Genomic DNA, 113759 nt, shown 5'->3' on the forward strand with positions numbered 1-113759 from the left:
CCAAAAACGGTATTTTGATCGTGGAGTTTGCCAACCAGTTACGCGATCGCGGCTTGCCGGTAAAACAAGCCATTTTAACTGCGGCGGGCAATCGTTTACGGCCCATTGTGATGACCACGCTAACCACCGTTCTTGGCGCTTTGCCAATGTTGCTCGCCACAGGTGCCGGCGCTGAAACCCGCTTCGCCATTGGTGTAGTGATTTTTAGCGGCATGTTATTGGCCAGTTTGGTGACCTTGTTTGTGGTGCCTTGTTTGTACAACCTGTTGGGAGGCTTGAGTGGCTCGCCAGAAGCGCGCGCCGAGCAGTTGAAACAGCAACTCGATGCGCCTAGTTTATTGGAGAAAGCAGAGCCCTAATGCGTAAGATGGATAAACCACGTGAGCGGGCAATTGTGGCGGCGCTAACCGAGGTATGTGAAACGGCAAAGGCAGCCAATAGCGAGTTTGCTTGGATTTCCCATAAGGTTAATTACCAGCGTTTTCCCGATAGCTTGCAGCTCATCTGTGCTTATCGTCAGCCGCAGCATTTAGCTAGCGCGATTGGTGCTGGGGAAACTCAAGCCATCAGCCAACAAATCGTACAAGCCTTGGCGCAGCGGGGGATTAGTTTGACTAAGCCGCAGCGCCAGGTACGCTTTATTAGCGAGCAACAGAGCTAGTATTTTACGGCGTTGGAGCAAATAGAATGGCTTATTGCTAGTTAGAGCCTATCGTTTGCCAAACACCTAGCTTAAGTCTGCTGCGCCTAATGAGAGAGTTATTAGGATTCGTCTTCAGACGGTTGTGGCCAAATTGACTCGCTTGCTTCAGGGCTGGCGGTAGGTGCGTCCTCTTCGGCTGACTTGACGCGTATTTTATTACCTGATTGTTTGCTGCCATTTAAGGCTTTAATCGCCGCTTCTGCAGCATCAGTGTCGGCAAAAGTGACAAAGCCAAAGCCCTTCGACTGACCGTTCTCTTTGTCCAATACCAAGTCACAGCTAACTACTTCGCCATAGTCGTTAAACAGTGCCAATAGCTGTTGTTCAGTGATCTTGCGACTTAAATTACGAACCAATAATTTCATGGGAATTCCTAGCTGGCTAGCGTGTCATTGACGCGGTTTCTAAAGCGTCAATATTTCGCGAATGGGTAAGTGACTATTGTTGACTATAACGGCGTAAAAAGCTCACGATATTTGCCTTACTTTGACTACTCAGTTGCTGCATTAACTTAAAGCTAGGCTGAGTAATCTTGAATTGCTGCTGCAATTGCTTAAGCAGACATAACCATAATTGCGCAGTCATTTCGGCATCGGCTAAGGCGCGGTGAAAGATCCCTTGGTTATCTATCTGTTGGTGGGCTACCAAGGTGGCCAGCTTGTGATTGGGTGCATCTTGCAATAAGCGCCGCGACAGCAACATGGAACAGGCAAACTCAGCCTGTGCTTGGCGGCCTATATAAGCCCATTCGGCAGTTAAAAAACTGCGGTCGAAAGAGGCATTATGCGCCACCATGTTGTGCGGGCCAACAAACTGATAAAAGCGTTCCATTACCTCGGCGCAAGGTGGTGCGTCGGCCAGCATGGCGTTGCTGATCCCGGTATAAGATTCGATAAAAGCTGGAATGGCGAAACCGGGGTTCATCAGCTCTTGAAAGCGCCCGGTAATCTGGCCGTTTTCCAGTAATACTGCACCAATCTCAATGGCGCGTTCGCCTTGTTTGGGAGATAAACCACTGGTTTCAAAGTCGAGTACCACAACAGTATCGGCGGGAGTAAGCTTGGACAAATGACTAAGGCTAGTAAGTTAACAGAGCCCTATGGTAGCGCTCCTTTAGCAAAACGCAAGCTCTAGCCCAGCCGTTGGTTTAGCCCGCAAAGCTGGGGTTAGCGCTAACCGCTAGGCTTACCACAAAGGGCTAGTACTAACGGCGCGTTTCCCTGCCAGCGGCTGCTTATATTTAACTTGTAAAGGCTGAAGTACTGATTGGTAGAGCTAATATAAACAGCGCACCGCCAAGTGGACTACTGGCTACGCTCACCTTACCAGCATGGTTGTGAGCGATGCGCTCAACTATGGATAAGCCCAAACCATGGCCACCACTTTGGCGGCTGCGGCTATCATCAACTCGAGCAAAGGGTAAAAATATGCTTTCTCGGTAGGCTTCGGGAATACCTATGCCATCGTCGTGTACTTCAAAAATCACCGATTTATCGGTGGAATAGGCCCGAATTAAGATTTGTTTTTCAGCGTACTTTTGACTGTTAACAATCAGATTATTCAGTGCCCAGCGGAGCAGTTTTTCATCCGCTGATAGGCTCAACTGGGCGGCACATTCTATTTCAATATTCAGCCTTGGGCTTAGTTTAACTAGGCGTTCACAAATGCTATTAAGCAACGGTAGCGGCCTTATGGTTTGTTTTTGCAACTGACGAGCCTTACCCAATTGTGAAAAACTAATCAGTTCATGGGTGAGTTCTTCGAGGCTGTCTAAGTCTTGGTCCATCTCCTGAATATGCTGGCGCATGCTGTCCATGTCTTTAATGGAACGCGTCATATCTAGGGCAAACCGCAGATTATTGATAGGGGTTTTTAACTCATGAGAGGCGGCAATGCTCATGGCATCTTGCTGTTGTATTAGTGACTTAAGTTTAGCGGCCATGGTATTTAGGCTTTGCGCCATGTGGTTTAGCGGTAGCGGAGCTTGCTCGTTGGCGCTGACATCAAAGTTACCTTGGCCTATCGCCTGCGTTACTTTGGCCAAGTGGTGAGTCTGGCGGTAAAGTGAAAAAGAGAACCACCATAGGCTTAGCGCTAAACACACCGCCATTACGCCTATCATGTACCAGAGCAGCCAACTGCCGTGATCGAGGAATTCTTCATCTAAATAAAGCGTTAATACTTGTTGCTCTGACCATGGGTAATAGAGGGTGACTTCGTCGTCGCCAAATAGCGTGCTGCGTAGTTCCACCAAGGGCTGTTGAGTACGGAGTTTCTGTTGCTGCTCGGTTGAGAGCTGGCTAAGCGGTAGTTGCTGGGCGATGAAGGGAAATTCTCCTTGGTGGCTTTGCATTACCGCTTCTAGCTCGCGCCCATCATTTTGTGCCAGCTCGCGTTGCAGCAGATAGTAGAGTGGTGAGGCTATTTTGCTAACATGTTCGCGCTCAATACGTTCAATTTGATCACTCACCAACAGGCCATAGCTTAAGGCGGCCAGAGCAATCGCTGAAATCGACGCAATAAATAAGCGAAGGAATAGGGTGATCACAAGGGCTTAAGCGAACTAGAGACTTTGCACAAACAGATAACCCTTACCACGCACCGATTTAATGTAGCGGTAGGGGGCGTATTGTCGTTTAGCTTTTTTCTAATGGTGGAAACACGCATATCCAACGAGCGGTCCAAGCCGTCATAATCAATGCCTCGCATTTTTTGGAAGAGTAGGTCGCGGGGCAGCACGTGGCCGGCGTTATCCATGAAAAAATACAATAAGTCGAACTCGGCATCGGTCAGCTCAAGTTGTTGCTCGCCTAGCCAGATACAACGCTGGCTTTGGTCGGCAGTGAGGTCCTGACAACGAATCCGTTGCTTAATTTGTGGATTTGCCAGGGTATTTGGCTGAACCACGCCTTCACTGCGTCGCAGCGCCGAGCGTAGGCGCGCCAGCAGTACATGCGGGCGTAAGGGTTTGCTAAGAAAGTCATCTACACCAATATTGAGTGCCGAAACTTCGGTAGCATCATCATTTTGCGCAGTGAGCATCAGGATGGGGCCATGGAAGAACGACCGTACTTTCTGACAAACTTGAATACCGTCCATGCCGGGCAGCATTAAATCAAGCAATAGGGCACTGGGTTGATGCTGCTCCAGCAATTGCGTGGCCATATCGCCGCGCTCGGCGGTGATGACTTCAAAACCTTCATTATTTAAGAAGCTGGCTACCAGTTGTTGCTGGCGGGCATCATCTTCAATTAATACCAGTTTATGGCGTATAGCTTGCAAACTTGCTTCCCTACGTAGCGCGTTTCTTTAGCTGGCTTATTTTAGAGACCCCGTTAGTTGATGCAATGAGCTTTTATCAAAGCTTGATGTTGGTCACTTAAATATAAAAATTACATCATTAGCGGCGATTTATAGAAGGGCTTAAGTTGAAGGCTTGGTGAGTGCTAAGCCAATCTGCAATATAGCTTCAAATAATTGAACATATATTATTAATTGTTGATGTTTTGTTAAGCGCTAGCCGTTAATATCTGTAGCCATTAAATCGAAGCAAGTCATAACAAGGAAGTATATGAATTATTGGCGCAAAGTGGCATTGTTACCGTGTTTTTACTTAGTAAGTGTATTGGCTCAAGCGGAGTCTATCGCCAGCTATCCGGCAGATTGGCGAAGTTGGCCAGTGGTGGGAGAGAGTATGGTGCCGGGTAAAGATGTCGTGCTCCCAGAAGACACGCCTTTGTTCATTCAACAAGCGGTGGCCGCCTATAACTGGATTAATGACGGTAAAGGGACCAAATTAACCACCTATGTGCACCCGGATAAATTAAAGCAATATGCCAGTCACGGCCCCTATGATGACGGTGTGACCGTGGTAGGTGTATATGAAACCCCTGGAGTGGTTTTTGTTACTGAACATCTGGCGGGTGAAGCCATTTACGGCACCTATGACACCGAAGGGAAGGATATTAGCTCGCAGCATCCAACTTTTGAGCCAGAATATTGCGCCCGTTGCCATACCGCTTATCAGGATATCTGTATTAATGGTACCTGTAGTGTGCCAGTGATAGAGCTGTTTAAGGATAACTAAGCTTAAGTGCCTTGGTTTAAATCAGTTAACAAGTTAAAAATCAGCCAGTTGTTGTTTGTTTCGCACCTGATATTGGTGTTATGGCTGGTTTTTACTATGACTTATAACCGTTATCGTAGTGAGTGGGAAACGGGTATTACCCATGCGGTGAGCAATGCACGTAGTAGTAGCAACGCTATTATTGATTTGGTCTCTCCTTCAGCGGCGGGCTTAAATTATACCAACGTAAAATTAGACTCCTCGCTAAAACTTTATGCCGCCGCAGAAAAGCTGATCTATTTTTCAGTGGATGCTATCTCTGATTTTTCATCAACCCCCTTTGCTTTTGCCTACCTGCGTAAACCAGAATTGGTATGGAAAACCCATAACCAAGAGCAGGATATTGCTCAGCAAGAAGCCAAGATTGAACAGTTTAAGCGGCGTCTATTAGCCGACGACGCCGATAAAGTGAAGCTCACTTTTTTAATGGGGCGTGCCCAAGAGCGGCTATTACGTTTTTACATGGATATGAATCACGAGCGTCAGTATGGCCCTCTTTTTCCGCTACCTAATATAGCGCCAGACGATTATCTATTGCTGCCAGATAAGCAGCAATTAGTGTTACATCTCGCCTTACGAAACCGGCATCAGGGCAGCATTTATCTATTTTTTGATGCTCAGCATCTTTACCAGCTACAACGCGATATTCGTTGGCAGTTATTCAAAGAAGCCCTTACCGCTGTTCTATTTTCGGTGATTCTAATTGCTTGGGCTACTTGGTGGATAGTGCGTCCGCTCAAGCGTTTGGCTGGCAATATGAGCGCCCACCTAAAAGATATTGATGTTTCTCAACTCAGCGAATTAGAGCGAGATGATGAGCTAGGTGTATTGGCGCGCCGCTTTAAGAGTTTGGTAGAGCGGGCGCAAGGGCAAATGGTTGAGCTTGAGCAGCGCTCTGAGCTGGATGCCTTAACTCAGCTAGGCTCGCGCTTTTATTTTAATGCTTGTTCTGAGGATTATGTGAGTCAGGCCAAACGCGCTCAGCAATGTGTCGGGTTTCTGATTTGCGATTTGGATAACTTTAAAGCCTATAACGATAGCCTGGGCCACCCTGAAGGCGACAAAGTATTACGGCGAGTGGGTTTGTGTATTCAATCAACCATGAAACGTGAAACCGATAAGGCGTTTCGCTTAGGCGGCGAAGAGTTTGTGGTGTTATTGCAGACTCACCAAGTTAACGACATTCAGCCAATAGCGGTGCAATTGTGTCAGCAGCTGGAAGGCTTGGAAATACCTCATCCACAAAATGCGCCTTTTGAAGTGGTTACCATGTCAATAGGAATTGGCTTTGTTAACGCAGAAAATCTGCGTCACTTAAACAGTATTGACCAAATCTACGAAGTCGCCGACCAAGCCTTGTATAGAGCGAAAGCGGCCGGTCGTAACGCGATTGAATTAACCGAATGGACACCAGCAAGCACATAGGGAAACAATGATGAGTGAAATGCGCAAACAGAAGCGAGTGTGGATAGATACAGATATTACCCTCGGACGTAAAAATAGCTTAGTCAGTTATTGTGATGTGGATGATGGTTATGCCATTGCTGCCTTGCTGCGTTCGGTTGAAGTAGATGTAGTGGGAATCAGCTCAACTTTAGGAAATACCAACGATATTGCTGTTTCTACTCAAGTCGCCAAAGATTTTATCGCGCGTTTTGGCCCCAATAGTGTGGTGGTTAACCAAGGTGCGAGCACGCCTTTCGAGCAACAAGATGGCCAAGCTTTACCTAAGGGTGTGAGCGCGATGGCTGAGGCCTTGGCTGCAGGGCCGCTATGGATACTGGGCATTGGCGCCGCCACTAACATCGCATTGTTGGCTAAACATTACCCGCAGTTACTGGGCAACATTGAAAAAGTGGTATTGCTGGCAGGGCGCACTAGCATCGACCAGCATTTCATTTCAGGCCACCATCAACCCAAGCCATTTCGCGATTTAAATTTCGAGGCTGACGTAGTGGCCTATAAATACTTGCTCGATAGCCAACTGGATATTTGCTTGGTGCCTTATCAAGCTTGCCAGCCTTTTTGGTTAACTCAGCATGACCTATTGGGTATGCTAAACGGCAGCAGCGTGGCTCGCTACTTGGCGGAAAAATCAGAACCGTGGTTATTAGAGTGGGAAGTGGTGTTTGGCGCCTCAGGCTTTAACCCCTTCGATCTGATTGCGGCCGCTTATCTCATAGATGAGCAGTGGTTTAGCAGCGAGCATTGGCAAGTGGAAATAGTACAAGGGCCAAGCGATACCGAAAAGGGGAAAACCAAGGACTACTTGATTTGTTCAGATACGGTGAATAGTGGCCGCAGTGTTGAATATTGCACGGCAATTAGCGAGCAGAGTAAAGCCGTACTACTAGAGCGCATAAAGAGTCATGACATGCAGCATTTTGTATTAGGCATGTCGCACGTTAATATTATTGTTGATGACATCAGCAAAGCCACAGAGTTTTATCAAAGGACTTTAGGTTTTGTTCTGGCCAAAGATGATCAAGGCCAGCTGATGGATTACCAAGGGGTAACCATGAGCAGCTTCGCTTTAGATGCGGGGCTAAGTGATGGCAAGGTTAATGTGGATGTGCGTTTCTTACATCATCCGCAAGCGGGGCTGTATTTGGAATTGATGCATTATAATTACCCGCAGGGTAAGCAGCAATTGCCGTCACAGCCAAAGACCTATGATTTAGGTGGGCCGCGCCATATTGCGATGGAGGTGAGCAATTGCAACGAGGTGTTTAACTACCTTAAGAAACAACCCGGTGTGACCATGATAAATACCAGTAATGACTACCATCCGAATAAACTTGATGGTTTCCCTATTACCTTCTTCTACTGGATTGACCCTTACGGAGTGCAATGGGAAATGGAAGAAGGGCGGCAAATGGGGTTATCGCGCAGCATTGTATAAGCTGCGCGAGTTTTGTTCTTTAACGAGTAATCCGCTGAGCGGCGGCGTTTAAGGCTTGTTCAGCCGTTTGTCGGCCAGTGGTTATGTTGCTTAAGCTGGTGGCCATGGCGGCCCAGAATTTACCCATGGCAGGGGCGTTGGGCATCGGTTTTCCTTGGGCGGCGCTGGCATAAACGGCGGTGACTCTGGGGTCGTTAGCCAGTTCTTCTTTTAACTGAAGGTTGGCCATTGCGCCCAAATCGCCACTGGAAAACAGTAAGCGCTGGTTGTCTAGCTTCATCAGGTAGTAGTTTAAAAACTCATCCACTAAATCCCCCTGAGTGGTGGCGCTGTTAACCACCGCGCTCCATACCCCAACAAAGGCTTTGGCAGGTTTGCCGTTTACCGTGGGTAAGGGGGCTACGCCAAAATCCATGCCGACACTTTCTAGTTCATCCCAGTACCAAGGGCCGTTAATGACCATGGCGACTTGGCCCTTTCTAAACTGCACGTCCATGATGGAGTAGTCGGCATTATCCGGCATTAAGTTTTGGTCGAGCATTTTCTTAACGAGTTTCGCCGCATACAAGGCGCTGGAGTGATTCACCCCGGTATCTTTAATGTTGTAATGCTGCTGTTGGTCTTTGGCAAAAATGTAAGCGCCACCTGCGGCAAACAAGGGCCAAGTGTAATAACTGTTGTTGTAATCCCACAGTATTGCCTTGGTATTGTGTTGTTGCTGGAGGCGCTTATCTAATTCAAATAACTCTTCGAAGGAGTGTGGTGGTTGCTGAATCAGCGCTTTGTTGTAGATGAGGCTTACCGCTTCCACGGAGATCGGGTAGCCATAGACCTTTCCTGCTACTTTCACCGCATCCCAAGCATAGGGTTCGGCCGAATCTAGCAGCGCTTGACTGGGCTTAAGTTCTCGCAGTAGCCCGGCGGTAGCCCAATCGCCGATACGATCATGCGGCCAAAATATAATGTCTGGTCCTTCACCATTCCGTGCTTGGATCTCAAAATTACCGGTGATATCGGTGGGTTGTTTTACCATTACGCTCACACCGGTATCTTGCTCAAACTGCTCAGCAATTTGTTGCATCTGAGGGTAGCTTTTGCCGGTCCATAGAGTGAGGCCTGGGGTGGAGTCGGGAGTACTAAGGGCCCAACAGTTGCTGCTTATGATTAAGCCAGCGAATAACGAATACTTCCAAAATGTCATCTTGCGTTCCCAATAACTTACCGGGCTAGATTGGAAAATTCCCGAAGCTTTTGCAAGTTATAGAATCTAGAGGCTGGCGCTTGGTCACAATTAAGGGCGCCTTAGGTAGTGGAAGTGAGTGAAACTCTTCTTTAGTGATAATGCTATCAAGGTTCGGGTATGATTTGCTCATTTTTCTTTATGCTTAGTTTAATTGGCTTTGTTGTCATTTAAGGCGGCGTGGTTAAACAGATAAGAATGTTGCCTTTTAGTCATATGCGGTTTGTTTAAGTGATGATTCTTGTTACGAACCTACCCAAATTCTCAAATGCGATATAGGTTGTTTCAGGGTTATTTGGTCAAATTTCATGGTGTGTAGTGAAGGCCTTTACGCTTTAGCGCTGCTGGTGAAAATGACTTTGGCTTGCTTTCTAATTGTCCTACTCAACTATCCATAAAATTACAACAAGAGGCTAGACGAAGCAAAATGACCTTAACTCGTCGTGGATACAGGGTGATGAAGTAAAATGAAAAAATGGATGAGATATCTTGTATGCACATTTTTTAGCTTTTTATTTGGTCTGTACCTTCCTGTTCTAGTTGTGGCTCTTATATCAGGAGATACCAATTACGAAGATGTTTTGCCGTATTGCCTGATTAGCTCATTGGTATTCGTTTTAGCTTATGTCGCCCTAGAAAAAAATATAATGAAACGCTCAAAATAATCTTAATTCAGGTCACGCCTTTTTAGCGAAAACTTAAGTTGCAAAAAGATATACTATTTCGGTTTAATTTTTTATGAGCAAAAGTTGATAGTGTTCCGATTTTCTGGTCACCGTTCTGTTTAATCAACTTAAGTAATACCTAGCTTAGCGGCGCTCGCAGCTGGTGCAGCCCCTGCAGGCTGAGCGGGTTGTTGGGTCGAGGCGGCTGCGCTGTACCTTGCAATAGGCATTTTTTAGGGCGCGCCTAGCCGCAAACCAATCACTGGGTTTAGCGATTAATAGGTTGCCATAAAAGCGTTTAGTTAAGGCTTGTCGATATTGCTCGATGAAGCTCGAATCAAAATCGATTTCAAAGTAAAGCAGTGCCTCTTCTATTCGCTTAAAGCTTTGGATTTTGTCCTGTAGTTGTTGTTCGCTATTCATTTTCTCACCTGTTTAACTAAGCCTAACAGCGGCCTGTTTCCTATTTATTGATATGGCATAATGGCCAGTCAATTTATTGCTTATGGGTGCCTTTTATTTTGCGCTTGCGAGACTATCAGCAGGCATCGGTAGATGCTGTTTTAACTCACTTTCGTGGCAGCGATGATGCGGCGGTGCTGGTGCTACCTACTGGGGCCGGTAAAAGCATTGTAATTGCCGAGTTAGCCCGCTTAGCGCGTTACCCCATTTTGGTATTGGCCCACGTTAAAGAGTTGGTGGAGCAGAATCATCAGAAGTTTAAAGACTATGGTTTTAGCGCGGGAATTTACGCCGCAGGCTTGGGCAAAAAGCAAACCGAGCATGCGGTCACTTTTGCCAGCGTGCAGTCCTTAAGTCGCAACCTTGAGCAGTTTAATGGCTATTATTCTTTGCTGGTGATAGACGAATGCCACCGGGTGGCTGACGACAGCGACAGTCAATATCAACGCATTATTCAGCATCTAAAAACGCATAACCCTCAGCTTAAAGTGTTGGGTTTAACCGCCACGCCTTATCGTTTGGATAAGGGCTGGATTTACCAGCAGCACTATCATGGCTATGTGCGTGGCCAAGCCGATGCTTTTTTCAAAAAGTGTATTTATGAACTGCCGCTGCGCTACCTAATTAGCAAGGGCTATTTAACCCAGCCGCTGCTAGTGGATGCCCCCGCAGCGCGTTATCAGTTTGATGAGTTGCCAGCCAGCTACAGCGAAGCTCAGCTAGATCAGTTTTTAGCACGTTGCCCTAGGGTCACTCAGGCCATTTGCCAGCAATTATTGCAGTTGGCCGAGCAGCGCCGTGGGGTGATGATTTTTGCCGCCTCGGTAAAACATGCCCAGGAGATTGCCAGTTACCTACCGGCTCAGCAAACCGCGCTACTCACTGGCGACACCGCCAATAAGCTGCGCGACCAATGGGTGGAGCAGTTTAAACGGCAGCAGCTTAAGTTTTTGGTGAATGTATCGGTACTCACCACCGGCTTTGATGCGCCCCATGTGGATCTCATTGCGATTTTGCGGCGCACCGCCTCGGTGAGTTTATATCAACAAATTGCTGGGCGTGGTTTGCGTTTATATGAGGGAAAAAGCGATTGCTTAATCATTGACTACGCGGGCAATAACTACGACTTATACCAACCAGAAATCGGCGAAGTAAAACCCAACCCCAACAGCGCTTTGGTGCAGGTTAGCTGCCCAAAATGTGGTTTTGCCAATATGTTCTGGGGAGTCTGCGATAAAGATGGCGAGTTAATTGAGCACTACGGCCGCCGTTGTCAGGGCTTGGTGCCAATCGATGATAATCCCGGCCAGCTACAGCAATGTGATTATCGTTATCAATACAAGCAATGCCCGCAGTGCAACGGAGAAAACGACATTGCCGCGCGTCAATGCCAAAGCTGTGGCTGTCAGCTAAGTGACCCAGATAAGTTATTGAAAGAAGCCTTACAGCTAAAGGATCGCATGGTATTACGTTGCAGTGGCATGTCGTTTAGTGCTCAAGAGCAGCAACTGAGCGTGATTTACCACGATGAAGATGGTGCCGAACTAAAAGAGCAGTTTAATTTCGCTTATGCCAAGGCGCGGCAAGCCTTTAATCAGCATTTTACTCGACGCATCAGCGGCCCAGCCAATTTGCCCAATACCGCAGAGCAGGCCTTACAGCAGCTAAATAACATGGTGCATCCTGATTTTGTTATCGCCAAAAAGAACAAACATTATTGGAAAATTGAGCACCGGATCTTTGATTATCAAGGGCCTTATCGTAAGGCCCATCAGCAATATTAGTGTGCAGTTTGCGGGACTATTTGAGTAGCTCGGGTTTAAGTAGTGGCGCCACAAAGCTTTTATGTTGCTGGATTTCCTCCAAGCTCAAACCGGTTAACTCATAAGGAAAGACCAGCCAGTCGTCGGTTTGGTGCAAACAAAAATCGGGGCTAATGTCAGTTTGGTTGAAGCTAGGGCGCTCCCACAAGGTGGCTACCTTCACCTGACTTGGCATGTTGCGTTTGAGCTTGCTGCTAAGGCGATTTATTACCGCTTGAATGTTATGGCCGCTGCTAAACACGTCGTCCACAATCAGCAAGCTGTCATCCACATTCAGGTTTTCCAATAAATATTGAATCCCATGTACGCGGATCTCCTCGGGTGCATTAAGAATGTTTTGATAGCTGCTTTGCCCCTGATAAGAGGTACGCAGCGAGATGTGGTCGGTATTCACACCAAGAGTTTGTAGGCACTCTTGCACGTAAATGCCCACCGCGCTGCCGCCGCGCCAAAGGCCGACGATGAAAGTGGGGCGAAAGCCACTTTCATAGATGCTGACGCCAAGGCGAAAGGCATCTTCGATCAGCTTTTCTTCATCGAGGTAGCGCTTATTCATGCTATGGGGGGGATTTTTTACTGCAGCATCTTTACTTGGCATATTGAAGGCCTACTCTTTACAAAACAATTTCACGATTGTGATTTTATACTATAACCTTGAGCACTAGGTCAGCAACGATTATTGGTAATCACTGAAGATGAGCGAAAAATTATATTTAAGCGGACAGTCCCTACTTGAAGATTCGTTCCGCTTAGCCAAACAAGTATTAGACAGCGATTTTAAGCCCACTTTCACCATTGCGGTGTGGCGAGGCGGAGCGCCCATTGGTATTGCGGTGCAAGAGTATTTGGCTTTTCACGGGGTGACCACCGACAACATTGCGATTCGTACTTCCTCTTATGCGGCGGCCATTGATCAGCAGTCTAAGCAGATTAAAGTGCATGGCTTGAGCTATTTGGTTAAGCATGTACAGCATCATGATAAGTTGCTGATTGTTGACGATGTATTTGATACCGGCCGTTCCATTGAAGCGATTATTAGCGAGTTGAGACGCTTGGCCCGTCTAAATACTCCGGAAGATATTCGCGTAGCGGTGCCGTATTACAAGCCCGAGCGCAATCTCACCGAGCGGGTGCCCGATTATTACCTGCACGAAACCAAGCAATGGTTAAAGTATCCGCATTCTTTAGAGGGCCTAAGCCCCGAGGAAATTGCCGAGCATCGTCCCGAGTTATATCAGATTTTAAAAGCCCACCTGTAAAACGATTTGAGAGGTAGCATGCTTAGCCAAGCCGAATTTTCCCAAACTTGTTATGAGAAGTTTTTGTCCTATTTTGATGAAGTGAAGCGGGGCAAAGGCGGTGATTTACAAAAGGGGCGGCTAGAAGGTTTTATGCAAGCCGCTGAGTTGTTAGGCATAGTTGAGCGAGCACGCGCTCAAGCCTTGATGGAACAAGCCCACATGCAGGTGTTTGGTGAAACTATTGCCGAGCGAGAGCGGCGTAAAAAGGCCTTAAAAGAATACGACGAAGAGTGGTTAAACATTCCCAGTATTCAGCGCCAGCAAAAATAAGTCACTTTGGTCGACTTCATGGGTGATTCTTAGATTTTAAAGAGGTAGAGATACCTATTTCTCTAGTTCATCGTTAAATCTTCGCCACAATGGTTTTAGCTGTCTCTTAATTGTTTTACTTTGCATGGTTTTTGCGGCTCTTAAACCATAGGTAATGAAGTTTCTACCGCCTAAATGAGTATAGCGACTATACAATTTTCTCTTATATAAGTTGCGTTTGGGAAGCCCTTTAGAGGCTCGGATGGAATTATACTTCTTCATGGTTTTTTTGGCTAAACGTATACCCTTTTTCATTTTCTCTGAGTAGCGAGCTAATGATGCGGAACGAATGTATGTGTCTTCACCATCAAACATAAACCCCAAGTATTGGAGCATACGATCAGAATTAAGGACTCCGTCTTTAAAATAGAAAGTTCTTAATTCTGTTTTATTAGGATTAATAGAAACTTTAAGCTTATCAACTTCTTGCCTTGCATAGCCAGCAACTTTATCGCGAAGTGGGGTTGGAACAATAAAGAGCATATCATCGCAATATCTATAGTATTTCCCACCATGAATATTCATATATTTTTTCATTTCAAGATCGAAATTAAACATATAGATATTTGATAGTAAAGCACTTATTGGAGATCCTTGGGGAATACCATATGGATGAGGGTTTGTAATAATTAAGTTTTTCTTTCTAACCCTTTCACGAAAATCTCGGGCAGAACACACCCTAAACCTTCCATTTTTTGGGTTGTTAGTGGAAATAGAGAATTCCTGATATAGCTTAAATTTATCTACTTTTGAAAATTTAGTTAATGATCTGAATACATTGAAATGATCTGGCGGTAATTTAGATTCACCTAGTAGGTCTGCCCAACTTTTTTTAAGTAATGCATGATCGAGAGTATCAAAGAACTTAGAAAAGTCTAATGCAACGGCACTGCATTCACCCATGGCTTTGATCTGTTGAAATGCTTCAAAAGCAAAATCAATATTACTTTTTCCTAACCCTCTGAAAGCCAGTACATTTTTATCTAATCCGCTAGACCTTAGTCGTTGTTCATATAGTTCACTAAGTAGGGAAGCGTAGTATGCATAGATATGGCTGTCGACATGTGAAGAATAAGCTATAGGTCGCTCTTTGGTGGCATAATCAATTTTTTTTGTATTTTTATCGCGGTTGATTTTTTTTGAAATTACAGAGTAATTAATTAGCGGGAAAAATGCATGTGTCAATACTAAGGCGGGGTTAGTTACTAACTTATATGCATTTTTATAGGCAATAGGTAGGTCGAAATGTAAATATCCGCGACGGCGATACCACTCTGGTATTTTTGTTGTCATCCTGATGCTCTAGCAAAACCGAGGCAGACTTAGAACTGCGGCAATTCAATACGCCTTACCTCGGCTTAACCAAGTTGTTTAAACAACCATCCATGAGTCATAAGACTCTTAGCCGCGTAATGTTAGAAATGGATTATACTATTACTATAACCGTGGAGGTATCTGTGAAGACCCTATTCCATCATGTCCAGTCGTCTTGTTGGTCGGCCTGCCTTATTGGCTTGCTGATTGTGCTTGACAACTTGTAACGTTCCTTTTGTTCAACAAATTATGATTTGTTAACAAAAGCATCGATATCATACGGGTTAATTTTTATTGTTTCAATATCGCTTATTATTTGATTGCTTTTACTTCTGTACTGCCGTCACTCGTACGCCTCAAACATATCTCTTATTTATCAACCAAGGCATTGAGTGCTAGCTTAAAGGTGGATAAGCAAACTGTTCGACGAACTGGGCGACTTTAGCTAAATGGGGCTGAAGCTGCGTTTGGTAGTTCAGCCATTTATAGCGCGAGTGCTGGTAGATTTCTTCCACCACTTGGTTGCTTGATGCCGACATCACAATCTTCTGCTGAGCGTGCTGATTAAACTGGCGGTAATCTTCACACACCGACAAGTTGAGAAACTCAAATAAAGCCTCGGCCTGAGGCTCCAAGTCTTCCACCAAATCTTCATAACGCACATAGTGAATATTTAAATCCAATTGCTGCTGATAGCGCTGAAATAGCGTGAACACTTGTTGGTAGTAGCTAAAGCAATCGGCTAGGCGGTTCAACTTAGCCTGTTGTTGGTTATTGGCCGAGTTTTGTTGGAAATTACTCAAACACACATCGGCTGGGTGGCGCAGGCAAAAGATGATTTTGGCTTTAGGAAATAGGCTTAAAATCAACGGCAGCTCTACCGTATACAGCGGAAACTTGTCAACAATGACGCTGTCGGGCTTCAGCTCAAAGCCCAACTCCATGATGTAGTCGTAGTAGCCTTGGCGCAATAATTGGCGCTCGCTGGGGCTAAGTGTGGCCAAGTCTTCGGGGTAGCGTTTATTCAGTTGTTGGCTCATCGCCTCGCCTACTGAATACAGTGAGCGGGTTTCACTTAAAGCTATCACTCGTTGTTGGGTATCTAGAATATTCTCTAACAAGGTGGTGCCCGAGCGATTAAAGCCCATCATAAATACCGGCTCTGGCTCGGCATCGTTTTGCGCTAAAGGAGGCTGCTGCTTAATAAAGTTCAAATCGAGTTTTTGATAAGGGGCGACTAAATCTTGGTGGCTTTGCATTTGGGCGCGTTGATGATTTAGCGCGGCCATGGCCGAGTAATCGTTAAAGGCTGCTGAGTAATCTTGCAGAAGGTCTTTTGCATCGGCGCGTAGCTTATAGGCCGCTTTTTTGCGCATAAAATCAAGCTGGTTAATTAGCTCATCGCTAAGTAATTCAATGCATTGTTCGGGATGTTTCTGGCGCAAGGCTAGCTCGGCTCGGTAGTAGACTATCCAACTCTTATTGGGGTAGTCGATAGCGGCTTGTTGTAATAGCTGTTCGGCGCGCTGGTGTTCTCGAATGAACATTAGGGTGTCGATGGCAAAGGCCACTTGCCACTCTTCAATTAAGGCGCTGTGTTGCAGCAGCGCTTCAATTCCATCTAAGGTTTGTTGGCGCTGGTTTTGTAGCTTGGCGGCGGAGATCTCTAGAGCTAGGGCTTTGGCCAGTTGGCCGGGCCAATGGCGCATTTTGGCGCAAAGCTCGCTTAACTGTTGGAAGCGCCCCTCGGCCAAATAACATTCTCCTAAGGGGCTGGCTATATCGGCATTGTCGGCTCCATCAATCAAGGTAAAACATTGCTCAAAAGAAGCGATGGCGGCTTGTAGTAGACCCAGCTGTTGTTCGGCTAAGCCTATGTTTTTATAACAGTTATTTCGTTGCTGAAGATTGTCGCAAAGGGCTAGCGCCTGCTGGTAAGCGTCGCGGGCTCGCTCAAATTTTTGCTGTTGAAACAAACTGTAAGCCGCCAGCTCTAAACTTTGAAAATTTTGCTGCGACTTAAGCTGATTAATTTTGTTTATAGTGGAAAAAGCCTGACTGAATTTACCTGCCTGCAAGGCTTTAACGGCTTTCTCCATAATGCGCTGCCGCTGTTCCGGCTTCATGCTGCGATCCTGTTTACTGAGCTAATTAGCACTTACTTTACTGAAACTGTACAGGCTGTCTTGTTAAAGCTTACCAAAATATGCGCTGGCGCTTTGTTTCATAAAAAATCGTTAACTGGGTGGGCTATTGCTGGTGAAATTTTAATCGCAAACATGTAAGCGTGAATAAATTTGTTCAGCTCTAACTTAAGTGAGCTAGCTCTCATTTTTCTGTTCTGTATTGGTGCAATTAGCAACTATAAATGTGCAAGCTATTAGTGAATGTTGATTAATTTGCAGGAAAAATTACCTCTTTGTAGGTATTAAAGTTATCGCTTTGATTTTTTATGTTGCCATTTTGTGTTGTTGGCGCAGCCCTTGCTATCTACTTACTGAGGTCAGGGGAAGACCAAGTCAGCAGCTAATCGGGTGTTGCTTGGTAGCGGTGCTTTCATCTGTATTTATATTAGATGAATCCGCCAGACCACAGTTTTTATTTATGATTAAGCAATATAGGGAAATATTATGTCTTATTTAGCACCTGCCGAGTTTGCCACCAAAATGGTTGACGCCGGTGAATCGAAAATTTTTATGTCTACTCGCGATACGGTTATTCGCGCTTTTATGGCTGGCGCTATTTTGGCTCTAGCCGCTATTTTTGCGATTACCATCGCGGTGAAAACCGGGGTATTCCTGCTGGGCGCCATCTTATTCCCAGTGGGTTTTTGTATGCTCTATCTAATGGGTTTTGATCTATTAACTGGGGTGTTTGTATTGGCTCCATTGGCGCTATTAGATAAGCGGCCTGGGGTAGATGTACGAGGAATATTAAGAAACTGGGGTTTAGTGTTCTTAGGTAACTTCGGTGGCGCCTTAACAGTGGCCTTTATGATGGCCTTCATCTTTACCTATGGTTTCAACGTGGATGCCGGTGCCGTTGGCGCCAAAGCAGCTAGCATTGGTGAAGCGCGCACAGTGGGTTATGCCGAGCACGGTCTAGGCGGCTGGTTAACCATCTTCATTCGCGGCATGTTATGTAACTGGATGGTGTCTATGGGTGTGGTAGGTGCGATGATCTCAACCACCGTAAGCGGCAAAGTGATTGCCATGTGGATGCCGATCTTCTTGTTCTTCTTCATGGGCTTTGAACACTCAGTTGTTAACATGTTCTTGTTCCCATTCGGCCTAATCATGGGTGGTGAGTTCTCTATCTCTGATTACTTCCTATGGAATGAAATTCCAACTGCTTTGGGTAACTTAGTGGGCGGTTTAGCCTTCACCGGTTTAACCTTGTATACCACCCACGTGAAGACTGCGCCCAAGCGCAAAGTGGCTTCGGCTGCGGTAGAAGCGCCAAGCAAATCAGCACCGGCTAACGCTTAAGCTTTGCCTATGACCACTAGCCAACTGCGTGTATCGATTGGCCAATGTTCTGATAAGGGGCGCAAGCCCCTTAATCAGGACTGCTACGGCGCATTTACTCCAAGCGGGGCTCAGCTACAACATAAGGGTTTTGCTGCGGTGATCGCCGACGGCATTAGCAGTAGCGAAGTGAGTCAAATTGCCAGCGAAACCGCCGTTAACAGTTTTCTAGATGATTATTATTGCACCTCCGAAACTTGGACAGTACAGCATGCCGCCACTCGCGTGCTGCAGGCCACCAATAGCTGGCTCTATAGCCAATCTCAACAAAGCCCCTACTATTACGACAAAAATAAAGGCTACGTTTGTACCCTGAGTGCCTTGGTGATTAAGGGCAATCTGGCGCATTTATTTCATGTGGGTGATACTCGCATTTATCGCTTAAACCAGCAGGGTTTAGAGCAACTGACTAACGATCACTGTGTTTGGGGCAGCGAGCAACAAAGTTACTTGAGCCGCGCTCTGGGCATTGAGCCGCATTGTGAATTTGACTACCGATGCTTAGCCATTGAGCAAGGCGATATTTTTCTGCTGTGTAGCGATGGGGTATACGAATACATCGACGCCGAGCAAGTACAGCACACCCTCATTTCCAACCACCATGATCTCACTAAGGCTGCCGAAGACATTGTTGCCACGGCTTATTTAGCGGGCAGTGACGATAACTTAAGCTTGCAGATTATTCGCCTAGAGCAAGTGCCGCAAAGCGCGGATAACAGCCTAAAAGAGCAAGTGGCTGCCTTGTCATTTCCCCCAGAGCTGCAGGCCAGAATGGAAATGGATTCTTATAAGATTATTCGCCCCATTCATCACAGCGCCCGTAGTCATGTCTTCTTAGCTGAAGATCAGCACAGTGGTCAGCAGGTGATTCTAAAAACCCCTTCGGTAGATCTACGCGGTGATGAAGAGTACTTAGAGCGCTTTTTTACCGAGGAGTGGATGGCTCGGCGAATTAACAGCGCCCATGTATTAAAGGCTAGCGCCGAGCCGCGCCAGCGACACTTTTTATATACGGTGTTTGAATATCTAGAAGGGCAAACCCTGCAGCAGTGGATCACCGACAATCCTAAGCCCGATTTGGCTAAGGTGAGGGAGATAGTCGAGCAAATTGCCAAGGGCTTACGCGCCTTTCATCGCATGGACATGCTGCATCAAGATCTAAAGCCCGACAACATCATGATTGATAAACATGGCACCGTGAAGATCATTGATTTTGGTTCGGTATGGGCGGCTGGTTTGGCCGAGCAAGTACAGGACCATACTCAATCGTCTTTATTAGGCACCGCCTTGTACTCTGCGCCAGAGTTGTTTTTAGGTTACGGCGGCAGCGTGCGCGCCGAGTTGTTTTCGTTAGCGGTGATTACTTACTACCTGCTGTCGGGGCGCTTCCCCTATGGAACTAACGTGGCTAAAGCTAAAACCGAAGCGGCTCAGCGGCGTTTGGTATATCAGTCGGTACTTGATAGCGAGCGGGAAATTCCGGTGTGGGTGGATGATGCCCTAGAAAAAGCCCTACACCCCAATCCGCAAAAGCGTTATTCGCAAATTAGTGAGTTTTTGGTGGATCTGCGCAAGCCCAACCAGGCCTTTATTAACAAAACTAGAGCACCGCTGGCAGAGCGTAACCCAGTGGCGCTGTGGCAGGGCATTTCCGCGATACTCGCAGGCGTCGTGATTTTTTTATTGGTTCGTTAAGCGCCAAGCTAACGGGCTGCATTTTGTTTAATCAAGATCGTTATTCAAGAAAGGAAGCAATATGATTAGTAGCAGAGAACAAGTCACCCAACAAATCGTTGCCAGCAAGGTAAAGAAGGGCATTAAGTGGAGCGAAGTGGCCAAGGCCATCGGCCTATCCAAAGAGTGGACCACTGCCGCCTGTTTAGGGCAAATGACCTTTGATAAACAGCAGGCCGAAATTATCGGTGATTTATTTGAATTATCCGATGAAGCGGTCGCGTGGTTGCAAATTGCCCCTTATAAGGGCTCGTTGCCCACTGCTGTGCCAAGCGATCCGTTAATTTACCGCTGGTACGAAGTGGTGAGTGTCTATGGTTCTACCATTAAAGAGCTGATCCACGAAGAGTTTGGTGATGGCATCATGAGCGCCATTGATTTCTCCATGAATATTCAGCGTGAAGCCGATCCGAAAGGGGATCGCGTGAACATTGTACTGTCTGGTAAGTTCTTGCCTTATAAGACTTATTAGGCGCAATGTATGAGTGCGGAGCCAGCCCTTGCGGCTGGCTTTTTGTTGAACAGTGTTTAACGACTGTAGCGCTGCTTCTTATTGCGTAGTCGTTTCAACCATTGAAAGCGCGCTAGGCGTTGCATGTCTTCAATGGCGTCGGTTTCGTCAATAATCTCTTGGCCTAACAACGTTTCTAGAATGTCTTCCATAGTAAGCAAACCCTGCACTTCACCATATTCGTTAACTACGGCGGCAATCAGCTCACGCGCTTGCAACAGGCTTTGGTAGGCATGGCGTATACTCACGCTGGCTGGCAACATTAATAACTTACGTGAGTACTCACAAACCGGTGTATCCCATTTGTTGTCAAGCGCGGCGCCGAGTAGGTCTTGTTTATGTACATAGGCGATGAAGTTATCGCGCTCTTCTTGGTAGACCGGAATCCGCGAAAAGGGCTCGGCCTGATGCACTGCAATGAACTCTCTCACGCTGCTGTTTTTCTCGATACGGTGCACCACCGCGCGTGGCGTCATAATGTCGGTGACTTTACGCTGCTCTAGGCGCAATAAGTTACGCAGCACCTGAGACTCGCCCTGCTCAATCACGCCCTGCTGGTGGCCCAGCTCTGCTAGGGCACTAATTTCTTCGCGTAGGTTAGAAAAGTCTTCTTCGTGGTTACCAATGCGCGCGGTGATGCGGTCGCTTAACCAAACAAAGGGGGCAAATAGCTTAATCATTAGCGGTAGCAACCAAGCGGCAAAGGGCGCGAGTTGTCGCCAATAAGTTACGCCAAGAGTTTTAGGCACAATTTCCGACAAGACCAATACCAATATCGTCATAATCGCCGAAGAAATGGCTAAATATTGAGAGCCATAAAGAGCCGCGACCTGAGCACCCACACCGGCGGCGCCTGCGGTATGCGCTACGGTATTAAGGCTAAGAATCGCCGCCAGTGGCTTATCAATACTGTCTTTTAATTTGGATAAACGTTGGGCAACTTTGGGGGATTGTTGTTGCTGCAGTTGAATGTAGCTAGGCGACACACTCAGTAGCACCGCTTCTAAGACGGAACATAAAAACGATACAAAAATGGCGAGACATAAAAAACTCACTAACAGAAACACGTAATTAACCCTGTTTGCTTAAAATTTGGCCCTTGAAGGCGTGAACGTTTAGCCAGCAAGGCTAGCTTAATCATCGCTGGCTAACAAGTGATATACAGTTAAGTCAGAATCATATAGCGGTTTTGTCGCTGAGATCTCTCTATAAAATCATTGTATAAATGAAGCTCAAAGAGTGTGGAAAGCAAACATAAGCGATGGGAGCGTTACAGCTTGTTTGTTTTCCCTAGTATTTTATGTTTTTGGTCCATTGTGATTAATCAAATTAAGTTTAGGTACGACAAGTTGACTTAAATCATATTTATATCAATAGGGCTTTAAAGCCGCTACTTTTGCTGATAACGTACTGGGCTGTTAAGTTCAACTAAATATAAACATCACTCAAGACAAGGATGCTAACATGAGTGAAATACTATTATGCAACCAGCCAACAAAGGTTGATTTTCTAAGTAAATATTGTGGTATCGACTCTAATTTAATACATGCCAAAGAATGTTCTAAACCTGTTTCTATATCAGCTTTCACGCCTTATGCACTTGGTCCTGAGCTGAATACGCTGGACTCTCATATCATCTCAAGATTATCTACACCTAAAGTTGCCAATAATCTCACTAATCTTTCCTTATCTTTTGGTGCCGATAACACGATTGCACTAGCTGAAATGACAAAAAAGCTCCAAGAATACAATGTAGGCCTAGTAGGCGCTTCAACAAGTGTCTATGCTAATCGGCTTGGCGGGTTTGCTGGTGCCGTTAAACAGTATCAAGATGCGCTTATGGCTTATCGAGGAGCCATGAATTCCAATGCAGCAACAAAAACCATTGCCAAGCAAAAAGCATTTAAAGCCTTTCAAAACTTACAGTTCCGCTTTAGGCAAGAACTTAATGCAATTAATGTTGGTGTTAGAGCGCGAAGAGGTACGCCATTATCTAGTGCGACGCGTGCAACCAATATTGCTCGTAGCAGCCGTAATGTTGTAAAGCTAAATGTCACCTCTCAGGTACAAGCTCATAATTTAGTTAAGTTTACACAACATGCTAAATTTCTAGGTAATGGCCTTGCCGTCATTGATTTCACCAGTCGCATAGGCAATGTTCATAGCTCTTATAAGGCCGGCGGTGAGTGGGAAAGAGAGTTGTTTATTGAATCGAGTAGTTTTGCTTTTAGTGCCATTGCTGGTTCGATTGCACTAAAAGCAGGGTTGGGGTTATTAATGGTCGCTACACCTGTTGGCTGGGTTGGGCTTATTGTTGGAGGGCTGGCCGTAGCGGGAACTGCAGCAGCAGTTTCTATAGGGGTAAATGGTTTAGTTAAAGAAAATAGTGGCAGTTGGTACGATTCTATAATGAAATCGATAGGTATTTTATGACTTTGGAAGCTACGTTTCTAGCTATTCCCGCGGTATTTGCTTTTTTTGCATGTATTTTGTATGTGTTATTTGGCCAAATTACAGTAAGGAAATTAAGAAAGAACCCAGAGACAAAAGGGCAGCTTGGTGTTGAGTTTTTTAGCGGTTGGGATATCTTAAATGTTGCCGCGGCTTTATCTAGGCCAAAATGGTTATCTGAAAAGTTCAAAAAATCAAGATTCTCTTTTCTATCAGCAAATTATGATGTCTTATTTATTAATACGACATTATTTGACCGGATATTAGCGCGGGTGTTTTGGTTTGCGTATGTTGCTGCTGGTACTGGAATGATATTCGTGTTGATTCTGCATTGGTTTGGATTTTTTGAGTAGCATCCTGTTTCACAAGCTGCGTAGGAAATGTTTATAGCCGTAAAAAGCAATAGTGGAGTTTGGTATGACTCAATAATGAAGGCGCTACAATTTTAATGACTATATTCTCCAAGTTGCTAGCATTGATATTTATTTTAATGTTTGTTACATGTGTTCTTTACGTTGTTTTTGGGCTGGCAACGGTCAGAAAGCTCAGGAAAAACCCAAAAACTAAAGATGCTCTTGGGGCCGAGTTTGTAAGCGGTTGGGATATTATCAATGTGGCTCAGGCCTTGGCTTTCCCTGCTTCATGGATAAATAAGTTAGAAGAATCCCAGCTTTCATTTCTATACGCAAATGCAAAAATACTTCGTGAAAATACGACTAGACTAGATCGAATCTTGGGGTCAGTGTTTTACTGGATAATGATGTTCTCAGGTTTAGCAGGCGTTATGCTAGTACTTTTAAATTCTTTGGGCTTTATACCTGAATAGATAAAAGGACCGAGTCACTTTGTATCGTCAAAATGACTCCGATCTTTTATAGCATACTCTAACCACCCTGCGGTTACGCTTCAATCACAAGTGCTTTTGGGGTAATTGTGATTTTCCCAGTACCGCTACTATCAAAATGAAGCCTTCTTCTTTGGTAAAATAAGCACAGTGCTTAGCAAGGGGAAAGTAAAATCCGTTTGGGTAAATATCATCACAACTTAAAGCAAGCGCTTGATTGTCGGCCAGCATCTGAAATCCAGTGAGTAGGGTCTTTTTGTAGCTTTGCCATTGCCGCTCGGAGTAATTGCTAATGGTGTAGCCTTTTATTTTGCGTAGATGAGCCTGAGCGAGCTGACTGAGTTTGTATTTATGTTTTTGCATGAGGTGGCTTATAAGGAATTTATGAAGTCTTCACCATCAACCACATTGCCTTGCGCTAAGTCTTGCTTGGCGGCCTCGAAGCAGTGTTTAAGGTAATCCGCTTTCATCGCTTCTAGCTCTTCAAAATCTTTGATAGACATAACGACTACCGCGTCTTTACTGTTCTTACTAATCTTTACCGGCTCTCGTTGGGCGCTAAGCAGCAATTCACCAAAATTACGTTTCGCATCATTTGCTGTTAATGTTTGCATGTTCAATCTCCAAATATGGAAGCTCACAAGAATTATAGTTTTTCGCACAAAATGGTCAATATGATTAAATCGTGCGATTTGTGCGAAAGCTAAACTAGCCATCGTTTTAAGACGGAAACAGCAAACAACATCACATGCTTGGTTAAGGTGATTTCCTGCTAGTGTTTAATGAGTTAAATCGCCGCCATGCTGAATGATGAAAGGCAAGCAACATCGCATGCTTGGTTAAGTTGATAACTGTGTTTAATAAAGTAAATCGACGCCATGCTACGGGGAAGCAACATAGCGTCTTGGGAAAAGCTATTTAGCGGGGTGGTTTTCTATCCAGTGGCGAGCGATTTGCTCGCGGGTGGCTACCCATACACCTTCATGAGATTGCACGTAGTCGAGGAACTTCTTCAGTGCCATGAAACGGCTCGGCTTACCAATGATGCGGCAGTGTAGACCAATCGACATCATTTTCGGCTTGCTCTCACCTTCTTGATATAGGCAATCAAAGTTTTCTTTTAAGTATTGAAAGAACTCTTCGCCGTGGCTAAAGCCGTAGGGCGAGGCAAAGCGCATGTCATTGGTGTCTAGGGTGTAAGGGATCACCAAATGTGGGCGGGTTTCGCCCTGTGCACCGACTTTTGGCACTTGAGTCCAGAAAGGTAGATCGTCACCGTAGTAGTCTGAGTCATATAACAGGCCATCTTGCTCGGCCACTAAACTACGGGTATTGGGTGAGTCGCGTCCGGTATACCAACCTATGGGGCGTTTGCCGGTGAGCTCTTGAATAATATCCAAGGCCTGTTGCATGTGCTGGCGCTCTTGCTCGATAGGCATGTCTTGATAGTGGATCCACTTTAAGCCGTGACAAGCTATTTCATGGCCGTCTTCAATTAGCGCTTTGGTTACTTCGGGGTTGCGTTGCAGCGCGGTAGCCACACCAAAAATAGTTAGCGGTAATTGGCGTTGTTTAAATTCGTTTAATACCCGCCATACGCCAGCGCGTGAGCCATATTCATAGAGTGATTCCATGCTGAGGTGGCGGGTTGGGTAAGGCTCGGCTCCGGCTATTTCTGAGAGAAAAGTTTCGGCATGTGGGTCGCCGTGTAATACACAGTTTTCGCCGCCTTCTTCGTAGTTCAATACAAATTGTACGGCGATTTTTGCCTTGTTCGGCCAGTTGGCATCGGGCACATTGTCGCGGCCATAGCCGATGTAATCACGTGGGTTATTAAGTTCCATTTTATTGTTCCTTGCTTATTACTAGCGGCTCCATTGTTGGTAACGGCCAATAAATTGTTTTTGAATAGGTGCGGCGTATTGCCCCCGCTTAGAAGTAGAGAGTTTTAGCTGGTGTAAGCTCTCGGCGAGTTTCACCGCGGCACTTACGCCATCAATCACCGGCACATTAAGGCATGAGCTTAACTCTTGGGCCAGCTCAGACATGCCCGCGCAGCCCAATACAATAGAGTCGGCACCGTCTTGTTGAATGGCGGCCAAACACTCATTTTTAAGTTGTTCAAAGGTATCTTGCTGTAGTTCTTCTAGATCTAATACTGGGATCTCTGCGGCTCTAGCACCTGAGCATAGGTGTTGGTAGCCGTAGCGATGCAATAGGTGCTCGGCAGCCGGCAGCGTGCGCGCCAAGGTGGTAACAATGCCAAAGCGGTGAGACACAATGCTGGCCAGTTTAAAGGCGGCTTCGGCTACGCCAATCACCGGGGCGCTAGCTATTTCGCGAGCGGCATCCAGCGCGGGGTCGCCAAAGCAGGCAATAATATGGGCATCTACCCCTTGCTCACGCCCCTTAGCGATTTCGTCAAGCACTGCAGCCGCGGCGATGGTTTCATCTAGGGCACATTCGATACTGCGCGGGCCATGCTGCGGTGAGCAGGCGATAATTTGGCTATCGCTTAAACTCACGGCCTCGGCGGAGCGGCCAATGGCCTCGGTCATGCCCTGGCAGGTGTTAGGGTTAATTATTTGAATTTTCATTGGTTAATCCGCGTCTGCAAATAAGCTGTTGAAGTTCACCGGACTGTCTTGTTTGCCGTTCAGTGAAATTGAAGATTTAATATGGCTGAGGTGATGACGCATCCAGTCTTGAGCCTCGCTGACTTTGCGTTGGTCAAGTAAATCGATAAGCTCGGCGTGGTCGCCACAGTTGCAACTCACACTGTCTTTGGTGCCGTAGGCGGCAATCACTAATGAAGAGCGAAAACATAGCTGTTCTATAAAACTGGCCAATACTTGGTTATTACCCATTTGCGCCAACTTAATATGGAAGTCGGCGGTGAGTTGAATTGACTTAGCCAGTTGTTCGTCTTGCTCGGCCTGCTTTTCTTGTTGCACCATGGCTCTAAATTGTTGGGCAGCTTTTAGGTTCCAGTTATCGGCGATCTCTGGAATCAACATCGGTTCTAGCATAATCCGGCTGTCTAGTACTTCTTCTGCTTCTTGGCGACTGGGATGATTCACTTGGGCGCCTTTATTCGGCTGAATTACCACGAAGCGTTCTATTGCTAAACGTTGTAGTACTTTGCGAATGCCGGTGCGACTTACACCAAAAGCCTCAGACAATTTATCTTCAGGAAGTCGGGAGCCCGGCGGCAACTGGTGCTCAACAATGGCTTTTAGCATCTTCTGATATATTTTTTCGTCGTTGGACATAATTGCTCTCATTTTTGTATACAACCAACCCCTGCAATTTGTATACCTATAACCCTATATTTTTAGCCCTTGGATAACAAGAGCTTGCGCATGTTCTTGCCAGTATAGCCTGCTGTTATGCACTTTGTTGGCGCGAAATATGTTCACATTGGTGCGTCAATACTGCATTGGTGAAGCCTATTTTCCGATAGGCCCTTGGCAAATAAGGCTTTTTATATTTGGCACAATACTTGTTTTGATTGTATACAATTTTACGAAAAAGGAACTGAGCCATGAAAAAGGAATTACCAATTAGTCCGAAATTGAGTAACGCAGACTTACTCCCCGACAAAGAGCAAAAGTGGGGCTGGTACAGTATTTTTGCATTTTGGATGTCAGATGTTCACAGTGTGGGTGGCTATGTATTTGCCGCCAGTTTATTTGCCTTGGGGCTGAATGGCATTCAAGTATTTATTAGCTTGTTAGTGGGCATTAGCATTGTGTTGGTTTTTGCTAATTTAATGGGTAAGCCGGGGCAAAAGGCCGGGGTGCCTTTTCCGGTAGTGGCGCGCATGTCCTTTGGGGTCTTTGGGGCCAACATCCCGGCGGTGATCCGCGGCCTAATTGCAGTGGTTTGGTACGGTATTCAAACCTTCTTAGCCTCTAGCTCGTTTATTATTTTGTTGTTGTACTTCTTCCCTAGTATGGAGTCGCTAGCAGATTCAAGCTTTGTGGGTCTGTCTTATTTAGGTTGGGTTGGCTTTATCGCTATGTGGATTTTGCAAGGCATTGTATTTATGTTTGGCATGGACATGATCCGCAAGGTGATTGACTGGTCTGGCCCGGCTATTTATATCGCGATGTTTGCTTTGTGTGTGTACATGATCGACGCAGCCGGTTGGGACAACATCAGCTTCAACCTCAGTTCTAAAAACTTAGATGGCTGGGATGCGGGCATTCAAATGTTTGTAGCCGCGGCTTTAGTGGCGGGTTACTTTGCAGGGCCAACGCTAAACTTCAGTGACTTCTCTCGTTACTGTGGCAGCTACCAAAAATTGAAGTTGGGTAATATCTTGGGTCTACCGCTTAACTTCATCGTATTCTCTGCTTTTAGTGTGATTATCGTATCGGCTTCTATTCCGGTATTTGGTGAAATGATTACCGACCCAGTAGAAACTGTAAAACGCTTAGATTCAGGCCTAATCACCGTGTTGGGTGCTTTAACCTTCATCTTTGCCACCGTGGGCATTAACATTGTGGCTAACTTTGTAGCCCCCGCGTTTGACTTCTCTAACGTATCACCACAAAAAATCAGCTTTAAAGCGGGTGGCTTTATCGCCGCTTTTGGTTCGGTATTGCTCACACCTTGGAATCTATTTAATAACCCTGAAATGATTCACTACACGGTTGACGTATTGGCCGCGATGATTGGGCCGCTATACGGCATTATCATTGTTGACTACTACCTAGTGAAGAAAGGCAAAATTGATATTCCTTCCTTATATACCGAGTCTGAGCAAGGCCTGTATTGGTACAAGAAGGGCATTAACATGAAGAGTGTTTATGCCTTGGCTGTGGCCAGTATTGTATCGATAGTGGCTACCTTTATGATTCATGCCTTATCTAACTATGCCTTGTTTATTGGTGGCATTGTGGCGGCGGTGGTTTACCGTTATTTAATGGCACCGGAAACGGCCTATGCGCTGCAAATGAAGCTAGCGGAGAGTGAAGCTTAAGTCTTAGCGCTAATGGGGTCTAACAGCTGTATGGTTAGGCCTAATTAGCTAAAGCTGGCTTGCTAAGCCTGCTGTTTAACATTGGCCGAGTATATTGTGTATACTCGGCCTGCTTCATTTTAAACCCGTATTGCGCGTATTTGTTTCTTTCTCTTTTCACTTAAGCGCCTTTAAAACCTACACATTTTGTGGGGATTTAGCAGGAAATTAATTACTTTTTATTCGCTTTGGGGCTACCCAGTCCTCACTATATTTACTATTCTTTATCTGATTGTTTACATAATAGTTACATGTATATTTTACCAAGGTGAGAACACAAAGCGTCTTACTGGTTGTATCGAATAAGCTTGGCGGGAAAGTATGGCGAATTTTCGTAAACTGCAAAATTCGGTAGGCAGTATTACCATTGACGAATCAGGTAAGGTGCATTCGTTTGATTCGGTTGCTGAACGTATTTTTGGTTATGTGTCGAGTGAAGTGATTGGGCAAAATGTCTCGATATTGATGCCAGAACCTCACCGCTCTCATCACGACGGTTATTTAAAGCGTTATTTAGCCGAGGCCAGCGAACATATTATTGGTCGTGGTCGCGAATTGCTTGGCTTGCACAAAGATGGTCATACCTTCCCAATCTGGTTGGCGGTCAACTACGTGCAAGTGGAAGGGATTACCCTATTTACCGGGGCGGTACTTGACCTTAGCTCCCAAAAACAAACCGAACGTGAATTATCGCGCAGTGAAGAGTTATCCCGAGCCGTATTAGATACTGCAGTAAACCCAATTATTACCATTAATCGGTTTGGCCAGATCCAGTCTTTCAATAATTCTGCGGAAAAGTTTTTTGGTTTTACCCGTGAAGAGGTGCTGGATAAGAACGTTAACATTCTTATGCCAGAGCCGGATCATTCCCATCACGACAGTTATTTATCTAATTACCTTAAAACCGGCTCACCCAAAATTATTGGTACTGGTCGCGAAGTGGTGGCAAAAACCAAGCATGGCGCATTGGTGCCGATTCATCTGTCGGTGGGTGAGATGGAAATGGATGATGAAACCATGTTTGTTGGCATCATCACCGATATCTCACAGCAAAAAGCCGTAGAAAAAGAATTACTGCAACACCGTGAACGGCTGGAAGAACTGGTTGCCCTAGCCACCGAAGAAGTTGAAGCCATTGTAAAAACCGCTGCCAATGGGGTGATTACCATCGATGAAAACGGCACCATCGACGTATTTAATCCATCGGCTGAGGCCTTGTTTGCTTGGCCAAGCGAGAAGGTTAAAGGCCAATCCATTTCCATGTTATTGAGCGAACCGGATGCGGCACTTTATCAGCAACATATTGCGCGTTACTTAGAGTTTGGCAGTAACCAAGAAATGGTTAAAGGTATTGAGGTACAAGCTAAACGTCGAAATGGCTCATTATTTGCCGCGTTAATCGCATCGGGGCATCGCGAATTAAAAAATGGTCGGCATTTATTTGTGGTATTTATTCACGATATTACCGAGCAAAAACGTACCGAAGAAGTTTTACGCATCGCTAAAGAATCTGCCGAACAAGGGGTAAAAACCAAAGCCGCGTTTTTGGCTAATATGAGTCACGAAATCCGCACTCCGATGAACGCGATTATTGGTTTTTCAGAGTTAGTGCAGCAATCTCCTCAGTTGCCGCAAAGCCTGTCTCAGCACATGAATACCATTGTTAACTCATCTAAGGCCTTATTGAGTTTGTTAAACGATATTCTGGATGTGTCGAAACTGGAAAGTGAGCAATTCAGCCTTGACTCAGTGGCGTTTAATCTGCCGAATGTGATTCGGGATGCGCTGCAAATGCTGGAGTACCGAGCCAACGAAAAAGCCTTGCAACTGCTATTAGATTACCCTCCGCAACTACCTATGGTATTTGTTGGTGACCCATTACGTTTGCGTCAGGTATTAATTAACCTAGTGGGTAATTCGGTGAAATTTACCGATAAGGGGGTGGTGAAGGTGAGTGTTGAAACCACCGATATTGCCGACCAGCTATTGATTAGTGTAAGTGATACCGGCATTGGCATGTCGGCGGAACAATTGGATAAGGTGTTTGAACCCTTTAGTCAGGCCGATATTTCGATCTCGCGTCGTTATGGTGGTACAGGGCTAGGTACCACTATTTGTAAGCAACTGGTGAGCCTAATGGGCGGTACCATTTGGGCGCAAAGCGAGCAAGGAAAAGGCAGCCAATTCCAGTTCACCTGTCGTTTACCGGTTGCCTCGGATGATAGCGCCGAGATTTTATTCGACGATGGGCAGCCTAAAAGTGAAGAGTATTATTCACCACGTTTGTTCTCGGTGTTGTTAGCCGAAGACATCAAAGAAAACGCCATTCTGGTATCACTGCGGTTAGAGCAGCAAGGACACCAAGTCGATTGGGTTACCGATGGCGAAAAAGCGCTAAACGCATACAAAAACGGCCACTTCGATTTAATTTTAATGGATGTAATGATGCCTGAGATGGACGGCTTAGAAGCGACTCGCATTATTCGTCGTATAGAGAAAGAAAGCGGCCAGCATATTCCGATTATTGCGCTTACCGCCAGTATTATGCAGGAAGACCACCTCAACTGTACTAATGCAGGAATGGATGCGGTAGAAGGTAAACCCATCGATTTTGCTAAGCTGTTGGATACCATGGAGCAAACCGTTCCGGTTGATAAAGGCAGGCCTAATACCATCAAACGGGTGGGAGGGCGCCGTCATCCGCTTGTGGATTTCTCGCCAGTTGAGGCCGTAGCTAATTATCGCAAGGCGATTAGCGTATGGGGAGACCCAGTTGTGTACGCTACGGCCTTACATTCGTTTGCTAAAGATCATCAACAAGATGCGTCTCATATCGCTAAGTTGCTGGAGGGCGATCGTTATAGTATTGAGCGGGCCCGTGATGTAGCTCATGCGCTAAAAGGCGTGTCGGGTAATTTAATGTTGGACCGCATCTATGCTGTTAGTCTGCACATTAATAATCACTTTAGAACCTCCATCCTCAGTGACTTGCGTAACGACCTCAAAGACTTAGACAAGGCCATCGCTACTGCGGTGGCGGCAATTAATAAATTGGAACTACCCGAACAGACTGAAGTAGTCGCGAAGCGCTTTGATGCTCAAGAAGTATTGAAATTAGTGAATGCCTTGTTGTTGTCGTATGAGCAGTTAAACCCTGATCTTGCTTCACCCATCATCGATCGTTTATTGGAATATGTAGACAGTGCCACAGTGGCACCAGTGTTAGCTGAGCTTAATGCCTATGATTTTGATAGTGCCAGAGAAAAAACCATAGAAATGGCCTCTAGCCTTGGCTTAAATGTGGGAGAACAACAATGATCAGCAAAGTGCTATTAGTGGACGATGAGCCAAATAATTTGAATGTGTTAAAACAGATCTTGGCCGATAAATATCAATTGCTGTTTGCCAACAATGGCAGCAGAGCGATTGATGCCGCACTCAAGCATAGCCCTGATATTATTTTGCTCGACATTATGATGCCAGATATGGACGGTTATAAAGTGTGCCGCACTTTAAAAGAGCTACCTTCAACCCAAAAAATACCGGTGATTTTTGTTAGTGCCATGAGTGAAGTGGAAGATGAAGCCATGGGCTTTGATGTGGGCGCAGTGGATTACATTCAAAAGCCAGTATCGGCACCCATCGTATTACGCCGAGTACAAACCCACTTGTCTTTAGTACACGCTCGGGAATTGGAAGATAACCAAAAAGCCGCGATGTTTATGTTAGGTGAAGCGGGGCATTACAACGATACCGATACCGGGGCGCATATTTGGCGAATGGCCGCTTATGCCAGAATTATTGCCGAAGGGGCGGGGTGGGATGAAGAGTTAGCCGAACGTTTAGAAATGGCGGCACCGATGCACGATACCGGAAAAATTGGTATTTCCGATACCATTCTTAAAGCGCCTAGGCAACTGAGCCCTCAGGAGTGGGTAATCATGAAAACCCATACTGAAATTGGCTATAAAATTCTTAGTATGAGTAAAAACCCGCTGTTTAGTTTAGCGGCAGAAATTGCGCGTTATCATCATGAAAAATGGGACGGTAGCGGCTACCCCAAAGGTTTGAAGGGAGAAGATATTCCCCAGTCGGCACGCATCGTCGCCATTGCCGATGTATTTGATGCGCTTACTAAGAAACGCCCGTATAAAGACGCTTGGCCAATTGAGCGAGCGATTGCCACCATTGAGGCAGAGGCGGGCAGTCATTTTGACCCGAACTTGGTGGAGATTTTCCATAATTCTTTACCACAAATATTAGAAGCCAAACAGAAATGGGACTTAGCCGAACAATCGGGTAAATCTTGCTATGAACAGATCGCCCTTGAGGATATGGCGGACTAAAAGCACCGTTCACGGAGGCATGTGAACGGTGGTGTATAAGCAGAGCTTCGCTTTGTTATAGGGCAGGAGTATGACTTGGCGCTTGGCGAGGCTGAGCCATCTTCTCGTAGGCGTAAGCGATTTTGATTAAGCTGGCTTCATCAAATTCACGGGCCAGCATTTCCATCCCGACCGGCAGCTGGGGCTCGCTATTGGTCATTCCCGCAGGCATGGTTAAGGCGGGGAAGCCAGAGAAGGGGCTAAGGCGATTATTGTCACCAGCTAGTGGAGCCTGTCCTAGCTCTGAAGCCAAGCCCAACATTGTAGGGTAGAGTAACACGTCATAGGCTTGGCCTAGAGGGATCCCTGCGTCATCGACATTGTTTAAGGCTTGCATCAAGGCGTTGCGAACTTGGGTGGGGCGCTCGGTTTGGTTTAGCTGATAATCCTCGTTAGCACTTTGGTCACCGCAAAACAGGCCATAGTAGTAGAAGTATTGCTGGTGGCGCACTTCATAGTCGAAGCTTGCGGCCAATGCGGCAAAGGATAGATGATGCCCATCGGCTAGCTCAGACCAGCTACCGAGGTAGTCAGTTAAGTCGTTACAAAACTCGTAACGTGAGACACTCTTATAGCGTTCAAAAATCTCACTCAGCTTAGGAATAGTGACCTCCTCAATCACCGCTCCTGCGGCTTGCATCTGCGCTAAGGCTGCTTCGATAGTGGCTTGGACCACTTGGTTTTGCTGCTCGCTGCCATCACCAAACATCTCCCTAACCACGCCAATGCGCGCGCCGTTTAGTGCGCCTTCATCTAAGTATTGAGTGTAAGAGTGCGGTACACCGGTAATAATTTGGTAGAGGAAGGGCGAGCTGATCAGTGGGGCATCGTAGGCAAAGTTTTCTCGCTGGCCGCTGTGAGCGCTGCTGTCAAAACCGACCATAGCATCAAGCAAATGCGCACAATCTTCAACAGTGCGACACATTGGCCCGCCAGTGTCTTGGCTGTGAGAAAGCGGCACGATGCCGTCTTGGCTAACTAGGCGCAGGCTGGGGCGTATGCCTACCAAGCCTTCCACTGATGAAGGAATGCGAATGGAACCGCCGGTATCGGTGCCAGTGCCCACCATGGCAAAACTCGCTGCAATGGCCGCGCCAGTACCCGATGAAGAGCCTCCCGGACCGCGCTCTAGATCGTAAGCATTTTTAGTTTGCCCTTCGATGGAGCTACTGCCTTCATACCCAAAGGCAAATTCGTCGAGGTTAGCTTTACCTAAAATAATCGCCCCACGCTGTTTCATACGAGTAATAGTGAAGGCATTATCCGGTGGCATATTAAATTGCATGGCTAAGCCTCCGGCGGTGGTGGCCATATCGTCGGTATCAAAGTTATCTTTAACTAATACCGTCACACAGTGTAGCGAGTCCATTTCCCCTGTTTCGGCATAGTGTTCATCTAAGGCTCGGGCTTCGGCTAGCGCATTGGGGTTGGTGCTAATTACCGCATGTAACTCTGGCCCTACATCGTCGTAGGCATCAATTCGGTCTAAGTAGCTTTGTACTACGGCCTCACAGCTGGTGGTATTGGCGGCAAGCGCGGCATGCAGTTGACTAATGGTGCCTTCAACTGGTGAGAAGGTGGCGGGTTGTTGATTTTCTTGGTCATTCTGTTGCTGGATATTATTGTCATTACAGCCGCTGACTAAAGCTGCAAAGCAAGCTGCCGCCAATATGTTTTTGTTAGTCGTTAACATGGATCCTCCATAAAATATTCGCCTCGTTCTGGGCTATAGCTAGCTATACCGAGGCTGGCGCTATTCCGCTTCTTTCTCTGCAAATTTAAATAAAGTCTTTGGATTAATTTTTTCGACTTGGCAAAGACGCAATTTTTGTAGAGAAAAATGCTATATCGATGGCGCGGCCTTGCTTCAGTACCAGCGCTTAATATGGCGGTATATTGGGGGAAAACGCTTTTGCAGCAGGTTATGAGCTTGGTCGCTAAAAGCGAGTTTTAGACGTTCTTAACGCAAGTCAGCAACGCGCTGGCGTGTGGGGCTGTGTATAGTCACTGGAATAGCGAGCACTTAGTCATCATGGTTGCCAAGCTTGGCTTTTAATAAGTTGAGCTAAGCGAGGGTGTTTTAGCAGGGCTTGATGCTGAGTTGTTCGGCTCGGTATTGGCGAGGGGTCATGCCGGTGAGTTTCTTAAAATGGGTATAAAAGGTAGAACTGCTGCTAAAGCCGACTTGATAACCGATGTCGGTGACGGAATAACGCAGCATGTTGGGGGCGATTAATAGCTGGCGGGCCTCGTTAACTCGATATTCATTAATGTAATCGTAAAAGGAACGTTGCGCATAACCATTAAAGGTTTCTGATAAGTGATGCACCGATACATCTAACATGGCGGCCAGTTCTGAGATTTTGAGGCCGGTTTCTAAGTATGGCTGTTGTTGCTGCATTAGGTGCTGAACCTTGTGCCAAAGTTCAGTTGCCGCGCTGTGGGTGAGGCTGCTGGTTTGGTATTTCTTTTCTAGGACATCTTGTGGCTTGGTTTTTGTTGTTGCCGGGTGGCGAATAGGGCTGGCGACTGGCTCATGCTGCTGAAAAATATCAATTTGCTTCATGCCTAATTGTAGCTGCACTAGGGTGAATATTAGGGTAACAAAAACAATGATATCGCCACTATTCACTGGGTGTTGTAAACCCAAGCCGCGGCATAACTCGATGAACACACAAATGATGACGGTAAACAAGGCGGCTAAAGGTAGAGCCTTAAGCCATTTTAAATCCACTTTAGACAGTTCTGAATAGTGCTTTTTCATATTCTCTTGATGCGGCTTGAGTCGCTTAAGGCAAGCGAGCGAGTAGCCGAGCAGCGAACACCAAGCGCAAAATTTGTGCACTAAACGGTAATTTTGCACATTATTGGGATCGTCGTGGGCGTAAGCAAAATAGAGTAAGTCTCCGGCGCTCAAGGGCAACTGATTTAACCACAATAGGGCAAACAGCGGTGCGGGAATAAAGTGAATCAGTAGTTTTCGCTGCAGCCGAAAATGCTGGTCGGTTTGCAGCTTGGTATAAAGCCAAAGCAGCGGGCCATACCACATTTGGCTGGCAATAAAAGCGAAGCTTAAATTACGCCACTGTGGCAGTTCTAGTTGAATCACATAGGCGAGCACCGAACTTGAGGTGAGCAGTGACATGCCAAGCAAGCATAAGCGAGTAAGCTTACTATTGGCATGCTGGGGCAACTGGCTAAACATAAATCCAAAGTGGAAACTAATCAGCACCAAGATGACCAGAGTCTGGCTCATTAGGGTGATATTGGCAGGTAAGTGCATGGAACTTCGGCTGGCTTATTGTTTTTTAAATTCGATAGGGCAAGCTAAATGCAAATTTCACGCCTTGTTGTTGGCTGAAACGGAGTCTGGTTTGCTAATAATTTGAGATAAAAATGCCTAAAATCAAAAAAAGTTGCTGATTTGTTCCCTTGAACCGTTGACCAAGGCCGGCTGATGTTTAACTATTTCCGCTATTGTTGCTTAAGCCAAGGCTCACCGTGCTGAGTGAAGTCTTGGTCCGCTCCGCTATTCGATTCACTCAGGGAAGATAAGCAAACTGCGCTGAGTTTGAAGTGATTTTTACTAGACGCAAGAGGGGAAGCTATGCGTTTTTTGTTGCTTATTTGTGCTATTTTTTTCGTCACTCCGGTGCTGGCAGCTACCTCGCCTAAGTGCCCCGGAGAAGAAGGCTACTTTTTTACCAATGATCGTCATTCGAAAAATCCTAGTGAAGGCGGGTTTATTTCCCATGATGCCGATGTCACCGACGACATATGGGTGGGTAAAAATGCCGCCATTTGTGGTTTTTCTTCGGTGACTAAATCGGCCAGGATCCTCGGTCGCTCGGTGGTATGTGGTAACGCTAAGGTGCATGGCAGCCGCGCTAGAATTACCGGTTATGCTCGAGTATGTGGTAATGCTGAAGTGGACGGCACTCATCAAGACGTGACCATGCAAGGTTATTTTGAGACGAACTCAGGCGTTTACAACAAAGGCACTTATAGCGCAGAGAAGCCAGCGCCAAAGGTGAAAACCAAGTCCACTAGAGAGGTGGTGAGCGAATTTGTAAAAGCCTTAGGTAATTTTGAAGAAAGCTATTATTCATTCACCGACGGCGATATTCGCAAAATGGGCTATGAAGAAGAGTATTCGGTGAAGATCGATGATGCTAATAACCCTGTGAAGTGGTGGTGACGAAGTCTACCGAGCGTGAAGCTAAACGCGAAGATTATTACGCCTTGGAGCCCTACGAGGAGCAAACCTTTCGCATCGACTTAGGCGAGCTGGATATTGGCGATGTGGAAGAGTCTGAATGGAAAAAGACTTACCGCGGCATGCTAATTTTTACTTTTTCGGTTGATCGCATAAAAACGGATGACTTATACGTATTTACCTATATAAAGCACACCGATGATGGTGATACTTGGTATACCCGTGAATACGAAACTATCGATGGATTGTGGATTAACGGTGAGTCTAAGAGTGGCTTGCAGAAGCTTAACGCCAAATTTAAGGCCGCGGTCGAGGTCTGTGGCGGCTAGGTGCAAGTACTAGGTAATGAAAGGCGCTGCGGCGTCTTTTTTTATGGGCGTTTCTAATGTCTTACTGCTGGCAGCCTAGGTTTAAGCGAGCAGCGCGGCCTCTGGTTTGTCATATTAACTTCACAATAATGGCGTAATTTCTTCATATATCAGAAGGAGCTGTTGTTGTTTATGAATGAGCTTGTGGCGCCGCTTTGGCACCATCCCCGCGCCCCACGTTATTATGCCTTAGCTGGTATTATCGGTTTGTCACTATTGCTGGTTTTACTTGAGTCGCCCCAAATAAACTTTCCAGCAAATATGAATTTTAAGCAGTTATCTTGCAAAGACATTCGTGCTTCCTACACTACTCAGGCTCAGCCTGAGGCCGCCCAGTTAGATCTGCTTATTCCTGCTCATGTATTGGCACAGCCGCTACTTGAGCAGTTGTGTGGGGAAGCGGCGTTGCAGGACGCCTATTCAGATATTGTGGTGCATTGGTTGCCGCGTGAACAGCTGACACCCGAAACTATTTATCAGCAGCAATTTGAGGTGATGTGGGCGCGAGACTATCAGTTAGCGGGCTTGAGCCCTGATTATCAGCTGCACTATCAAGCCTTGGTCGCCCTGCCTACTTATCGCGTATTGTGGTTTGCTCGTCAAGCAATAGACCGCGAGTTATTAAGTACTCAGCGAATTGGCTTACTGCACGATACCTTTAGCCGTTCTGGTTACCAGTTGCCTATGCAGGCCTTAAGTGACTTAGCGGTGGCGCCAGATTCAGCCCAGCTGCGCTTTTATCCCTCACGCCAGGCCTTAGTCGAAGCCCTAAATAAGGGCGAAGTGGCGGTGATCCCCGATACTAATTACAGCCCCTTATATCAGCAGCGCGAGCAATACTATCAAGCCGAGTTGGCCAGTAATGTGTCTGCGGGGGCGTGGTTTGTGTCTCGTAGTGTCAGTAATGATGCGGTGCTGCAAGTGTTGCAACAGCGTTTAAGTCAGCTACTTGAGTCCTTAGGATGAGGTCTTTACTGCACAGCGTAAGATTGAAGAGCTTGGCACAGTTTATCGGTTTACTGCTGTTTTATTTGTTTTTGTCGCTGGGTTTTGCCTGCTACTTAACTCAACAAAGCTATCAGCAGTTTATTGACCAGCCGCTTAGCCAAGCTAGTCGCGCCGCCTGGCAAGATGGCGCGCAACTGGGTGAGCAAACGCAGACTCAGCAAATAGTGTACTGGCAAAGTCGCGCCATTTTGCAGCAAGCAACGGCGAATAATCCCTTACAGTTACTGGCGCAATGTTCACTTAACACTGCCGCCTCAACGCAGTGGCGGCTGCCGATCAATTTACATCTCGCAGCAAATCATGACTTGCTGCTGGGCTGCCAAGTTCGAACTATTCCATGGTTGGCGTTGGCCACATTGGCGGCAGGTTTAAGTTTACTATTATGGCGCTTTCGGCCAAGGCCTTTGAGTGCTGCCGACCGAGCGTTATTGCAGCGCTTACGCCAGCAACTGGGAGAACACGCCTTTGAGCAATGGAAGTTAGCCCTGATGCGTTTTCGCCAAACCCAGCCGCAGGCTCAGCTGAATGTACAGTACTTATTCGCCGCCTTGGCCCAGCAGGCTGATAGCCCATTGGTCCTACTGGAACAGGCCACAGAACCGATGCGGCTGCAGTTTATTTTGAGCCACAACAGCATTCAGGTGAGAGTCAATCACTTAAACCTACCCTTGTCGGTAACACCTTGTATTTATTGGCTGTGGTATGCGCAATATCGGCTAAATGATATTGCCAGCGGTTGGCTGACTAATCCTCCGACCAACCTTCCGGACAAACCGCGCGCGCAAGAGCTGATCCAATTAATGGAGCAATATGGCGGTCATGGGCGAGCCATAAGCGAACTAAAACAACACGGTTTACGCGCCAAAACCTTGGATCAGAACCGCAATAAAATTAAAGACAGCCTACAGGCTTTGCTGGGTGAAGACTTGAGTGAGCGCTGCGGCTTTGAAATGCTACGCCAAGATGAGCAAGTGCAGTCCAGTTACCGTTTAAAAATCTCTCCAAAACATATTGTTATTCAAAAGAAGTAATAATAAGTAATTGATTTATAGCCATAAAGTTTTAAAGATATCTCTATGGCTCGCAAGCTGGTTAGCGGTAACAAAACTGTCATGGTTTTCCATAAAAGTAGCGCTATCCCCTTTAGGTGAATGACTTAAAGGGAGGTAGTAATCACTAAATTAATGGAATAAATAATGAAACACTTATCTAAAATTTGCTTAGGCATGGCATTAAGCAGTACGCTGGTTTTCTCTCCCATCGCTTCCGCCTTAAATATTGTGTTAACTAACGACGATAGTTGGGCTACACCGAATATCAATATTCTTAAATCCCAGCTAGAAGCGGCGGGTCATGATGTGATTATGTCAGCACCCTGTACTGGACAAAGCGGTAAAGGTGGCGCGATGACACTGATGAAAGCTGTGCCGGTAGACAAGAGCAAAGCGGCGCAGCAGGCGTATTGTGTGGGACAAACCGATGCTACTTTGGCCTTTGAAGACTACGCCGAGGGCACGCCGGTCATGGCGGTACTGTATGGTATTGATGTGGCGGCAGCGCAAGTGTGGGGCAGTGCGCCTGATCTAGTGATTTCTGGCCCCAATGAAGGCAATAACTTAGGTTATATGAATAACAACTCAGGCACTTTAGGCGCAGCTATGGTGGCCTTAAGTCGTGGTGTGCCAGCCATTGCGGTGAGTGGCCATATGAATACCGCCAATGATGAGGCTCAGTCTCAGTTAGTAGCTGCAACAGTGGTCAAAATAGTAAAAAGCCTAGAAGACAATCGCCCAGAAGGCCAAGCGCTACTGCCTGCTTACACCGGCTTAAATGTGAATACTCCAGAGGATATGACGAATCATTTAGGCATTAAATTTACCGATGTGGGTTGGAACGGCGGTGGTCATATGATGGCCTTTACCGATGACTTGGGCGCGAACAGAGAGATGATGAGTTACGTAGCGCAAAGCATCATGCAAAGAACAGGCTATGATTTCGAGACGTCTTATCAAATTGCGGTGGCACAATTTACTGGTCAGCCTGGCCTGGCTATGGAAAGCGGTGATGCGGGCGACAGCAGCGACAACTCTGAAGGTGTAGCCGTAAGCCAAGGTTACATTACCATCAGTACCATTGACGGCAATGTGCAAGCGGCGCGCGGTAAGGTGGCCCTTGTTTCACAACGCCTTGTTGGTTTGGAATAGGAGCAATGGTGATGAAACAGCAAAAATGGCTACCTGTTTTGCTAGGCGCTCTGGTTTTGTGGGGCTGTAATAACAGTGAAGATACTAGCCAAGCAGAGCCGCTAGTTGGCGTTTATCAGGGCGTAGTGTGGAGTGATGCCCAAGTGCCGATGGCCGCTCAGCTGGTATTGCAAGCCGATGCTAGTGTTTTGCTTACCCTATGGGATGAGCGTGAACATCAGTCTTCTTACCTGACTCATAGTGAAGAGTCGCAAGCGCAGTTTGCTACGCTGAATCTTGATTGTGAGCTGAGTGCAGAGGCGGCCGAGTGTAGCAATGCTAATGGCAACACTCGCTTAGCGTTGAGCAGTGCCGAAGCCGTTTCACTTAGTGAGTACGCAGGGCGCTACCAAACTCGTTATAACGATGCTTTGTATCAAATGGTAATAGAGGCAGACGGGCTTATCAGCATTAGTGGTGAAAGCTGTAGCAGTAGTGGTGAGTTAAGTGCTGTTGCCGCTGCGCCCAACTTGGCGCAGCTGCGCTTGGCCGATAGCCAATGTTTTGCAGTTGGCGAACTTAACTTAGCTAGCTTGCACTTAGATAACCAAGCCTTGTTAAGCCTTAATGTTCAAAGCAGTGAGCTTGAATTTCCTCAAGTGTGGTTAGCACTGTAGTTAACACTTGGCCAAGCTGTTGCTTGGCCGTAGATGTTGGCATGATTAAACCGCTAAGCGTTCCACTAAGCTGGCGTTGAGCTTAGCTAACTGCTCTGCAGATAAACCCATGGCATCAAAGAAGGGCCAAAGGCTCTAGGTAGTTCATATCAACATACAGAGCACTGGCCTTCATTGGGGTTAATACTTGTTGGATGCTGCATTGCACTATACCGCTGGTTGAGTAAGTCGTTTCCACTGCGCCAGCGGTGGTCACTACTAGCATTTCTTTACCGGCTAGGGCGGTGCCTTCAGGGCCGAAAGACCAACCTTAAGATTAAACCGCGTTAAGGTAGGCTTTTAACATCGGAGTTAGGTTGAACCAGTGGATCGGCAACACAAATACGGTGTGGTCGATGCCTTCACAGGCCGCTTGTTCAGCAGCCACATCGATGCTGTCGAGATTATTGCCATAAAGGCTTTCTAGGTTTCTAACCGTTACATCGGCCACATCCAGCGCGGCATTTTCTAAAGATTTAATTGCGTTAGATTGTTCGGGATAGGGGGGAGAAACAATAACCAGTGGTTTCACATATAAGACTCCGATAGCTAAAGGGTAAATTAATTGGGCTTTTATGCGCAGGGCTGGCCTTCAAGCAACCAGTCATTTGCCTGTTAGCCGGCATGGCGATGGCCAATAATCGCTTGATAGTCTGGCGAGCGATAACACGCCTTGGCATCTATTAAGCGGTTAAACTTAAGGAGCACCACGCCACCTTGTAGCTCTTGGCCTTCTAGCTGGTTTCTACCTTCGCGAGATAGGGCGTTAAGGCTCCTCTATAGGTGACTTTGGTATCAAAAATAAAATAGCCCACTGTTAAGTTATCCATCGTCTCCTCGCTGTAGACTGACTGCTCGCTAGTGCCGCTTAAGGCTGCTTGCTGCGTAACAATGCGGCATGAGTCTCAATGTATAGGGTTATTGGTCTCTAATGAAGGGATATGTCTTGCGGTGCATTGGAAAGAGCACGTACCGCTTGGGTGAAGATGAGGCGAAAGTAGTAAACCCCGTGTCGATTCTTCTTTAAATAGGGAAGTTTACGTATAATCGTGACACTCGCATTCAACTTCCAAAATCAAAAAGGCTTGAAACTTTAATAGAATCAAGCCTTTATTTAATATTGGTGGAGCTGGCGGGTTTCGAGCCTGCCGTTATTTTAATGCAAGGTATTGTTTTTGAATTGGTTTTGTTTGGGTTGTTTTTGTTTGGGTTGAAAATGGGTTGAGGCTGAAACTAGTCATTTGTTTTGATTTGAAAATTGGCGAGGGAGGTCATCCCGTCGCCGAATCTAATGGAGAAATAGGAAGTCGAACTGGCGTCCAATATTGCATCTACTTTCCCTCTAAAAATGGCCGTTTACTTCGATTGAACTCGTCCATGTATGAGCCGTAATGCTTAAATAACATTTCTGGCGACTTGTGCCCCATTTGGTTAGCTAGCCACCAGTAATTTGCATTAGTTGATATGTGCCGACAAGCGAAGGTATGGCGGCAATTGTAGGGGCGGCGATAACGAACTCCTGCTTTTTTAAGAACGGGAGCCCATGCTTTTTTACGAATGCTGTCACTACTTAGCCAGTGTTTTTGTGTTCTTGGATCATGAAATACATATTCATTTTCTAAAAAGGTGTGTTGTTTCTGACTAACAATTGCGTTGTAGGCTGCATCGTCTAAATCGACTAACCGTTTACCTGATTTGGTTTTGGTGCCTTTGGTAATGCCTAACACCATGGCTTCAACTACCATTATTTGCTTGTTGATCAGGTCAATGTCTGCCCACTTAAGGGCTATCAATTCAGAACTTCTTAAGCCTGTATGTAGCCAAAACTGAAATAGATTTTTCCATTGCGGCTCTGAGTTGGCCGCCATTAAAATTGCTTCTTCTTCTCTGGGGGTGATGGGGTCTATATCTAAATTTTCCCCTCTGGCATTGGTCTTGTCTTGCGCCCTCATGTATTTAGCGGGGTTGACGCCAATGCAAGGATTTACACTGATGAGCCCGTCTGTAATACATTCATCTAAGGCCGAACGTAGTAATGACAAGTTATTCCGCATTGTTTTTAGCGATACAGTGCTGTTTTGAATGAACGATTTAATCATGCTGGGCGTAACTTCTTTTACCTGAACGGGATGGAATGGAGAAAGAGCTGTTATACATTTCCTGTAGCCGTTGACAGTCGATGGAGAGAGATTTCTGTTTACGCAGTTGGTTAGATATTGTTCTAAATAGTGTTTGACGGTCTGATTCTTGGTTGTGATAAAGCCAAGTTTTCTAGCCATTTTGCTATTAGGAAATTCGTCAAGGTAGTTAAATGTGCCTTTCTCGATCTTGAGTAGGATCGAGGCTCTTTTTCTAGCTGCATATTTAATATTACTTTTTGTTACTGGGATCCCACTGATGGTCTCGCGGCACTGTATACCCTTGTATTGAAAAGTAATCCTCATTGAATTTTCTCTGATTTCGACGCCTTTTGTTTTGTCGGAGTTTTCGTTCATCTTGATCGCCTCTAAAGTCATTCTTCCTTCTCGAACACCATTAGATATATCGCAATGCTGCTTGAGCCTTAAACAAGCTAGCATAGAGTCCACTAAGACTGTGTCATACAGCAGAGAGTTTTTCGGAGAGTAAAGCGCGGCGACTTCATTAATTTATTTTTGCCCCGAAACGAGTTAGCAGTATCCCGCCGACTTTTCTTTTATCTATATACTGGTTATTTACTCAGTGGTAATGGAACTCAACAAAATATACGACAAAGCGAGCCAAATATTAGCTAGTTTGTTCTCGCTTTGTTTTTTGGCTGTTTTTACAACTATTTGAATTTAATTATTTTATTTCATTATCTCTAAGTTTACCGCGCCCAAAAATGGCGCGGTAAATCTATTCTCGCTTTGCCTTTTGTCAATAAGCGCTGTGAAACTTCGGTTTTAACTGGTAAGTTATTGTCATTGTTAAGTAATTTTACTTGGAGTGAGTTTAACTAGGCAGAGATTGCTGGGGTTTAATGAGAAGTCCGGGTAATTCACTGTTAAAAAGGCAAAGGACTTCCGATGAAATGGATAGGATTATTAATCATTATTGCTGGTCTGCTGAGGATATTTAATGCGATAGTTGGGGTTTGGTCTATTCAAATGGATTTTGGTCACTATCTAGCAATCTCTTTTTGTTCGGTAGCTGCCGGGGTGTTAATTTATCGTAGCTCCCTGATTTGTCAGGGGAATAAACATACGTATTACCGTTCATTCAACTGGGTCGTCTTAATAATCTATAGTGTCGTCGTTGCCTTGCTTTCTATTCAAGGAACGTTGGCAGCTTTTTAACAAGGCCAAACAGCAGCGCGCACTGCGTGCGCTCGACCTCGTTTCACTCGGCCGCTGTTGGCGGCGTTGGTATGACTCCCCCTGTCAAGTTGGCCGCCTAAATCCCTAGCTCGTGTTGAACCATAGCGCTTAGTTTAAAGGGCGAGTTAATGCACAAGATTGAAGCAAGTAAGTTCGTCGGTTCTCATGCTGATATCCGTAGATTACCCAAATTACGGGCAGTGCTAACCTTACTTATTCCGTCGTGACACCTGTCTTCAGTCTATGCTCGTGGGTCACTTATCTTTCGATAGCTGCCATCCTAACGCCGTCGGTGGTTGTGCCACAGCCGATGCTTAATCTCATGCACTAACTCTATTCTTGTCATTATGCGGGTACTCTGGCTAAACGCAGTTTGGGGTTAACATCAACTAAAACCACTTGTTTAGCTATCGCCCAAATATAGGCAATCATCTCTCGGGCAATGGCGGTTACCACCACGTTATAGTGTTTACCTTTGTGCATCAGGCGTTGATAACGGCGGCACAATCGCAATTGAGCTTGCCAAGCCTTATCTACAATCGCTTTGGGTAAACCTTCTTGCCTGAGCTGTAAGTCACTAGAGATGTTTGCGGGATAACGGTAGCTGTGAGCTCCTTCAATAAGTAAACGTCTAGCTCGGCCATTACCACATTTGGTGATTGCGCCTATATGTCGTTTTCCCCCACTTGAATGTTCACTAGGCACTAAACCTAAATAACTCATCAATTTTCGCGGGTGGTCAAAGCGGCGTATATCACCCAGCTCTGCAATTAGGCCAGTGGCCACCAGTAGCCGAACCCCACGCATGGCTTGTACGGCTTTCACTACGGGGTAATAACGCCATGCTTGTACCTGATGGGTTAATTCATTATCAAGACGCTTTAAGCGAGCAACACGTTCATTAATGGTGTGTAAATACTCTTGTAGCGCAATTTGTTGTGCTGGGTGGGGCAGTACTAACTCGGTGAGCCAACGCAGGTGTTTAGCCGACCAATTGGCAGTGCCCGCATAGTTAATGTTGTTACGTAGTAGCAGGGCTTTTAACTGATACTTGGCATCTTTTAGGTCTTTCATGGCGGTTTCACGCGCACGGGATAAATCCCTTACTGCTTCATCTTCAGGCTCTGGGACGTAAATTGGTGTAAGGTCTTCAGTTTTTAGTAGCTTGGCCAGTTTGAGTGCATCACGCTTATCGGTTTTAATCTTATCGCCTGGCTTTTTAGGGATAAGCGAAGGTGCCACTACATAACAACAATGGCCAAGGCTGGTGAGCAGGCGATATATCCAGTAGCCGCAAGGCCCCGTTTCATAGACAAAGTGTAAGGTGGCTTGTGAGTATTTAGATTGCAATTGCTTGGCCAGTTTAACAATAGCGGTTTTAGCGCTAGATATTCTACCGAAGTGAACAGCTTGTGTGCCTCGTTGGCCTTCAATATAGGCGACTTCAACAAACTCTTTGTGAGTATCTAGGCCAATAAAAAGTATGTTATGTTTGTTCATGCTGATCTCCAATCTAGTTTATTGTCATTAACTATTATGGCTCTGGCTTTCAGCTAACCCACGAAGTTGGAGATCAGCGCCTTCTTGGGGAGTCATTATGTCTAAGTGTCTGGAGGCCATATGAAGTTATATCGCATGGATGATGAAGTCTCTATAGCTGGAAGCGTAAAGGAGCTTCAACGCATACGCTCACGAATCGAGAGCATAGGTGAGAACGAATCAATCGAATTAAGCTTTGATGCCGAGGGCTGTTCTGGTGGTTTTGGGACGTTGGAAAAAGCAATGATTATTAAAGCTGGACGTGGCCCAGCCTTTGCGAAGTATGAAGATGGAGTTGGGATTGTGCTTACGGGCAACATTGAAAGCCTGAAAGTATTCGCTTCGTTCTTCGATTTTGATCCAGACTCTGAGGTTGGTTGTCACTATCACTGGGACGAAGCTTGTGATTCTAACTATGTTGCAAGCGGCACATTACCAATTATTGTCGCGGTCGCATGAAAACACTTAACAATGCAAGTCACTAACTCGTCGCTACGCTCCTCGGGGACAAAGGCCACAGCGCGGCAAGCCGCTGACCTTTGCCCGTGCTTGCGGCGTTATATTTTTCAAGGAGTATTAGTGCAAAAATCAATTATCTTAGGTGTATTACTATTGCCATTAGCTGCATGCACTACACCTCAAACTAGCAATTCGTTCAATGTGCAATCAGCAGATTTTAGTAACGCAAGTGATGACAATCTTTGTATTGTATATGGCTATCACCTTAACCGTTCATTAGAGGCGCAGTCTGAACTTATTAAGCGAAATCTTTTTACAAGTTCTGAATGGGCGATGATATCTCAACATCAAGTGGTCAACGGTATGTCAGAATGTGCGGTAAAAGCTGCTTTTGCTATCAACTACAAACAGGTATTCAATACCAAGTTCAATAACGGAGATAAAGGGAAGAGCTTCATTTATAGTTGTAGTGACAGTAATGTACCGTATTGCCCATTCACTCGGGTTGATTTGGTTAATGGTAAAGTAAGCTCTGTTTCCTCAGTAGAAAAAATATAACACATATGAGCCTTCCTCCCGTCAATAGGTAATACGAACTTATTGGCTGCGTCAGCAGCCAATCGTATCGAACAGCGAAGCTGGCTACTTCGCTCTGTCATTTCCGCCATTAAGCGTGCTTACGGCAAACACATATAGAGGGTCTCTTATTGCGGTCTCTCCGCTGCCTGTAGGCGAGCTACAGGGCCACTAGACATTCATCGGTTAACCTTCACCAGCTCTATTCAAACCCAGGAGCTTCAGTGCTCAGTTAGTTTCAGGCTTGGTTCAGGTGTAAGCAACTTTGCTGTTCGTCACTATGGCGCACCAATAGCGTGGCTAATCAAAGCAATCGGGCTTGTACTTCGTTGGTATAAAAGGCCTATGCGTCGGCTTTATGCCATTAGGGGCGGCCATTTAATATACTCATTCACAGCACCAGTTAGATCTTCAGCTCACGCTACTGAGCGACTTAACTCGACAAGAAGCGTTCTGGGTCAAACACTGTTTTGTTCCTTAGCATGAAGTAAACACAGCGACCAAGCTTATGCGCCAATGCCGATAACGCCTTGGCCTTGCTCATGCGTTTTAGTAAACGTTGCAGATATCGCTTCGCTTCCTCATTTCCCCTTAGATAAAGCACTGCCGCTTCTGAAAATGCCCACTTCAAATGCGCATTACCGATTTTGTTTCCACTCGTACCATATATCTTGCCTGCTGATTCAGCTTTGCATTTTACTAACTGGCTATATGAGGCAAACTTCTGAACGCTGGAAAATCGTTTGATGTCTCCAATTTCGTAGATAATGGTGAGGGCTAAGATGCGGCCAATACCGGGGATGGTACGGAGCAAACTGTAATCTTGAGCGCTATGGTATTTGGCATGCTTCTCGATAAACCATTCTACTTTAGAAAGTTCTCGGGTATAGAAGTCAACGATGTTCAAATCAATATCGACGTTTCTCTGCACCGACGGATCAGCAAAGCAATTCCGCAGCTCTTTTCTAGCAAATGGGTAGCGCAGATTAAGGTTATGGGCAGGAAGGTTATATTGACTGAAGGTATTGGTGACATGAGCTTTCAAATCAGCCCCATGTCTGACAATATGAGTTCGACGGCGCAGCAAATCGCGCGTTGCTCTCATTTGCCTAGGATAGACATAAGCAATAGGGAAGTTCCCGCCTTTAAGAAGCATGGCTATCTTATAAGAGTCGATGCGGTCATTCTTTGTTTTACCACCGTGGATAGCCTTCATGTAGAGCGCATGGCCGAGTACAAATTCAAATGCATAGTCGAGACATAAATCGCTGACCCAGTACCAACAGTGCATGCATTCGGCCCCAATAACGACTTGGTCTTGGTAAGGAGTGATGAGTTCTAAAAGAGCGTCCTTCTCAGCGGGGATCTTTTGATGTAGGACTTTCTCGCCTTTATCATTAATGATGCAAACATAAAGAACGCGAGCGTGCAGATCGATGCCACAGTAATAAGGGTGCTGTTGGGTGTAAAATCTCATTGAGTCTTCTCCTATTTGGTTTCGTCGCCTTCAGCTTAGTTCTTCGAACTAGGTTGAGGGAGAAGGCTCAATGAGTATCAAGTCAAGGCACGCGGACTTGGTAAAGCTGTCACCTTTTTCGCTTGCGCAAAAAATCCGCCAACGTCACTAAGCCGGTGTTTGAGGCGTTATAAAACAATGTGAAATATATGAATTTACGATTATTAAATAAATATGAAGAAGTTACCTATGATCGGTTAACCCGTGTCTGCGAGGAGAGAGCTAAAGTTTTCACTAAGGTAAGGCTAGCTGACATATTTAGTATTAACAATAGTGGTATTTCACGCGATGAATTTAGTTATTGTCTTAAGGCTCACTTTGATTTTGTAATTGTTGATGAAGACTATCAACCAATATTTGCAGTTGAATACGATGGTATTCAACATAAAACCGAAGTCCGCCAAGTTAAAAATGATTTGCTGAAGAATAATCTTTGTAAAAAATTTGAGCTTCCTATTTTACGTGCCAATTTTAACTATGTATCTAAAAAATTTAAAGGCTTGGATCTGCTAACTTATTTTATAGAGTGCTGGTTTTTATACGAAGACTTTCAGGTTGCTCAGAGTCAAGGCGTAATATCTTGTTATGAAGATTTTGACCCTTGCTCTTTTATAACTGGCGGTTCAAATACAGGGCAAAAATTTCCTTATTGGATCTCACTCGACTCACAATTGGCAATACAACAGTTTTACAAATTAGGTAAAATTAGGCAGCAAGTACCGTCTGATTGGGTTGGTATAGATGAAAAAGGAAACTACAGATGCATTACTTGGCTTGAGGTGTCCGAAGACGAAGTTATATACCTGATTACAGGGATGCAGAAACAAAATTTTGATTGTATAAGTATTTCAGAAACAATAAGAATGATAAACATTGTCGATTTACATCAAGCTCTTAAAGAGTGTTTTGATAACAACAAAAAAATGTACTACTAATTGGACAGTTTCAAATATTACTTGGACGTTTTACTTCTAGTTTTGAACCAAGAGGTTCCACTATTGCTGGGCGGATTACGGCAAAAGTTTTATAACAAAGCGTTTAAGGCAGATTCGCAACGCTCGGCATTTTTGGTTTGCTTTGAATTTAGTGTTTACGGCACAATGGTTTAGGTTAGGTGGCAATGTTGCTCACTACTTAACGCGGCGTTGATATGCTCCCCTCTGTCAACGCGCACAAGTCTATTCCTACCGATTAACACCAGCATAGAAAACCTGAATGAAAGACCGTTAGCAAGTAAGTGTCGGCGGTTGACCTTGCTGATATAAAAGAGAGGGCGAGCTCGGTTAATCGCCACTCTTTGTTATGTACCGTTTGCGCCTGTACTTTCTTACGTAGCCCTTCCGCTTTAGTTAATCTTGTTTTTATTCATTTATTCTAATCACTTACCTTGGCTAGTAAGGGCTTAGTAGTCGGTTTATTAGCGGCAATTTATATAGTCTCATCTCAAAAATTAATTGTGATTTAAATCACGGTTATTTACTTAGCGTGCTAACTATTGCACAATGCTTAGCACGCTAAGTAATTGGGAAGATTATTATGCACGACTTAGATAATTTTAAAGCGCTTGCTACTGCCGAGCAGTTAGGCAGGGTTAGCCGCTTGTGGCGACGCGTCGCCGATATCGAGCTGCAACCTTTGGGTTTAACCAATTCTCGTTGGACGGTGTTATGGAAACTTAAAAACCTAAATCAAGCGGTGACTCAGAAGCATTTAGCAGAGGTTTTAGGCATCGAGCTGGCGTCGTTGATGCGCACGCTAAACCAACTGGAAGAACAAGAGCTGATTATACGTCGTTGTTGTGGCGGCGACCGCCGAGCCCGCGAAGTCAGTTTTACCGAACAAGGCCGTAGCTTGGTGAGCAATATTGAACAGCGTATTTTGAGTGTGCGCGCCGAAGTGTTGCGGGGCGTGAGCGAACAAGAGTTGCAGCAAATGAGCAGTATCTTAGAAAAAATTGCACTAAATATTACTCACAGCATTGCACAGAGAACCGATGTGGAGGGCTTGAAATGACAGTCGAACAGAAATTTACCCGCTGGGTAAAGCTTTCGGTATTGCTGTTTATCGCCGTATTTGCCTATTTTTTATTGGCTGATTTTAAGATGCCCTTAACACCCCAAGCCATGGTAGTGCGCAATGTGGTGAAGGTGGTGCCACAAGTGAGCGGTAACATCGTGGACTTGCAGGTGGAAAACAACCAAGCTGTGCAACGCGGCGACGTACTGTTTTCGATTGATCCGTCTGTCTATGAGTTGGCAGTAGAAAGAGCCGAACTGGCAGTAGAGCAAGCTCAACAACAAAACGAGCAAATTGATGCCTCAATTTTGGCGGCAATTGCCGATGTAGATGCAATTAAAATTGTTTATCAACAGAAGCAGCAATATGCCAAACGCTTAGCGGCCTTATTTACCAGTAGTAGTGTTTCTCAGCAACAACGTGATGATGCCCAGAGTGCTGCAGTAGCCGAACACGCGAAGTTATTGGCCGCAGAAGCGCGCCTTAAACAGTTACAGGTAAATCGCGGTAAGTTGGGCGATAGCAACTTGAATCTGCAGGTGGCGCAAAACCAACTGAAACAAGCACGTTTAAATTTATCCTATACCGAAGTCAAAGCCGAGCAAGATGGAGTAGTCACCAATGTGCAATTGGCGGTGGGGCCTATGCCAACGCCGGTCAGCCTTTACTTGCCTTAGTGTCTTCTGAGTCGGAAGTGATTGCCGATTTTAGGGAAAAAAGTTCCCGTTACGCAGTGAACGGTAGCCCCGCTTTAGTCACCTTTGATAGTCAACCCGGAACGCTTTATCAAGCAGAAGTGGTGGGGATGGATGCCGGGGTAAGCGATGGGCAATTCGACGCCAACGGCCGTTTAGCTACACCCGCTAATTCTAATCGTTGGGTGCGTGACGCACAGCGGATGCGCTTGCATTTGGCGGTCAAACAAGCCGACGCTCAGTTTTTGCCTTCTGGCGCTAAAGCCACTGTTCAGCTACTGCCTCAGCAGCCCGTGTTTGCTTATTTGGCTCGCTTACAGCTGAAGTTTTTGAGCCTATTACACTACATCTATTAAGCTGGAGGCCCTATGCAACTATGGCATCAGCCTTTAACTGAAAATGCTATGCGCCGAGGCCTAAGGGTGTCTTTAGGCGCTAGCTTCGGCTTTGTTTTCTGTAAGTTTTTTGAATTGGATTTTGGTGTGTTTTTCGTGGTCACGCCAATCTTGTTATTGGGCGCGGTAGCCAAGATAAATGCTAACATTGTGCGCCAAAGTTTGGCGGCTGCGGTGGTGAGTGGCCTAGAAGTGGGTTTGTTGGCGGCTATTTTTAGCTCTCATCCTTTACTGATGACCATGCTGGCGTTTTTGCTGTTTGTTTATAAGTTTGCTTGTATGTCGGGCGGTAGCTTGTTTCTATTTGGCTCCACTGGAGTGCTTAATTTAAGCATTATGCTGCACTTTGCCAGCTATAGTTCGGCTGATCTGAACGGCATGATTGCGGTGAATATTTGGGCCAATGTAGTTGCCTTGCTGATAGCCCTAGCGCTAGTACATGTTATCCCCGACCGTCCCGTTAGCCCAAAACCTGCTGCAGCGCCTGCCGCTCCCGTGCCAAAACCAGGGCATCGCCGTCGTCATGAAGCTTTGTTAGGGGCAACGGTGGCGACCTTGTCCTTTGTTGTTTTTCAAGTGTTTAACTTAAACGATTCGCTGTCAGCTCAGGCTACAACGCTGTTGTTGCTCTTTCCTTTGCATTGGAATGGCGCTCTTAGCTATGCCCGTAAGCGGGTGATGGGTGTGACGCTGGGGGTGACCTTCGGCGTAGCGAGTCAGCTCTTGCTTTACAATTGGTCTGATCAACTGCTACTGGTGTCGCTATTGTTGTGGATTGGTTTGCTCATGTTTAGTTATGTGCACGCCAAAGAGGGCGGCGTACCCGGCCTAGGCTTTGGTGGCTTAACCACCTTGGGGATTTTGTTTGGCCAGTACTTGAGCCCCAATCAAGACATTATCTTTAGTGCCTTATATCGGGTTAGTAGCATTGTAGTGGCGGTGATTATCACTTTGTTTGTGTGTTACCTAGTGCATCGCATTTTGAATAGGTTTGAGGCGACGCGCTTTGGTTATTAGTCTCTGCGCGGTGTTTTACCCTTTGCTAAGCTGGACAATGTTTAGCTCTATATAGAGCGGCTTGCCGCTTACAGTAGTCGCTTATTCGAACGTTGTTGTATAATTGACATCGATTGATGTTAATTATACAACCTTGCTATTTATTGGGTTTTAGCGCCGACCTTTACCCCCAGTTTTTTACCCAGTCGAAACAGATTACCCCTATCCATTTGTAAAAACTGAGCCGCCTTCGCCCATACTCCGCCGTTCACTGCCAGCGCATGTTCAATTAATTGCTTTTGATAGGCTAGCTGTGCGTCGCGCATCGATATTGATTGGCTGGGCAGGGCAGCGGGCAAGCCAAATGCTAGCTCTTGGGTTTTGTCATCTAGCTTTAACTCACTCATGAAGTGCTTAACCTCAATCACTTTTGATTGGGCGCGCATGGCATGCAAGCCCGCGCGCATTAAGCTATGTTCGAGTTCTCTTACGTTACCATGCCAAGGCTGAGCTTCTAAGAGCTGCAAAGCCTTAGGGTGAATGTGCAGCGTGCTAAGGTGAAATTGGCGGCGAATGTTGTCGAGTATGTAGCCCACCAATACCGGAATATCTCCTTCACGCTCACGCAGTGGCGGCACATGAATGGGAAACACTTTAAGCCGGTGGAATAGATCCGAACGAAAGCGTCCTTCGGCAACTTCTTGCTCTAAGTCGCGGTTGGTGGCGGCAATTAAGCGTACATCTACCTGCAAGTTTTTGTCAGCACCTACACGCTGAACTTCGCCCTGTTGTAATACGCGTAATAATTTGGCTTGTAAGGACAGGGGCAGCTCGCCAATTTCGTCTAAGAAAATGGTGCCGCCATCGGCTAATTCAAATTTACCTGCTCGCTGGTTATTGGCGCCAGTAAAGGCTCCTTTCACATGGCCAAATAACTCACTTTCTGCCAATGATTCTGGCAGCGCCGCACAGTTAACGTACACCATGGGTTGCTGGTTGCGTAAACTCTGCGCGTGAATTTGATGAGCCACCACTTCTTTGCCAGTGCCGGTTTCGCCGCTAATTAATACGGCATAGTTGGATTGAGCCACCGTGTGAATATTGGTTTTTAGCTGTTTTAGCTGAGGGCTAATGCCGATGAGCTTACCGCCTTTATTGCGGGCTTCGTCGATCAATAATTGATTAAGCGAGCGTTGCTGGCGGTTGGCGCGGTTTAAGGCTTCAAACAGACTAATATTACGAATACTGGCGGCGGCTAAGGCAGCAAATGTGCTGATGGTATGATCACTAACATGGTCAAAGGCGGCTGGTTGGCGGGCATCGAAAGTAATGGCACCTACTAGGCTGTCGCCCACGTATAAACTACAACCCATGCAAGAATGTACGGAAATTTCATGGTGAGGATCGTCACTAAATAAACCGTCGAAGGGATCTGGTAGCGGAGAGTCGTCGGCAAAACGCACCGGTTGGCGGCTGGCTAAAATCATCGCCAATCTTGGGTGAAGCTCGGGCAAAAAGCGCCTACCTAGCACCTCGCTAGAAAGGCCTTTGCTCGCTACTGGCACCAGCTGTTGTTGTTGATCAAGAGTAAACAGCGCGCTGGCATCACAAGCAAGTACACGCTGTAGCGAGTCTATTAGTTTTTGATAATGTTGAGTTGATGGCACGCCGCTATTTAGCTCTAGTGCAATTTCAAGCAGCATTTGTTCGGTGGTTGGGGCGGCGGGGGCTTGGCTCATGACATCTCGGCAGGTGCTAGGTTTAGTTGAATGATGTATTTATTACAACAATGCGTCAAGGCTTAAAAATAAAACCCAATAAAATCAATATTTTATTAATTGGAACGGTTTGTGCAATGTTAGTGGTTTTGTGCGATAGTTTTATCGTACTGGTTTACCCTGTTTAGGTAGTTACAAACAATGTTGAAGATCACGGATAAAAGTGCCGAAGATAACACTCCCCCCTTATTACGTTTAGCCTTTAGGCCCTTCTTTTTGTTGGGTAGTATTTATGCCGTGCTGGCAATACTGATTTGGTTGTATGCCTTTCAGCATGGCCAACCGAGCCAGTTGCAAGTGCCAGCATTATGGTGGCATGTTCATGAAATGTTATTTGGTTTCGCCATGGCCATAGTGGTGGGCTTTTTACTCACGGCGGTACAAAACTGGACTGGTATAGCCGGTACTCGAGGCCTTTATTTAGCGGCTTTGGTTTTGCTGTGGTTATTGCCTAGAGTGTTATTTTGGACTGATACACCGCTGTGGTTAATCAGTTCTATAGAGGCCTTGTTTCTGCTTGCGGCAGCCTATGCCTTAAGTCACAGAGTGCTGCGGGCCAAACGTTATAAGAACCTTATTTTTGGCGGGTTTTTGCTATTAGCTACGGTGGCTAACTTTGCTAGCTATGCCACCATTAAAGGCATGCCTCCTTTTCCTTCCATTGCTGTGTGGCAGGCTATGCTGTGGTGGTTTGTGATGTTGATTTCCATCATGGGAGGGCGGGTGATTCCTTTTTTCAGTGCGCGTCGCTTAAACCATCCCAAGGCCGAGCCTTTATTGTGGCTTGATGGTATTGCTAATACCACGTTACTGCTGTTGTTTATTTTAAGTTTTTTCCCCTTAACCGATCACTTACTGGGCACATCTATCGTATTGTTGGCCGCTCTTAGCCAGTTAGTTCGTTGGTTGCGTTGGCGGCCGTGGTTAAGCCTTAAGGAGCCTTTGTTATGGTCGTTACAACTCGCTTATGGCTGTATTCCACTCGCCTTATTGATTAAAGGCCTAGCAATGTTAGGGCTAACGGGCAATGCCGTGTGGGTTTCGCATCAAATGATTCACATTTTGGCAATTGGCGTTATTGCTGGGCTGATCCTCGCCATGATAGTGCGAGTGAGCTTGGGGCATACCGGGCGTGAGGTGTATGCTGGCCCTAGCATGTGGCCAGCCTTTGCTGCGATTATGTTGGCGGCTTTATTAAGAGGCGCTGCTGTAGCTTTGTGGCCACAACATTTGTTGTTATTGGTGAATCTATCGGGGGCCTTATGGGTGGCGGCATTTGGTCTATTTGTGATTAAATTTAGCCCCTTGCTGCTAAGCCCTCGGCTTGATGGTCATCCTGGGTAATTTGTTTAGCGCTTAAGCCACGCCGCTTGTATCGAGATTTGCGAAATAAGCGGCGCGTTTATTAGTCCCAATCTTTCGCTCGTATTTCTTTAATGTAATCTACCACCGCCTCACTAATGACTTTTTTAATCCCTAAGGCAGCCTTTGTATGCGGGCTCCACAAAGAGACCGGAAAACGCACGTGATCTCTGATTTCATCACTTTGTAATTCGCTTAATTGTAATACTTGTTTAAGCTCATGAACGGTAATTCGGGGCAGCAAGGCGTAACCCATTCCCTGTTGCACCAGATTGATTAATAAAGCAATGTCGTCTACTTCTTCGATGTCGGGAGAGAGGCTAATTTTTTTCCCTAGGCCATCTTCTAAGTGCGATTTGAGAATCAGCTGGCGGTGAGTTTTTAAGCCCCCATAAACTTGCTGTTTACGTAGTTGAGTCAGCGGATGGTTAGTGGCTGCGTATAAACCAAAGCTCACATAGGCTAAAAACGTTGAGTTAAAGCTGTTTCTGGCGGTGCGTTCGTCAACATTGACTAAGCCGAAGTGGATCTCATCATCATCTATACCTTGCTTGATTTGACGCTGGTTACGAATGATAAAGTTCACTTTTAAGCTGGGGAAGTGCTTCTCTAAGGCCAACCTTATTCTTACGATGACGTCGTTGGGCATGAAACTGCAATAGGCAAAGGTTATCGACTCTAATTCGCCGTAAGATAAACTTAAGGCCATTTTATCGAAGGCTTGGGCCTGCGCGGTAGTGAGTTTAGCGTAATGGTATAGCAGCTGGGCTTCTTTACTGGGAATGGTCCGTCGGCCAACCCGTTCAAACAAATCTACCGCTAACACATCTTCAAGATTGGTGATGACCTGACCTACCGTGGTGCGATGTTTCCCGAGTTTTACAGCAGCTTCACTAAAGGAGCCATTTTCATACACAGCAACGAAAGTATGCAGCTGTTCCAAACTAAAATTCATGAGGGTTTGATCCGTCAAATACGAGTGTGACTAGTGCAAGACTAGCATTAAGATGGCGGCTAATCCATCCATCTTATTAGTGATTTACGGTGAAAAATGAAATTGGCCAACCAAGTTAGACAAGCTATTTTGCGCAGCAATGCGGCGATGCTGTCGTCAAGTCTGCGTTTAAATGCTCGCAACAATAGCGGCAATTCGGAGGATCACCTAAACACGTTTTCGCCAGGAGCCAAGGCTACGTTGCCGGTAGCCTTCGCTAAACAAGGTTTTAGTGCGGAATTCTCTGAGCAGGCCCATCACTGGTTTAGCCCCGAGCACTTTCGCTTAGGCGGCGACCATGCTTTGTATTATCACTTACGTTTACACGAATTTTTGCCAACCGCCTTGTGTAGCTCGGTGCAGCCTCATCGTCCGTTGGATATAGATATTCAGCATCACTTAGGTCAGTTACTACTGGCCGATGAGCCAGCTGGGCTTAACTTGGAAAATTACATCATTCGTCCAGAGCAGCGTGTGCAAGGCTTGATGATGGTGCATCAGGGTAAAGTGGTTTACCAAGCTTATCCTGGTATGCAAGAGCATGATTTGCACGTTTGGTTTTCTATGTCACAAACCTTAGTGACGGTGGTGATTGGCCAACTGATCCTTGAAGGTAAGATAGAGCTAGACGCTACGATCAGTTATTACCTGCCTAGACTAATGGGCAGCAATTGGGATCGGGTATCGCTGCGTCACGCGCTGAACATGAGTACAGGTTTAGACGTTGAAGACGGTTGTTATGCACACCAAGACTTGAGCGATTACGTGACTCAGTTCCATCGCAGCAAGTTTGCCCAAGCTAGCAGTAAGGCGATGTGTCTGTCTCAGTTTATCGAATTGATCGCCGAGGCCGAACCTTTGCCAAATGAAAACGTTGGCCAAATTCATCGTTCTAGCTCCATTGTTAGCTGTCTATTAATGCATATTGCGGAAAAACTAGAACAGAAAACATGGGCAGATATTTTTTCCCAGCGAGTATGGGGCAAGTTGAACGCTGCGCGTTCCATGTATTTTGCGCTGCGACCTGAAAGCAATTTGGTAGCACAAGATTTAGCTCTTAGCACTTTAGAAGATGCGGCTAAGTTTGCCTTGCAGTTCACCCCAAGTTGGCAGGTTGCAGCGGCAGAGCAAATAGTTAACAGCGACTTATTGGCGCTGATCTACAGCCAAGCGAACGCTAAGCAGGCTTTTGCTTTAGGGCGTCCTGCTCAGTTTGCTAAACACATTTTTAACCAGCAGCCCATCACCAACGCCTTTCAATTTGATGGGGTTTTTGAAGATGGTGCCATGTATAAGCTCGGCCTAATGGGGCAGGGCATGTATATCGACCCAGCGCGAGATTTTGTGGGGGTGTATTTTTCGTCACGTGAAGAGGGGGCTTTGCTGCAACAAGACAGAATGCTGGGCTATTTTCGCGAAGCGGCCAAACAACTGGCCGGAAGCAAATTAGATATTAGCCCACTTGTTTAAGCAGAGAGACTAATCATGTCGAGTTTTATTCCTAAAGAGTTGGCCTTGGGGGAAGTTTATTTGCCCCCTTTATTGATGGTGGTTTGCCTTGGTTACTTATTGGCTCGCTTTAGCATGCTGACTTTAGCCCGCCTCAACTTGCAGCGTTACATTGTATTGCCAGCCTTAGTTGAGCTGTGTTTCACCACCATATTTAGTGTATTGCTAAGTTTTTTTGTTATACCCAGTTAATTGTAGGTTACTGAAATGAAAGCCAAATTAGTTACTTTATTGATCGTTGCGGCAACCTTGGTTTTAGTAGCCGTTAAGTTTCAACATTATATTGAAAACCCTTGGACGCGCGACGGTTACGTGCGGGCGCATATTGTGGAGGTGACTTCACGAGTGACCGGTCCTTTGGTGGCGCTGCATGTCACCGACAATACGCGAGTGAAACAAGGTGACTTGTTATTTGAAATTGACCCTCGGGTGTATCAAGTGGCGCTGGATAAAGCCAAGGCTAACTTTGCTCAAGCACAAGCCGCTTTAGAGCGCAGCCAAAACGAGCAACATCGAGGCCGTGCTTTAGAGCAAAGAACGCCGGGGAGTTTATCTACCCTAAGCTTAAATAACCTCGACAATGCCGTAGAGTCGGCTACTGCTAATGTTAAAGCCGCCCAAGCTGCGGTAAATGACGCCGAGCTTAATCTTGGTTTTACTAAAGTGTACGCCAGTACCGATGGTTACATTACTAATCTGCATTTGGCCTTAGGCGCCCAAGTGGTGGCTAACCAGCCGATTGTAGCGCTGATTGATGAAAATAGTTTTTGGATTGAGGGCTTTTTTAAAGAGACCGACATCGAGCAAATCGCCATGGGCGATGACGCGCAAATTACCCTAATGAGCTACACTCACAGCCCATTTAGTGGCGTAGTGGAAAGCATTGGTTATGGTATTGCCCAGCAAGACGGTAGTACCGGCAGTTATATGTTACCTAACGTAAACCCTACCTTTCAGTGGGTTCGCTTGGCGCAACGTTTACCGGTAAAAATTAAAGTCAGTCAATTGCCTGATGATGTTCAATTACGCGTTGGCACTTCTGCTTCCATTATCATTAAAGGCGTTTAGCGCTGCTGAGTAAAAATGCAATGAGTACAGCAAATAAACAAGCCATTAAAGTCGCATTGTCCTTAACCTTGGCGATTGTTAGCGCGTTGGCCTTGGGTTGGGACAAGGTGTACTGGTCAGCCCTTACGGTAATCATAATGGCCAATAACGAAACCTATGGTCACTCTATTCGTAAAGGGCGTCATCGGGTGCTGGGGACATTTTTCGGCATTATTCTGGCCTTTGTTGCCTTGCAGTTGTTCTCGCAGGCGCATATTGCTTTTATTGCTTGTTATTTGTTGTTTGCCGCCACTATGTGTTATTTGGCCGACGACCAATATAACGGTTATCTGTTCCGCACCATCTTTACCGTGACTTCGATTATTTGTTTTTCTAGCGGCTTTAATGGTGATCTTTCGTTTAACTATGCCATCTTACGGATTCAGGAAACCCTATTAGGTGTTTTCTGTTTTTCTGCGGTATTTACGTTTATTTGGCCGGTGCGTACCGAGCAGGTGTTTTTTAACGGTTTAGCTAAGTTGCTGGCAGAGGCTAAGCAACAAGCTAAGTTGTTAGAGCAGCATTTAACTAAGTCATCTGATTTAGCTGGTGAGCCAGCAGAAGCGATACAAGAGCTAGATTTAGCCGCGTTAGCTAGCTTGAAAGAGTTGTTGTCTTTACCCTTGAGTGATAGCTATTTGTTACGTTATCAACAGGCACACTGGCAGCACTTTATCGAGCGCTTAGAGCTTAGCTTATTACAGCTTAATCAAGCCATCACTATGGCCAATCGTGGACAAATTCCCAGCCAAGAAGTACCCGTTTTAGTGGTTGTTTTACAAAGGTTTATTGGCCGTTTAGAGCGTCTATTGTTGGCTGTTGACAAGCTAGATGTGAGTGTATTGGATAAGGTGGATGAGGCCTTAAGCTTAACTGATCAAGCAAGCAGTGATTTTGCTCAGCAATTGCTAGCGGCTGATAGCTATGCGGCAGAAGCATTGCAAAGAATACGCGAAGCTTATCGGCGACGCTGGCGTCACAATGGTGATATAGGCGAAAAAACTCAGCCTTGGTTAAAACGCTTGGCAAATGATGTTGAGCGAAGAATGCTGTTAGTATATAAAGTGGTGTTTTCGATCGGTGTTGGCTTTGCTTTGTGGATCTTCATTCCCTTGCCTGGCTCATTTATATTTCCCATGCTGTCGGCGTCATTTTCGTTTAATTTAGGGATTTATCCCAGTGAGGCGCTTAAACCGATCTTTTGGGATTTATCATATCGGCCACTTTGGTGCTAACACAGTTTGTCCTGTTATTGCCCACCCTGAGTGAAATATGGCAGTTGGCCGCTTTTTACTTCATTAATACCTTGGTGATTTGGCGTGGTTGCTCCGCGCCTGAGCTTAAGGCCTATCAGATGATTGGCACTCAGATGTTGCTATCGCTGACTATGGGGGCAATGAGTGCTACGCCACACTATGATATGAACTCGCCATTTACCATGGTGTTATTAATATTGATTAGTTTAATGACGCTTCGTTTCTCGGTGATGTTTATCGAGCAATTGTTGCCGCTAAAGAGCCAGCAGGCTTAGGGCGGCAGCCTGAGTTAACACAGGTGCTTTGCCAAATTATTGGTTACACTAGCAATATTATTCAGCCACTTAAGATAGCGCATGGAAGTTGAAGATATTTATCGCCGGGATTTAAACTTGCTGGTGGCTCTGCGTATTTTGGTTGAAGAACGCAGTGTGAGTCGTGCTGCGGAGCGCTTAAACTTGAGCCAGTCGGCGATGAGCCGAGTGCTGGGGCGCTTACGTGACTTATTAGCCGACCCTCTGTTTACCCGCCAAGGGCAGCAGCTTATTCCCACCGAAAAAGCCTTAGCCATGAATAGGGCTTTAGGTGAGCCTCTTGAATCCCTTCGGCAGCTGCTGTCTCCCAGTGATTTTGATCCTAAGTCCTGCGAGCAAACCTTTGCAATCGCCACCACCGATTACGCCATGCAAACCATCTTGCCTTTTGCCTTACCGCGTATTTATCAGGAAGCGCCTAATGTCGCGTTTGAATTTTTGCCGCTGCAAAATGCGCATTTAAAGGAACAACTCACCTACGGCAGAGCCGATTTGGCCATTTGTCGCCCCGTTGAGGCGCTGGAAGCTCTGCAGCAGCAAGTTTTGGGTAGGGTGGGGTATTGTGTCTGTTGTCTAAGCTGCATCCCTTGGCTAACCAGCCACTGTGTTTAGATGATTATTTGCGGTTTCCTCACGCCATGATAGCGATTAGCGATGGGGTAAAGTCTTTGCTTGAACAGGCCTTAGCCGATAAACCGAAACGGCGCATGGTATTAAGGGCTTATCACTTAGAGGCGGCTTTAGCGATTGTTGATAGCATGCCGCTGATTATTACGGTACCGGCAGATTTAGCTTACTTGGTGTCTGAACGCTACGATTTGGTGGTAAAAGCTTTACCCTTCCAGTTTACTCCCTTTGATTATTCAATGATTTGGCATCCGCGTTGCGAGCATTCGCCAGCTCAACAATGGTTAAGAAGTATTGTTAAGGAAGAATGTGGCAAGTTAATCGCCAAGCGGGTGGAAGATATGGGGTTAGATAATGTAAGGCCCTGAACGGGCCTTGTTATCTTATGCAACCAAAGAAGCAGGCTTATTTATAGCTTGATGACGACTCGGCTGGTTGCCAGCTTGACCGTCGGTCAAGCTTTATAGACTTTGTGTTACAGGCTTATTTTACCCTTAAGGGAATATTATAGCTTGATGACGACTCGGCCAGTTGTTTGACCGTTGGTAATATTCTCTGCATATTTAGGCGCTTGGCTTAAGCTGATTTCAGTACAGGCTTGTTCGAAATAGCTCGCAGGTAATAGCTTGGCTAGTTGCTCCCATGCGGCAATGCGTTTAGCGCTAGGGCAGTTAACCGAATCAATCCCTTGTAAGCGTACATTTCGTAAAATAAACGGCATAACAGTGGTGGGTAGATCAAAGCCTCCTACAAGGCCACAGGCGGCGACTGCGCTGTTATAGTCCATTTGAGCAAGCACTTTGGCTAAGATTTTACTGCCAACGGTATCAATCGCACCGGCCCATAATTGTTTTTCTAAAGGGCGAGCGGCTTGTTCAAATTCACTACGATCGATGATTTGGCTTGCTCCTAGTTTTTCCAGTAAGGGACCATTTTGTTGGACACGACCGGTTACCGCCGCCACTGAGTAGCCCAGTTGTGCTAATAAGCTCACCGCCACCGAGCCAACACCGCCGCTTGCGCCAGTCACTAGAATTGTGCCGTGTTCGGGCTTAATTTCGGCATCAATGAGGGCTTGTACACACAGCATGGCTGTAAAGCCTGCGGTGCCTACCATCATGGCTTTTTTGGCGCTTAAACCTTGGGGAAGGGGGACTAGCCAATCTGCCTTAAGTTTGGCTTTTTGTGCCATGCCGCCCCAATGGTTTTCGCCAACTCCCCAGCCCGTTAATACAACGGCGTCGCCGGGTTGATAACGGGCGTCATCTGAGGCCAGTACACTACCGGCTAAATCGATGCCCGGTACCATGGGAAAATGCCGAACGATTTTGCCTTTGCCAGTAATCGCCAAACCATCTTTATAGTTGAGTGATGAGTAATCCACCGCAACTAGCACCTCACCTTCAGGTAGTTGGGACTCATCAAGTTGTTCGATGCTAGCTAAGGTTTTTTTCTCTACTTGCTTAAGTACTAAGGCTGCAAACATTTGCTTCTCCAAAATTAGGCGCATGATAATTAAGCTCAGTTTAGCGTCGATATAGCTATGACAAAAATGAAACATAATCATTTTTATTATGCATAATAGTCATAATTATTAGAGCTTCATCTTCTAGTGTGTGTGGGTGTGTAGCAGCTTTATTTCACGGGGATTTCTCGGCAGTTAATTTGAGGACGGGCTTGGCTGTTGCTTACTGTTGATTAACCAAGCCAAGGCCAAGTAAAACTTTTTTCTGCTCATTGTGTATTTTTTTTCAGCAACTGGATTTAATGATTTTTTGCTTAAGTCTTTAGATTGGTTAAGGCATTCAAATTTACTATATTTGAATGCTTTAACCCTTCCTTTGCCGTAATCTGGCCTTGTATGACCATTGCTTGCGGCTAAGAGATGTCGCTTAGCTCGCTCATTTGCATCGTTCTCTATGTTTATTTTATTTAAAAATCAGTTGATTAAACTTTTGTGCTCGGCTTTGTTCTAGTGCCGATGATTGGATCCATCAAAGGCGATTAAATATATTTTAAAGCTTCTCTTACTATGCCTGCCATAACACAGCAGCACCTTGCTGGTATGAATTTAAACTTCAGACAATAGTAGAGATATCATGAAAAAGACGAGTATTTTTTCTGTAACAAAAACCGTGAAACAGTGTTTATACATCGCCTTATTGGCAACGACTCCCGCTTTGGCTGATGCTGTTGCCGCGAATACTAGCGAGGTGACGGAAGTTACAGTTATAGATAGTAAACGCGATGTGTTTAAAGAATTAAATATTCCTAAGCACCTACCAGCCTTGGCTTTAAGCGACCTTGGTCAATCATCTAATTTTATCGAGCATATGGATAAAACCTTTACCGTTGGCGATAAGGTGAAACAGTCTAATTTGTTTTTGGTTACCAGCGAGGATACCAAGGGCAATATTAAGATGAAGATTAAGTACAATCCAAACCAATTAGATGGTCGTCGTAAAGTGCTTGAAGACTTAGAAAAGCTGGCTTTGACTGAGTACAAGTTACGCCAGCACGCTGCCATTTATAACCCTAAATCGGTTAAGTTGAGCCGTAATGATAAGGGGCAAGATGTGGTGAGCTTTAATTATTCAAAGTACGCACTACCACAAGATATTGCCTATTTCCGCTTTTTGCAGGTTGAGCTTATTGTCGAGCAGGCCCAGGTAAAGACCATGGTAATTAGCAATAACAAGTCGTTTAAACACCATTACGGTAAGGTACTTGAGTACCGCCAAGAGATTGAGTTTGATCAATTAGACAACGGTGAATACGTTATTCTATCTAAGCAAACCAACGCCACTGGTGAATGTAAAGGTAAACCCTGTGAGATGGACATTCGCGTAACTCCGGTGGCTTTTTACCACGATGACTTAGGTGTGGTGGTTAAACAAGAGGCTTTATACGAGCAATTAAGTGACCCACGTATTGAAGAGAAAGAGGTAAAACTACATCGAGTATTTCCTATTTTGGGTGACGCAGTAAAACGCAAAGGTATTGATACGCCGCTGCCTTACGGTATTTCTATGGCATACCGTAACCAAGATATGGATGTAGATTTTTCAAGCTTCAGTGTATTTGGTTTATCGCCTGAATTCATGGGTAAGTTCTTTGATGCTGAAGAGTCACATGCCCAGGTGAACGCTGAGAGCTTTAGTGTTCGTGGTGACGTATACATTCTTCCTTTTTGGAATGTTTATGGCCTGATCGGCAAGGTGGACGTAAATGCAGACATTGATGCGCGTTTTAGAGGCATTGACCAATGTCTTGGTGTGGTGATTGGTGACAAGTGTTTGGGCGATAAAATTGAAGTTCCGGAGTTTGACTTACACGTTCCTTTGCACCTTCGTTACGATGTGTATGGCGTTGGTACTACGCTATCGGTGGGTTACCGCAAGTTCTTCGCCTCGTTAACCGGTACTTATACCGTGACTAAGTTAGAGGGGAGTGATGGAGAAGGGGGCAGCCTAGTTACGGTTCAACCGATGTTGGGTTACCAAATGCCGGAATATCGTGCGCAGTTGTTTGTTGGCGCAGAGTACCAAGGGCTTGGCGACACCATGGAAGGCACGGTAGTGTTTGGTGACGTCGCAATGGACTACAACGTGGGCGTTAAAGTGGAACAGTGGGCTTATCTAATTGGTTTCAATAAACAATTTGGTAAAAACTATAGCCTAACGGGGATCCTCAGTGCCGGTGAAGACCGCACCGCTGCCACCCTTAACTTTAGTTATCGCTTCTAAGTACACCCTAACATTGAGCGTACTGCAAACCTTAAAAGTGCAGTACGCGCATTTCTGATTGTTTCCTTTAGCTGTTTTATTACTCAAGCTGGTGTTAATGCTGCTCGGGTAAAGCTGCTTGGCTGATTTAGGTTTTTTATTATGATTCACCTTTTGTTATCTCGCAGTGTTCAAGGTTTTAAAACACTCAGCGTGGTGTTATTAGCCCTTGCTAGTATCGCTTGTTCTTCTGCTCCGCCGCCTCGCCCAAGGGATTTTGAGCATAGCTGGCAGTCTCAGCTATTGCCCGCGCAGGTGTACCTCATTAACACTGCACCGGAAGCCTTAGCGCGACGCATTCAAGCGATTCGTCAGGCGCAAGATTACATTCAGCTGGAATATTTTACCTGGGGCCACGATCTGTCGGGCGCAACGGTTTATAAAGAGCTGTTAGATGCGGCAAACCGTGGCGTGAAAGTTCAGCTGATTCTGGATGACCTAATCGAGTTTGAAAACCATTGGTTACTTGAGTTAGCCGAGCACGACAATATTCGCATTCGCATTTTCAACCCATTTGAGGCGCGCAAGTTGGGCTGGTTTACCCGTGCCTTTAATTTTCAAGCCAATAAGCAGCGTTTAAACCATCGCTTGCACGAGAAGTACTTTAATGTAGACGGCAAGTTGATGATTATTGGTGGTCGCAACATTGGTGATGACTATTTGGGTTATGGCCAGTCGGCTAACTTCTTCGATTTAGACATTATGTTGACGGGGCCGAGTATTGGCGAGTTTGAAGCTAACTTTAAAATGCTATGGCACAGTGAGTATGTTAAGTCGGTGTGGCGAGTGATTAAGCGCAATAGCCAGCCACAGCAAGCCGGCTTTTTAGCTGATTACGCCGAGCTGCAGGTTCAGCGCCCAGATAAGGCTAAAGATATTGAGCAACAACTGGCTCAGCTAACTGCACCTCAGTATGTGGCTGCTACGGTAAGCCCAGTATTTGATTCCTTAGATAAGTTACAGGATTCTCAACCTTACTTTACCTCGCGTTTAGAAAGGCTGTTAGAACAGCGCTTGGAAAAAGCCTCTAAGGTGTTATTTTCCAGCCCTTATCTGGTACCCAGTGAAGAAGAATTTGCAGGTTTTAAAGCTTTGAGTGAACAGGGGGGTGAGTTGAGTTTAATTACCAACTCCTCTGCCTCTAATGACTCGCCCTTTGTGAGTGCTTATTACTCGAAGCATCGCGCAGAGTTGGCGCAGCTTGCAGGGCAATTATTGGAATATACTCACGATGCCAAGCATCAGGACTACTTTACTCAAGTGACTACTCACTATCACAACAAGGCTTTTATTGTTGATCAGGCGATAAGTTATGTGGGCTCATCTAATTTTGACCCCCGTTCTAAGTTTCTCAACATGGAACTGGGCCTAGTGATTGAGAGCAAAGAGTTTGCTCAACAATTAGAGAACTACTTGTTGGCCGAGCAACAGCAGCGCTACTGGCGGGTAGAGGTAGATGAACAGCAACAGCTGGTATGGCAACAGGGCGAGCAAACAATGCGACTTAACCCTGAGCAAGGTGGCTTTAAACGCTTTAGTGAGAAGCTCTATCGCCTATTAGGCATTAAATACGATATCTAGTTTATCGCCAGATGCTGCCAATAGTGAATATTGGCAGCATAGTTTAATTGAGAGCTTTCAGTGACAGGGTCAGTGAGAACTGGGCTACTACTTCATCACCACTAATGCTGGGGCAGGTGGCTGTAATCGTCACCGCTTGGTTTACCCGCTCACCGCTGCTAATAGTTTGCTCTAGCATTTGGTCAATCAGCTTACCGTCTCGGCAGGTAAATAATACATCGGCTTCCGGGCGTTTCAAAAACTGCGCTTCAACGGCTTTAAAGGCCAGCGATACGCGCTTACCCACTTGTTCGGCCTTGGCGATAGCTAAGAAACCGCCAGCCACATCAGCCCCTACCGCAAGGCTACCAAAATACATGCTATTAAGATGATTCTTGGTGCGGCGTTTTAAGGGGATTTTCACCACCACCTGTTGTTCGTCCATCTCGAGGATCTTAGGCCGACAGTACCAAATTAGTGGGACTTTAAAGATGCCAAATAACTTCAGGGTGAGATTAGCTTTACGAACACTGGGTAACATAATAGGTCCTTGCTTAAGAGGTCGTACCAGTAAAAGGTGTTTTTAACAAAAAGTCAACATTTGTCTTTGTTAGTACAATAAGCGGGAGTTTGCTTGGTTAGGCAGGGAAGTGAAAATGCAGGGGCTTAAAACGACAAAAGCCTGCATAAATGCAGGCTTTTTGAATGGTGGTGCCCGGAGGCGGAATCGAACCACCGACACGAGGATTTTCAATCCTCTGCTCTACCGACTGAGCTATCCGGGCGACGGGCGCTATTAAACGAATTTTACCGGTTTAAGTCAACCGAAATTGGTAAAAAAAATGAAATAAATAGCGTTTGCTTAAAGGCTATACAAGAACTGCTAAAAGAATAAACAAAAAGGTGGCATAAGCCACCTTTGTTAGTTTAGATACTGTCGCAAGTGCTTATTGCGATGGCTGCTAGTGGACACCGGATGGGTGGCGTAGCGAGTGGGTGCTGACAAATTGGGTAAATTTGTTGGCGGCGCACAAATCGGTAAATTTGCTGCTGTTCCCAAGTATTTTTTCACTGTAAACAGTATACGGTTTGGCTAGGGGTGAGTGTTTGCTTATGTTGCTTTTTATTAAGCTTTTATAGCAATAACTATTTATATTTTTGCTAAAAAAGGGTGATAATAACCCTAGCTTAAGTAAATGGAGCGAATAAGAAGATGCAGCTCGATCGTACCGATAAAAAAATCTTAGATCTAATGCAGCGTAATGGCCGCATTAGCAACCTTGAGTTAGCCGAATTGGTCGGTTTGTCGCCTTCGCCTTGCTCAAGACGGGTGAAGGCCTTGGAAGAGGCGGGCTTAATCGCTAAACACGTTACCTTGCTCAATGAAAAAAAGCTCAATCTTAATCTCACCGCGTATATTCATATTTCTATGGACCGACATACGCCGGAGCGCTTTAACAATTTTCAGAAAATTATTAGCGCTTATGAAGAAGTGATGGAGTGTATGTTGGTGACCGGCACCGATGCGGACTATCAATTAAAAGTGGTGGTCAGAGATATGGAGCACTATCAGGCTTTCTTGTTGGGTAAGTTAACTCGTATTGAGGGGGTAACTGGAGTGCGTTCTAGCTTCGTATTACAACAGGTGTTTAGTCATACAGCCTTGCCCTTATCTCACATAAAATAAAAGCGCCGTGTGGCGCTTTTATCTAAGGGATGGGCTTATTTTTGCTGACGCTTTAAAAAAGCTTCGCGGCAGGCATTGTAGTTGTCGATAAGGATATCGCTTTCGGCTTTTTCATAGGGTAATAAGCTGCCTAATACCATGCGTTTTTGGCCGCTACCAATCACTTGCTCATTTTCACTAATGGTGAATTTAAGCAAGGCTACGCCTCGTTTGCCATTGGGAATATAGTCTCCTCCTACGTAGGCCAAGTGAGGAGGGCTGCTAGGTAGGCGGTCAAACTGCAAGCTCATGCTTTCATAGATCACCAAGGGGCGTTTACGGTTTAGCATTAAACCTTGTTCTTGCAACATCGGCACTAAAATGTGCGGAAAGTTTTGTCCGGAAAAACGCACATAATCTTGAATGATGTTGTTGATAATGGCGCTGTCTTTTAGGCACTCGCCACTGCGTTTAAGTTGCAAATATTCTTTGCCGTTATCATCGATTAAGCGACAGCTCTCTTGCTGCTGCTCGATATTCAGTGCCACACCATCGCTGACCATTCCGGCAAAGGTAAACTGCATGCTTTGGCTAATCCCTAGCTCACTTAACATGACAGAAAACAATAGATCTCCTGGTACGCAGAAGCGTGATGAATCGGCATCGTGAATGGCATTAAAGTCGTTTGCTACTCCTTTGGCAAAGTCACAAGCTTGCTCTCTACTGAATACAAACTGTTGATCTCTACGACTAAAATATTGATTTAAATTCATTATTAGTTTCACTTGATAAAAACGGCGACGCGCGATTCTAGCAAAATTTAAGCACTTGGTGGTCATATCAGTATAAAAAGTTTTTTTTTATTATTTCTAGGCTAATTATTCTGAGGCTAAAAAAGCCATTTTGACTAAGCGGCTCATTTTTATCGAATAATCAAATTTATCCACAATTCGCTATTTCCATATAAAGATCAATCTATCAATAGGGGGCTTCCCAAGGATGATTTTCTCCTCTATTTTTAAACTACACGACTTCAGCTTAGCTTGGTAAATATATCAATATAAGTGCGAAGGCTGGCTAAATAGAGGTAGCTTAGTATGGCGAAAGGATCGCAGTATTTAGGGCGCTTTACAGTAATGTTGGTGATAATGATGTTGGTCTTGGCGATGCTAGGTTTGGCTGTTTTTGATAAATCGCCTCCGGCTTACCAGTTGCGTTTTGTGATTCAAGATCCCACTAGAGAAACTACCTTAACCATTGATTGTGAAAGATTAAGTTACTCGTTACGGCAAAGTTTGTTGCAACAACGTGCAAGTAGTGAAGCTGTTCAGGACTTATCGATGTTAGTCTGTTACGACCTGTACGCGCTATTGCAACAGGTGCCCAAACAGTTTGCTTCTTCTTATCTTGACCCTCAGCATTCAGAGAAACGCATTCTGTGGCAGGTGGGTGATGAACAGTGGCAATGGCGTTGGCAAAACAAGTACGATCCCGCCCTTAAACCGGTTTTTTCTCAGCTGGATAGACTCATCTCACGAGTGCCTGATTCAGCCTTTGCTGGTGGCCTCAAGCTTGATCAGCCACCTTATTAGTCTCATCAACTTGCAGGGTAGCGAGGTAGGGGAATAGTGCCCCTGCCAATTTTTCTGAATCGTGACGAACAATTTCACTGTCTTCATCAATTAAATCGGCGTAGATTACGTGGTAACGCTGTTTTAGTTGGCTTAAGTTACTCACCTCTACCACTTGGGCTCGTTCAATGTTGTAGCTGGCGATCATTTCCTGACTAGGTATGTGATTGTTCACTAACACTACATCGATGGCTCGGCCTAGGTAAAACTCTAAATCAGAAATAAAGTGCTCTACATCGTAGCCGTCGGTTTCACCAAACTTGGTCATGATGTTGGTGACGTAAATTAGCTTAGCTTTGCTGTTTTGAATGGCCTGTTTTACCCCTGGAACCAACAGATTAGGAATGATGCTGGTATACAAGTCGCCTGGGCCAAGCACAATTGCATCAACCTTGTTAATCCGCTTAATCACCGGCGGATAAACCCGTACTTGCTCGGCGTGGTGGGGAACCAAAAATACATTTTGGATCTTTTCTCGTTGGTCACCACGCGGCAGGTCGATGGCACTTTCTCCAAAAATACGCTCACCGCTGGTGAGCTCGGCCACTAGGGTGGATTTGTCGACGGTGACCGGCAGGATCTCTCCCTCAACGTCGAGCATTTGCGCCAAGCCTTGAATGCCTTCAGAGAACGAACCGCTGTATTGAGACAACATGGTCAGTAGCATATTGCCGGCGCTGTGCCCCGATAAGCGCTTGCCCTTGGTAAAGCGTTTGAGCAGCAGTTTTCGCGCCAATTCACGATAGGGCGAGAGCGCCAATACACACTTGAGTATGTCCCCTGGTGGCAATATGCCGAGTTCATCCCGTAAACGTCCAGTACTGCCGCCGCTGTCGGTCATCGATACAATGGCACTAATCGCTAGGTTTTCTGCATCACGCAGTGCTGACAGTAAAACGAAGTGACCACTTCCACCACCAATGGTGGCAACGGCTAAGGGGCTGGGTGAAGGTTTTGTCACAGGCGCTCCGAGCTAGTTGATGGCAGGCTTAAGTGCCTAGCCTAGTTGAGTGGCTTAGATTAAATAAAGCCAATTGTTCATGCAATGTTAATTCTGTCATAGTCTTGCCATAAAACGGTCACTTTATAGTCAAGAGTCCTTTCTAGATTAGTCATAACAAGGATGATTAGGCGAAAAGGGATGACAACAAAACACATTTATCAAAGTTTGTGGCTTTCAGACATTCACCTTGGTTGCAAGGATTGCAAAGCTGAAATGTTGCTACAGCTATTACAGCAAACGCGAGTAAAACGGCTGTTTTTGGTGGGCGATATTATCGATGTATGGGCGCTACAGCGTAAAATGTATTGGCCTGAGTCGCACAATCAAGTATTACAACAGATCATGCGTTTGGCTAAATCCGATTGCGAAGTCGTGTACATACCGGGCAATCACGACTATTTATTTAAGGCCTATGATGGCCTTGAGTTGGCCGACATCAAGGTCAGCAAACAGCATTACTACACCACCATTACCGGAAAGAGAGTGTTAATGGTGCATGGCGATCAATTTGATGAAGAAGTGTGTTTTGGCCGCTTCTACGCCAAGTTGGGTGATCATCTCTATGATTTATTACTGTTTCTCAATCGCAGTTTAACTAAAGCGCGGCGGCTTTTAGGTTACCCTTATTGGTCATTAGCCGGTTGCATTAAGGGTAAAATCGCCAAAGCCAAGCAGGCCATCTCGCGTTATCGACAGGCGGTAGTGAAAGAAGGCTTAAAGCAAGCGGTGGATGTGGTGATCTGCGGTCATATTCATCATCCTGAACTGCGCCAAGAGCAGGGGCTGATTTATGCCAACGATGGTGACTGGATAGAAAACTGCACCCTGTTATGCGAAACCATGGACGGGCAATTGCAGCTGCGCCGTTGGGACGAGCGCCTAAATAGCACAGTGGAGTTAGCGGCTATTTCTTTGTTGGATCAGCCCCAACAACTTGCTGAAAAAGTCGCCTGATTGTTCGTTTTGCTAGCAGTTGAACGTTTTGGCTAACTTTTTTTAATTTGGTCGTTGACAAGGCGAGGCAAAATCCGTTTAATAGCGCTCCGTTGCTCAGGCAGATTTGCTTAAGTAACGGTGTGCCGATTTAGCTCAGTTGGTAGAGCAACTGACTTGTAATCAGTAGGTCGCCAGTTCGACTCCGGCAATCGGCACCATTCTTTCTAAAGCCTCGTCTAATGACGGGGCTTTTTCATTTCTGGCTTAGCAGCATCTCAAGATTTGGCATTTGTATAGGGCTGGTTTATTCTGCCTGTTCTTTTCATTGCTCATGGGAGCTCGCATGCTTAAAGCGCTAAAACAGTTTTTACAAGCCACCCTTGACGAGTCCAACGAACATCACAGCCAAAATGTTGAGTTGGCTGCCGCCACCTTATTGGTGCAGTTGAGTCAAAGCGATAATCAGCAAAGCAATGCTGAAAGCGCCGTTATTTTAAACAAAATTAAGCGTTTGTTTGTATTAGACGAAGCAGAAGCCGAGCGTTTGTTTATGCAGGCGCAAACTCAGGCAAAACAAGCCGTTTCAGTATTTGATTTTACCCGCCATGTGAAAAAACTCGATTACCAACAGCGTTATCAGTTTACCGAAGCCTTGTGGAGGGTTGCGTATGCCGATGGGGTGTTGGATCCGCAGGAAGAAGCCCTAATTCGCCAAGTGGCCGATCTCATCTATTTAAGCCATGCCGATTTTATTAAGGCAAAAATGTCGGTTCAGCCGCACGCCTAAGTCGGTTTTTCAAGCTAGCTGGTAAGTTGCACTTTTGTTTGAATTTTCATCGTTTAAGGGTGTTTTACAGACAAATTGCTGGTTCTTTATTCACTTGAACAAAAGCATGCGATAAACCCTTTACCTTTAAACTAGCTTATGTATAATTCGCTTCCGTTGCAGGGGCGTAGTTCCAATGGCAGAACGTCGGATTCCAAATCCGAATGTTGGGAGTTCGAATCTCTCCGCCCCTGCCATTTTCTCTCCTATTTATTCGATTTCTCTAATCTCTAATCTCTAATCTCTAATCTCTAATCTCTAATCTCTAATCTCTAATCTCTAATCTCTAATCTTTTACTTTTTCTCTAGTTTATCTATCAACGAGCACTGTTTTTCCTCTGTTGGGTTTGCGTATTTCAGCTGGTAATTCATAAGGTTTTGTTAGCGCCACTTCGACTATGCTTGGCTTAGGCTATTGGCAGATTCTAGCGTTGGCTTCCCCGAGTTGCTGGGCTAAGTTGTGCCTGCTCGTTCCTTATACTTTCTTATATCCCCTTATATTCCTATTCAGATTGCGGCGGTTCCGCCTGTTTTTAGCAAACTTGCCTAATCGTGTTTTTATTTTTGATATTTTTTTTATTTAACCGTGTTAACTAGCCACTAATTATTTATCAAGCCCTCTAATTCTTGTCTCTCCCAATTTTGCTTACTTTTTAGGCTCATCGCAGTATTGGCGCGCTTAGAGAGCGATTGGCGTATACCTCTTTAGTCATATATCGAAGGGTTCAGTCCATCAAAAGCGATTATCTAATAAGGGTTTTGTCATCTAATATGCACTCATCGGCAGACGAACTGCACTTAGCAGGTAGTTATCAAATAATCAACTATTTACTAAGTGCGACATGGATCACTAATTAAGTGTGATTCTTGTCATAAACATATATCGGTCTGTTTATAAATTGTACAGGTTGGCGGGGCTCTTCAGTGCGCATTCTTGGTTAAACAGCAAGGGTGGTAAGTGTTTTTAGCACTGTGATTAAGCTTTTGGCGTCATTCATATTAAGTCTATTTCAACATTAACCTGTAGTGGTCAAGTAAAACTGGCCACGGTTTTATAGTTTTTCCAGTACAACTCTTCAGCCTGATTCGGTGGCAACATCTTGTTGTGCTGATGTGGCCTGACTTGGCTGAAATACCCTACGATATAATCCGTTATGGCGTGCTTGGCTTCTAAAAAAGTTCGGTAGCCTAGCTCTGGCATCCATTCTGTCTTCAAACTTCTAAAGAAACGCTCCATCGGCGCATTATCCCAACAATTACCACGGCGACTCATGCTCTGTTTGATTTGATATCGCCATAGCAACTGTCGATATTTAACACTCGTATATTGGCTGCCTTGGTCTGAGTGAAACATTAGTCCTTGAGGCTTACCTCTCAGTTCATAAGCCATCATCAGCGCCTTGCTAATAAGTTTACTGTCAGGGCTCAAAGACATTGCCCAACCAACAGGTTTCCTTGCATATAAATCCAGTACAACCGCTAAATAAGCCCAACGATTCCCAGTCCAGACATACGTGATATCACCACACCAAACTTGGTTAGGCGCATCCACCGTAAACTGGCGAGCAAGAACATTGGGTGCAACAGGATGCTCGTGTGTCGCTCGTTTATAGCGATGCTTTGGTTGTTGGCAGCTAAACAACGCAAGTTCACGCATCAAGTTGCTAGCGACATAACGGCTTAAGGGTGTACCTGTTTGCGTAACCATTGCTGCAATAGTGCGAGCTCCCGCAGAACCTTCACTCACTTCAAATGCTTCTCGAACTTTCTCTTTAAGCACAATGCGATTCGGTGTTTCGCCGACCGCTTCATCACGCCAATATTTGTAACTACTTCGATGAACACTGAATAGCTGACATAAATGATTAGCGGGAAAGCTCTCTTGAAGCCGATGAATTAACGCAAACCTTTCAGCTCGTCCGACATCAAGAGAGCGGAAGCCTTTTTTAAAATGTCTTTTTCCATTTCAAGGCGTTTGACCTGCTTTTCTAGCTCACGAATACGGCGTTGCTCATCCGTCATGGGTGTCGCCTTAGGTGATTCACCACGGCGCTCTGAGCGAAGTTGTCGCACCCATTTATCCATCGTTGAGTTACCCACGCCCATGGCTTCAGCGGCCTCACGAACGCTGTAATTTTGGTCTACAACAAGCTGGGCAGCTTCTAGGCGAAATTCGGGGCTAAAGTTAGGTCTTCTTGGTTTTGTCATTAGTTCACCTGTTTTGTCTCTGAGGTGAGTCTATCACCTCTAATCAGGTGGCCAAATTCACTATGCCACTACAATCTAAGTAAAAGAAAATATGGGCGGTAATCCCTTTTCCATAGGGCGTTACCCAATCGCCTTGCTCAAAGTCAAAACCCATCACCTCTTTTTTCTTAGGAAGTGGCAGCACCAGTTGTTTAGCATACATGGCGGTGGGCTGTTTCTTTTGGCGCAACTCCATGGTGAGGTTTTGGTCGCCGTAGTTGGTTCTTCTGATGCTCGATGTGTAGTAACCGTCCTTTTCTACTCCTATCATTACACCAAACTGGCTAAATCGTAGTGCGCTGACTTCGCCTTGCTTATCAGTGAAACCATCGAAATCATTACTGCCTTGGCTTAACATAAAGTTCATTACTACTTTGGCGTTATGCACAGGCTGCCCATCTTGGTCGACCACTTTCACTTTTACCGTGGTAAAGTTTCCTGCGCATGCGCTGGTGCAGATGATGAGCAAACAGAGCATTAGCCATTTATTAAAAGTCATTACTTACATCCTTGTAATGCAGTGCTTTTGTTTATTATTAACAACGTGCTTATTAGTTGTTTTTATTTGTTTAAAGTCAAGGGATTAGCTTGGAAAGTGTAGGGCGGGAGCGGACTCTTGTTAGAAAAAACAATAAACGCGGCGTGTAGGCTAGGTAAACCGCAAATTTAGCGCGGCACTGCAATAAGCTTAATCTTCAAGCCGCCTTGGTTCTTATTAAGTTAAGCGCTGATCGCTTAACTGGGTTTGGCGAGCATTATTCACCTCTAGGCTAAATAAACCTAAACTGCATAATCAACAAAGTGAAACATGGGAATAACCCGTTTTATTGCTTGGCTGGCGGGGCTTAATCAATACTCGAATCAAGGCCTTACAACCGCTTAATGTAAGGCCTAAGTGCTTTTAAGCCTTTTCTATTACTAAGTTGTGGCTTAAATCAGGCCACTGGCTTTTAAGCCGACTAAACCGAAGGTGGTGGTTAAGGCCGAAAAAATGGTGGTAATGGCGATTATATCGGCGGCTAAATCGGCATCGCCCCTCATTTGCCTCGCCATGACAAAGCTGGCAGTGGCAGAAGGGGTGGCCATCATCAAGTAGAGGATCCCCAAATTTAAGCCGCGAAAACCTAACAGTGCCCCTATCAGCACCGACAATAAAGGCAAAATAACTAATTTGGCAGCAGAGGCTTGAAAAATCAGGCTACGATTGCCTTTTAAGCGATCCAAACTTAACGAGCCACCAATACACAGCAGAGCCAGCGGCAGGGTCATATTGGCCAAGTACCGGCCGCTGGTGGTGAGCCATTCAGGCAAACGTAAGCCGATTAAGGCAAGGCATAAACCAAACACAATGGCCAGAAACAGCGGATTGCTAAACATTGAATAGGCCATGCCTTTAAGTAAGCTTTGCTCGGCTTTGGGCTGAGCAGCACTTAATACCGCAATCGCTAACACATTGTAGAGGATCACCATGATCGCTAAATATACCCCTGCCGGTGCTAGCGCCTCATGGCCAAAGGCATTCACGATGGTGGCCAGGCCAATAATGCCCATGTTGCCTCGATAGGCGCCTTGAACAAATACGCCGCGCTGGGGGCCGGCCATATTACGGGCATAAATCCACAGCAAACCCACCGACGCTAAGGTAATTAGGCCCGCAGTGGCTAACAGTTTTACTTGAATTAAAGCGGCTACATCGGCGGTGGCAATGTTTAAAAATAATAAGCAGGGCAGGGTAACGTTAAATACTAGGCTTGAACCGCTGCGAATAAATTCGGCAGAAATCATATCGCGCCGTTTAAAGATGTAGCCCAATATCATCATTAATATGATGGGGGCGGTAACCGAAACAGAGAAGCTAAACGCATGCAACATAGCCAAACCTAGCAGCTTAATAAAATTAAATGTTACCTCAGCTGTGCGGCTTAGGCGATGTGTTTTAGCACTCCCCTTAGCAGCATTTGTAGCGCTAACAAACTAAGTAATAACTTGATTATTATAGAGATAGTAGCGGGATTAAACCTTAAGCTGATTCTGTTGCCCAGCCAAGAGCCACTGATTGCGCCAAGCAGCATCATCAGTAACAGTGGTAATTGAGACGCCAATTCACTGCTGATGCTGAAATAAACCGGCAATTTAGCCAGATGGCTAATGCTCATAAATAAGGCACTGGTGGCAATAACTTGCTGAGGGCTTTGTAGTTGCTTGCTTAACAGTGCTAACGACAGGGGGCCGGTAGCGCCCACAATCAAGCCCAAGCCAGTTTGCATAAAGCCTATTAAATAGTAGCTTTGGTAGTGCTGCATGAACTGGTTGAAATGCGGGCTCCATAGACTGAGTAAGATATAACAGCCAATGGCGAAAGGTAGGTTTTCACTGGCTAGGTTAGACAACAGATAGCCAAATACCAAGCAGCCCAGTAAAGAACCCACTAAAAATTTAGGCAGCAGCGACCACTGCACCTGCGCAATACTAAATAGCATTCTTGAGCTGTTGCTGGCCAGTTGGGTAAGCCCGTGTAAGGGAATAATTAAACTTGGCGCAACAAACATGGGAAGCAAAGCAATCAGCAGCATTCCGCCACCAAAGCCTATTACTGCAGCAATCGCCGATGTGACACAGGCAAGTAAAGCTAACATCCATTCCGTTGGCAAAGCGTTCCCTCTTGTTGTGTTTGAGTCGCTAGGGTGTAGTTGCATTAACTAGCAATGGTTTTGCGGCAGCCATCATTAAGTATTTGCCGAGTCACGGGCACCGTCAAAGGTGAGGTATGGGCGATCAATAGGCACAGGCTACTACAGCCATTTGTTTAAATGCCATGAACAATAGTGCCTTAGCGACTAGACTGAAGACGAGAGATTAAGTTGGGTTAGAAGCTAATAATTCACAATAACCCATTGACTTATATTTGATTTTATATTTCTAGCTAGCTTATCTACTAAGGCGTTGGAAATTCATAATAACGATAGTCAAGGAACTGATAATGGACAACGAAAACAATCAAGGCACAGGCCAGTGTCCGATTATGCATGGCGGAATAACTGGTTCGGCAAATTCTAATGTGGCGTGGTGGCCGAACAATCTCAACCTCGACATTTTGCATCAGCACGACCGCAAAACCAATCCGTTAGGAGATGACTTTAACTATCGAGAAGCCTTAAAAAACCTCGATGTCGCCGCCTTGAAGCAAGATTTAAAAGACTTAATGACCGACAGCCAAGAATGGTGGCCAGCAGACTGGGGCCATTATGGTGGTTTGATGATCCGCATGGCTTGGCACTCTGCAGGCAGTTATCGAATTAGCGATGGTCGAGGAGGCAGCGCCACCGGTAATCAACGTTTCGCCCCGCTCAATTCATGGCCAGATAATACCAACCTAGATAAAGCCCGTCGTTTGTTATGGCCAATTAAACGTAAATACGGTAACAAAATTAGCTGGGCCGATTTGATGATTTTGACCGGTAACATGGCCTATGAATCGATGGGTTTGAAAACCTTTGGTTTTGCTTTTGGCCGAGAAGATATCTGGCATCCAGAAAAAGACACCTATTGGGGCTCTGAAAAAGAATGGCTGGCTCCAAGTGATGCCAAGAACAGCCGATATTCAGGTGAACGGGATCTAGAAAACCCATTAGCGGCGGTAATGATGGGGCTGATTTACGTTAACCCTGAAGGGGTGGATGGCAATCCCGATCCTTTGAAAACCGCTCAAGATATGCGCGTCACCTTCGAGCGCATGGCCATGAATGACGAAGAAACCGTGGCGCTTACCGCTGGCGGCCATACGGTGGGTAAAACCCATGGTAACGGTGATGCCGCAGAGCTAGGTCCAGAACCTGAAGCTGCTGAACTGGAAGAGCAAGGTTTGGGCTGGAATAACCATAAATCGCGCGGGATTGGCCGCGATACCGTGACCAGTGGCATTGAAGGCGCATGGACCACCAACCCTACTCAATGGGACGATGGCTATTTTAATCTACTGTTCAAATATGAATGGGAATTAACTAAAAGCCCTGCCGGAGCATGGCAATGGCAGCCGGTGGATATTGCCGAAGAAGACATGCCAGTGGATGTGGAAGACCCATCAATCCGCTGTATGCCGATTATGACCGATGCCGACATGGCCTTAAAAATGGACCCTGAATACCGCAAAATCTCGGAACGTTTCCATCAAGACCCTGCCTATTTATCGGAAGTGTTTGCGCGTGCTTGGTTTAAGTTAACCCACCGTGACTTAGGGCCTAAAGCGCGTTATGTGGGCCCCGATGTGCCTAGCGAAGAGTTGATTTGGCAAGACCCTATCCCAGCAGGGCGCAGTGACTATGATGTCGCCGCAGTGAAGGCAGCAATTGAAGCCACAGAGCTGAGTGTGAGTGAGTTAATCAGTACCGCTTGGGACAGTGCCCGTACCTTCCGTGGCTCTGATAAACGCGGTGGCGCTAACGGTGCTCGCATACAACTGGCGCCACAAAATGCTTGGCAAGGTAACGAGCCAGAGCGCCTAGCCAAGGTATTAGCTGAGCTTAAACCGATTGCTCAGCAGTTTAACATTAGCCTTGCCGACGCCATTGTATTAGCTGGTAATGTGGGTCTAGAACGGGCGATTGCCGTTGCTGGATTCTCTGTGCCGGTGCCATTCTCGCCGGGACGTGGTGATGCCAGTGAAGCAATGACCGATGTAGAGTCCTTTGCGGTATTAGAGCCCTTGGCTGATGGCTTCCGTAACTGGCAAAAGGCCAATTATGTAGTGATGCCAGAAGAACTATTGCTAGACCGAGCTCAGTTAATGGGACTCAGCGCGGTAGAAATGACGGTATTAATTGGTGGCATGCGGGTATTGGGCACCAACTACGATGGCACAGCCCACGGGGTATTCACCGACCGAGTGGGGGTCTTAACCAACGACTTCTTCGTTAATCTGACCGACATGAATTACACCTGGGAGCCGAAGGGGCGTAATCTTTACCACATTAATCAGCGCAGTAGCGGTGAAACTAAGTGGACCGCAACCCGGGTGGATTTGGTATTTGGTTCTAATTCCATCCTGCGTGCTTACGCCGAAGTGTATGCCCAAGACGATAATCATGAAAAATTTATCAAAGATTTCGTTGCCGCATGGACCAAGGTAATGAATGCTGACCGGTTCGACCTAGTGTAAAAGTTATCGTCTTACTTTTTTGCTGATTTGGTTGTAAGTTATTGTTATATTTGGTTATTTGTTAATTTTAAGCCCAGCTCCTTGTCGCTGGGCTTCTTTGTTTTGTTGTTCTTGGCTTAAGCCTTCCTCATTTCTGCTATCTGCTGTCACCGCGTTTTATTGCCTAACGATGGTCTAGTCCATCAAAAGCGAGTTATTCGTAGGTAATTTCTCACCTATTATGCGCTCACTTGCTTAAGACCGCCCCACAGCAGGGGCATTGGTAGCATTAAGGTAATAATTTTCTCACAACATGATGGTTCGTTTAAGAGTCACTCAACAAACAGGAACACAATATGTCACACGATAAGCACGCTGATTTATCTCCTTACGAGCAATTCAATATCGAGATCCCTAAAGATTTCCCTGAAGAAGGCATGGCTGCTCGCGCCGCTGCTGCCCTAGTAAAAAGTGAATGCTGGACCGACGCTAATCCCATGCTTAATTTGTCATCTTTTGTGACAACTTTTGTTGAGCCAGAAGCGGCTGAAATCTTCAAAGAAGGTTCTTTCCGTAACTTTGCTGACCCAGATATGTACCCTCACACTAAAGCCACCGAAGAAAAATGTGTACGTTGGTTACATGACTTATGGAATGGCCCTAAAGACGTAGAACCTTATGGCGCGGCTACCATTGGCTCTTCTGAAGCTTGTATGTTAGCGGGGCTTGCGCACAAGTGGAACTGGCGTCAAGCGCGTGAGAAAGCAGGTAAAGATGCTTCACGTCCAAACATGGTAACTGGCGGTAACGTTCAAATTGTATGGAAAAAATTCCTTAAATACTTCGACGTTGAGCCACGCATCGTTCCACTAAAACCTGGTCAATACTGCCTAACTGCTGAGCAATTAGACGAATACGTTGATGAAAATACTATCTGTGTGGTTGCTATTGCTGGTCAAACCTTCACTGGTGAAGACGATGATTTCCAAGGCATTCACGATTGGTTAGACGCTTACGAAGAAAAAACCGGCGTATCTATTCCTATGCACATTGATGCGGCTTCTGGTGGTTTTGTTAACCCCTTCTTATACCCAGAGTATGAGTGGGACTTCCGCCTACCACGTGTGCAATCAATTAACGCATCTGGCCACAAATTTGGTTTAGTACCTCCTGGTCTAGGTTGGATTATTTTCCGTGAGCGTGCGGTATTTAATGAAGACTTGGTGTTCTACGTGAACTACCTTGGCGGCGAAGCGGCGACTGCCACGCTTAACTTTAGTAAGAGTTCGGCAACCGTATTAGCCCAATACTACAACTTCATTCGTTTGGGTAAAGAAGGTTATACCCGCATCATGAAGCAAACTGTAGAAAACGCTGAATTCTTGCGTGAACGCTTGTTGGCAACGGGTAAGTTCAAAGTGATGAACGAGACTCAGCGCATCCCAGTGGTTGCTCTTACTCTTGATGAGTCGGTAACTAACTACAACGAGTTTGATATTTCAAACAAAGTACGCGAGCACGGCTGGATTTTATCGGCTTACTCTATGCCTGCTAACGCTCAAGAAGTGAACAGCTTGCGTATTGTGGTTCGTCCTCACTTAAACCGTGATGCCGCTGAAAACTTAGTTCGCGATATCGAAATGGCCTGTGAGTACTTAGAAGAGCATGGCGGTAACGCTACTCCACCTAAGTTGCACGACCTTCACAAAGTATCATCTGGGAAGTGTTAATCACACAGTCCCGTTTCTAAAAAAGAAGCCCAATGTTGCGGCTTCTTTTTTCTCAGATAAGCAGACTCTATTATGAATACACGACCAAAACTGGCGGGCTTTTTGTCGCATCCGCCTAAGTATATGATTAGCCTAATGTTTTGGCTATTAGCTTTAGCTTCATTGTGGTTAGGCAATGCCTATGCCGCCACCTTAGAGCCAGAAGTGAGCAATGGCGTTGCCGGTGCCTTGAGTTACCTCGCGCAAAACCCATTCGCCTACCTATTTTTAACCCTGGCGATTGGCTACCCTCTTGGCCGAATCACTGTGGGTGGTATTTGCCTAGGGGCCACCGCCGGTACCTTGGTCACTGGTATTTTGATTGCTTTAGCATCAAGTGCCATATACGGCATTACCTATGATATTCCTGGCCTAGTAGAAGACATCTTCTTGATGTTGTTTATGTACGCCTTGGGAATGCGGGTTGGGCCTCAGTTCTTCTCGGGCTTAGCTCGTGGCGGGTTCGACTTCGTAATGATTGGTTTAATTGTTGTTTTCTCTAACTTCTTAATCGTTTTCTTTGGCGTTAAGGTGTTGGATCTAGGCCCTGGCTACGCAGCCGGTATTATCTCTGGTAGTTATACTGTTACTGCGGTAATGGGCGTGGCTCAATCTGCCGTTTCTACTGGTGCTTTCCAACTTCCAGAAGGCGTTACTGCCGATATGGTAGGTGCCAATATGGCGGCCGGTTATGCGATTAGCTACGTGCTTTCTTCAATCTTCATCATCTTGTTGGTGAAATACTTACCCAGAATGTTTGGTAAAGATGCAGTAGCCGAAGCGATCAAAGCAGAGCAAGAATTTAGTGGTGGTGAAGACGGTGGCGCCTTACCAGGCACAGCGGGTACCTCGCTATTGGGCTTTACCGACAAGCAAATTCGCTCTTATGTGGTAGAGCATGAAGAATTGGTGGGTCTATCTGTTAGCCAACTATTTAAAAAGAACCCGCACGCGGCCATTTTAAAAGTGGTACGTGGTGACGAAGTGATTGATGCACAAGCCGATCCTAAGTTACAGATGGGCGATGTTGTAGGTGTAATGGGTGAATACAACCTATTGCTCAGCGGCAGCGACAAAGTGGGTAATGAAGTGGCTGAACCTCGTGCTCGCATGGTCGATATTGAAGTAGCAGACGTGCACGTAGGTAAATCTAGCTTTGCTGGTAAAACCTTGACCGAATTAGGCCAAGAGCTTGGTTTTGGTGTACACCTAAAATCATTGTTTAGAGCCGGTGTGGCAATTCCTCACTTACCTAAAACTGTGGTAGAAAAAGGCGACGTATTGCGTCTTGCTGGCCCAGCTTGGTGTGTAGAGCAAGCAGCTAAAGCCTTAAAAGCTAAACCGATTGTTGAAAGTACTTATACCGAAGTGTCATTCATGTCTCTAGCCTTGTTTGTGGGCTTTGTGATTGGTCACGCTAGCGTTGAAATTAGCGGTATTCCTTTTGCCTTGGGTACTTCTGCCGGTTGTATGTTAATGGGTATCTTCGTTTCTTGGTTACGTACTCGTAATCCTGACTTTGGTGGCCCAATGAGTGAAGGCGCACGTTCTTTCTTAAACGATATTGGCTTAAGTTTGTTTGTTGCGGTATTGGCGGCAGGTGTAGGACCTAAAATCATGTCTTCTTTCCAAGGCACAGTAGTGATTTGGATTGCAGTATTGGGCTTGTTAGGTGCGTTAGTTCCTCCTTTCTTGGCTTGGTTATATGGTTACTACATTCGCAAAATGAACCCAGTGGTATTGGCTGGTGCCTGTGCCGGTGGTCGTAACAGCACCCCAGCACTGAACGGCATTCAAGATATCTCTAAAAGTGGTATTGCCGCAGTAGCCTACCCAGTACCTTATGCACTGACTTCTGCAGTGGTATTGATCCTCGGTTACATTGCGATGGTGTTCTCATAAGCTTAGTGATTAAGCGATGAAAACTTAAGTATTAAGCCTTAACCGTGTACTGATTGCATTGTTAAGGCTTTTCTTTTTTTAGTGGAGGCCGAGCATGCGCTCTGTGTCGACAGTACATATTGCCGTTAACGTAATGCGTGCGCGGCTGACCTTGATTAGTTTTAACATTGCCATTGTATCGTTTCAGTTGTCGCAGCGCTTTAACATGGCAGGGGGCATAGACATCCCCGGTTTTAACCATCCTTTGCATTTTCGAGTTAGCATGGCCTTGCTGTTGGCCTTAGCCTTGAGCTTACTGGCGGTGGTGGCGTTTATTAGTTCATCGGCCTTAGATGAGGTGGGGGCGTGTGACCACTGGTCATTCATTTTGGGTGACTTGTTTATGTACCTTGCCTTGGCTAATACCGTTACTGGTTTTTTCTCGCCATTGAATGACAGCCTTAACCTAGTGGTTCAACAAATACCCGCACAAGCCTCACAAGCAGAGTTACTGCGTAAAGCGGTATTCTATTTAGGCAGTGTGGCTTGGTTGGCGGCCATTTATCTGGGGCCGCTAGTGAGCCTGCTACGTTCACCATTTTCTAAGCGGCTAAATTTGCGCATGGCGCTGCTCTATGTGGGCTTGTTGCTAGTGATGTTCTGGCTCAATTATCAGGTGGAATTGTTTGAGCTTAGTAATAGCGGGTCTGCGTCATTGCTATTACCGCGTTTTGTTTTTGAGTTTTTTCAACCCTTAGTCTGGTAGGCAACCGCACTATAAGTGCGCTATAGCAGGCGCACTGCCGCTGGTGGGTTTAGCTAAGTCTTTGTCTTAACTATTAGTTCGTGGACCATTTTATGCTGCAAAGCCCGCTATTTTCGTTGTTTTATTAGTCTGCTGTTTCCGCGCTGGTAGTGACTTTTTGCCTAAAAATCGGGCACTTAGCCTGAGTATTCTAAGGTTAGGCTATTTCAATGTATTAGCACCACAGTTAGAATGAGACGTTGTTTTCTGTTGTGGATGAAATTTAGTGAAGCAGTCTCACCCCAAAACGGCGAACTCACCAGCATCACCTCGCGTGGCGGTTGTTGGTGGGGAATAGCAGGCTCTGCTGCTGCCCTAAAGTTAGCCGAGCTTGGTGTTCAGGTTAGCTTGTTTGAAGCTGGCCCTAGCTTAGTTAATGGGCCTCCGGCCTGTCACTTACATGCGGGGGGCAATCTGTATCGTGAGATTTCTGATCAGCAGTGCCTAAAGCTGTTAGAGCAATCCATCCATACGCTGCGGGTATTTCCTCATGCACTAAATCGCCGCCCCACAGTGATTGCTGTACCCAATAATGACCCCGGCGACCCCAACGCCTTGTTGCCGCGTTTGCAAAAGCTGCAAGCTCACTATGCCGAGCTGGTGGCTCTGCACCCCAATAACCAGCAACTTGGCCCAGTTGAGGACTACTACCGTTTATATTCGCGTGAAGACTTACAAGCCTTGGCGGAATTAGCGATACCCGACACCCCACAAAGCTTAGATGATTGGATGATCCCAGTGGCGAAACAACTGGATCTGGCTGCCTTTAAGTTTCCCTTTGTGCAAGTGCAGGAATACGGCTTAAGCTTGTTGCGCATTGCCGCAACCGTGAGTTTGGCTACCCAGCGCTTAGCCCAATGCCAAGTGCTTACCAATACCAAGGTGACCCATATTGAGCAAGTGGGAGGCTCCAGCCCTCGTTGGCGGGTGGATTACCAAAGCGAGCAGGGTGAGCAGAGCATCGAGGTAGATTATCTGATTAATGCCTGTGGCTATCGTAGTGGGCGACTCGACGACATGGCCAAGTTGACTCGCCATCGCATGGTGGAATTTAAAGCCGCCTATTTGGCCAAGTGGCCTAGCCAACAAGGGCGCTGGCCCGAGTTAGTTGTGCATGGCCAACGTGGAACGCCCAATGGTATGGCCCAGCTTACACCCTATCCCGATGGCATTTTTCAGCTGCATGGCATGACCGATACTATCACCTTGTTTAAAGGTGGCTTGGTGAAATCCAGTGACAATAGTGCTCAGCCGGAGCTGAGCCCTTGTTAAGTCGTAAATTAACCCAAGGTTGGCGACCAGAAGAGATAGCAGAGCGAACGAGTGAAGCGGTAAAACATATGGCGCGTTATTTACCCAGTTTTAGTGATGCCTGCGTGGCGGGGCGGCCCTTGTTTGGTGCCCAGCAAATTCCTGGGGATGATCCAAGCCTACGTGCCGCTAGTGTGTCGTTTGATAAGGCCCACTATGCTCGTACCGAGATTGTTAAGTTCTCCTCGGCGCTACATGCCGCAGAGCAGATTATTGATAATATTCGTCAGCAGGGTTTGTTGCTAGGCAAGCCAGAGGGCTCGGCCATGACCGAGTTACGTTGCACTCAGGGGCTGAGTTACCAGCAGGTCTTGGACTTGGCTGAGCAGCTAGCCGAGCAGCGTAACTATCCGCTGGCTTTGGCCCGTTAGGCATTAATTGGGTTGCAGAGGCTAGCGTGGCTAGCCTCTGTTTTATCAGCAGCTATTGGCTTATTTGCTTTTAAATAGCTTTTTAAGGAAGGCGCCAACTCCTGCTAAAAGGATGATGCCGAACTTTTTCAAGAATAAAAAAGCGGCGGCTAAAAAGCCGGTTTTAGCTACCGCCTTACCCGCCACCAAAGCACCTAAACCATAGGCGGCTACCTTGTCGATGCTAGGGTCAAACTCTTCATAACGAGAGTCTTTTTGAAACTCAGCCATGGCTACTACGGTGTTTAATTGCGAGTCAATCAGCTGTTTTTGATCCATGCCTGCGATGAAATTCAATACTAGAACACCCTTTCTACCGAGTACTCGAATGTTGTAGTTGAGGGTATTGGTTTCCGAGTCCCCAAATTTAATTTCTTTGGCCCAATGTAGTTTGTGAGCGGCCTTGTCGTAGTATGGTGGCGCAGCCCAGCCTACTAACTCAATAGCTTCGTAGCCTTGCTCCATTCGCTGTTCGCTAGCGTCGGCGGTATCTTGCTTCATTTGCGAGAGCAAGTCGCCATAATCGATGTCATCGGCATCTTCATCAGACACATACCCGTCTTCTTCATACTCGATGGTCACGCCCCAAGAGTCATCATCAAAGGGAGTGCTTTCTGCGGGAAATAACATGCCTAAAGTATCTAAACCCGAGCCCGGGGATTTCCCCATACCTCCACCAATACCTTCTCGGTATCAATTGCATCTAAATAGTAGAAACTATCTGGTACGGTGAGTTTGGCGATACCATTTTGCAGCTCAATTTCGCCGCTTTTTCTATCTAATGAATCCCAGATTTGTTGCATCTCGATGATGTATTGTTCTTGTTCTGGGCTTAATTGTGATTCTTCAGCAAAGGTGCTGGGCGCAAAAAGCATCGCCATACACAGCAGCAGCTTTCCTATTATGTTCATTGTTTTTTCCTTGTATAGAGACTAGGTAGAGCTTAACGGATCCCTTCGTTATCCTAGTTATTTGAGATGAGTTAGCGCGCTGGCTTAGCTGTAAGCGCGCAGCTCAAGCTTACCTGAAACAGTACAATAGAAGTGCTTCTTTATTCACAAAAATATTAATATTTTCTAATGCTTGGACAAGTAAATACAGAATGAGGCGCCAGCAAATAGCTAAGCTGATTGCCATTGGATGATTTCTCAACCTTATGGGCTGGCTGCTTAGAACAGAGCACTATCGTAATATTTTTAGTGTCAGCCTTTGGGCTAAGGGCGAAGTAAAGAAAGAAATGAGCGCGGCCGCTGGCCAAGCCATTGCAAATGCATGCCCCATAAACTGATGAAGCCTATGGCTGCGCCTAAGTTGATGTAAGTTATCCACAAAGTCATCAAAGATGACAAAAAGAAAGACATGATAAGCGTAAATACTATGCGTTGTTTCATCGTTTAATTCCTGAACTTGTTTGAGCTTATGCAGGAGACTATAGTTGCGCTTATAAATGATTTAAATAGGCTTATATGGTTCTTTAAAACCCATATATGGTTTTATATGCATGATAACATCTCACTTTTTATTGCTGTTGTTCAAGCGGGTAGTTTCAAAGCCGCCAGTAAATTGTTACATATTCCGGCGTCCACCATTGGCAGGCGGATTAAACAACTAGAGACAGAGTTTGGCTGTAAGCTATTAAGCAGAAATAGCCATACCTTTGACATGACACGGGAGGGGCGAAAGCTTTACCAAAGCGCCGGTTTTCATATTAACGCCTTAGATTCCATTGCGAATGAGCTAAGACAAGATATTGCCGGCGAGGTCGGTCTAATCAAACTATTAGCGCCCACTAACTTAATGGCGAGTCACCTGCAAAAAATACTGGCTCAGTTCTTAATCGCTCACCCGAATATTCAATTAGAGCTGGAGCTGAGCAATACATTAGCACGCTTTCATGCCACCAACGCCGATTTGGCTATACGAGTGGGTAGGCAAGCCGATTCAGATTTAACTCAATACAAATTGGGAACGATTCAGACCTTTCTGGTGGCTAGCCCTAGCTACCTGCAGTCTTCCACTGCGCTGGTGGAGCCAAAGGCGCTAGAGCAACATCAGCTTATTGTGGTTTCCCCGCTGCCTAGTTGGCTCCTATTTGACAACTTAGACTCTTCCGTTCAATTCACCTTTAAGCCAGCAACGCAGCGGGTGTTAGTTAACGACTTAAACGTGGCGAAACAGTTTGCGGTAGACGGACTGGGGATTGCTCTACTACCGCAAACTGAAGTCAAACAAGAACTGCTTTCAGGAGATCTAGTTCGTGCCTTGCCCGATTGGCATGGCGTTGAGCGTGATGTTTATGCGGTGTGGTATCGGCGACAGCTGTTGAGTACTCGAGCTGCTAAGCTGATTGATTATTTGCAAAGCCATGCAAATTTTTAAGGTAATAGTTAAAGGCATGCTAACTGGCTCGGTGCTGTTAAGCCTCTATAAGGGCATTTAGCGATATGACAGGCGAGCCAGTTTAGCCGTATTGCACTAGTTAATACTTTCTAAGACCAAGGCGAATTTTTCTGGAATGTAAGCGCGCTCTTTTAGGTTATAGACACTGGTTAAGGAACAATTGGCCTTCATGGCAAATACCGAAGGTGGGATGCCTTTTTTACGTAGTACTTTCCAAAATTGTTTTCCATTAAGCGTGCTCATCTGTTTACCCTCAATGCTGATTTCATAGTGTTTAAGTTAGAGCTGGCCTCATGCCGCCCCTGTTAATGCGCGCTATTAAACGTGAGTTTTATGACAGCTTAATGACGAAATGATGGGGCGTTTAAGGTGGTGCAGAAAGATCCTTGATAAATCTGTTAGGCTGGGTGATGAACCAGTTCTATAGACTGGTAAAATCTCTACCTCTGTTCTCGTCGCAATGACGTACTCATTTGAAATTTAATAATTTTTCCATGGTTTTCCATTTTAAATACGATTCTTGTACGGGTGATGTTGACCTTAGCTCTCCACACTATTTCAGCCATATTTTTAGTATTTTTTTACAAGAGTTGATTTTTTTGTTTACTTACACCTTGTTGGTAAAGATAATGATAATAATTATCATGTAGATTGTGAAAAGGATGACCATGCGCTTATTAAGCACCCTGATAGGATCAACCCTGCTGCTGGCCAACGTTGCCTCTGCAGCAGTAAACCAACAGCAAGTCGTAGCTCATTATGCAGAGCTAGCCCACGCGGTATACAGTGACTCTTTAAGTTCTGCGCAAACCTTACAACAAGCTAGCCAACAATTGATTGAGCACCCTTCGGCAGAAAACCTCGCAGCAGCGAAACAAGCTTGGAAAGAAGCGCGTCGTTTTTACCAGCAAAGTGAAGTATTCCGCTTTGGTAATCCAATTGTCGACGAATGGGAAGGGCAGCTAAATGCTTGGCCTTTAGACGAGGGGTTGATCGATTACGTTGCGGCTGATTACCAATATGAATTGGGTAACCCCGGTGCCACTGCCAATATTATTGCGAATACCAGCCTAAAAGTGGGTGAGCAAAGCATCGACTTGAGCAAAATTACTCCTGAGCTGCTGGCTTCATTAAATGAATTAGCGGGTTCAGAGGCGAACGTAGCTACCGGTTATCATGCGGTAGAGTTTTTACTATGGGGCCAAGACCTACACGGTAGCCAAGCAGGTGCGGGCGAGCGCCCTTATACCGATTACCTGCAAGGTAGTGGCTGTACCAATGGCCACTGTGAGCGTCGCGCCGAGTACTTAGCCGCGGTAACTCAGTTGTTAGTGGATGATTTAAGCTACATGAGTCAGCAATGGCAGCAAGGTGGTGAGTATCAAAGCCAGTTAGTGTCTGAGCCTAGCGAACAAGCACTGCGTCGCATGATGTTTGGTATGGGCAGCCTTTCTTTGGGTGAGTTAGCCGGTGAGCGCATGAAGGTGGCCTTAGAAGCTAACTCCACCGAAGATGAACATGACTGCTTTAGCGACAATACCCATAACTCGCATTTCTATAATAACCAAGGTATTAGCAATGTTTACTTTGGCAGCTTCGAGCGTCTTGATGGCTCTACCTTAAGTGGCCCAAGCTTGGCCGACTTAGTGGCCCAGCAAGATCCACAAATAGCCAAAACCAATAAAATGAAGTTTGACGACTCTATGGCTGAAACCGCCAAATTGGTGGTAAGTGCCGAGCAAAATGGGGTGTACTTCGACCAATTAATTGCGGCCGACAATGTTCAGGGGCATGAGTTGATTAACGGTGCGATCCTCGCTCTCGTTGAGCAAACTCGAGCTATTGAACAGACTGCGCAAGTATTAGGCATTGAAAACTTGAATCCTGATACTGCCGACCATGAATTTTAAATATTCGTAAGTTTAAATAATCAAGGGAGCTTAGGCTCCCTTGCTGCGTTTTTGTAACAACAAGCAGGCATGGAGAGAACGCTTGAATAATAACAGCATGTGGCTTATTGGCTTGGTACTAGCAGCGATAAGCAGCACTTTGAGTGCCAACCCTAATAAACCTGGTGGCGATACCACCACCAGTCGAACTGATGAAAATGCCTTTTCCTTACCCGCGGCCAATTTAGATTTTGACGGGCGCTTAAATTTTAGTACCGGCAATAGTTTTTTCCGCAACCCTTGGGTGGTGGCGCCTGCTACTACGGTAGCGCGAGATGGCCTTGGCCCCTTGTTTAATACCAATGGCTGTCAAAACTGCCACTTAAAAGATGGTCGTGGTCATCCCGCCTTGCAGGGCGATGACAATGCGGTTTCGATGTTAGTGCGCATTAGCATTCCTGCGCTAACAGAGCAGCAAAAGGCGATACAAGCCAAGCAAGGGGTGCTGCCAGAGCCCAACTATGGTGGGCAAATTCAAGACCAAGCAATACCTGGCGTGGCCCCCGAAGCGCGAGTGCGTTTTAGCTATAAAGACAAGCCGTTTCGTTTTGCCGACGGCAGCCAAGTGATGCTGCGAGCGCCAAGCTTGATCGTAGACCAGCTGGCTTACGGCCCAATGCATCCCGATACGCTGTTTTCTGCGCGTATCGCCCAGCCGATGATTGGCCTTGGTTTGCTGGAAAGCATCAGTGCGCAAGACATTTTAGCGAACCAAGATCCTCAAGATAGCAATGGCGATGGTATTCGTGGCATTGCCAACCGCGTGTGGGATGAGCAACAGCAAGCCTTTAGCTTGGGGCGCTTTGGCTGGAAGGCCGGACAACCCAGTTTGATGCAGCAAAATGCTGCTGCCTTTAATGGGGATATTGGCATTACCAGTTTATTGTTTAGCCAAGATCACTGCACCCACAAGCAAAGCGCTTGCCGTGAAGCTACCTCGGGAGTGGATCCCGACGGCTCAGAAGTGAGCAATAAATTACTTGGCTTTGTGGAGTTTTATACGCGCCATTTAGCGGTGCCTAAGCGACGTAATGTGGATGATCCGCTGGTGCAGCAAGGCGATAAGTTATTTAGTGAGCTTAATTGTGATGGTTGCCATCAACGTCATTTTGTGACCGCCAAACGGCCTAATCTTCCGGCGCTGAGTGAGCAGAAAATCTATCCCTATACCGACCTGCTATTACACGATATGGGCCCAGAATTGGCCGATGGGCGGCCGGAGTATTTAGCCAGCGGCCAGCATTGGCGCACTCCGCCTCTATGGGGCTTAGGTTTAACTGAGGTGGTGAATGGCCATACTCAGTATTTACACGACGGCCGCGCACGTAACGTAACAGAAGCGATTCTATGGCATGGCGGCGAAGCCGAAGCGGCAAAACAAGGCTTTGCCCAGCTCAGTGAGGCGCAGCGTAAAGCGCTAGTGGCTTTTGTTAATTCATTGTAGGAGTGGTCGATGAAAAAAAACTTAATTATAGGCTGTGTGGTCGCGGGCTGGTGGTTTAGCAGTAGCGCCGCAGCCAACCAGCAAGAGACTTGGTTAAGCGGCGAGCGCCAGACGATTGCGGCGGCGGCCAATCAGCTATTGGCTAAGGCGCAGTCTTACCAGCAGCAGTTAAATGATTATTGCGCTAAGCCTGAGCCGCAAGGCTTGGCGAAAACTCAACAAGCTTGGCAGCAAAACTACCAGGCTTATTTACCGCTGCAGGCCACCGCCTTAGGGCCATTGGTGGATTTAAAATTGAACTGGGCACTGAGTTATTGGCCAGATAAAAAAGATACCGCAGGGCGTAAGGTAAAAGCGGCCTTAGCCAGCGAAGCTAAAGCCCTAAGCCGTACTCATAGTAATCTGCGCAGCCAAGCTTATTTGTTATTTGAAACGCTGAGGGGTGAACAACGTTGTGCATTGCTGCCGCAAACGCTGGAGTTTTATTTGGCCAGTGTTGAGCAAGTGCAGCAGGGTTTGAGCTTGCCCGCGTTAGAGCAACTTGAGCATGCCCAGCAGTTGAGTGACTTCTTGAATAGCTACCGTTTGCAAGCCAGCCAAATGCTACGCAAGTTGCGGGCAATGTATTCTGCTAAGCATCAGCGCTTGCGCCCTTATCAAGGTGAAGCTTGGCGGGCTAATCTGAGTATGGCTTTACTACGCCAGCAGTTGAGCCTATTGCAGGCGCGTTATCACGCCTACCTACAACCCTATTTGGCATCGGTTGATGGCAAATTAGCCGAGGCGCTAGCGGCCCAGTTTGTTGCCGCTGGCCAGCAACTACCACAGCAAGAACCCAGTGCAACAGACGCGAACTTAGCCGCCTGGCAAGAGGCCGAGCAAGCCTTAGTGGCGCTGGATGCGTTATTTGTTCATCAAGTGCCACAAGCGCTGAATATTGAATTGGGCTTCAACAATAACGATGGTGACTAAAATGCAGCGCCGACAGTTTTTAAAGGGAATGGGGCTACTGGGGCTAGGCGCTAGCAGTTTTAGTATCAGCCGCCTCGCTACGGCCTTGGGCTCTGAGCAAGCGCTGACAGAGGATTATTTGTTGATTGCCTGTGCTAAACAGGAGCTGCAGCACTACCTAGCTGCAGCCAATGCGCAAGGGGAAGTGGTTTATCGCTTGCCTTTACCGGCGCGTGGTCACGACGTAGCCTTGGCTAAACCCGAGCAGCAGCTTGGGATCTGTGTAGCGCGTCGTCCCGGTGATTTTGCTCAGTTGTTTAATCCGTTTAATGGTGAGGCGCTGGCGCAGCTTAATCCGCCTGACAATATGCACTTATACGGCCACGCCTGTTTCAGTGAAGATGCCCAGCGCGTTTACCTCACCGCTGGCTCGATGCAAAGCAGTCAAGGTTCGATATTAGTGTATCAGCACCGGCAACAGCAATGGCAACTAGCCGAGCAATGGCCGTTAGCTGGGCTTGGCCCGCATCAGTTGTTATTGCTGCCGGGAGAGCGCTTAGTCGTGGCGGTGGGCGGTATTCATACTCGAGGGCGCGAAAAGCTTAATTTAGATAGCATGCAACCGGCCTTGGTGTATTTGCATAGCGAAACCGGGCAGCACTTGCTGACTCGTAAACTAAACAATTCTAAGTTAAGTATTCGCCACCTAGCCTATTCGCCGCAAAGTGATAGCGTGTGGATGGCTTGTCAGGGGCAAGCTCCCCAGCAACAGCCGGAATCACTGATCTACTCTCAACAGGGGCAGGGCGAGTGTGTGGCTTTAGATCCCCATGCCGACTATTGGCCGATGTTTGAACAATACATCGGCAGTATTATCTGTCATCAGGGGCAGGTCATGGCTAGCTCGCCACGTGCTGGCAAGTTAGCCGCGTGGTCTGAGCAGCAGGGCGAGCTTGAGCAACTGATGCAATATGCTGATGTCTGTGGTTTGGCACAAACTGCCGATGCTTGGCATGCCTCTACTGGTCAAGGTTTGTTGATCCATCAGGCCAACAAATTAAGCCGCCAGCGCACAGCCTTGCAGTGGGACAACCACATGGCGCTGCTGAGCTTGAGTTAAGTGGATTTGACCATTCAGCCCCGCAGAGAAGCGGGCTGAAGGGTCTGCGTTTAAAGCTGACTAGCCTTGTTGTTCTGCCAATATTTGCGTCAGCGCTGCTACCACCAAGTTATGGTCGCTCTCTTGCGGCAGTCCAGAAACCGTGACCGCACCAATTTGCCCGCAGCCTTGTAGCCGCAGCGGAAAAGAGCCCCCATGGGCGCAGTACTCGCGTGCATCAATATGGGCTTGAGCTTCAAAGTCACGCTGCTGCGCGGCGTTATACAGCCCCAAATAATAAGAGCTATGGCCAAAGCGCATTACCGCTTGGCGCTTACGACGGATCCACTCTAGATTATCTTTACTGGTGCCGGGCATGGCGTAGCTAAACAGCACTTGTTCAAAGGCATACACTTCAATGCTGACTGCTGCGGCTAAATCTTCAACCGCTTGTTTTAGGGCGCAGCCCAATTGCCAGGCGGTTTGATTATTAAAGTGCAGCAGTTGTAGATGCTGCTCTTGGGCTAATACCTCTTGTAAGGCGCTCTGAGTCATGTTGTTTCCTCTATGCTTGTTTAAGGCTTAGGGTTTGACCCAAACGACTACTTTCCATCGCCAGCTTGATTAACTTAATGCTCCATAGCGCATCTTCTGCCGCCACCGGTACTGGGGCATTGTGGCGAATTGCCTGAGCCATTTGCTGAAAATACTGTTGATAACAGCCGCGTTCGCTAGCAATGCGCTGTGGTTGCTCTTCTTGATACAGATAGCCATAAAGCTCGGCAGGCTCTGCACCCCAGTCGGGATGATCTGGGCCTAGCCCTGCGGCAAGCTGCGGCTCTTGTGGGTCAAGATGGCTTTTTTCATAGCTCCCAGCGCTGCCTTTCACAATATAGCGGCGATTGGGGCCTGCGCTGTAGAGATCGGCATGTAGGCAGGCCAAATGTTTGGGGTAATGCAGTATCAGATTAAAGTAGTCGACATTGTTAGAACCCTCGCGCATGGTTTCACATTGGGCGGTGATAGCCTCAGGAAGCCCAAATAGTTGTAGGGTTTGGTCAATCAGGTGCGGGCCTAAGTCAAACAGAATGCCGCCGCCCACACTGGCTTGTTCGCGCCAGCGCTGACGCACTTCTGGGCGGAAACGGTCAAAGTGAGATTCGAAGTGTTTTATCTCGCCTAGGCGCTGTTGCTCAATCAGCTTCTTCAAGGTAAGAAAGTCACCATCCCAACGACGGTTTTGGTAAACGCTAAGCTGCAGCTGCTGCTGTTTTGCTAGGGCAATAAGGGCCTCTCCTTCGGCCACTTCGGTAACGAAAGGTTTTTCTAGAATAACGTGTTTATGGTTTTCTAGTGCCAGTTTAGCCAAGTCGAAATGCACATCGTTGGGGCGGTAATGATCACCAATTCGGCATCGCAATTTTTAATTAGCTCGTTGGCCGATACATAGTGGTCTATTTCAGGCCAATCTTGCTTAACTTGCTCGCTTTGGCTAGTGCTAATCGCAGACAGTTCAAACTCGGCTAGGGCCTTAATAAAGGGAAGATGAAAAGTTTTAGCCGAAAGGCCATAGCCGATAACGGCGGTTTTAATGGGAGTTGTAGTCATAATTCCTCTCTATGCTGGCGGGGCAGGGTAATAAGCCGTAGTTTTTAGCAAAATCAAACGGTTGGTTAAGTTTAGCTGGGGTGGCACTAGGCATGTCTAACTCACAAAGCTTACTATCGCTTAACAAACCTTGAGCCAAGCTGACAAATATGCATAAATGCTTACCGAGTTGCAAGTGTTTGTGAGGTGCTTTACGTAGATTTACGCGATTTGGCTGCTGAAGTTCGCTGCTTAGTGAGCGGAACTTTTAATCTGGCAAGTGATGATCCTAATGCTTTAATGCGCTGCTGGACGCTTTGTGTGGGAGTTTTACTCGCTTGAATTTGGGCTTGGAGAGTGATGTCTCAAGGCTGAGTATTCGACACTTCGTTTAGTTTTGTTTTGATTAAGTGTTTTTAAGTGAATGGAAGTGTTTGTGCTGGCATAATCGGTTACACTGGCATGATTGATACAGAAGGAGCGGCTAAATGACCCAAGAAGAACGTCTGATTGCACTGGAAGCGCAGATTAAACAGCAAGGCAAGGTGACAATTGACGAGATTTGTCGCGATTATCAAATCTCTTATGATTCCGCCAGACGGGATCTGGTTAAGCTGTCTTCTCGTCCCGGTATTTTGCGGATCCGCGGCGGCGCGATTCTTGATGAAAAAATTGTTAGCCTTCCCTATAGCCAAAGAGCCGAAGCCGATCCTATTAAGCAAAAGCTAGCCGCCTTTGGCGCGAGTTTAGTGAATCCCCAGGATGTGCTGTTTATCGATGCGGGCACTACCTGTGCTTCTTTGGCCTATTTCCTTGATAAGGCCTGCACGGTGATTACCAATTCTTTGGAATGTTTGAATGCCCTAAGTGATAAAGCAGAGGTAAAAAAATGCGTATTAGGAGGCAGTTTCGATGATTTCTCTCACACCATTTTGGGTGAAATGACCATTGCCCAAATTAAAAAGTATCAAGTCAATAAGGCCTTTATCGGAGTGAGCGCGCTATCTGAGTCGGGCATTAGCACCGATTTAGAAACCGATGCCAATCTTAAATTGGCCATGGCCAAACAAGCTAAACAGGTGATTTGTATTGCCGATGCCAGCAAGTTTAATACCCAGCTGATGTATCAGTCTTGTGCTTGGTCAGATATCGATTTTGTTATAAGTAATCAGCGCCCACCAGAAAATATTCAAAAACAAATTGAGGCACATGGGGTTGAGCTGATCATCTGTCCAACATAGCGTAGCGTTGTTAGGGTTTTGCCATATTTAGCCAAGTCATTAGCTGTAATTTTTACTCTTAGTTGGCTAACCGTTTAAGCATTTTACCTCGCCATAGTTCGGTATTGTGATATCAAGCGAGCCGAGCTCACCGCATTTGGTTTGCTTTGGTCTAGGCTAATAAAAAGAGTGTTTGGTTAATCATGCCTCGCTTATCATTGTTACTGGGTTTGTTCTCCCAAATTTGCAAAGGGACGCTATGTATAAAAAATACTTGTTCATGTTCCTTGTTGTAGGCTTAAGCATGCTATCTGCTGTTGCTAAGCCGGTCTCTATCTCTACGCCTTATTATACTGACCTGACCAATGAGCAGTTAACTGGTCCCTATCAAATCATCTTGCGCGAGGCCGCTAGACGCTCTGGCCTTAGATATGCGGAGTCATTTTATCCAGAAAAGCGTGCCCTGCGTTTATTTATGATAGGAATGTATGACTGCACCTATGGCTATAGCGATGAGATGAAGCGACGTTTTGGTGAGGACAATATTTTATTGAGTTTTCCCTTCGGGCTTATTAAAGAATACATGTTTACAAAAAAAGGGACCCAGGCTTTAACTTCCATAGAGCAACTAAGGGGGAAATCGGTGGGGGCGACCTTAGGCACCGAGAGATGGCATAAACACTTAACCGACTTAGGGATCCAAGTGAGATATGTAGTTAAGGATATTAATAGTATAAGAATGTTAGAAGATGGCCGAATTGATGTCTTTTTAGGCTTTCTTCCCGATCTCACCAAGTATATAGATCGTCTAAGTTACTCTCCTCAACATCCCATTGTAGTGGCATAGTGAATTTGGCCACCTGATTAGAGGTGATAGACTCACCTCAGAGACAAAACAGGTGAACTAATGACAAAACCAAGAAGACCTAACTTTAGCCCCGAATTTCGCCTAGAAGCTGCCCAGCTTGTTGTAGACCAAAATTACAGCGTTCGTGAGGCCGCTGAAGCCATGGGCGTGGGTAACTCAACGATGGATAAATGGGTGCGACAACTTCGCTCAGAGCGCCGTGGTGAATCACCTAAGGCGACACCCATGACGGATGAGCAACGCCGTATTCGTGAGCTAGAAAAGCAGGTCAAACGCCTTGAAATGGAAAAAGACATTTTAAAAAAGGCTTCCGCTCTCTTGATGTCGGACGAGCTGAAAGGTTTGCGTTAATTCATCGGCTTCAAGAGAGCTTTCCCGCTAATCATTTATGTCAGCTATTCAGTGTTCATCGAAGTAGTTACAAATATTGGCGTGATGAAGCGGTCGGCGAAACACCGAATCGCATTGTGCTTAAAGAGAAAGTTCGAGAAGCATTTGAAGTGAGTGAAGGTTCTGCGGGAGCTCGCACTATTGCAGCAATGGTTACGCAAACAGGTACACCCTTAAGCCGTTATGTCGCTAGCAACTTGATGCGTGAACTTGCGTTGTTTAGCTGCCAACAACCAAAGCATCGCTATAAACGAGCGACACACGAGCATCCTGTTGCACCCAATGTTCTTGCTCGCCAGTTTACGGTGGATGCGCCTAACCAAGTTTGGTGTGGTGATATCACGTATGTCTGGACTGGGAATCGTTGGGCTTATTTAGCGGTTGTACTGGATTTATATGCAAGGAAACCTGTTGGTTGGGCAATGTCTTTGAGCCCTGACAGTAAACTTATTAGCAAGGCGCTGATGATGGCTTATGAACTGAGAGGTAAGCCTCAAGGACTAATGTTTCACTCAGACCAAGGCAGCCAATATACGAGTGTTAAATATCGACAGTTGCTATGGCGATATCAAATCAAACAGAGCATGAGTCGCCGTGGTAATTGTTGGGATAATGCGCCGATGGAGCGTTTCTTTAGAAGTTTGAAGACAGAATGGATGCCAGAGCTAGGCTACCGAACTTTTTTAGAAGCCAAGCACGCCATAACGGATTATATCGTAGGGTATTTCAGCCAAGTCAGGCCACATCAGCACAACAAGATGTTGCCACCGAATCAGGCTGAAGAGTTGTACTGGAAAAACTATAAAACCGTGGCCAGTTTTACTTGACCACTACACATCCAGAGCAGTGTTGATTTACTTTCCTGTCACAAAACTGCACAGACAAAAGCATTTGTGGAAAAAATTTCCGAGAGTCTGCAGCAAATGAAAGAAGACGGCAGCATGGCTTCGATGTTGGGCTCGTATTATCTAGAGGATTAGTCTGGATTAAGCTGTAAAGGACTCGTTGCTTGCCAACTAATAAAGAAGCCCTTGCGGGCTTCTTTCGATAGTGGGGCTAGCGGCTGTGGTGCTGTTCGTTGGTATGGGGGTTTATATAACTGTGGCTGCCGCGTATATCTTCGGCGTAGTGAGCCGATTGACCCAGCTCTTCAAAAATCTCTTTTAAGGCTAGCTGTTGTTTGCTGCTGCTTTGTTCAAAACGTATATGCAGTAGTTTTTTACCCTCATGATCGTTGCTTTGATCCACCACATTGCCGCTTAAGTCGACATGTTTGTTTTTACCTTTGAATAAATAATCTAGCGCTAGTTTCACGCTCTGCTGAATATTAATACCATGCTGAGTCGGTACCGTGAGTTTTACCCCGCCCAAACTGACATCTTTGGTTAAACCCTGAAAGCTTATTTGTCCTTGCTTAATGGTGTATTTTAATCCTGTAGGCATCCGTGGATGAGTGCGTTTCTCATCGGATTTTTTAGTCGGCGCCTTCACCTGAGTTTCAATCGAGAAGCGCTGTAATAGGTCGGTAATATTGCTAGAGACTTGGGCTAATTGACCGGCCACCAAGGCTGAGGTTTCTGACTTGTTATGGCTGTCTTCGATAATTTCTTGCAACTCGATTTGGGTTTGTTTGAGTATTTCTAACTGTTGGTTTTGGTGCTCGACTTGTTCGTCGATATTTTGTTGAGCTTGAGCCACTTGTTGAATGTTTTCGGTGACTTGCAGTATGCCTTGTTCGGTTTGCTGAGAGGTTTCACGGCTTTGTTCTACCTTGCTGGTGACCTCGGCCATACTGGTGACTACCAGTTGTACCCCTTCGGTGAGCTGAGTAATAAGCTTGGCAATTTCGTCGGTAGAGTTGCCGGTGCGGGCGGCGAGGCTGCGTACCTCGTCGGCCACTACTGCAAAACCTCGGCCTTGCTCGCCGGCACGGGCGGCCTCAATCGCGGCATTTAATGCCAGCAAGTTGGTTTGTTCGGAAATGGCGCGGATCGCATCAACAATGCCATAAACCTGCTCGGCAGTATTGCTTAAGTCTTGAATAAAGCGGCTGGCTTTTTGGGTTTCTTCCGAGGTGGTACTCATCATCGAAATATTTTCGCCCACTAGAGTAGAAGCATGGGTTGATAGCGAGTTACATTCGGTCACCATGCTTAAGGTTTGAGCAGCTATTTCACTGAGTCTGGCGGTGGATTCCTCAAGGCTTTGTGAGTTCTCATACATATTACTGAAGCGCTGCTGCTCGTTGCGATTAGCTTGACTGATTTGAGTTGATAACTCTGAAACTTGGGTAGACGACAAATTGATACTGCTAGACGCCACACGAATTTCGCTAAATGCTTCTTGCAAAGATTGGCGCATTAATTCGATGTGGTGGGCCAACATACCCACTTCATTCTTGCTGATAATGTTGTTTAGCTCGGGCAGGGCTTTGAGATCACCGCGGCTAATTTTACGGCTGGTTGCTACTAGTAGATTAATGGGTTGAGTCGTGTCTCTAATTACCAACCACGCCATTAATGAGGCCAGCAATACCATAATCACAGCCAAGCCTATACTGTTATTGACTAAGCTATACAGTTTTTGCTCGGAATAGCCTGCATAAATGCCGACTGCCTTATTCATTGCCGCCATGCTTTTATGATTACTTTCTAAAAAAGCTGTGGCGTTGGCCGTGCTGGGGGTTTGGCGTAGGTTTTTCGCGGCTTGCAACTGCTGTTGCCATAGTTGTTCTACCGTGCGAAGCTGTTCAATAAAGGGTTGGAAACTTGGGGCTGGCAGATTAATTGCGTTGTTCATGCCTAAGTCGGCGTAGGTTTTTCCACCTCTTATTAGAGCATTAAGTGAAGTTTCGTACAGGGCGACGGTTTTATCGGCGCTGAGTATGCCGGGTAAGTCTTGGCCTTGTTGCTGGCTGCGAAATAGTTCTTCTGCAGAGAATTTCTTAGTTAACATTCGCTGGCGACCAGCAATATTGACGATTTGCGCATCGGCGTTATTTTGCTGGAGAGAGGTGGTCACCAAAAGCACTTCGCCCATCATGGCTAAAGCCAGTAATAAGGGTAAAATAAACAGCTTTTTACGAATAGAAATAGATTTAAACATGCTTGCCATCCCTGCAATTTAATAACCTCATCAGTATAGAACATGTTATTGATATTACTAATATGTTGCTGGCAGGTTGCGGCGTACAAAAACACAGCAGAGCGCTGGGGCATGCCCCAGCAGAATTTAGGTCTAAACGGCTTGGCGGGGGCGTCTTAACCAAGCTAGTGAAGGACGCCCTTTAGTGAAGACCAAAAGATTGCCTAACAATACCGTGACTACTCCTAATAAACCTAAGTTACTCCACTGATAGCCTTCAAAAATGGTGGACAGCGCCAAAGCAACAATAGGAAACAGTACCGTAGCGTAGGCTGCTTTTTGTGGTCCTAAACGCCCCACTAATACTAGGTAGAAACTAAAACCCAGCACCGAGCCGATAATAGCTAAATAGAATAAGCTGCCCAGATACAGTGCTTGCAGGCTAAAGCTGAAACCTTGCCCCGAGACCAGACTCCATAACAACAGTAGCAAAGCTCCGTAAGCCATGCCGTAAGCATTTACCGACAATACCGACAGCCCTTGTTGTTGTTGCTTAGCCGAGAGTATGTTGCCCAAGGAAAAGCAGTAAGTTCCTGCCAGTGCCATCAGTAGCCCTAGTATTTGTTCGCTGAAGTGCTCTGCTTGGCTAAGATCTGGGTAGAACAGCATGATAATGCCTCCTATGCCTAAACAGCCGCCGCAGAGTAGCCGTAAGCTGGGACGTTGGCCATGAAATAGCCAGCTATTGAGCATGTTCATGATGGTGGCAATAGAAAATACAATCGAAATTAACCCGCTGGGTATGTACTGGGCGGCGTGATAAAACAGCATGAAGTTACAGCTAAACAGGCATAAGCCTAATAACAGGCAACTCAGGTGCTGCTGCGGATTAAATTTTTGCAGGCGGCCGCTTAAGGCTAGTACGCTGACTAAAATCAGCGCGGCAATGGCAAAGCGATACATGATGGAGTTGGCGATGGGCACATCGCCGATTTGGTAGGCGATTGCCAACCAGGTGGTTCCCCAAATAAATACTGTTGCGGGATAAAGTACAGCTGTCATGCCGCCTCCTTGTGAACGCAATAAGTTGAGCTCGCAGTATCGCAGTTTAGTCTGCACAACTATTTCAATTTCTTGCACAGCTTAGCGCCGTTTTATAGATTATTGCGCTTTTTCGCAAAGCTGGCTTTTAGTTGAGATAAGAGCCAGCTTTGGCGGTTTTCTTAGCGGCTTGCGAGTCGCGCTGCGGTCAGTTTGCTGGAGTCGTTTGGCTGAGGCGGATGAGCGCAGTTTTGCGGCTAAGAGGGCTGCATATCCTTAGTGAGTTTTAAGCGATGCTTGCCACGGGTGGCCTTGGTTTCTAGGTAGTAGTGGTTATCTTGTTTGCGATACACCCCAGTACTTTGCATTTCGGTGACTTTAATCCCGTGTTGCTCTAGGGCGGCTTGTTTACGTGGATTATTGCTTAATAGCTTTAGCTGGGATACGCCCATAGCTTTAAGCATTTGTGCTGCTTCGGCAAAGTCTCGTAGGTCGTCGTCAAAGCCTAATTGGTTGTTAGCCGAATAGGTGTCGATGCCTTTAATTTGCAGTTGGTAGGCGTCTAATTTGTTGTATAAACCAATGCCTCGCCCTTCTTGGCGCATATAGAGAATGATACCGCCTTGCTCGGCCATTTTTTCAATGGCCTCGTTAAGCTGCTCGCCGCAGTCACAACGAGAAGAACCAAAAACATCACCTGTTAGGCATTCGGAATGGATCCGTACTAAGGGCGTGTCTTGTAGGCTGTCGGCTTGCTTGAATACCAAGGCAACATGTTCTTTGTCGGTTTTTAGATCGGTGAAGGAGAGCATTTCAGCAGGAATATCGCTACGTCGGCCTACCTGAAACGGTACCCGAGTACGAATTTGACTGATTTTAGCTGGTTGATTCATTAATGCGCTCCATTACTACGGCTTAGGCGAGGCAGAAGTGTATAAATTCATTATACCAAATGCAAAGCATTCCTAATTGCAAAAGCCTCGAGCTACTTAGAAAGCTGTGTCGACATTGAAATAGAAACCTGTCTCATCTTTACCAAAACCTAAATTCAAGCGTAAGTTGACTCGGGTTTTTACTTCTAGGCGATAGCCCACACCCGCGTTGGGGAGGATTTGTTCGGCTTTAAACTAACTTAATTCAGGCGCTATTGCGGCAGCGCCCAACCAAAATAGCATGCCGTGACGTTTGGGCAGATCCCAACGGTATTCCACCTGGCTAAGCAGGCTATGTATGTCGCTAAAGCGGCCTTAATATTGTCAAGCCAGCACACTGTTACGTGGGCCAAGGGGCTGATAGTGACGATAATTAACACTAAGCGTTTGAAAATGGGTATTGCTGCCGTAAAAAGGGCGAAACAAATCAGTATCTATTTGTACTAGTTGTCCGCTATAGGGGCTAAGGGTGTCCTGCGGATCAACCTAGTATAAACCTATCGCCGATATGCCCAAACCCAAGGACATTTCTGGATTATAAAAAGGCCCCGGCAATATACTGAAGTCGATGCTTTTACTGCTGTCGTAACCGCCGTCGGCACCCAGTTTGTCGAGTAGCTTATCTAACCAAGAGGCTTCGCCTGTTTCACTGGCTGCTGGGGTATTCGCGTAACTCAGCGCTGCACTTAGCATTAAACTGAGTGCTAAGCCGATGATTTTCTTCATAGATATTCCGTTCCTTGGCTATAGGCTAGTTTAGTTTATTCACAGCAATACTAAAAAGGCTTTTAGATTCAACACTTAAAATCAAACGCGCGATTCTAGGGAAGCTCAACATAAAGGCAAGTAATTACTGCTATTTTTTGTATTTGGTTTTTCTGATACTCGCGATTATGATGAAACCCACGGGATTGATGTTGCGCGCTAAAGGAGGAAATGCGATGAAGCCGTTAGAACCATTGCTTTTTCAGCAAGCGCACGTCTTTGAACGTTTGAATCAAGCGCGCGCCACTCTCGATGGCTTGGTCAGTTTGAGCTCTGAACTGGGTTTTGCCCGTTGGTCTAACAAGGATGATCGCACCGCTTATCAACGCCCTGAGCATCATACTTTAAGTGTTTATCTCTCTGGGGGCTATCAAACTAAACGCCAACTTGGCAGCCAGCTAATCGACGGCGGCGCGCCCGGTAAAATCTGTTTAATGCCGGCGGGACATGAATCGCAATGGCAAGTAGATGGTGAGCTAGCCTTTGTCCATTTGTATTTTTCCGAGCAGAGCCTGCGTGATGAAATAGAGCGGGTATGGGACAAAGACGCCCGTGACTTAAGCTTACAAGAACTCACTTTTGCCGACGACCCCGCCATTAGCAGCCTAGTACAGCAGTGGCTGCTAAGCTTGAATTGGTCGGATAAGGCTGACTTTTTAGCTCTACAGCAGGTGGGGCAGTTACTGCTTAACCACATTGCCAAGCAGTATAGCTCTCGCCCGCTAGCGCCCTTGGAACTAAAAAGCGGCTTAGCGCCGTTTCAACTGCAGCGCTGTAAGGACTATATAGAAGCACATTTGGCACAGAACATTAGCTTGCAAGATTTGGCGGCGCTGGTGGGTTTAAGCGAATATCACTTTGCCCGCATGTTTAAGCATAGCTGTGGGCTTAGCCCGCACCGTTATGTGAGTGAGCGGCGGGTGGCATTGGCTAAGCGTTTATTGCAACTGGCCGATTTAAGCTTGTCTGAGATAGCCTATCAGTCGGGCTTTTCTTCGCAGGCACATTTCAGTGCCCGCTTTAAACAACTCACCGGCTATAGCCCCAAAGCCTACCGTGAGGCCTTGGCTTAGCTTTAAATGATTACTGGGAAGGCTTGCTGCGGATGGCGTAGGATCTCGGCCTGATAATTAAATACCTGAGCAATGTTGCTCTGAGTGAGCACTTGCTCGGGGCTTCCATCGTGGCAAATCTGACCTTCTTTTAGCAACAAAATTCGCTGGCAGTAACGTGAGGCAAGGTTAAGATCGTGCACCACACTCACCACCGTTGCGCCTTGTTGGCTAAGCTTGGAGGCATGCTCCATTACCGCTTGCTGATGATTTAAATCCAGCGCGCTGGTGGGCTCATCTAATAACAAAATTTGTTGCTCAAGCTGGCTATTGGCCAATTGCGCAGTGACGCGAGCATAGTGAACCCGTTGTTTTTCACCGCCGGACAACTGCGGGTAGGGCGTGTCGCGGTAGTGCCATATGTCCATTAATTGCAGCTGCTGTTTAATCAGCTGTTGCTGGTCACGGTAGCTTAGCTGGCTATTAATTAAACCCAAGCCCACCACTTCGCTAACGCGAAAAGCAAAACTTAACTCTGAGCTTTGTGGTAATACCGCTAAATGTCGGCTTAGCTCGGCTTTATTCCATTGCTGACGGGGTTTTCCCAGAATGGTGATTTCACCTTGCTGTTGCTGTCGATCGCCACAAATCAGTTTCAGTAGCGAGCTTTTGCCGGCACCATTAGCCCCCAGTAGGGCGGTGTGCTGGCCAGAATAAAAGGATAAATTGAGCTGCTTAAACAGCTGGTTTTGCGCCAGTGAAAAGTCTAGCTGGCTCAGTCGAATGCTGGTGATGGGAGATGACATAGCGTTCCTAGACAATACGTTGGCGCTGTTGCAGCAATAAGAAAATAAAGAAAGGCGCGCCGACTAGGGCGGTAACAATGCCCACTGGTAACTCTGCTGGGCTAATAATAATCCGCGACACTAAGTCGGCTAGCAGCAACAAGGCGGCGCCTAATAAGGCGCTGTAAGGAATTAAACGCTGATGATTCGGCCCTAAAGACATACGAATAAGGTGGGGAACCACCAAGCCAACAAAGCCAATGAGCCCCGACACCGATACCGCAATGCCCACCCCAAGGGCGGTAAAAAATATTAGCTGGCGCTTAAGGCGCTGTACATCTATGCCTAAGTGTCCGGCTTCGGCTTCGCCCAATAATAAGGCGTTAAGCGCTTGAGCCTTGGCCATGAATACCACTATTAAAATGGCCAGTGTAGCGAAGGATAGAACAATATTAGCCCAACTGGCTCCGGCTAAAGAGCCCATTTGCCACAGGCTTAAATCACGGAGCATTTGCTCGTCGGCCAAGTAGGTCAGCAAACTCACACCCGCACCCGACAAAGCGCCTATCGCAATCCCCGCCAGTAGCATCATCACTACCGAGGTGCCGGTGGCACTGGTGCCTAAGCGATACACCAAAATAGTGGTGATAAAACCGCCAGTAAAGGCAAATAGCGGTACCGCCAAGGTATTAATTAGCTCGGGCAGCTGTAAGTTGAGTAAACTGAGCAACACTATGGCAATGGCGGCACCGGCCGCACTACCACTGGATACACCGATGATCCCCGGATCGGCCAAGGGGTTACGAAACAAGCCCTGCATTACCGCGCCACAAATGGCTAAAATGGCTCCCACCGCAATACACAATAGGGTGCGTGGTAGGCGAATACCGGTCACCACTAGCTGGTAATGGGCTGGCCCGTCTATCTGTTGAAAGGGTAGCAAGGCGGCGAGAGCATCCTTGACCGGAATACGCATTGGCCCTTGCATCACCGAGAGCAAAGCCGTGGCCAGCAGCACCAACAAGGCTAGCGGTAGCAGCCAAGTATTAAATAAGCCCTTGGGATGAGCCGAATGTTGAGAAAATAGAGACATCAATAAAACCTAGTTATCAGCGCAGCGATAAAGCTTGCGCAATATTATTGTAAGCGTTCGCTTAATTGTAGTGCCTGATCTATGCTGGCTAAGCCTAAGCCACCAATTAATGCATGTCCATCAATAGCATAGATAGCTTTGTTTTTTCCTGCGGGGGTCGCGGCTAAGATAGGAAATTGCTTTAATACTCCATCAATGCCGCCCAACTGATTTATGCTGCGTTGGCTAAATAGTAATAGCTCTGGTTGCAGGGAAATAATCGCCTCATTAGACAGCGGCTTATAACTGCTGATGTGGGGCTCGGCGAGGTTAACCGCTCCGGCCAAATTAATGATTTTATCGGCGGTGGTATCTTTACCCGCGCTTACCAGCTTTTTACCGTCGTGACTCATGAAAAACAAGGTGTTCACCGGCTTGGCGCTTTGCGAGCGCAGGGCAAGTTGTTGCAGCTTTTGTTGCAATTGCGCTTGCAGTTGCTGCGCCTGTTGTGTGTGACCAGTGAGTGAGGCTAATTCATCAATGCGCTGTACCAAGCTGGCTACCGATGAGCCGCTATTAAGGGTATGAATGGCCACGCCGGCTTGTTGCAACTGGTTGAGGCTACTAGAAGGCCCCATTTCTTCGCTGCCAATAACAGCATCGGGCACTAAGGCTAGCAGGCCTTCGGCACTGAGTCGGCGATGATAACCCACTACTGGCAGGCTTAAGTTGCTGGGTAGCTCGCTGGTGGAATCTACCGCAATCAATTGTTGCTGAGCGTTTAAGGCCAGCAAAATCTCGGTGATGTTGGCTCCGGCACTCACAATGCGTTGGTGAGCAGCGTGGCTGCTACTGGTAAAAACTAGGCTTAGGCCGAGTAGGCTAGCGCACAAAGCAGGGTAAAGGCGTTTAATCATGGTTCTTTTCCATTAGTATTTGGGTGGTTTCAATGTTGAGTTGCTGGAGTAATTCGAGCAGCTTCAGTAACTGCTCTACCGATACCTGTGGCTCGCTGGCTAAGCTGACGCTAGCCGCAGACTGCTGAGTGAGTTGCTGCTTTAAAGCCGCTGCAAATTCGTCAAACTGTTGATAGCGCTGCTGGGCTATGCCCCAAGTAGGTGATGCCTGAAATAAGCTAATTTGGATAACTGCGGGTTGTTCTGCCACCTGCGCCTGTTGGTTACGGGTAGTAGGCAGATCCATATCCATTTGGTAGACCCGACTATTAGCGGTGAGCAGCAGAAACACCAAGACAATGAAAATAATGTCTAATAAGGCGGTTAAGTCGGGCACCATGCTAAACCCGCTATTTTGGTCTTCGGCTTTAATCATGCGGCGTTAGGCTCAAGCTTGCTGGGGTTTTGCGGCTGAAAACCTGCCAAAGTTTTAGCGTCGTCGGCTAGGGTATCAACCCCTTCTATCATTAAGTTGGCTTGATTAATGGTAGTTTCTAGCTCATGAATAATGCGGTCTTTCCATAGGCTTAAGCCGTGGGCAAAGGCCAAGGCCGGCACGGTAAGTAGCAAACCGGCTGCGGTGGTGTACATGGCCGTACCCAAACCTTGAGACAACATCGCCGGGTTTACCGCTTGTTCACTCAGCGCTAGCGCATCAAACATTTCGATTAAACCCAGTACCGTACCCAGTAAGCCCAATAACGGGCTAATTAAGGCCAGAATGTGTAAGGCTTTTAAACCTCTGGCCAGTTTGTGTTGCTGCTGGCGTAGCCACACTGCGGCGATTTCTTCGCGCAGAGGCTTAGTTTGATTTTTATGTACCAGCAATAAGCAAATGGCTTTGCGCGATAAACTGCGCGAGCGCGAGAAACAGTTGTTCTGCTTGCTGCAAGTGCCTTGCTGAGAGAGTAAGTGGGTGGCGAGCTTCAACCAATTACGTTGGTGGTTACTAATATGTACATAAGCGAGGCTTAATACCCGTTCAATAATAATGGCGCAGGCCAATACCGAGCAGGCGATAAGCGGCCAGCGCAGGTCGCCGAGTTGTTCTGCGGTAATGATGTCACTTAAGCCACCAAGTTGTTCTGAAGACAGTAGTTGCATGGGATTAACTCAATTTAAATCGAATGGGAATAACGGCGCGGGAAGCCTGAGCTTGGCCGTCGACGATAAGGGCTTTAAATTTCCACTGTTGCACCGCTTTAAGGGCTGCTTTATCCAAGCTTTTTATGCCTGAGCTATCAGTGATTTCGCGTTTGGTTTGGCGGCCGTGGCGATCTAGCCATACTTCAACCATTACAGTGCCCTCTAAACCGCGCTTTCTCGCTACACGCGGGTAAACCGGTGCGCTGGGTGGCTGGGCAAAGCGGGGCTGGCTATTTAAGCGCGGCAGTTGCGACAGTCCTTGCTGGTGTTGCGGCTGCGAATTGACTTGGCTACTGGCTAGTGGCTCAGCTTCTGGCTGTTGCTTGGCATCAACAGCGGGCTTAACGGGCTGAGGCGGCGTCTCTTTAACTTGCTGCGGTGGCGTCGGTTTGGTTTGTTTAGTGGTTGTAGATAAAGACTTATTAGGCTGTGGTTCATCCTTAACTTCCTTTATGGGCAGCGCTTTACTGTTGTTTGTTGGCGGTTGTTTTGCCGCTATTTTTGGTTTGGTTTGCGGTTTGGCTTTGGGTTTAACTGGCTTGGACTGAGTATTCTTTGATTGGCTTTTGGCGGCAGTCGCCTCTGGCTGCTGCGCTGGCGTTACGGTGTTGGCCACAGGCTGTTTTTCTGCAAGGGGCTTAGTTTGCTTGGGGCTAAGCGGCTCAGTTTTGCTAACGACGTTTGTGTTGATTGCCACCACATTTAAGCTAGGCGCAGCCGTTTGCCCACCGTTAGTGAGTGTCATTTCTTTAGCCTTAGATGGCGCATTGAGTAAGTAGCCATGAATCGCCACAGATAGCAGTACGGCCAAACTAAGCTTCCTCATGTGTCACTTTTCCCTTTGCTTTCATGACCGATAACAGCATCTAGAATACGGTGTTTATACCTATAAGTAAATACAAATGATAATGATTTGCATTTGATTTATTGCTGGGGTAAGCTGACTCTAAGTTTGATGGAACAGGCCGTTGCGCAGTAACGGTAAGTTAGTTTAAGTAGGAGAATGTGATGGCTTTAACCATCGCCGAGCTGGTTGAGCAGCACAGTGAATTAAGTGTGTCTCAGCTAGCAGAAAAAGCTCAGTGTAGCGAAGCGGAAGTGGTGGCGCATTTGCCATCGCACTGGGCATGTTGGTTGCCTAAAGAGCAACTGCAATGGCTAATGTACGATTTGCCCAGTTGGGGGCCTATGACCACCATTATTCAAGTGGCTGGTTCGATATTTGAGATTAAAGATCATTTCCCCAATGGCAAACCGGGCCATGGTTATTACAATTTAATGGATAAGCAAAGCCACTTGCACGGCCATTTAAAGCTAGAAAACATCGCCAATATAGCCTTGGTGAGTAAGCCTTTGCGGGGTACTGAAAGCTACTGTTTTCAGTTTTTCGACGAGCAAGGCGCCACCATATTTAAGATTTATCTAGGACGAGATCGCAAGCGGGTATTACTCCCCGAGCAAGTAGCACGCTTCGAACTATTGAAACAAAACATGGCACTCACGGAATTAGAGAACGAACTGTAATGATAGATAAGAAAGAACGCTTGGCGTCGCGCCTTGGCCCTGAAATAGCCGAGTTTGTTGCCAGCCAACAAAGCTTGTTGCTGGCCTCTTTAGGCGAAGATGATTTTCCGCATAGTTCTTATGCGCCGTTTATTTGCCATGAAGGGAACTTTTACATCCTAATTAGTGATATTTCCAAACACGCTAATTACCTACGTAAGCACGAAAAAGCCGCGATTATGCTGATTGCCGACGAAGTAGATACCAAGCAAATCTATGCACGTAAGCGTTTGAGTTACGACGTCATCGCCAAACAGGTAGATGCTGAACCGCGCGAAACGGTGCTGGATTTATTGCAACAACGCCATGGTGAGATAGTGGGCAATTTACGCCAACTCAGCGATTTTCAATTATTCTCGCTACAACCCTTAAAGGGGCGTTATGTGAAAGGATTTGGTCAGGCCTTTGATATTAAAGGACTTGACGATGTCGATTTTGTGCACTTGAAGGAAGGGCATAAAAAGCGAGCTTAAGGGCTCGTGGGTTAACACCCGTTGGGGCTTAGCTGCCCATGTACGTAAGTACTCTCTCCACACTCAGCGAAAGCTGGAACCTTAAGTCTTTTTAGACCACGGCTGCATCGAATTTTTGGTGCAGCCTTAATTAGATGGTCCGCCTCACCTCTAAGCTAGTCTTAGAGTTTGGCAAACAAAGAGGCGAACCATCATGTCTACAATTAAAGTTCTTGGTATCGATTTAGGCAAATCATCTTTTCACGTGATAGGCCGTGATTATTCTGATAACCAAGTTATCCGTAAAAAGTTTTCTCGTTCAGCATTAGTTCACTATCTTCACCAATTAAAGCCCTGCACCATTGCTTTCGAAGCTTGTGGCGGTGCGCATTGGCTTGGCAGGCAATGTGAGTTGATGGGACATAAAGTCAGATTAATCCCTCCGCAATATGTAAAGCCCTTTGTTAAAAGTAATAAGAATGACTTCATTGATGCAGAGGCCATATGTGAAGCATCAATAAGACCTAATATGCGCTTTGTCAGCGTAAAGTCAGAAGAAGCTCAAGTTATTTCAGCAATTCATAAGGCGAGACACGGCTATATCAAAGACCGAACGGCCTGCATGTCCCGCATCGGTTCATTACTGCTGGAGTTTGGTATTGCTCTTCCTACAGGCCATAGCGTGATGAAGCAACTGTTCAACTGGCTTGCTCAGCAAAGGCAGGTGCTGCCAATGTTACTCATGCAAGAGCTAATGGAGCTGCATGAGTATTACCTGTTTCTCAATGGCAACATTGAGAAACAAGATAAAAAGCTAAAGCAACTGGTTGAAACGAACTCGATAGGTCAACTCCTGAAAACCATACCGGGTATTGGAGATATGACAGCAAGTCTTTGTCTTGCCAACATCAGCAGTGCTACTGATTTTAAAAACGGTAGAAACATGGCAGCGTGGTTAGGACTTATTCCAGCGCAATACTCAACAGGTGGTAAGCCCAAATTATTAGGAATAAGTAAGCGAGGTAACAAAGCACTTCGAACCTTGTTTATTCATGCCGCCAGAGCCGTGATGTCGAGGCCGGATAAGACAGGTAAGGTTTATGGGGAGTGGCTGATAAACTTGCGAGCGACTAAGCCATTTAATGTTGTCACCGTTGCATTGGCTAACAAGCTTGCCCGAATAGCCTGGGCAGTCATGAAGACGAAACAAGCATTTAACAGTAAGGCGTTAGCACCGAGTTTGCAATGAGAATAGAGATGACGAAAACGGTAGAACCACTGGATTAAAACCTGACATAAAAAACAGCTTATAAAAGCTTTCGGCTTTTTTGAGGATAATCCAGCGCGGAACTCATCGTGGAGCAGGTGGCGAGAGCGCCTAATTAGACTCCGAATACATTAGCGCATAACCAACCCCGTTATCGAAAATTATCATTGCAATAACGAGGCGGACCATACATTTTTATGTTTGGCGTATAGCAAAATATTTAAACAGAAGGGGCTTAGCTGGCTGTTGTCTCGTTGTACGTAAGTGCTCTCTGCACACTCAGCGAAAGCTGAAACCTTAAGTCTTTTTTAGACCACGGCTGCATCGAACTTTTGGTGCAGTAAATACGCTCTAGATTTGTTTTTTGTCAATAAGCGCTATAAAACATCAGCTTTTGCTGTTAAGTTATTGTCATCATTAAATAATTCTATTCGGAATGAGCTTAGGCCAACATCGTTGGGGTTTAACGAGAGGTCCGAGT

105 protein-coding genes, 3 tRNA genes and 5 pseudogenes (1 of these 113 running past the window's edge) are annotated in these 113759 nt (G+C 46.3%); 63 read left to right on the forward strand and 50 right to left on the reverse strand.

All coding sequences use genetic code 11. From position 1 onward, the window contains the following. Positions 1-359 carry the final stretch of an efflux RND transporter permease subunit gene (locus AR383_RS18550; protein WP_055734478.1) on the forward strand. The gene continues 2755 nt to the left of window position 1, outside the view, so 359 of the gene's 3114 nt are visible here — the last part of the coding sequence; its start codon lies off the left edge, out of view; its stop codon occupies positions 357-359. Next, positions 359-661, forward strand: a complete 303-nt coding sequence (locus AR383_RS18555; RefSeq protein ID WP_055734479.1) for a hypothetical protein — start codon at positions 359-361, stop codon at positions 659-661. The genes AR383_RS18550 and AR383_RS18555 overlap by 1 nt, the downstream gene beginning before the upstream one ends. Before the next feature lie 101 nt (positions 662-762). On the opposite strand, the gene AR383_RS18560 is transcribed toward AR383_RS18555, so the two are convergent. The 4 genes from AR383_RS18560 to AR383_RS18575 form a co-directional block, all read right to left on the reverse strand. Then, positions 763-1068: an RNA recognition motif domain-containing protein gene (locus AR383_RS18560; RefSeq protein ID WP_055734480.1), complete on the reverse strand. Its 306-nt coding sequence runs from the start codon at positions 1066-1068 to the stop codon at positions 763-765. Positions 1069-1141: 73 nt separating this feature from the next. Then, complete coding sequence (locus AR383_RS18565) at positions 1142-1771, reverse strand: 3'-5' exonuclease (RefSeq protein ID WP_055734481.1); 630 nt, start codon at positions 1769-1771, stop codon at positions 1142-1144. A gap of 172 nt (positions 1772-1943) precedes the next feature. Continuing rightward, the gene (locus AR383_RS18570) at positions 1944-3251 is read right to left on the reverse strand and encodes a sensor histidine kinase (protein WP_055734482.1); all 1308 of its coding nucleotides are present in this window, start codon (positions 3249-3251) and stop codon (positions 1944-1946) included. Beyond that, positions 3248-3985, reverse strand: coding sequence for a response regulator transcription factor (locus AR383_RS18575; RefSeq protein WP_083481686.1), 738 nt, complete (start codon positions 3983-3985; stop codon positions 3248-3250). Before AR383_RS18575 ends, AR383_RS18570 begins: the two co-directional genes overlap by 4 nt. 289 nt (positions 3986-4274) lie before the next feature. Between AR383_RS18575 and AR383_RS18580 the strand changes: the two genes are divergently transcribed. The 3 genes from AR383_RS18580 (at position 4275) to AR383_RS18590 (ending at position 7731) form a co-directional block, all read left to right on the forward strand. Then, the gene (locus tag AR383_RS18580; RefSeq protein WP_055734483.1) at positions 4275-4790 is read left to right on the forward strand and encodes a hypothetical protein; all 516 of its coding nucleotides are present in this window, start codon (positions 4275-4277) and stop codon (positions 4788-4790) included. 96 nt (positions 4791-4886) lie between these two features. Next, positions 4887-6254, forward strand: coding sequence for a sensor domain-containing diguanylate cyclase (locus AR383_RS18585; RefSeq protein ID WP_157051792.1), 1368 nt, complete (start codon positions 4887-4889; stop codon positions 6252-6254). Positions 6255-6261: 7 nt separating this feature from the next. Next, the gene (locus AR383_RS18590) at positions 6262-7731 is read left to right on the forward strand and encodes a nucleoside hydrolase (protein WP_055734485.1); all 1470 of its coding nucleotides are present in this window, start codon (positions 6262-6264) and stop codon (positions 7729-7731) included. Positions 7732-7750: 19 nt separating this feature from the next. Here the strand turns inward: AR383_RS18590 and malE are convergent, their stop codons facing one another. Both malE and AR383_RS18600 read right to left on the reverse strand, forming a co-directional pair. Further along, positions 7751-8932, reverse strand: coding sequence for a maltose/maltodextrin ABC transporter substrate-binding protein MalE (gene malE, locus AR383_RS18595; RefSeq protein WP_055734486.1), 1182 nt, complete (start codon positions 8930-8932; stop codon positions 7751-7753). Between the two features lie 848 nt (positions 8933-9780). After that, on the reverse strand, positions 9781-10059 hold the full coding sequence (locus AR383_RS18600) for a hypothetical protein (protein WP_055734487.1): 279 nt from the start codon (positions 10057-10059) through the stop codon (positions 9781-9783). Positions 10060-10157: 98 nt separating this feature from the next. Here AR383_RS18600 and AR383_RS18605 point away from each other — a divergent pair, with 98 nt between their 5' ends. Next, positions 10158-11882: a DNA repair helicase RadD gene (locus tag AR383_RS18605; RefSeq protein WP_055735093.1), complete on the forward strand. Its 1725-nt coding sequence runs from the start codon at positions 10158-10160 to the stop codon at positions 11880-11882. 16 nt (positions 11883-11898) lie between these two features. Here the strand turns inward: AR383_RS18605 and AR383_RS18610 are convergent, their stop codons facing one another. Then, positions 11899-12519, reverse strand: coding sequence for a phosphoribosyltransferase (locus AR383_RS18610; protein WP_229711141.1), 621 nt, complete (start codon positions 12517-12519; stop codon positions 11899-11901). Positions 12520-12616: 97 nt separating this feature from the next. On the opposite strand from AR383_RS18610, the gene AR383_RS18615 reads away from it, so the two are divergent. After that, positions 12617-13180, forward strand: coding sequence for a phosphoribosyltransferase (locus AR383_RS18615; RefSeq protein WP_055734488.1), 564 nt, complete (start codon positions 12617-12619; stop codon positions 13178-13180). 18 nt (positions 13181-13198) lie between these two features. Continuing rightward, positions 13199-13492: a hypothetical protein gene (locus tag AR383_RS18620; protein WP_055734489.1), complete on the forward strand. Its 294-nt coding sequence runs from the start codon at positions 13199-13201 to the stop codon at positions 13490-13492. Positions 13493-13546: 54 nt separating this feature from the next. Here AR383_RS18620 and drt2 read toward each other — a convergent pair whose 3' ends face one another. After that, positions 13547-14824, reverse strand: coding sequence for an antiviral reverse transcriptase Drt2 (gene drt2, locus AR383_RS18625; protein ID WP_055734490.1), 1278 nt, complete (start codon positions 14822-14824; stop codon positions 13547-13549). A 416-nt stretch (positions 14825-15240) separates the two neighbouring features. After that, positions 15241-16971, reverse strand: a complete 1731-nt coding sequence (locus AR383_RS18630) for a sulfotransferase family protein (protein WP_055734491.1) — start codon at positions 16969-16971, stop codon at positions 15241-15243. A gap of 504 nt (positions 16972-17475) precedes the next feature. Between AR383_RS18630 and AR383_RS18635 the strand changes: the two genes are divergently transcribed. The 3 genes from AR383_RS18635 (at position 17476) to cynS (ending at position 20578) form a co-directional block, all read left to right on the forward strand. Next, the gene (locus AR383_RS18635) at positions 17476-18333 is read left to right on the forward strand and encodes a formate/nitrite transporter family protein (RefSeq protein ID WP_055734492.1); all 858 of its coding nucleotides are present in this window, start codon (positions 17476-17478) and stop codon (positions 18331-18333) included. 9 nt (positions 18334-18342) lie between these two features. Continuing rightward, the gene (locus tag AR383_RS18640) at positions 18343-20067 is read left to right on the forward strand and encodes a bifunctional protein-serine/threonine kinase/phosphatase (RefSeq protein ID WP_055734493.1); all 1725 of its coding nucleotides are present in this window, start codon (positions 18343-18345) and stop codon (positions 20065-20067) included. A 61-nt stretch (positions 20068-20128) separates the two neighbouring features. Next, a complete protein-coding gene (gene cynS, locus AR383_RS18645; RefSeq protein WP_055734494.1) occupies positions 20129-20578 on the forward strand; it encodes a cyanase in 450 nt (149 codons plus the stop codon). Positions 20579-20634: 56 nt separating this feature from the next. On the opposite strand, the gene AR383_RS18650 is transcribed toward cynS, so the two are convergent. Next, a complete protein-coding gene (locus AR383_RS18650; protein ID WP_055734495.1) occupies positions 20635-21684 on the reverse strand; it encodes a CNNM domain-containing protein in 1050 nt (349 codons plus the stop codon). Between the two features lie 397 nt (positions 21685-22081). Here AR383_RS18650 and AR383_RS18655 point away from each other — a divergent pair, with 397 nt between their 5' ends. The 3 genes from AR383_RS18655 to AR383_RS18665 all read left to right on the forward strand — a co-directional run bounded on the left by AR383_RS18655 (position 22082) and on the right by AR383_RS18665 (position 23894). Beyond that, positions 22082-23050 carry a hypothetical protein gene (locus tag AR383_RS18655; protein ID WP_055734496.1) on the forward strand — a complete coding sequence of 323 codons (969 nt, stop codon included), beginning with the start codon at positions 22082-22084 and terminating at the stop codon, positions 23048-23050. Continuing rightward, positions 23047-23421 (forward strand): hypothetical protein, encoded by a 375-nt coding sequence (locus tag AR383_RS18660; RefSeq protein WP_055734497.1) that lies wholly within the window; start codon positions 23047-23049, stop codon positions 23419-23421. Before AR383_RS18655 ends, AR383_RS18660 begins: the two co-directional genes overlap by 4 nt. A gap of 95 nt (positions 23422-23516) precedes the next feature. After that, positions 23517-23894: a hypothetical protein gene (locus AR383_RS18665; protein WP_055734498.1), complete on the forward strand. Its 378-nt coding sequence runs from the start codon at positions 23517-23519 to the stop codon at positions 23892-23894. An 84-nt stretch (positions 23895-23978) separates the two neighbouring features. Here the strand turns inward: AR383_RS18665 and AR383_RS18670 are convergent, their stop codons facing one another. From AR383_RS18670 to AR383_RS18690, 5 genes are all read right to left on the reverse strand, one after another. Then, on the reverse strand, positions 23979-24275 hold the full coding sequence (locus AR383_RS18670) for a type II toxin-antitoxin system RelE/ParE family toxin (protein WP_055734499.1): 297 nt from the start codon (positions 24273-24275) through the stop codon (positions 23979-23981). An 8-nt stretch (positions 24276-24283) separates the two neighbouring features. Then, a complete protein-coding gene (locus AR383_RS18675) occupies positions 24284-24526 on the reverse strand; it encodes a type II toxin-antitoxin system Phd/YefM family antitoxin (protein WP_055734500.1) in 243 nt (80 codons plus the stop codon). Positions 24527-24826: 300 nt separating this feature from the next. Further along, positions 24827-25756 carry an allantoinase PuuE gene (puuE, locus tag AR383_RS18680; protein ID WP_055734501.1) on the reverse strand — a complete coding sequence of 310 codons (930 nt, stop codon included), beginning with the start codon at positions 25754-25756 and terminating at the stop codon, positions 24827-24829. 21 nt (positions 25757-25777) lie between these two features. Continuing rightward, positions 25778-26509, reverse strand: coding sequence for an aspartate/glutamate racemase family protein (locus tag AR383_RS18685; RefSeq protein WP_055734502.1), 732 nt, complete (start codon positions 26507-26509; stop codon positions 25778-25780). A 3-nt stretch (positions 26510-26512) separates the two neighbouring features. After that, a complete protein-coding gene (locus tag AR383_RS18690) occupies positions 26513-27184 on the reverse strand; it encodes a GntR family transcriptional regulator (RefSeq protein ID WP_055734503.1) in 672 nt (223 codons plus the stop codon). Between the two features lie 272 nt (positions 27185-27456). Here AR383_RS18690 and AR383_RS18695 point away from each other — a divergent pair, with 272 nt between their 5' ends. From AR383_RS18695 to AR383_RS18705, 3 genes are all read left to right on the forward strand, one after another. Then, positions 27457-28899 carry an NCS1 family nucleobase:cation symporter-1 gene (locus AR383_RS18695; protein ID WP_055734504.1) on the forward strand — a complete coding sequence of 481 codons (1443 nt, stop codon included), beginning with the start codon at positions 27457-27459 and terminating at the stop codon, positions 28897-28899. Positions 28900-29259: 360 nt separating this feature from the next. Further along, entirely contained in the window at positions 29260-32256 is a 2997-nt protein-coding gene (locus tag AR383_RS18700) for a PAS domain S-box protein (protein WP_055734505.1), read from the forward strand. Then, positions 32253-33284, forward strand: coding sequence for an HD domain-containing phosphohydrolase (locus tag AR383_RS18705; RefSeq protein ID WP_055734506.1), 1032 nt, complete (start codon positions 32253-32255; stop codon positions 33282-33284). The genes AR383_RS18700 and AR383_RS18705 overlap by 4 nt, the downstream gene beginning before the upstream one ends. Before the next feature lie 55 nt (positions 33285-33339). On the opposite strand, the gene AR383_RS18710 is transcribed toward AR383_RS18705, so the two are convergent. Together AR383_RS18710 and AR383_RS18715 are read right to left on the reverse strand one after the other, a co-directional pair. After that, positions 33340-35016, reverse strand: coding sequence for an amidase (locus AR383_RS18710; protein WP_055734507.1), 1677 nt, complete (start codon positions 35014-35016; stop codon positions 33340-33342). 387 nt (positions 35017-35403) lie between these two features. Next, positions 35404-36606 (reverse strand): helix-turn-helix transcriptional regulator, encoded by a 1203-nt coding sequence (locus AR383_RS18715; protein WP_055734508.1) that lies wholly within the window; start codon positions 36604-36606, stop codon positions 35404-35406. Between the two features lie 324 nt (positions 36607-36930). Between AR383_RS18715 and AR383_RS18720 the strand changes: the two genes are divergently transcribed. The 6 genes from AR383_RS18720 (at position 36931) to AR383_RS18745 (ending at position 41775) form a co-directional block, all read left to right on the forward strand. Beyond that, positions 36931-37521: a hypothetical protein gene (locus AR383_RS18720; protein ID WP_055734509.1), complete on the forward strand. Its 591-nt coding sequence runs from the start codon at positions 36931-36933 to the stop codon at positions 37519-37521. Next, positions 37518-37868 (forward strand): hypothetical protein, encoded by a 351-nt coding sequence (locus tag AR383_RS18725; RefSeq protein WP_157051793.1) that lies wholly within the window; start codon positions 37518-37520, stop codon positions 37866-37868. The genes AR383_RS18720 and AR383_RS18725 overlap by 4 nt, the downstream gene beginning before the upstream one ends. Before the next feature lie 171 nt (positions 37869-38039). Beyond that, complete coding sequence (locus AR383_RS21830; protein WP_198150175.1) at positions 38040-38873, forward strand: hypothetical protein; 834 nt, start codon at positions 38040-38042, stop codon at positions 38871-38873. Between the two features lie 32 nt (positions 38874-38905). Further along, on the forward strand, positions 38906-39946 hold the full coding sequence (locus AR383_RS18735) for a hypothetical protein (RefSeq protein ID WP_198150176.1): 1041 nt from the start codon (positions 38906-38908) through the stop codon (positions 39944-39946). 165 nt (positions 39947-40111) lie between these two features. Next, a complete protein-coding gene (locus tag AR383_RS18740; RefSeq protein WP_055734512.1) occupies positions 40112-41119 on the forward strand; it encodes a 5'/3'-nucleotidase SurE in 1008 nt (335 codons plus the stop codon). An 11-nt stretch (positions 41120-41130) separates the two neighbouring features. Next, positions 41131-41775: a hypothetical protein gene (locus tag AR383_RS18745; protein ID WP_055734513.1), complete on the forward strand. Its 645-nt coding sequence runs from the start codon at positions 41131-41133 to the stop codon at positions 41773-41775. A 115-nt stretch (positions 41776-41890) separates the two neighbouring features. On the opposite strand, the pseudogene AR383_RS22270 reads toward AR383_RS18745, so the two are convergent. The 3 genes and pseudogenes from AR383_RS22270 to AR383_RS18755 form a co-directional block, all read right to left on the reverse strand. Next, positions 41891-42346 (reverse strand): annotated as a pseudogene (locus tag AR383_RS22270) (NAD(P)H-dependent oxidoreductase). A gap of 83 nt (positions 42347-42429) precedes the next feature. Beyond that, positions 42430-42549: pseudogene (locus tag AR383_RS21425) on the reverse strand (DUF1330 domain-containing protein); the annotation flags it as partial. A gap of 596 nt (positions 42550-43145) precedes the next feature. After that, on the reverse strand, positions 43146-44309 hold the full coding sequence (locus AR383_RS18755; protein ID WP_055735096.1) for a site-specific integrase: 1164 nt from the start codon (positions 44307-44309) through the stop codon (positions 43146-43148). A 552-nt stretch (positions 44310-44861) separates the two neighbouring features. Between AR383_RS18755 and AR383_RS18760 the strand changes: the two genes are divergently transcribed. Continuing rightward, entirely contained in the window at positions 44862-45131 is a 270-nt protein-coding gene (locus tag AR383_RS18760; RefSeq protein ID WP_055734514.1) for a hypothetical protein, read from the forward strand. Between the two features lie 366 nt (positions 45132-45497). On the opposite strand, the gene AR383_RS18765 is transcribed toward AR383_RS18760, so the two are convergent. Continuing rightward, positions 45498-46652: an IS110 family RNA-guided transposase gene (locus AR383_RS18765; protein ID WP_055734515.1), complete on the reverse strand. Its 1155-nt coding sequence runs from the start codon at positions 46650-46652 to the stop codon at positions 45498-45500. Positions 46653-46772: 120 nt separating this feature from the next. Between AR383_RS18765 and AR383_RS18770 the strand changes: the two genes are divergently transcribed. Then, complete coding sequence (locus AR383_RS18770; RefSeq protein WP_055734516.1) at positions 46773-47150, forward strand: hypothetical protein; 378 nt, start codon at positions 46773-46775, stop codon at positions 47148-47150. Positions 47151-47270: 120 nt separating this feature from the next. Beyond that, a complete protein-coding gene (locus AR383_RS18775) occupies positions 47271-47708 on the forward strand; it encodes a hypothetical protein (RefSeq protein WP_055734517.1) in 438 nt (145 codons plus the stop codon). A gap of 451 nt (positions 47709-48159) precedes the next feature. On the opposite strand, the gene AR383_RS18780 is transcribed toward AR383_RS18775, so the two are convergent. Next, on the reverse strand, positions 48160-49203 hold the full coding sequence (locus tag AR383_RS18780) for an IS110 family RNA-guided transposase (protein ID WP_055734518.1): 1044 nt from the start codon (positions 49201-49203) through the stop codon (positions 48160-48162). A gap of 188 nt (positions 49204-49391) precedes the next feature. Between AR383_RS18780 and AR383_RS18785 the strand changes: the two genes are divergently transcribed. The 4 genes and pseudogenes from AR383_RS18785 (at position 49392) to AR383_RS18800 (ending at position 53365) form a co-directional block, all read left to right on the forward strand. Next, the gene (locus AR383_RS18785; protein WP_055734519.1) at positions 49392-50177 is read left to right on the forward strand and encodes a DUF2726 domain-containing protein; all 786 of its coding nucleotides are present in this window, start codon (positions 49392-49394) and stop codon (positions 50175-50177) included. A gap of 601 nt (positions 50178-50778) precedes the next feature. Beyond that, entirely contained in the window at positions 50779-51255 is a 477-nt protein-coding gene (gene slyA, locus AR383_RS18790) for a transcriptional regulator SlyA (RefSeq protein ID WP_308800544.1), read from the forward strand. Next, positions 51252-52309, forward strand: a pseudogene (locus tag AR383_RS18795) (HlyD family secretion protein). The gene slyA and the pseudogene AR383_RS18795 overlap by 4 nt, the downstream one beginning before the upstream one ends. A 12-nt stretch (positions 52310-52321) precedes the next feature. Beyond that, a complete protein-coding gene (locus tag AR383_RS18800) occupies positions 52322-53365 on the forward strand; it encodes a DUF2955 domain-containing protein (protein WP_055734521.1) in 1044 nt (347 codons plus the stop codon). Positions 53366-53505: 140 nt separating this feature from the next. Here AR383_RS18800 and norR read toward each other — a convergent pair whose 3' ends face one another. Further along, positions 53506-55083, reverse strand: a complete 1578-nt coding sequence (gene norR / locus AR383_RS18805) for a nitric oxide reductase transcriptional regulator NorR (RefSeq protein ID WP_055734522.1) — start codon at positions 55081-55083, stop codon at positions 53506-53508. Between the two features lie 180 nt (positions 55084-55263). On the opposite strand from norR, the gene AR383_RS18810 reads away from it, so the two are divergent. Continuing rightward, the gene (locus AR383_RS18810; RefSeq protein WP_055734523.1) at positions 55264-56466 is read left to right on the forward strand and encodes an NnrS family protein; all 1203 of its coding nucleotides are present in this window, start codon (positions 55264-55266) and stop codon (positions 56464-56466) included. Between the two features lie 61 nt (positions 56467-56527). Here AR383_RS18810 and AR383_RS18815 read toward each other — a convergent pair whose 3' ends face one another. Then, positions 56528-57439 (reverse strand): LysR family transcriptional regulator, encoded by a 912-nt coding sequence (locus tag AR383_RS18815; RefSeq protein ID WP_055734524.1) that lies wholly within the window; start codon positions 57437-57439, stop codon positions 56528-56530. Positions 57440-57535: 96 nt separating this feature from the next. Between AR383_RS18815 and AR383_RS18820 the strand changes: the two genes are divergently transcribed. The 6 genes and pseudogenes from AR383_RS18820 to AR383_RS18845 all read left to right on the forward strand — a co-directional run bounded on the left by AR383_RS18820 (position 57536) and on the right by AR383_RS18845 (position 62659). Continuing rightward, entirely contained in the window at positions 57536-58948 is a 1413-nt protein-coding gene (locus AR383_RS18820; RefSeq protein ID WP_055734525.1) for a serine hydrolase domain-containing protein, read from the forward strand. 15 nt (positions 58949-58963) lie between these two features. Beyond that, the gene (locus AR383_RS18825) at positions 58964-59179 is read left to right on the forward strand and encodes a DUF1656 domain-containing protein (RefSeq protein ID WP_055734526.1); all 216 of its coding nucleotides are present in this window, start codon (positions 58964-58966) and stop codon (positions 59177-59179) included. Between the two features lie 15 nt (positions 59180-59194). Further along, positions 59195-60055 carry an HlyD family secretion protein gene (locus tag AR383_RS18830; RefSeq protein ID WP_055734527.1) on the forward strand — a complete coding sequence of 287 codons (861 nt, stop codon included), beginning with the start codon at positions 59195-59197 and terminating at the stop codon, positions 60053-60055. A 20-nt stretch (positions 60056-60075) separates the two neighbouring features. Next, the gene (locus tag AR383_RS18835) at positions 60076-61329 is read left to right on the forward strand and encodes an FUSC family protein (protein ID WP_055734528.1); all 1254 of its coding nucleotides are present in this window, start codon (positions 60076-60078) and stop codon (positions 61327-61329) included. After that, entirely contained in the window at positions 61323-61625 is a 303-nt protein-coding gene (locus tag AR383_RS18840; RefSeq protein ID WP_157051794.1) for a hypothetical protein, read from the forward strand. Before AR383_RS18835 ends, AR383_RS18840 begins: the two co-directional genes overlap by 7 nt. 81 nt (positions 61626-61706) lie before the next feature. Continuing rightward, positions 61707-62659 (forward strand): annotated as a pseudogene (locus AR383_RS18845) (LysR family transcriptional regulator). 137 nt (positions 62660-62796) lie between these two features. Here AR383_RS18845 and acuI read toward each other — a convergent pair. Next, entirely contained in the window at positions 62797-63777 is a 981-nt protein-coding gene (gene acuI / locus AR383_RS18850; RefSeq protein ID WP_055735097.1) for an acrylyl-CoA reductase (NADPH), read from the reverse strand. Between the two features lie 613 nt (positions 63778-64390). Between acuI and AR383_RS18855 the strand changes: the two genes are divergently transcribed. Further along, the gene (locus tag AR383_RS18855; protein WP_083481689.1) at positions 64391-66037 is read left to right on the forward strand and encodes a hypothetical protein; all 1647 of its coding nucleotides are present in this window, start codon (positions 64391-64393) and stop codon (positions 66035-66037) included. A gap of 141 nt (positions 66038-66178) precedes the next feature. Next, positions 66179-67657 (forward strand): phospholipase D-like domain-containing protein, encoded by a 1479-nt coding sequence (locus tag AR383_RS18860; protein ID WP_055734530.1) that lies wholly within the window; start codon positions 66179-66181, stop codon positions 67655-67657. A gap of 43 nt (positions 67658-67700) precedes the next feature. Here the strand turns inward: AR383_RS18860 and AR383_RS18865 are convergent, their stop codons facing one another. Then, entirely contained in the window at positions 67701-68177 is a 477-nt protein-coding gene (locus tag AR383_RS18865; protein WP_055734531.1) for a PaaI family thioesterase, read from the reverse strand. 168 nt (positions 68178-68345) lie between these two features. Then, positions 68346-68421, reverse strand: a tRNA-Phe gene (locus AR383_RS18870). A 428-nt stretch (positions 68422-68849) separates the two neighbouring features. On the opposite strand from AR383_RS18870, the gene AR383_RS18875 reads away from it, so the two are divergent. Continuing rightward, entirely contained in the window at positions 68850-69323 is a 474-nt protein-coding gene (locus tag AR383_RS18875; RefSeq protein ID WP_055734532.1) for an Lrp/AsnC family transcriptional regulator, read from the forward strand. A gap of 35 nt (positions 69324-69358) precedes the next feature. Here AR383_RS18875 and AR383_RS18880 read toward each other — a convergent pair whose 3' ends face one another. After that, on the reverse strand, positions 69359-70075 hold the full coding sequence (locus AR383_RS18880; protein WP_055735099.1) for a DUF3581 family protein: 717 nt from the start codon (positions 70073-70075) through the stop codon (positions 69359-69361). 324 nt (positions 70076-70399) lie between these two features. Between AR383_RS18880 and AR383_RS18885 the strand changes: the two genes are divergently transcribed. Beyond that, positions 70400-70894, forward strand: a complete 495-nt coding sequence (locus AR383_RS18885) for a hypothetical protein (protein WP_157051795.1) — start codon at positions 70400-70402, stop codon at positions 70892-70894. On the opposite strand, the gene AR383_RS18890 is transcribed toward AR383_RS18885, so the two are convergent. Beyond that, a complete protein-coding gene (locus AR383_RS18890; RefSeq protein ID WP_055734534.1) occupies positions 70869-71894 on the reverse strand; it encodes a gluconeogenesis factor YvcK family protein in 1026 nt (341 codons plus the stop codon). The two genes, AR383_RS18885 and AR383_RS18890, sit on opposite strands and share 26 nt — an antisense overlap. 180 nt (positions 71895-72074) lie before the next feature. Between AR383_RS18890 and AR383_RS18895 the strand changes: the two genes are divergently transcribed. The 4 genes from AR383_RS18895 (at position 72075) to AR383_RS18910 (ending at position 73895) form a co-directional block, all read left to right on the forward strand. Continuing rightward, positions 72075-72890: a UDP-2,3-diacylglucosamine diphosphatase gene (locus AR383_RS18895; RefSeq protein WP_055734535.1), complete on the forward strand. Its 816-nt coding sequence runs from the start codon at positions 72075-72077 to the stop codon at positions 72888-72890. 124 nt (positions 72891-73014) lie between these two features. Continuing rightward, a tRNA-Thr gene (locus AR383_RS18900) sits at positions 73015-73090 on the forward strand. A 125-nt stretch (positions 73091-73215) separates the two neighbouring features. Then, positions 73216-73659: a tellurite resistance TerB family protein gene (locus AR383_RS18905; RefSeq protein ID WP_055734536.1), complete on the forward strand. Its 444-nt coding sequence runs from the start codon at positions 73216-73218 to the stop codon at positions 73657-73659. Positions 73660-73819: 160 nt separating this feature from the next. Further along, positions 73820-73895: transfer RNA gene (locus tag AR383_RS18910), tRNA-Trp, on the forward strand. A gap of 833 nt (positions 73896-74728) precedes the next feature. Here the strand turns inward: AR383_RS18910 and AR383_RS18915 are convergent. The 4 genes from AR383_RS18915 to AR383_RS18935 form a co-directional block, all read right to left on the reverse strand. Next, a protein-coding gene (locus AR383_RS18915) for an IS3 family transposase (RefSeq protein ID WP_157051634.1) occupies positions 74729-75906 on the reverse strand; the annotation gives its coding sequence in 2 pieces (ribosomal slippage) (positions 74729-75636 and positions 75636-75906; 1179 coding nt in all). A gap of 43 nt (positions 75907-75949) precedes the next feature. Then, positions 75950-76444, reverse strand: a complete 495-nt coding sequence (locus AR383_RS18925; RefSeq protein ID WP_055734537.1) for an Ig-like domain-containing protein — start codon at positions 76442-76444, stop codon at positions 75950-75952. Between the two features lie 431 nt (positions 76445-76875). After that, positions 76876-77817: an AEC family transporter gene (locus tag AR383_RS18930; protein ID WP_055734538.1), complete on the reverse strand. Its 942-nt coding sequence runs from the start codon at positions 77815-77817 to the stop codon at positions 76876-76878. Positions 77818-77867: 50 nt separating this feature from the next. After that, complete coding sequence (locus AR383_RS18935; RefSeq protein ID WP_083481691.1) at positions 77868-78581, reverse strand: sulfite exporter TauE/SafE family protein; 714 nt, start codon at positions 78579-78581, stop codon at positions 77868-77870. A 344-nt stretch (positions 78582-78925) separates the two neighbouring features. On the opposite strand from AR383_RS18935, the gene katG reads away from it, so the two are divergent. From katG to AR383_RS22605, 6 genes are all read left to right on the forward strand, one after another. Then, complete coding sequence (katG, locus tag AR383_RS18940) at positions 78926-81100, forward strand: catalase/peroxidase HPI (RefSeq protein ID WP_055734540.1); 2175 nt, start codon at positions 78926-78928, stop codon at positions 81098-81100. A 335-nt stretch (positions 81101-81435) separates the two neighbouring features. Next, on the forward strand, positions 81436-82809 hold the full coding sequence (locus AR383_RS18945; protein WP_055734541.1) for a glutamate decarboxylase: 1374 nt from the start codon (positions 81436-81438) through the stop codon (positions 82807-82809). Positions 82810-82881: 72 nt separating this feature from the next. Beyond that, complete coding sequence (locus AR383_RS18950) at positions 82882-84750, forward strand: aspartate:alanine exchanger family transporter (RefSeq protein ID WP_188407593.1); 1869 nt, start codon at positions 82882-82884, stop codon at positions 84748-84750. Between the two features lie 94 nt (positions 84751-84844). Next, positions 84845-85495 carry a hypothetical protein gene (locus AR383_RS18955; RefSeq protein ID WP_055734542.1) on the forward strand — a complete coding sequence of 217 codons (651 nt, stop codon included), beginning with the start codon at positions 84845-84847 and terminating at the stop codon, positions 85493-85495. A 231-nt stretch (positions 85496-85726) separates the two neighbouring features. Beyond that, positions 85727-86806 carry an FAD-dependent oxidoreductase gene (locus AR383_RS18960; RefSeq protein ID WP_335338363.1) on the forward strand — a complete coding sequence of 360 codons (1080 nt, stop codon included), beginning with the start codon at positions 85727-85729 and terminating at the stop codon, positions 86804-86806. Beyond that, the gene (locus AR383_RS22605; RefSeq protein WP_335338364.1) at positions 86800-87216 is read left to right on the forward strand and encodes a hypothetical protein; all 417 of its coding nucleotides are present in this window, start codon (positions 86800-86802) and stop codon (positions 87214-87216) included. Before AR383_RS18960 ends, AR383_RS22605 begins: the two co-directional genes overlap by 7 nt. 60 nt (positions 87217-87276) lie before the next feature. Here AR383_RS22605 and AR383_RS18965 read toward each other — a convergent pair whose 3' ends face one another. The 3 genes from AR383_RS18965 to AR383_RS22380 all read right to left on the reverse strand — a co-directional run bounded on the left by AR383_RS18965 (position 87277) and on the right by AR383_RS22380 (position 88646). Then, positions 87277-87924: a DUF2167 domain-containing protein gene (locus AR383_RS18965; RefSeq protein ID WP_250636637.1), complete on the reverse strand. Its 648-nt coding sequence runs from the start codon at positions 87922-87924 to the stop codon at positions 87277-87279. Continuing rightward, positions 87897-88166, reverse strand: a complete 270-nt coding sequence (locus AR383_RS22370) for a DUF2167 domain-containing protein (RefSeq protein ID WP_250636638.1) — start codon at positions 88164-88166, stop codon at positions 87897-87899. Before AR383_RS22370 ends, AR383_RS18965 begins: the two co-directional genes overlap by 28 nt. A gap of 303 nt (positions 88167-88469) precedes the next feature. Beyond that, positions 88470-88646, reverse strand: a complete 177-nt coding sequence (locus AR383_RS22380) for a DUF2798 domain-containing protein (RefSeq protein ID WP_250636639.1) — start codon at positions 88644-88646, stop codon at positions 88470-88472. 106 nt (positions 88647-88752) lie between these two features. On the opposite strand from AR383_RS22380, the gene AR383_RS18975 reads away from it, so the two are divergent. Beyond that, entirely contained in the window at positions 88753-89634 is an 882-nt protein-coding gene (locus tag AR383_RS18975) for a LysR family transcriptional regulator (protein ID WP_055734543.1), read from the forward strand. Positions 89635-89730: 96 nt separating this feature from the next. Here the strand turns inward: AR383_RS18975 and AR383_RS21635 are convergent, their stop codons facing one another. Continuing rightward, positions 89731-89898, reverse strand: coding sequence for a hypothetical protein (locus AR383_RS21635; protein ID WP_157051796.1), 168 nt, complete (start codon positions 89896-89898; stop codon positions 89731-89733). Positions 89899-90323: 425 nt separating this feature from the next. On the opposite strand from AR383_RS21635, the gene AR383_RS18980 reads away from it, so the two are divergent. The 4 genes from AR383_RS18980 (at position 90324) to AR383_RS18995 (ending at position 95119) form a co-directional block, all read left to right on the forward strand. Further along, positions 90324-91565 carry an imelysin family protein gene (locus tag AR383_RS18980; RefSeq protein ID WP_055734544.1) on the forward strand — a complete coding sequence of 414 codons (1242 nt, stop codon included), beginning with the start codon at positions 90324-90326 and terminating at the stop codon, positions 91563-91565. Between the two features lie 82 nt (positions 91566-91647). Continuing rightward, positions 91648-93048, forward strand: a complete 1401-nt coding sequence (locus AR383_RS18985) for a di-heme oxidoreductase family protein (protein ID WP_229711271.1) — start codon at positions 91648-91650, stop codon at positions 93046-93048. A 9-nt stretch (positions 93049-93057) separates the two neighbouring features. Continuing rightward, positions 93058-94020 carry an imelysin family protein gene (locus tag AR383_RS18990; protein ID WP_055734546.1) on the forward strand — a complete coding sequence of 321 codons (963 nt, stop codon included), beginning with the start codon at positions 93058-93060 and terminating at the stop codon, positions 94018-94020. Between the two features lies 1 nt (position 94021). Further along, a complete protein-coding gene (locus AR383_RS18995; protein WP_055734547.1) occupies positions 94022-95119 on the forward strand; it encodes a DUF1513 domain-containing protein in 1098 nt (365 codons plus the stop codon). Positions 95120-95179: 60 nt separating this feature from the next. Here AR383_RS18995 and AR383_RS19000 read toward each other — a convergent pair whose 3' ends face one another. The 3 genes and pseudogenes from AR383_RS19000 to AR383_RS22275 form a co-directional block, all read right to left on the reverse strand. Beyond that, entirely contained in the window at positions 95180-95653 is a 474-nt protein-coding gene (locus AR383_RS19000) for a heme-degrading domain-containing protein (RefSeq protein WP_055734548.1), read from the reverse strand. Between the two features lie 10 nt (positions 95654-95663). After that, complete coding sequence (locus AR383_RS19005; RefSeq protein ID WP_417858493.1) at positions 95664-96404, reverse strand: Gfo/Idh/MocA family oxidoreductase; 741 nt, start codon at positions 96402-96404, stop codon at positions 95664-95666. Further along, positions 96402-96706 (reverse strand): annotated as a pseudogene (locus AR383_RS22275) (Gfo/Idh/MocA family oxidoreductase); the annotation flags it as partial. The pseudogene AR383_RS22275 and the gene AR383_RS19005, both read right to left, overlap by 3 nt. Positions 96707-97173: 467 nt before the next feature. On the opposite strand from AR383_RS22275, the gene AR383_RS19015 reads away from it, so the two are divergent. The 3 genes from AR383_RS19015 (at position 97174) to AR383_RS19030 (ending at position 99990) form a co-directional block, all read left to right on the forward strand. Beyond that, positions 97174-97926, forward strand: a complete 753-nt coding sequence (locus AR383_RS19015; protein ID WP_055734550.1) for a DeoR/GlpR family DNA-binding transcription regulator — start codon at positions 97174-97176, stop codon at positions 97924-97926. Positions 97927-98164: 238 nt separating this feature from the next. Beyond that, on the forward strand, positions 98165-98752 hold the full coding sequence (locus AR383_RS19020) for a substrate-binding periplasmic protein (protein WP_157051797.1): 588 nt from the start codon (positions 98165-98167) through the stop codon (positions 98750-98752). Positions 98753-98812: 60 nt separating this feature from the next. Beyond that, positions 98813-99990, forward strand: a protein-coding gene (locus AR383_RS19030; RefSeq protein ID WP_157051634.1) for an IS3 family transposase whose coding sequence is annotated in 2 segments (ribosomal slippage) — positions 98813-99083 and positions 99083-99990 — 1179 coding nt in all. Because the reading frame shifts where the segments join, the coding sequence is not laid out codon by codon here. Between the two features lie 229 nt (positions 99991-100219). On the opposite strand, the gene AR383_RS19035 is transcribed toward AR383_RS19030, so the two are convergent. From AR383_RS19035 to AR383_RS19055, 4 genes are all read right to left on the reverse strand, one after another. After that, positions 100220-102268, reverse strand: a complete 2049-nt coding sequence (locus AR383_RS19035; protein ID WP_055734552.1) for a methyl-accepting chemotaxis protein — start codon at positions 102266-102268, stop codon at positions 100220-100222. A 132-nt stretch (positions 102269-102400) separates the two neighbouring features. Then, positions 102401-103309 (reverse strand): DMT family transporter, encoded by a 909-nt coding sequence (locus tag AR383_RS19040; protein ID WP_055734553.1) that lies wholly within the window; start codon positions 103307-103309, stop codon positions 102401-102403. A 236-nt stretch (positions 103310-103545) separates the two neighbouring features. Then, positions 103546-104163 (reverse strand): GTP cyclohydrolase II, encoded by a 618-nt coding sequence (locus tag AR383_RS19045; RefSeq protein WP_198150264.1) that lies wholly within the window; start codon positions 104161-104163, stop codon positions 103546-103548. Between the two features lie 543 nt (positions 104164-104706). After that, positions 104707-104946, reverse strand: coding sequence for a hypothetical protein (locus AR383_RS19055; RefSeq protein ID WP_055734556.1), 240 nt, complete (start codon positions 104944-104946; stop codon positions 104707-104709). Between the two features lie 215 nt (positions 104947-105161). Here AR383_RS19055 and AR383_RS19060 point away from each other — a divergent pair, with 215 nt between their 5' ends. After that, positions 105162-106058, forward strand: a complete 897-nt coding sequence (locus tag AR383_RS19060) for a helix-turn-helix domain-containing protein (protein ID WP_055734557.1) — start codon at positions 105162-105164, stop codon at positions 106056-106058. Positions 106059-106060: 2 nt separating this feature from the next. Here AR383_RS19060 and AR383_RS19065 read toward each other — a convergent pair whose 3' ends face one another. Genes AR383_RS19065 through AR383_RS19090 form a run of 6 tightly spaced genes read right to left on the reverse strand, consistent with a single transcriptional unit; the run spans position 106061 to position 110822 of the window. Beyond that, a complete protein-coding gene (locus tag AR383_RS19065) occupies positions 106061-106843 on the reverse strand; it encodes a heme ABC transporter ATP-binding protein (RefSeq protein WP_055734558.1) in 783 nt (260 codons plus the stop codon). A gap of 7 nt (positions 106844-106850) precedes the next feature. Further along, a complete protein-coding gene (locus AR383_RS19070; RefSeq protein WP_055734559.1) occupies positions 106851-107915 on the reverse strand; it encodes a FecCD family ABC transporter permease in 1065 nt (354 codons plus the stop codon). 44 nt (positions 107916-107959) lie between these two features. Then, on the reverse strand, positions 107960-108811 hold the full coding sequence (locus AR383_RS19075; RefSeq protein ID WP_083481696.1) for a heme/hemin ABC transporter substrate-binding protein: 852 nt from the start codon (positions 108809-108811) through the stop codon (positions 107960-107962). Further along, positions 108804-109226: an ExbD/TolR family protein gene (locus AR383_RS19080; RefSeq protein WP_055734560.1), complete on the reverse strand. Its 423-nt coding sequence runs from the start codon at positions 109224-109226 to the stop codon at positions 108804-108806. Before AR383_RS19080 ends, AR383_RS19075 begins: the two co-directional genes overlap by 8 nt. Beyond that, complete coding sequence (locus AR383_RS19085) at positions 109223-109954, reverse strand: MotA/TolQ/ExbB proton channel family protein (protein ID WP_055734561.1); 732 nt, start codon at positions 109952-109954, stop codon at positions 109223-109225. The genes AR383_RS19080 and AR383_RS19085 overlap by 4 nt, the downstream gene beginning before the upstream one ends. 4 nt (positions 109955-109958) lie before the next feature. Continuing rightward, positions 109959-110822, reverse strand: a complete 864-nt coding sequence (locus tag AR383_RS19090) for an energy transducer TonB (RefSeq protein WP_055734562.1) — start codon at positions 110820-110822, stop codon at positions 109959-109961. 182 nt (positions 110823-111004) lie between these two features. Here AR383_RS19090 and hutX point away from each other — a divergent pair, with 182 nt between their 5' ends. The 3 genes from hutX (at position 111005) to AR383_RS19105 (ending at position 113260) form a co-directional block, all read left to right on the forward strand. Further along, complete coding sequence (gene hutX, locus AR383_RS19095) at positions 111005-111520, forward strand: heme utilization cystosolic carrier protein HutX (protein WP_055734563.1); 516 nt, start codon at positions 111005-111007, stop codon at positions 111518-111520. Beyond that, complete coding sequence (locus AR383_RS19100; protein WP_055734564.1) at positions 111520-112032, forward strand: pyridoxamine 5'-phosphate oxidase family protein; 513 nt, start codon at positions 111520-111522, stop codon at positions 112030-112032. The genes hutX and AR383_RS19100 overlap by 1 nt, the downstream gene beginning before the upstream one ends. 193 nt (positions 112033-112225) lie before the next feature. Continuing rightward, positions 112226-113260, forward strand: a complete 1035-nt coding sequence (locus AR383_RS19105; RefSeq protein ID WP_055734565.1) for an IS110 family RNA-guided transposase — start codon at positions 112226-112228, stop codon at positions 113258-113260. Positions 113261-113759 lie beyond the last annotated feature (499 nt).

This window comes from Agarivorans gilvus (assembly GCF_001420915.1).
Taxonomy (GTDB): domain Bacteria; phylum Pseudomonadota; class Gammaproteobacteria; order Enterobacterales; family Celerinatantimonadaceae; genus Agarivorans; species Agarivorans gilvus.

What these genes read in the sequence shown, in the direction of transcription:
- AR383_RS18555 (WP_055734479.1), top strand. Translation starts at nt 359, where the DNA reads ATGCGTAAGATGGATAAACCACGTGAGCGGGCAATTGTGGCGGCGCTA.
- AR383_RS18560 (WP_055734480.1), bottom strand. Translation starts at nt 1,068, where the DNA reads ATGAAATTATTGGTTCGTAATTTAAGTCGCAAGATCACTGAACAACAG.
- AR383_RS18580 (WP_055734483.1), top strand. Translation starts at nt 4,275, where the DNA reads ATGAATTATTGGCGCAAAGTGGCATTGTTACCGTGTTTTTACTTAGTA.
- AR383_RS18585 (WP_157051792.1), top strand. Translation starts at nt 4,887, where the DNA reads ATGACTTATAACCGTTATCGTAGTGAGTGGGAAACGGGTATTACCCAT.
- AR383_RS18590 (WP_055734485.1), top strand. Translation starts at nt 6,262, where the DNA reads ATGATGAGTGAAATGCGCAAACAGAAGCGAGTGTGGATAGATACAGAT.
- malE (WP_055734486.1), bottom strand. Translation starts at nt 8,932, where the DNA reads ATGACATTTTGGAAGTATTCGTTATTCGCTGGCTTAATCATAAGCAGC.
- AR383_RS18600 (WP_055734487.1), bottom strand. Translation starts at nt 10,059, where the DNA reads ATGAATAGCGAACAACAACTACAGGACAAAATCCAAAGCTTTAAGCGA.
- AR383_RS18610 (WP_229711141.1), bottom strand. Translation starts at nt 12,519, where the DNA reads ATGCCAAGTAAAGATGCTGCAGTAAAAAATCCCCCCCATAGCATGAAT.
- AR383_RS18615 (WP_055734488.1), top strand. Translation starts at nt 12,617, where the DNA reads ATGAGCGAAAAATTATATTTAAGCGGACAGTCCCTACTTGAAGATTCG.
- AR383_RS18620 (WP_055734489.1), top strand. Translation starts at nt 13,199, where the DNA reads ATGCTTAGCCAAGCCGAATTTTCCCAAACTTGTTATGAGAAGTTTTTG.
- drt2 (WP_055734490.1), bottom strand. Translation starts at nt 14,824, where the DNA reads ATGACAACAAAAATACCAGAGTGGTATCGCCGTCGCGGATATTTACAT.
- AR383_RS18630 (WP_055734491.1), bottom strand. Translation starts at nt 16,971, where the DNA reads ATGAAGCCGGAACAGCGGCAGCGCATTATGGAGAAAGCCGTTAAAGCC.
- AR383_RS18635 (WP_055734492.1), top strand. Translation starts at nt 17,476, where the DNA reads ATGTCTTATTTAGCACCTGCCGAGTTTGCCACCAAAATGGTTGACGCC.
- AR383_RS18640 (WP_055734493.1), top strand. Translation starts at nt 18,343, where the DNA reads ATGACCACTAGCCAACTGCGTGTATCGATTGGCCAATGTTCTGATAAG.
- cynS (WP_055734494.1), top strand. Translation starts at nt 20,129, where the DNA reads ATGATTAGTAGCAGAGAACAAGTCACCCAACAAATCGTTGCCAGCAAG.
- AR383_RS18655 (WP_055734496.1), top strand. Translation starts at nt 22,082, where the DNA reads ATGAGTGAAATACTATTATGCAACCAGCCAACAAAGGTTGATTTTCTA.
- AR383_RS18660 (WP_055734497.1), top strand. Translation starts at nt 23,047, where the DNA reads ATGACTTTGGAAGCTACGTTTCTAGCTATTCCCGCGGTATTTGCTTTT.
- AR383_RS18665 (WP_055734498.1), top strand. Translation starts at nt 23,517, where the DNA reads ATGACTATATTCTCCAAGTTGCTAGCATTGATATTTATTTTAATGTTT.
- AR383_RS18670 (WP_055734499.1), bottom strand. Translation starts at nt 24,275, where the DNA reads ATGCAAAAACATAAATACAAACTCAGTCAGCTCGCTCAGGCTCATCTA.
- AR383_RS18675 (WP_055734500.1), bottom strand. Translation starts at nt 24,526, where the DNA reads ATGCAAACATTAACAGCAAATGATGCGAAACGTAATTTTGGTGAATTG.
- puuE (WP_055734501.1), bottom strand. Translation starts at nt 25,756, where the DNA reads ATGGAACTTAATAACCCACGTGATTACATCGGCTATGGCCGCGACAAT.
- AR383_RS18685 (WP_055734502.1), bottom strand. Translation starts at nt 26,509, where the DNA reads ATGAAAATTCAAATAATTAACCCTAACACCTGCCAGGGCATGACCGAG.
- AR383_RS18690 (WP_055734503.1), bottom strand. Translation starts at nt 27,184, where the DNA reads ATGTCCAACGACGAAAAAATATATCAGAAGATGCTAAAAGCCATTGTT.
- AR383_RS18695 (WP_055734504.1), top strand. Translation starts at nt 27,457, where the DNA reads ATGAAAAAGGAATTACCAATTAGTCCGAAATTGAGTAACGCAGACTTA.
- AR383_RS18700 (WP_055734505.1), top strand. Translation starts at nt 29,260, where the DNA reads ATGGCGAATTTTCGTAAACTGCAAAATTCGGTAGGCAGTATTACCATT.
- AR383_RS18705 (WP_055734506.1), top strand. Translation starts at nt 32,253, where the DNA reads ATGATCAGCAAAGTGCTATTAGTGGACGATGAGCCAAATAATTTGAAT.
- AR383_RS18710 (WP_055734507.1), bottom strand. Translation starts at nt 35,016, where the DNA reads ATGTTAACGACTAACAAAAACATATTGGCGGCAGCTTGCTTTGCAGCT.
- AR383_RS18715 (WP_055734508.1), bottom strand. Translation starts at nt 36,606, where the DNA reads ATGCACTTACCTGCCAATATCACCCTAATGAGCCAGACTCTGGTCATC.
- AR383_RS18720 (WP_055734509.1), top strand. Translation starts at nt 36,931, where the DNA reads ATGCGTTTTTTGTTGCTTATTTGTGCTATTTTTTTCGTCACTCCGGTG.
- AR383_RS21830 (WP_198150175.1), top strand. Translation starts at nt 38,040, where the DNA reads ATGAATGAGCTTGTGGCGCCGCTTTGGCACCATCCCCGCGCCCCACGT.
- AR383_RS18740 (WP_055734512.1), top strand. Translation starts at nt 40,112, where the DNA reads ATGAAACACTTATCTAAAATTTGCTTAGGCATGGCATTAAGCAGTACG.
- AR383_RS18745 (WP_055734513.1), top strand. Translation starts at nt 41,131, where the DNA reads ATGAAACAGCAAAAATGGCTACCTGTTTTGCTAGGCGCTCTGGTTTTG.
- AR383_RS18755 (WP_055735096.1), bottom strand. Translation starts at nt 44,309, where the DNA reads ATGAACGAAAACTCCGACAAAACAAAAGGCGTCGAAATCAGAGAAAAT.
- AR383_RS18760 (WP_055734514.1), top strand. Translation starts at nt 44,862, where the DNA reads ATGAAATGGATAGGATTATTAATCATTATTGCTGGTCTGCTGAGGATA.
- AR383_RS18765 (WP_055734515.1), bottom strand. Translation starts at nt 46,652, where the DNA reads ATGAACAAACATAACATACTTTTTATTGGCCTAGATACTCACAAAGAG.
- AR383_RS18770 (WP_055734516.1), top strand. Translation starts at nt 46,773, where the DNA reads ATGAAGTTATATCGCATGGATGATGAAGTCTCTATAGCTGGAAGCGTA.
- AR383_RS18780 (WP_055734518.1), bottom strand. Translation starts at nt 49,203, where the DNA reads ATGAGATTTTACACCCAACAGCACCCTTATTACTGTGGCATCGATCTG.
- AR383_RS18785 (WP_055734519.1), top strand. Translation starts at nt 49,392, where the DNA reads ATGAATTTACGATTATTAAATAAATATGAAGAAGTTACCTATGATCGG.
- slyA (WP_308800544.1), top strand. Translation starts at nt 50,779, where the DNA reads ATGCACGACTTAGATAATTTTAAAGCGCTTGCTACTGCCGAGCAGTTA.
- AR383_RS18800 (WP_055734521.1), top strand. Translation starts at nt 52,322, where the DNA reads ATGCAACTATGGCATCAGCCTTTAACTGAAAATGCTATGCGCCGAGGC.
- norR (WP_055734522.1), bottom strand. Translation starts at nt 55,083, where the DNA reads ATGAGCCAAGCCCCCGCCGCCCCAACCACCGAACAAATGCTGCTTGAA.
- AR383_RS18810 (WP_055734523.1), top strand. Translation starts at nt 55,264, where the DNA reads ATGTTGAAGATCACGGATAAAAGTGCCGAAGATAACACTCCCCCCTTA.
- AR383_RS18815 (WP_055734524.1), bottom strand. Translation starts at nt 57,439, where the DNA reads ATGAATTTTAGTTTGGAACAGCTGCATACTTTCGTTGCTGTGTATGAA.
- AR383_RS18820 (WP_055734525.1), top strand. Translation starts at nt 57,536, where the DNA reads ATGAAATTGGCCAACCAAGTTAGACAAGCTATTTTGCGCAGCAATGCG.
- AR383_RS18825 (WP_055734526.1), top strand. Translation starts at nt 58,964, where the DNA reads ATGTCGAGTTTTATTCCTAAAGAGTTGGCCTTGGGGGAAGTTTATTTG.
- AR383_RS18830 (WP_055734527.1), top strand. Translation starts at nt 59,195, where the DNA reads ATGAAAGCCAAATTAGTTACTTTATTGATCGTTGCGGCAACCTTGGTT.
- AR383_RS18835 (WP_055734528.1), top strand. Translation starts at nt 60,076, where the DNA reads ATGAGTACAGCAAATAAACAAGCCATTAAAGTCGCATTGTCCTTAACC.
- acuI (WP_055735097.1), bottom strand. Translation starts at nt 63,777, where the DNA reads ATGTTTGCAGCCTTAGTACTTAAGCAAGTAGAGAAAAAAACCTTAGCT.
- AR383_RS18855 (WP_083481689.1), top strand. Translation starts at nt 64,391, where the DNA reads ATGAAAAAGACGAGTATTTTTTCTGTAACAAAAACCGTGAAACAGTGT.
- AR383_RS18860 (WP_055734530.1), top strand. Translation starts at nt 66,179, where the DNA reads ATGATTCACCTTTTGTTATCTCGCAGTGTTCAAGGTTTTAAAACACTC.
- AR383_RS18865 (WP_055734531.1), bottom strand. Translation starts at nt 68,177, where the DNA reads ATGTTACCCAGTGTTCGTAAAGCTAATCTCACCCTGAAGTTATTTGGC.
- AR383_RS18875 (WP_055734532.1), top strand. Translation starts at nt 68,850, where the DNA reads ATGCAGCTCGATCGTACCGATAAAAAAATCTTAGATCTAATGCAGCGT.
- AR383_RS18880 (WP_055735099.1), bottom strand. Translation starts at nt 70,075, where the DNA reads ATGAATTTAAATCAATATTTTAGTCGTAGAGATCAACAGTTTGTATTC.
- AR383_RS18885 (WP_157051795.1), top strand. Translation starts at nt 70,400, where the DNA reads ATGGCGAAAGGATCGCAGTATTTAGGGCGCTTTACAGTAATGTTGGTG.
- AR383_RS18895 (WP_055734535.1), top strand. Translation starts at nt 72,075, where the DNA reads ATGACAACAAAACACATTTATCAAAGTTTGTGGCTTTCAGACATTCAC.
- AR383_RS18905 (WP_055734536.1), top strand. Translation starts at nt 73,216, where the DNA reads ATGCTTAAAGCGCTAAAACAGTTTTTACAAGCCACCCTTGACGAGTCC.
- AR383_RS18925 (WP_055734537.1), bottom strand. Translation starts at nt 76,444, where the DNA reads ATGACTTTTAATAAATGGCTAATGCTCTGTTTGCTCATCATCTGCACC.
- AR383_RS18930 (WP_055734538.1), bottom strand. Translation starts at nt 77,817, where the DNA reads ATGTTGCATGCGTTTAGCTTCTCTGTTTCGGTTACCGCCCCCATCATA.
- AR383_RS18935 (WP_083481691.1), bottom strand. Translation starts at nt 78,581, where the DNA reads ATGTTAGCTTTACTTGCCTGTGTCACATCGGCGATTGCTGCAGTAATA.
- katG (WP_055734540.1), top strand. Translation starts at nt 78,926, where the DNA reads ATGGACAACGAAAACAATCAAGGCACAGGCCAGTGTCCGATTATGCAT.
- AR383_RS18945 (WP_055734541.1), top strand. Translation starts at nt 81,436, where the DNA reads ATGTCACACGATAAGCACGCTGATTTATCTCCTTACGAGCAATTCAAT.
- AR383_RS18950 (WP_188407593.1), top strand. Translation starts at nt 82,882, where the DNA reads ATGAATACACGACCAAAACTGGCGGGCTTTTTGTCGCATCCGCCTAAG.
- AR383_RS18955 (WP_055734542.1), top strand. Translation starts at nt 84,845, where the DNA reads ATGCGCTCTGTGTCGACAGTACATATTGCCGTTAACGTAATGCGTGCG.
- AR383_RS18960 (WP_335338363.1), top strand. Translation starts at nt 85,727, where the DNA reads ATGAGACGTTGTTTTCTGTTGTGGATGAAATTTAGTGAAGCAGTCTCA.
- AR383_RS18965 (WP_250636637.1), bottom strand. Translation starts at nt 87,924, where the DNA reads ATGGGGAAATCCCCGGGCTCGGGTTTAGATACTTTAGGCATGTTATTT.
- AR383_RS22370 (WP_250636638.1), bottom strand. Translation starts at nt 88,166, where the DNA reads ATGAACATAATAGGAAAGCTGCTGCTGTGTATGGCGATGCTTTTTGCG.
- AR383_RS22380 (WP_250636639.1), bottom strand. Translation starts at nt 88,646, where the DNA reads ATGAAACAACGCATAGTATTTACGCTTATCATGTCTTTCTTTTTGTCA.
- AR383_RS18975 (WP_055734543.1), top strand. Translation starts at nt 88,753, where the DNA reads ATGCATGATAACATCTCACTTTTTATTGCTGTTGTTCAAGCGGGTAGT.
- AR383_RS21635 (WP_157051796.1), bottom strand. Translation starts at nt 89,898, where the DNA reads ATGAGCACGCTTAATGGAAAACAATTTTGGAAAGTACTACGTAAAAAA.
- AR383_RS18980 (WP_055734544.1), top strand. Translation starts at nt 90,324, where the DNA reads ATGCGCTTATTAAGCACCCTGATAGGATCAACCCTGCTGCTGGCCAAC.
- AR383_RS18990 (WP_055734546.1), top strand. Translation starts at nt 93,058, where the DNA reads ATGAAAAAAAACTTAATTATAGGCTGTGTGGTCGCGGGCTGGTGGTTT.
- AR383_RS18995 (WP_055734547.1), top strand. Translation starts at nt 94,022, where the DNA reads ATGCAGCGCCGACAGTTTTTAAAGGGAATGGGGCTACTGGGGCTAGGC.
- AR383_RS19000 (WP_055734548.1), bottom strand. Translation starts at nt 95,653, where the DNA reads ATGACTCAGAGCGCCTTACAAGAGGTATTAGCCCAAGAGCAGCATCTA.
- AR383_RS19015 (WP_055734550.1), top strand. Translation starts at nt 97,174, where the DNA reads ATGACCCAAGAAGAACGTCTGATTGCACTGGAAGCGCAGATTAAACAG.
- AR383_RS19020 (WP_157051797.1), top strand. Translation starts at nt 98,165, where the DNA reads ATGTATAAAAAATACTTGTTCATGTTCCTTGTTGTAGGCTTAAGCATG.
- AR383_RS19035 (WP_055734552.1), bottom strand. Translation starts at nt 102,268, where the DNA reads ATGTTTAAATCTATTTCTATTCGTAAAAAGCTGTTTATTTTACCCTTA.
- AR383_RS19040 (WP_055734553.1), bottom strand. Translation starts at nt 103,309, where the DNA reads ATGACAGCTGTACTTTATCCCGCAACAGTATTTATTTGGGGAACCACC.
- AR383_RS19055 (WP_055734556.1), bottom strand. Translation starts at nt 104,946, where the DNA reads ATGAAGAAAATCATCGGCTTAGCACTCAGTTTAATGCTAAGTGCAGCG.
- AR383_RS19060 (WP_055734557.1), top strand. Translation starts at nt 105,162, where the DNA reads ATGAAGCCGTTAGAACCATTGCTTTTTCAGCAAGCGCACGTCTTTGAA.
- AR383_RS19065 (WP_055734558.1), bottom strand. Translation starts at nt 106,843, where the DNA reads ATGTCATCTCCCATCACCAGCATTCGACTGAGCCAGCTAGACTTTTCA.
- AR383_RS19070 (WP_055734559.1), bottom strand. Translation starts at nt 107,915, where the DNA reads ATGTCTCTATTTTCTCAACATTCGGCTCATCCCAAGGGCTTATTTAAT.
- AR383_RS19075 (WP_083481696.1), bottom strand. Translation starts at nt 108,811, where the DNA reads ATGATTAAACGCCTTTACCCTGCTTTGTGCGCTAGCCTACTCGGCCTA.
- AR383_RS19080 (WP_055734560.1), bottom strand. Translation starts at nt 109,226, where the DNA reads ATGATTAAAGCCGAAGACCAAAATAGCGGGTTTAGCATGGTGCCCGAC.
- AR383_RS19085 (WP_055734561.1), bottom strand. Translation starts at nt 109,954, where the DNA reads ATGCAACTACTGTCTTCAGAACAACTTGGTGGCTTAAGTGACATCATT.
- AR383_RS19090 (WP_055734562.1), bottom strand. Translation starts at nt 110,822, where the DNA reads ATGAGGAAGCTTAGTTTGGCCGTACTGCTATCTGTGGCGATTCATGGC.
- hutX (WP_055734563.1), top strand. Translation starts at nt 111,005, where the DNA reads ATGGCTTTAACCATCGCCGAGCTGGTTGAGCAGCACAGTGAATTAAGT.
- AR383_RS19100 (WP_055734564.1), top strand. Translation starts at nt 111,520, where the DNA reads ATGATAGATAAGAAAGAACGCTTGGCGTCGCGCCTTGGCCCTGAAATA.
- AR383_RS19105 (WP_055734565.1), top strand. Translation starts at nt 112,226, where the DNA reads ATGTCTACAATTAAAGTTCTTGGTATCGATTTAGGCAAATCATCTTTT.